We start from the raw sequence: 114,261 nt of genomic DNA, 5'->3' as shown, positions 1-114,261 counted from the left end.
CTGAGCAGCTTGCGCATGAGTCGCCTGGCTGCGTGCCTGTCGCGGCGGCTTTGCACCAGCACGTCGGGCACCCCGCCATGCTGGTCCACCGCGCGCCACGCCCCGAATGAAGTCCTCTTGGGGGAAAGCCAGTGCTTCTCTCCGTTGATCGTGGCCACCACTTCGTCGAGGTGCCACCTGTCGCCTGGGGCCAAGGGGGTGGGCCGGATGCGGGAAACTGTAATATCACCACACCGCGTAGCTGATCACGTCAAGCGGAAATCGATAGCCAACATAGGGGCGCGGGTTGTCGACGGCAGTGGCGTTCTGTTGGGCGGCTGCTTTCATGAACGACATTGTCGCCGCCCCCCTTAACCCTGCTAACAACGTCACAATGCCCTCCCGGTAAATGACGCGGTCTGCGATGATCGCCGAATGAACGCCAGTGGCGTGCCGCGATCGTGGCGCGGCTGACAGAATGGCACCGGTCATTTCGTACAGCAGGAGATTGTCTGAGTGACCCATCTCCTCCCGATAAAGTAGGCGTCTAGCATGAGTGAATACTTCACACCTCTGTCATGCATTTGCGCGCCCAAAACGACGTTCGCGCGCCCGATATGATGCGAGTGCGGCATCAAGCGCGGCTTCGTCAAAATCTGGCCAGAAGATGTCGGTGAAGTAGAGTTCAGTGTACGCGAGCTGCCATAGCAGGAAGTTGCTGATGCGCTGCTCACCTCCGGTCCGGATCGGCAGATCGGGTTCCGGCGCGTACGCCATCGCCAGATATTGCGCGAAGCTGGCTTCGTCGACCGGCACGGCGTGACCATCGACGGCGCTCCGTGCGGGTAGCTCGCTTATAGCGTGAAGGATATCCCAGCGACCGCCGTAATTCGCCGCAATGGTCAGCGTCATACGTGTATTGTGGGCGGTTCTGATTTCCCCTCGCTTCACGAGCGCCCGAAGGTGCGCATCGAACGCCGACAGATCACCAACGACGCGCAAGCGGATGCCATTCTTGTGCAACCGTGCCGTTTCACGCTGTAGCGTCGCCCCGAACAGACGCATCAGGAACGACACTTCGTCCTCCGGCCGGCGCCAGTTCTCCGAACTGAATGCAAACAGCGTCAGGAATTCGACGCCGCGCCGCGCGCAGCCCTCGACGATTGCGCGGACCGCTTCCACACCCTTCACGTGACCGGCCACTCGGGGCAGCCTGCGCTGCGCCGCCCAGCGGCCATTGCCGTCCATAATGATTGCAATGTGCCGCGGCACATCGGTCACGACCGGTACGCTAACGGTCGAGCTTTTATGGATCATGGGAACCGCCGCGAGTCAGGCGGAACACGAAAGTCCCCGAAGGTCATGAAGGTGCCCCTGGACTCTTTTCCTGGTGATCAACTCGACCGCCACCAAATGACGTGGACATCGGCTGCGCCACCGGACGAAATGGATAATCTTATGGTATGCAGACGAAACTGAAAGGATGCTTAAGACGGGGATACGACTCGAGGAAATCGAAAGCCTGGGCGCGTGTGACGGCTGTGACGCGCATATCCCCTATAGGCCCCAGCATCGCCTTGAATATACGTGCGACCTCGACCGCTCACTTTGTCTTCCGATTTACTTCTACATACCCTTCCAGATAGTCGCGGCACAGCTGTCTGACGGTGTAATCGCCTGGGTGCGCAGCCGCTGATTCCCGTTCTCCGCAGTGTCGAAGGTTCGGCACCGGAATCGCGTTCGACGCGCTTCGTTTGCCACGCAGCGATCGCTGCGGCAAATGAGGTCGACGGCCACTCACGAGCTTCACCTGTCGCATGCGACCGTCGATCGGCGACTTATAGCGATACGTCCATGACTTGCGGCTCGTTGAAGCCTGGTAGGCGTAGGCCTGGAAATCCCTCAAACGTCATGTGCTCGCCGCTCGGCAGCTTGGGCACGGCACGTGCGTCAAAGCGCATTCTTCCCTCGGCGCAGGTTTTTCCGAGACAAGCATACCCGGCGCAGGTTTTCTGCATAACGGCACAAAAACCTACGCCAGCATCACAAGTTTGAGTAAGCGGAGACACGCGTCGACACCCCAACCGATGGGCCTGAAGCGTTAATATTTTTCTTAAAATTCAGATACTTGCGGTATATCCTGGGAAGGCTTTGGGCTTACCGAGACAAGCCTGAAAACATGGCTATTCGTTCTCGTCGAAGTAATGCCCGAACTTCAGCTGCTTCGTGCGGATATACCGCTCGTTTTCCTCGCGCATCGGAATCGCGAGCGCGACACGCTCGCACACCGGAATGCCGTGCTTCGACAGCGTGTCGAACTTTTCGGGATTGTTACTCATCAGGCGCACCGACGTGACCTTCAGCGTGCGCAGGATGCCCGCGGCCGAATCGTATTCGCGTGAATCGTCGGGCAGGCCGAGATCGAGGTTGGCTTCGACGGTATCGCGCCCCTGCTCCTGCAGCGCATACGCGCGGATCTTGTTCGACAGACCGATGCCGCGTCCTTCGTGGCCGCGCAGATACAGCAGTACGCCGCAACCCTCTGCCGCGATATAGCGCAGCGCGAGATCGAGCTGCTCGCCGCAGTCGCAGCGATAGGAGCCGAGCACGTCGCCCGTCAGACATTCCGAATGCAGGCGCGTCAGCACCGACGACTGGTTGGCGACATCGCCCATCACGAGCGCGAGATGTTCGGCGCCGCTGTCGACCACGCGAAACACATAGGAAGTGAACGTGCCGTAGCGCGTGGGCAGCGTGGCGGTGGCGTCGAGCACGACGCATTCGCCGGTGACGGCGCCGTCCGCTGCGGGCGATGGATCCTGAGACGTGAGCATGGCGTTGAACAATGGTGCTGGCATGAACCCGGTCGAGCCGGGGATAAGGTATGGACTGCGAGTTTACCGCTAATCCGCATGCAGCACGTGGATGCCCCTTCGCTTGCACGGGACGCTGCCCCGCGACAAGCCGCACCCGGCACACGCGCATCACGCGAAACACGACCCCGAGACCCGAAACAAGCCCGCGCGGACCGCGTCAATCCAGCGAGCATCGTCCGGCGCGCCCGAGGTATTCCCGGTGTACCGCGGGCGCACGTCGCGCCTATACTGGTATCGCCTGTCCCTCACGACAGTGCGCCACTTCGGCGTGCTGCATTGCGAAACGGAGCCGCTCCATGACAAGCGTTGCACAGCTTCTTAAAACGAAACCGAACCCCTCCGAGGTCTACACGATCGGCGCCGACGATTCCGTCTACGAGGCGATCCGGTTGATGGCCGAGAAAAGCATCGGCGCGCTGGTGGTGACGGACGGCGACAGCATCGCCGGCATCATCACGGAGCGCGACTACGCGCGCAAGATCGTGCTGATGGACCGGTCGTCGAAGGCGACGCCGGTGCGCGACATCATGAGCAAGGCGGTGCGCTTCGTTCGTCCGGACCAGACGACCGAAGAGTGCATGGCGCTGATGACCGAGCGGCGCATGCGTCACCTGCCTGTCATCGACAACGAGAGGCTGGTCGGCATGGTGTCGATTGGCGACCTCGTGAAGGACATCATCGCGGAGCAGCAGTTCACGATTCAGCAACTCGAGTTCTATATTCACGGCGAACGGCTCTGACAGGCAGCACGGTTTTCGCTGAGCGACACCGCATCGATCATCCGCGCGGGACCAGACGCAAAAAAAGCCCAAACCTCCAAGAGCTTGGGCCAAGCTACCTTGCGGCAGCGGAGGTTCCTTCGGAAAGAGGAACGCAACGCGCGCGGATGACACGCTCTCGGGCGCATGAGTGCGGCGCGCTCGTTTGAAACAGTACCGGGTATGAAACGCTGTGTGCGCCGTCAAACGACGCGCACACAGATTCTGCTGCTTGCTTAGTTACCGAAATTAGTTACCGAAATAGACGCTCTTCGGGCCGCTCATCGGCTGCATCACGCCGCCCGCCTGGGTCGATCCGCTCATCGGCGCGCCGTAACCGCTGGTTTCAGCGCTCGGCTGGGTTTGCGCGACGGCCGGATTTTGCGCTTGCACACGCTGCTCGGCGGCCTGGATGTCGGCCGGATACTTCGGGTCGCTCGAGGTCGACGGGTTGTACCCCGCGTGCTCCAGCTGGATCAGTTCGCTGCGGACTTCCGCGCGGGTGACCGGCTGCTGGCTCGACTGCGCGAACGATACGACCGGCGCGGCGACAAGGGCCGCAATGGCAACTGCCTTGATCAGCGACTTCATGGTGACTTCCCTCCAATGTGGTTTTATCGGCATCGCCGACACCTCGGTGTCCAGCGAATGACTTGAAGTCTAGTCACCGCACTGTCAAGGGAAAACCCTTAATTGCGAGATAGAAAATTGCTCAGTTCGCAACGATCTTGGAAAATATCGTGGAACCACCTCCGTTAGCATGATCTTCGGGGTAACAATTGCCCGGATCGTCACCTTTGCGTCTGATGTTTCCGAAATACGTCTGATCGAAGAAAAAATTCGCCCGCCCGCACGCCGAAACGTCTGAATCGATGTACGCGCGTAGCTGCGACGTCATGCGCCCGAATGCGGAATCGTCAGTAGCTTGCGCGGGCCGCTGACGAACGCGCTGCCCGGCTCGAAAAATCGCAACGGACGGTGCATCTCGCGCGACAGGCCGATGCGCGTCGTCACGCCGATCGGCGCGTCGCCAGTCTCGATCACGCCGATCCATAGCCCCCGCCCCGTACACAAATCGCAGCCGTCGAACGCCTGGCCGATGCCGAACGCCACCGTCAGCCGGCCGGGTCCGCGCGCGAGATCGCGCAGCGGCACGCCGGGACGGCGCGCTTCCATCAGCGCGAGTCCTTCGAGCGGTTCGATCGCGCGCAGCAGGATGCCGGCGCCGACCTCCTCCGCTTCGGACGACATGTTGAGCATGTAAGACACGCCGTAGGTCAGCCGCACATAAGCATGACCGCGCGCGAGGAACATCGACCCGTTGTACGGACGACGTCCGATGAACGCATGGCTCGTCGAGTCGCCGAGCGGATACGCCTCGGTCTCGACGATGCGTCCGCTCAGGCGTCCTTCGGGCAGATCGTGCACGAGATATTTGCCGACCATGAAGCGCGCGAGTTCCACGGTATCGATCGGCAGATCCTCGCGGCGCAACGGTCGGATCGGAAGAGCTTCGTTTCGCATGCGCTGGGTGTCCTTGAGTCGGTGCTGAAATCGGTGCTGAAACCTACGGCCTCGCGGCAAGCGCGCAGTCGCCCCACTCCCACGTCATCGACCGGTTGCGCTCGACAAATTCGTTGTACCGAAGCCTCATTTTCTGCGCCATGGAAGTCAACATGGCACCAATTGTTGTATTGTGTCCATCCGGCCGGTCACACGGCCGTTTGCATGTTTCGGCGCGCGCTTCGCGGCTCGCTGAAACCGCGTGTCGGCTGAAAGCGTTCGCAGACTGCTGTACCTGTTCCATTGGCATGGAATCCCGCCGTACCCGCTGGTGTAAAAAAATCGATCCCATCCGGGGATCGACGTTCTACGACAACAGGAGATGGTTGAATGAAAGCATTCTCGGCAATCAAGATGATCGGCGGCGCACTGGTCGTTCTCGCTTCCCTCAACGCGTACGCGCAAAGCAGCGATGCGGCCGCGAGCGCAGCGCCGGCGGCAATGGCACCGACCGCCAAGCAGACTCGCGCGGCTAATCGCGCGCTGCAGAAGAAGGTCCGCGCGACGCTCGCACGTACGAAGGGCCTGACCGTCGGGAACATCACCGTGCGCGCACGCGAAGGCGCCGTCACGCTGGAAGGCTCGGTGCCGGAACAGGCTCAGATCGAACTCGCGACGAACGCCGCTCAAGGCGTGGCAGGCGTGACGTCGGTGAAGAGCGCGCTGTCGATCCGCGCGATGGGCCAGTAATCCAGTCGAACGGCCGAAGAAGTTGCGGTAACAGCAGCAAGCTGGCGTCGACGGCGGAAAGCTCCGCCGCGACGCCAATTCCCCCTCCGATGCAGCGCTCGACACCATTGCCTCACGGTGCGGCCATCGCACCATCCGACGCGGCGATTCCCCGCGCCCCCGAAACCGCGATATTTTTAATGCGCTACGCGCGTCGCGATGACGACCCGACCGCGTGGCGACGGCTTCTCGCAACGAGTTATCCCCGATAATTTAATAGCTTAACGTCACTTGTTAAGATATTACTTCAAGTTCATACACGCACCGAAAGGAAGGCCGCATGACTTCGTCCGCGACCGTCTTGCCTCGTTGGACTCTCGTCGCGCCGATCGTTAGCTGGATCGTGCTCGGCGCCGCCTACGCGATGCCGGGCAACACGCTGCTGCTCGCACTGGCCGGCATGTCGCTATGCGCGGCCGTGTTTGCCGCCGTGCATCATGCCGAAGTGGTCGCGCATCGCGTCGGCGAGCCCGTTTGGCACGCTGGTACTCGCGGTCGCCGTCACGGTGATCGAGGTGGCGCTGATCGTCTCGGTGATGCTGACGTCCGGTCCCGAGAAAGCCGGCCTCGCGCGCGATACGGTATTCGCGGCCGTGATGATCGTCTGCAACGGGCTCGTCGGGCTGTGTCTGCTGGTGGGCGGCATCCGCCATCTGGAACAGGACTTCCAGAGCCGCGGCGCGGCGGCCGCGCTGGCGGTGCTCGCGTCGCTGTCGGTACTGACGCTCGTGATGCCGAATTTCACGACCACCAGCCCCGGGCCTGTCCTGTCGCCGTCGCAGCTCGCGTTTGCCGGCGTGTCGTCGCTGGTGCTGTACTGCGTGTTCGTGTTCGTGCAGACGGTGCGCCATCGCGACTACTTCCTCGCCGGCGTGCCCGACGAAGACGTCCATGCCGAGCCGCCCGGCGCGCGCCTCGCCGCCGTCAGCGGCGTGCTGCTGCTCGTGAGCCTCGTCGCGGTCGTGCTGCTCGCGAAAGTGCTGTCGCCGGTGGTCGAGTCCGCGGTGCTGAGCGCGGGCGCGCCGCCGGCGGTGGTCGGTATCGTGATTGCGTCGCTGGTGCTGTTGCCGGAAGGACTCGCGGCGCTGCGCGCGGCGCGCGCCGACCGTCTGCAGACCAGCCTGAACCTCGCGCTCGGCTCGTCACTGGCGAGTATCGGCCTGACCATTCCCACCGTCGCCGGCGTGTTCCTGTACATCGGTCAGCCTATCGTGCTCGGCATCGATGGCAAGGACATGGTGCTGCTGGCGCTCACGCTGGTAGTCGCGACGCTGACGCTCAGCACCGGGCGCACGACGATTCTGCAAGGCGCCGTGCATCTGTCGCTGTTCGCGGCTTATCTGTTTCTGTCGTTCGCGCCGTGACGCAATGCCTTATCCGGCACGGGCGGACGGCAACCTCACTCTTCCCAATGCTCGGCGATCCAGTCGCGGAACAGATTCAGCTTCTGCTGTTGCGCGACTGAATCCGGATACACGAAGTAATAGCGCCAGCCGGTCTTCAGCACGGTATCGAACGGCCGCACGAGGCGCCGGGCGGCGACGTCCTCGTCGATTAGCGCGAGGTCGCTGATCGCGACACCGAAGCCCTGCGCGGCGGCGTTGGTCGCCATGTCGAGCGTATCGAAGCTCGGGCCGAGCTCCGCGTCGATCGTCGCGGCACCCGCCGAATCGGCTTCCGCGACTTTCGCGAGCCACATTTTCCAGTCGCGGTGATCGCGCGTCGGATGCAGCAGCGTGTGGCGCCCGAGATCGGCCACCTGCGCGAGCGGCTTGTCCTTCAGCAGCTCGGGCGTGCAGACCGGCGTCAGACGCTCCTCGAACAGCGACACCGCCTGCACGTCCGCACCGGGCGACGAACCGTAGATGATCGCCGCGTCGAACGGCTCGCTCTGGAAATCGACGTCGTGCTGCCAGGTGGTCGTGATCTGCACGTGCAGATCGGGATAGTCGGACTGGAAGCGCATGATCTTCGGCAGCATCCAGCGCATCACGCAGGTCGGCACCTTGAGCGCGAGATCGGTGCGCTGCCTCGTCAAGCGCAGCGACATTTCCTCGATCCGCGCGAAGCTCTCCTTGACCGCCGGCAGCAGCATTTCGCCCTCGGCGGTCAGCGTCAGCCCCTTCGCGTGACGCTTGAACAGCGGAAACTTGTAGTACTCCTCGAGCGCGATGATCTGCCGGCTGACCGCGCCTTGCGTCAGGCACAGATGGTCGGCGGCACGCGTGAAGCTGCGATGGCGCGCGACGGTTTCGAAAATCTGCAGCGCGTTGAGCGGCGGTAGGCGTCGCATCGGATGTCCAGGATCAGAAAAAATCATTGCGTGGCTGCGGCAGCGCCCCTCGCCGCCCTGCCCGTCAAGCCCACAGCATACGCGATCGGCTATGCGCGCACGAGTGGGCGCGCAGGCAAACCCGCATGCGTTCGACTCATGGCATGCGTGAAAAACGCCCGTACCGAGGAATGTCGCACCGGCGCGGTGCAAAAAAGCCTTCAGCAATCGCACCAGAACCGAGCTTTCCTCATACCTCGACGCACGCTGGGATTCCTCAGCCAGATCTGGACGTTAACCCGCATAAGCCATCGCCCGTAGCTTCCCGGCGTGTCGCCAAACCGCTCGCCACCGCGTTCGCCGGCGGCGAGCCATGAGCGTACGTCATGCCATCCATGCGCATATTTCGATTGTTGCGTGATTTTGGCAAACCTACAGTGCATCCACGCACGGTAGATCGGCAGCGGTCACGGCGAATCATGGGCAACGGGCGTTCAACACAGGAGACCGCCATGCAGCAGATCAAACGGGGTAGAAGGCAGGCCATCAAGACGATCGGTACGGCGCTCGCGGCATCCGCGCTGCCGATGCCGTTCCTCAACCTGCGCGCGCAGGAGCACAACTTCAGCGGCAAGACGCTGCGCATCCTGACGTGGTCGGACGATACCGGCACGGCCGCGCTGCGCAACATCGCCGCGACCTTCACGGCGAAGACCGGCGCGAAGGTCATCGCCGATCGCGCCGACGGCACCTCCGGCATGGTCGCCAAAGTCAAGGCAGCGGGCGAGCGCCCCACCTATGACGTGATCACGCTCGCCGGCGTCGGCGCCTCCGGCCTCGCCGACGCGGGCCTGCTGATGAAGCCCGACCTCGACCGCCTGCCGAACCTGAAAGAAGTCGCGCCGCCATACCGCACCGGCGCGAACGGTTTCGGCGTCGGCTATCTGCTGTGGTCCGACGGCCTCATCTACAACACCGCGACGGTCAAGACGCCGCCTTCGTCGTACGAGGCGCTGTGGGACCCGAAGTACGCCGGCCGCATATTCCTGCCGCCGCCCGAGTGGGCCGAAGCGGTCGATCTCGCGATCATCGCCGCGAAGATGAACGGCGGCTCGCAGCAGAACATCGAGCCCGGCTTCAAGAAGCTCGCGCAGCTCAAAGACCACGTGATGACGCTCGGCGAGAACCCGAACCAGGTGGGGCCGACCTGTTCCGCACGGGCTCGCTCGATATCGGCGGCATCTACTCGCCCGCGTTTTTCCCGGATCAGATCCGCAAGCCCGAATACAAGATGGGCGTGACCTACGGCATGAAGGAAGGCTTCGCGACGCAACTGATGTTCACGGTGATTCCGAAAGCGCATCCGGGCGACACCGACCTGATCCACGCGTTCATCAATCACTCGCTCGACGCCGGTGTGCAAGGCCGCATGGCCGCCGATGTGCTGAACGGCCCAGTCAATTCGAAAGCGATGATTCCGGCCGAGAGCCGCGCGTTCGTGCCGAGCCCGCAGCAGATCGCCGAGAAAGCCGTGCTGCATGACGACAAGGCGCTCGCCGCCGTGCAGCCGGCATGGATCAAGCGCTACACCGAAATCTTCTCGGCGTAACCACGATGCTCGCGCGCTTCCCGCGGCGTGCCGCGATGATGCCGGACGAAGCCGCGCCGGGCCCAGCGCCCGGCGGCGGCGCCTCCGCTTCCGCAGTTGTTGCGACGGCCGTGACCGACCCCGCTGCCGGCGCAACGACGCTCGCGAAAGCGCGCCCGTGGCTGCTACTTGCGCCGATCCTGCTGTTTCTGGCGATACTCGGCGCGGCCGCGCTGGTCGTGCTGCGCATGAGCTTCGGCACGTCCGGCAACGAATGGCGCAGCTTCACGCTGCAGAACTACGCGGACCTGCTCGACGGCTACTTCCTGAAATCGTTGTGGCTAACGCTGCGGCTCGCGTTCCAGAGCATGCTGTGCGCGGTCGTGCTCGCGATTCCGGTCGCGCTCGCGATGGCGCGCACGACATCGCGGCTCGCGCGCCGGCTGCTGCTCGCGGGTGTGCTGCTGCCGCTGCTCGTCAATCTGCTGCTGCAAGGCTATGGCTGGCTCGTGATCCTCGGCCCGGCGGGTCTGCTCAATCACGCGCTGCTCGCGAGCGGACTCGTCGAGCGTCCGGTGATGTTGCTGTATCGCGAGCACGGCGTGCTGCTGGGGCTGATCCAGACCGCGTTTCCGCTCGCCGTGCTGCCGCTGTCCAGCGCGATGCGCGCGGTGTCGATCTCGTACGAGGAAGCCGCCGCGACGCTCGGCGCGACGCGCTGGCAAACGCTGCGTCACGTGCTGCTGCCGCTCGCGATGCCGGGCCTCGTGTCGGGCGCGCTGCTGGTGTTCGCGTACAACGCGAGCGCGTTCGCGGTGCCGCTGCTGCTCGGCGGCCGGCGTGTGCCGATGCTCGCGGTGCTGGTGCACGATCAGGTCGCGCCGCTCTTGAACTGGCCGGCCGCCTCCGCTTCCGGCGTGGTGCTGATGATCGCGACGCTCGCTGTGATGGCGCTGTCGCAGCGGCTCGTGCGCCGCACCCAACGCCTGACCGGGGGGCCTCACGCATGAGCACGCCGCTGCCGACCCCGCGCCTGCCGCGCACCGAACCTCATTGGCCACGCTTCCCGCGCCTGCCTCAGACGATGCCCGGCCAGCTCGGCCGCGCGACCGCGCTCGTCGCCGGCGTGGTGCTGTTTCTCGCTGCGCTGCCGATCCTGACGATGATCGCGATGTCGTTCAGCGCGGCCGACACGCTCGAATTCCCGCCGCACGCGTACAGCCTGCACTGGTACCGCGCGGCGTGGCACAGCTTCGTGTCACCGGACGCGACCGATACGCTGTCGATGGGCGCCGCGCTGAGCACGAGTCTCGTCGTCGCGCTAGCGACGATGCTGATCGCGACGCTGGTCTCCGTGCCCGCCGCGTACGCGCTGTCGCGCTACCGTTTTCACGGCAAGCCGGTGGTCGAGCAACTGGTCGCGCTGCCGCTCGTCTATCCGCTCGTGATGCTCGGCCTGTCGCTGCTGCTGGTGTTCAACGTGCTGCCGGTCGAGCTGGGCGTCGGCCGTCTGATCATCGCGCATGTGATCCTGGCGCTGCCGTTCACGGTGAAGAACTGCGCGGCGTCGGTCGCGTCGATCGGCCCCGAGTTCGAGGAAGCCGCGCTCGTGATGGGCGCGAGCCCCGGCCGCGCGCTCATCGACGTGGTGCTGCCGCTGATGCGCCCCGGCATTCTCGCCGGCATGCTGTTCGCCTTCATCGTGTCGTTCAACGAGTTCACGGTGACGTTCTTCCTGTACAGCATCGACACGATGACGCTGCCGGTATGGCTCTATAGCCGCACGGTGTCGTCGCTCGATCCGACCGTGTTCTGTTTCGCGGTGGTCATCGTCGCGATCGACTTCGCGCTGATCTGGCTGCTCGAAAAGCTGATCGGCGACGAAGGCGTCGCGCTGTGAACCCGTCACCTTGCTGGAGCTTCCGTTGCAGGCCGTCACGCGGCGCTTCGGCGCCGTGCATGCCGTCGACGACGTCGACCTGAGCGTGCCCGACGGCAAGCTCGTGTGCTTTCTCGGCCCGTCCGGCTGCGGCAAGACCACGCTGCTGCGGATGATCGCAGGCCTCGAAACGCCGACCGAGGGCAGCATCCATTTCGCCGGCCGCGACATCACGCGACTGCCGGCCAACCGGCGCGACTTTGGGATGGTGTTCCAGTCGCTCGCGCTGTTTCCGCATATGACGGTCGCGCAGAACGTCGCGTATCCGCTGAAACTGCGCAAGGTCGCGAAAGAGAAGCAAACGCGCCGCGTCGCCGAGCTGCTCGAGCTGATCCAGCTGCCGCACATGGCGAACCGGCCGGTCACGCAACTGTCGGGCGGGCAGCGCCAACGCGTCGCGATCGCGCGCGCGATTGCCTCGGAGCCGCAACTGCTGCTGCTCGACGAACCGCTGTCCGCGCTCGACGCGAAGCTGCGCGAAGCGATGCAGGTCGAAATCCGCCTGCTGCAGCAACGCCTCGGCATCACGACGATCATGGTCACGCACGACCAGCGCGAAGCGATGACGATGGCCGACGAGATCGTCGTGATGGAGAAAGGCCGCATCGCGCAGGTCGGCAGGCCGCTCGACATCTACCGCGATCCGGTCAGCGAGTTCGTCGCCGACTTCATCGGGCTCGGCAACATTCTGCCGGTGCGGTACGACGGCGCGGGCGTCGTGAGCCTGCCGGGCGGACGGCGCATCGCGGTGACGCCGCACCCGAGCGCGCCGCTCGCCGATGCGCGGCAGCCGGGTGCGGCCGGCGACGCGATCCGCCTGCTGATTCGCCCCGAGGACATCTGCGTGAAGGCGGCCACGGAAGCACCGAACCCGAACCGGCTGCCCGGTACCGTCACGTTCATTCGCGACGTCGGCGCCTCGCTCGAAGCGACGATCGATTGCGTGGGCTTCACGCTGACCGCCGCGACCACGCCGCGCGAAACGCCCGGGCTCGCGCTCGGCATGCCGGTGCTCGCCGAGCTGCCGCCGCACGCGTGCAAGCTGATCGCCGCGCGCGCCGCCTGATACCCGAACCCATCACACGGCTTTGCTTGAATAACTACCGTATTACGACAGAGGAACACATCATGAACCAGCGCCCCGCTCTCCAATCGACCCGCCGCGTGTTCGCGACGCTCACCGCGACGCTCGCGATGACCGCGCTCGGCGCGCTGTGCGCACTGCCGTCGGCCGCGCATGCCGACGCGCTCGACGACATCGCGAAGTCGGGCACCGTGCGAATCGGCGTATTCGAGGACTATCCGCCGTTCGGCTCGATCGGTCCGGACATGAAACCGGTCGGCTACGACATCGACGTCGCCAATCTGATCGGCAAGGCGCTCAACGCGAAGGTCGAACTGGTGCCGGTCACCGGCGACAACCGCATGGCCTTTCTCGCCGACCACAAGGCCGACATGTTGCTGTCGGTCGGCCAGACGCCCGAGCGCGAAAAAGTGATCGACTTCTCGCAACCCTACGCGCCGTACTACCTCGCGGTGTTCGGCCCGAAGTCGCTGCCGGTGAAGACCGCCGCCGACCTCGGCGGCAAGTCGATCTCGGTCGCGCGCGGCACGCTCGAAGACCTGAGCGTGACGAAGATCGCCCCGCCGTCGGCGAACATCAAACGTTTCGACGATCCGAACGGCGCTATTTCGGCGTTTCTTTCTGGTCAGGTACAGTTGATGGTGGTCGGCAACGACGTCGGCGCGACGATTCTCGCCCGGCATCCGGCGAACGATCCGGAGCAGAAGTTCGCGCTGTTCAGCTCGCCCGATCACGTCGGTCTGAACAAGAACGAGCCGCGCCTGAAGGCGAAGGTCGACGAAACGATTGCCAAGGCCCGCAAGGACGGCACGATGAACGCGATTTCGCAGAAGTGGCTGCGCGCGCCGCTGCCGGCCGATCTTTGAAACCCGTGGCGTGGCGCCGTGAAGGCCGCGCCGCGATCTGATCCTACGATGGGCACGAGGCCATGACTTACGCGTTCGATTTCAGCGGCTTCGGCCTGTATGCGGGGATGCTCGCGCGCGGCGCCGCCGTGACGCTCGGCCTCACGGCCGTGTCGACCCTGGCGGGCGGGCTGGTGGGGATCGCCGGCGCGAGCATCGCGGCGGCCGGGCCGAAGTGGGCGCGCTGGCTGGTCGCGAGCTACGTCGAGCTGATCCGCAACACGCCGTTTCTGGTGCAGTTGTTCTTCGTGTTTTTCGGCCTGCCGAGCCTCGGCATTCATATCGACGAGATAGAGGCCGCGATTCTCGCGATGACCGTCAATCTCGGCGCGTACGCGATCGAGATCGTGCGCGCCGGCATCGATTCGATTTCGCGCGGTCAGGTGCAGGCCGCGCAGGCGCTCGGCCTGCATGGACGCCAGGTGTTCCGCTACGTCGTGCTGCCGCAGGCGCTCGCCAACGTGTTTCCCGCGCTGCTCGGCCAGGTGCTGATCGTGATGCTCGGCTCGGCCGTCGTGTCGCAGATCTCGGTGCCCGACCTGACCTATGCGGCGAACTTCATCCAGTCGCGCAACTTCCGCTCGTTCGAGAGCTACGTGATCATCACGGCTGCCTATCTGCTGATGTCGATCGTGTTGCGGCAGCTGTTGAACCGCTTCGGCCGCGGGCTGTTCGCGGGCCGTGCGGCACGAGGTAACAACAGCAGTAGGAGCGGCAACGACGGCTTGCCGCGCAACTGGCGCAGCCGCCTGATGTGGCGCGGCGCGCGCACCCTGCCGACGGAGCGCTGATCATGGTCGAATTCACGCTGTGGGACATCGCCCGCAACCTGCTGCTCGCCGCGCGTTGGACCGTGCTGCTGTCGCTGATCGCGTTCGTCGGCGGCGGGATCGTCGGGCTCGTGCTGCTCGCGATGCGCGTGTCGCCGATCGCGTGGCTGCGCCGCATCGTCGTGCTGTACGTCGAGGTGTTTCAGGGCACGCCGCTTTTGATGCAGCTTTTTCTCGCCTTCTTCGGCTTGCCGCTCATCGGCATCGACGTGTCGCCGTGGGCCGCCGCGACCGTCACGCTGACGCTCTATACGAGCGCGTATCTGGTCGACATCTGGCGCGGCTGCGTCGAAGCGGTGCCGCGCGGTCAGTGGGCCGCGGGTGCGAGCCTCGGCATGACGTTCGGCCAGCAGTTGCGTTACATCGTGTGGCCGCAGGCGCTGAAGATCGCGGTCGCGCCGAGCGTCGGTTTTCTCGTGCAGGTGGTCAAGAGCACCGCGCTCGCGTCGATCATCGGCTTCGCCGAACTGACGAAGACCGGCACGATGATCACGAATGCCGCGTTCCGGCCGTTTCCGATCTACGGCATGGTCGCGATGATCTACTTCGCGATGTGTTTTCCGCTGACCTGGTATGCTCGCGTGCTCGAAAAGCGGCAGAAGGTGGGACAGCATCGGTGACCCTATCAACAAACGTGTTTGTTGTTGTCACTCCGGTCGATTTTTGGGGACCGGAATTGGCACAACACTGGAATGCGGAAGATGATCCGAATAGGCTTGCTTCACTAGTCCGGCACCAGCGTCGTATCGGTAAATAATGTATCGCTCGGGAGACTCGTTCCGCCCGCTATTGGGTATCAGTACGACTAACCCTTTCGGATCGAGATAAATAGCGGCTGGGCGTTCGCGCTCGGCGAAATCGACGCGCTCCCATCGCCCCGCCTTCGTGTTGTAGCGGATCGCAACGCCTTGGAGATAGTTCGATGTGAATTCGCCGGATATCACGAATACGCGCTCCTTTGAACCGATACATGCCACCTGTATTTCATCGCCCCGCGATTGATCCTCGTCCCCGCATAAAGTCGTACCGGCGCGGTGCTGTTCTTGCTGAGATAGAAAACCGACGTGCTATCTATGGGATGATCGCGCAGCAATGCGAGCGTATGACTCTGATCGCTTCCGAGTCCGCAACGCGTGACCACTTCCATACCGATAGCGGATTGCGAATCGGCGACGTAGCCAATACACAGGATCGCGATAAAGGCGGCTATTCTCATTTCGCCATATCCGGAAGGGGTTGCATTGAATCGGGATCGGCGCTCAGACCGTCCGCGCACCCCGTGATTTTCTTATAGTAGACGCCGTTGGACAGGCCGCGATAGCGTTTATACGCTGCATTTCTCCATTGGATTTCCTCGTCAATTTTCTGGCAATGCCCCACAATCTGTCTCCTTGTGCCAAATTCCTCCCCCGCAACCAACCGAAATCATTGAAGGGTTACAACGCATCGGCGTGTAACCCTTTTTTTGTTTTTGCGACTTTCTACTAATTGTCAAGACCTGACCCGACTCACGTGTGATGCAATGGCATCGTTGCGTGCCCGGTATGCCGGGCCGCCGATGGATGCGCTTACGGTGGTGGTGAACCGGTGCTGTGATGGCGTCAAGCCGACGCCTGATGAATACCGGGCCGCTATGGAACAGGCGGATGAAGCCGGCAGGCGCGAACAGCTGTTGCAACTGCTGGAGAAGATCGCAGCGGAACAGCGCAAGTGGCATCGTGGCGGATCGCCCCTGAGGCCCACTCTCTGGAATCACGCGTAACCGCGAAAGGCCCGCTCGCCGGGCCTTTTCGCAGGCAAAGCCCCGCCGAAGCGGTGGTAGCGAGCCGAACTCAGAGATCAACGAAACGCGGCAACAGGTCTTGGTCGGCGAGGCGAATTTCGATATCATTAGCCGAATTGACGTGCTCCCGGTTGTTCACGTCAAAGACTTCATCCGTCACGCTGACGATGATCGTGCCTTGCTGCTTGCCATCGCACATGACAGGGATAAGGGCGCGCGCTTCGGGCACTTGGGCGGCTGTGAGAGCGTGCGGTAGGTAGAGCATCCAGCTTACGCCGGGACGATTATCGAAAACCGAGTTGGCAAAGTACTTGCGTGGACCGAAGATGGCATAGGACGGCGCATACACTTCTACGACTTTCGTGACAATCTGCGCGACGGCTTGATACCCCCCAAGTCGAGATGATTCATTTGATCTTTCTTTGACATTAAAGTCGAATTGTTGGGAGAAACCATCTCCACCATCGATAGATATCGAGAATGAAGCACCATCTTTCTGTGCCGCCCCATTCCAAATCCCAATTGATTTTGGATCATCCCTCGATTTTCCCTTGTATTCTTTTGTCATCTCATCAATGGCCGTAGGCAAAGGTTGACGATTCTCTCCGTAAACGCGATACCGAAGCGCTTCCTCGGCGCTGCCCCCCTGGATATACCACTCCTTAAGCATTGCATCTTGACTTGCAAGTGCATCAACTACAGGCCTTAAGCGACGCAGATGAAATTCGAAGTCGGCATTGGGTAAATTGGGCGTATCCCTATACTGAGCAAATAGATTCATTGCGATCTCAAGGTTGGTAGACAGAAGGGACGCCGTTTTTCAGCAGCGTTGGCATTATGTATTCCCTTGCTTTAGGTGTCCCAAAATACCACATCAATCTCGATGGAGGGTTGGCATTCACTTTCTTCGCCTGCTCTGCGATGGTATCGGCCATACTTTTGAATCCCGCAAACCAAAAGACCGGTTCATCGTCTTCATCTAGGAACTGATCGTAGTCATCCTTTGCCTCTTGCAATAGGCACTGTGCCGTCACGAAGCCATCGAAATCAGTTCCAAGCCACGCCCACTCCTGATTCCAACCACCGCGAGTCTCGCGGCCTTTGGCGTCAGTGTCGATCCCATATGCTTTTCCGGTGATACGGGCTTGATAACGCCGGGACTTCGGACTCATACCGTACCTGCGCGTGACTTTATCGCCCTTCTCTGGTGGGCACTTGCATGGCCTTTCGCGCTCGCGGCTCCGGTCACGCGGTAGTTCGCCCCATCCGCCGTCTGCACCCGCGCCAGTGCCGCTGCTGCCCGCAGGACCAGCAGACGGTGCAGTGGTGGGGACCGGAACAGGTATTGGCATTGCCTGCGCCATTGCGTTTGCTGCGCGTGCGAGCGTCGCCGGGAATGGGATACCCATCAGCGTTTCTCCTTCATTTCCTGTTGTCTTTTACCCGTCGCCTGTAGCAGCATTTCGAATCGCTGTTCAGCCGGAACGCCTGATTTGTGCAGCCATGCTATGACCGCCGGAATCCAGTAAAACCCCGGCGTGGTTGCTTCCGCATACAGGAAATCGACTATCGGCACGTCACGCGTAAAGCGGAGTACCTTTGTTTGCGCGAAGGCCGCATTAAGCCGGTCCCGCAAGGTCTGATCATTGGCCAGCGCGGGATAGTCGCGCACGATATGACCACGGATAAAGTCCACATAGTTACGGTCTTCGTAGTCTTTCAGAAGCGCCCATTGTCCTTCAGTAAATTCCATTGTCGTTGATGGTGAACCGTCGTCCTTCGTTGAGGGAGTGCCAAGCTTCGGCAGCCCTGAAAAGATCGCGCTCGCTCTTGCCGTGGCATACCGCATTGAGCGCATGCAACGCCCTGGGGTCCCAGAAGCGCAGCAGAGCGGATCGTCCGTCCGGTATTCGGGTATTCAGGTGCGGGCGCAGCTTTGCGGCCTGCCTCTCCAGGCTCTCTGAGGTGATCAGCCAGATCACGCCAGGGCGGGCCTGTTCGAGTTCGCGCAGGTTCGCAAGATGGTCGGGTGTCGTCTTCGGATCAAACAGCCACGGCCCCGCGTGTGCAAGTGCCATGTCGTTCGTGCCCGCGAACAGCGAAACCGTCCTATCGTTTTCGGGCGTGAGTTGCTGGCCGGTATGCTGCTGGTACTGGATGCCATCCACTAGCGCCAGCACGCGGCCACTGAAGTGCCGTTCCCCGTACTGGCGAAGCTGTTCATTGACAGAGGTGGGAATCATCAGCGTTCCAGGGTCATCGCGCCTTGCCCGGCAGCGTGGATCATGCATTCGAGACAGATAGACGACTGCGGAAGCGCCGACCGGGGCGTTGCGCGGTGGATCGATAACGGGCTTTTTTCTGCGCGGAATCAGGGGAGCGTCCGCGACAATCGCATGCCCACGCGTAACCGAGGGCCTCGGCCATGTCGTAGCCGTTTGAATACGACCGAAGCCTATCGAACGGAAACCATTCGCCGGTTTCGGCGTTCAGCGCAATTGCGGACGGCATTGGCGGGAAGTTTGAGTAGATTGAATAGGTGATACGGCAAAGCTGGCACTCTTCCTTACCCCCGGTTTCATCCTGTTTCTGCTGCTCCATCTGACCTCTGCTGTTTTCCAGAAAACACCCGACGAATTAACCATCTAAAAAGCGACACGGTCAACGACTTTAAATTGAGATAACGCAGTTTTGATAGACTTTCACAATTCTGAAGGTTTCAGGCACATTCTTGCTGGCGCAGGACTAAAATGATTGCATCCAGCCGCCTGTGCTGTTATTGATTGACGCCGATTAGTACTTTGTCCATGATGCGTCCATATCCGCCAGTTCACTTTTCAATATTTCTTTCACTCAATATGGATACCGCAATCCTTTCGTCAATCGTTGCTGGTTCGGCCGCCTTGCTCGGCGGCGCTCTCACCGCCGTTATCCAGATGCAGACGCAGCGGAGCAATCATCGCTTTCAGATCGAGCAGGAGACATTGAAACGGAATGGCGAGTTGCGCGAGAAAGAGAAAGCTCTTGCCCTTGAGCGACTGGCTACAGTGCATCGGCAGTTGACCGCCATAGGTCGAGAGTTCTCACAAGACAGCATAGATATCAACTGGCGCGCTGAAATGGGCGAATATGAATATGATCAGCGCTACCTGTCTATCCGCAAGGAAACCGATGAACTGCGAATGATCTGTGGGCTTTACGAGCCGTCTCTGTACGACGACGTTGAAATGCTCCACGGCGAAATGAACTTGTTCTGGGGAAACTTCAAGAATGTCCTGTACCTAACGGCTCATGAAAAAAGAGTCGATCACACGACGCCGTGCCTCGACCGCGCACACTCGGCCGCAATGGAAATTTCCCGACAAACGTCGGCATTGAAGGCGCGCCTAGCCGAACGAGCGCGCCATTACCGATCGGCCGGCTGATTCGGCATCGGCCCGCGTCGCACGGAGCGCCGACCGCAGCACCAGAAAGCTGACGACCCGATGCCCCGGCCGCCCCAGCATCTTGCGGCCCGGCCGGCGCCTGCCAAGGCGAGACGTGAATGGTTCGCGTCGAATAATCGGTACCGTTCAAGCCGAAAAGCAGGCCCAATGCCAGCAATGCGGTGACCTCCGCGATGCGCAGCATCGGCGAGGCACGGCGCAAATCCATGAAGTAGATCGCCACCAGCAACCCCTTTGCCACTGCGATAAACAGGTTGATCGCGCTATTCCACGCGCCCAGACGCAATGCATGCAACGGCTCGACGCGAAACTGCCGATTCGCTGCCGACATTTGGTTTTCTGGAGTTCAAGTCGGAGCATCTCCGGGATCAGACCGCCATGCGCGAGCGAGCGCCATCTCATGATCGCCCGCTGACCCCGGTGGATACGTCCTGCCGGGAAGCGATCCTGATGCGGGAGACGAACCACGCCGCGAGCACGAACCACCCCGCTGCGACGACGAACGCGACGACATAGGCGGGTCCGGCACCGGCAAACGCCTTGACCCATGACAGCATCCACCCGGTGGCGGCAGGGCCGAGGATCTGCGGTAGCACCATCGACACTTGCCAGATGCCCATGTCCTTGCCGCTGGACGCATCGTCTGGCAACACTTGCAGCGCGAGTGCCCAGTCGACGGCTTGATAGGTTCCGTAAGCGGCGCAGAAAACCAGCCCGACTGTGATCACCAGCAACAGGTTTGGATGCAACGCCAGCAGGACAAAGCCAATCGCGGCTCCGGCCATGATCCAGCTGGTCAGGCGGACGACGGGAACGACGCCGTGCCGGTCGGCGAGCCATGCGCCCAGCAGGCTGGCCGGGATCGCTAGCACCACGCCGACGCCAAGCAGCCCATTCAGGAGACTGGTCGGATGACGAATGCCGATCACGTCCTGCAGGTAGTACAACATGAAGGTGAAGATCGACCAGATTCCCATGTTACCGAACAGACGGGTTACCAGTACCCAGTAAAAGTTTCGGTGCAGACGTGGATCGAGATAGAACGAGCGCATGAACGTGACGAGCTCGAACCGTTGTCGGGATCTGACAGGTGTCGGCTCGCGAGAGCCGCGAATCGTCAGCCAAAGGCAGAGCAACATGATCGCAATGAACGCGGCAACCGTAGGATACAGGTGGCCCGGCGAATAGAGGACAACGAGCACCACGTTGCCGGTGATCGTGCCGAGCACGGTCATCACGTTGAGCCACGCGCTCGCGCGGTTGGTTTCCTGTTTTGGCACGACATCGGGCACCAGCCCGGCGTACGGCCCCGCCGCCCAGTTCCACCAGAACTGGAGATGCAGGAACGCGAGTGTATACATCCATAGACTCCCCCCGCCGTTGAATGAACCAAGCCATACCAGTGCAACCGCAATGCCGAACACGCCGGTGATGAGAAACGGTCGCCGGCGTCCATGTTTTGCAGAGCAGCGATCTGAAAGCGCGCCGGCCAGTGGCGCCACGATCATCGCGATGAATGCGCCGGACGCAATGACGGAGCCGGCCACGCCTTCCTTCAACGCGGCATCGCGTCCGAGCATATCGGCGACCTGTGCCGGCACGAGCACCGGAACGACCGTCATCCATTGGGTAAAGAGCGCAAACCACAGCGACGCGATCTGTATGTGACTGAGCGTCGACAGGCGAGAAGCCGACGGTGTGACCGACACGTTTCGGGCTTGACTGGATAGGGTCATGTCGGAAGTCCATGAGCTTCGCGCAGAGACTTCGACGCCGCACGGCGGACGAAGGTCGTGGCCAATTCTGGGAGCCGTTCGAACACGACGGGGACTCCCATCGGACCAATGCGCCTGTATCGGTCGTGGTGCAAATGTCGGCATTGGCCGACGGCGAGTCCATCGACGAAGGCGCGGTGTGCCGTCCCACTATGATAGCTGCCGTCGGTTGGCCCACAACCTGAAACGGCGCGAGGTCGGCAAGCGCGCTTCTCCGCCGCACTCAGCGGGCGATCAACGCCCCGCCTGCGTCGACTGCCGCAACTTCGCCACCTCCGCCGCACCGACCGCCGGCGCGCCGTTGTTCCAGCCAGCCCGCACGAAGCTCAGCACGTCGGCGATCTGCTGATCGTCGAGCACCGCGGCGAAGCCGGGCATCGGAAACGGCGACGGCACGCCGTCGATCACGAGATCGCCGGTGCCGTTCAGCGTGACGTTGATCAGCGACGACGCGTCCTTCGCGAGCACGTTCGGATTGCCGGCGAGCGGTGCGAGCATCGGCGCGAAGCCGTGCCCGTCGACGCCGTGGCAATGCATGCAATACGCCGTATAGACGCGTGCGCCGGCATCGTTCGCGGGGCGATCGAGCGACACCTTCGTCGCCTGCGGATCGTACGTATACGCCGCCGCGCCGGTGCCGCCGACCGGCGGCAGCGACTTCAGATACGTCGAGACTGCCGCGACGTCCTGATCGCTCATCGCTTGCGTGCTGTTGTTGATCACGCTCGTCATCGCGCCGAACGCCGATGCGTGGCGATTCGCGCCGGTCTTCAGGAACGTGCGCAGATCCTCGTCGCTCCAGCGGCCGAGCCCGGTGTTGTGCTCGCCCGTGAGGTTCGACGCGAACCAGCCGTCGAGCAGCGCGCCGCTCAGGAATGCGCTGCCGCTTTCGTCGAGCGCACTTTCCTGGAACGCAACACCGCGCGGCGTGTGACACGACCCGCAATGTCCGAGCCCTTGCACCAGATACGCGCCGCGATTCCACGCGACGTCCTTGCCCGGCTTGTCGCGATACGCACCCTTCTCGAGAAACGCCATGTTCCAGAACATCAGCGGCCAGCGCATGTTCAACGGCCACTTGATGTCGGACTCGCGATTCGCCTGCTGCACTGGCGCGACGCCGTGCATGAAGAACGCGTACAGCGCCTTCACGTCGTCGTCGTTGACCTTCGCGTAGGACGGATACGGCATCGCCGGATACAGGTTGTGGCCGTCTTTCGCGACGCCCTCACGCAGCGCCCGCGCGAAATCGGCTTCGGTGTAGCCGCCGATGCCGGTCCGTGCGTCGGGCGTGATATTGGTCACGTAGATGCGGCCCATCGGCGTGTTCATCGGCAGGCCGCCCGCGAACGGCTTGCCTTTCGGCGCGGTGTGGCAGGCGGCGCAATCGCCGAGTTGAGCGAGGTAAGCGCCGCGTTGCACGAGCGTTTGATCGGCTGCACCGGTGGCTGCCGGCGTTGCGGCATCAGCAGGCACCTGGGCGATAAACGGCAATGCGACGCATAGCGCTGCGCCAAGACCCTTCAGCATTTTTTTCATGTCGGGCTCCTTTCGCGTCAGGCGCTGTGCAGTTGGCGGCCAACCGGCAATTGCCGCAGCCGCGTGCCGGTGGCCGCATAGATCGCGTTGGTCAGCGCGGGCGCGAGCGCCGCGGTGCCGGGTTCGCCGATGCCGCCGGGCGCCTCGCCGCTCTTCACGATATGCACGTCGATCGGCGGCGTCTCGTTGATGCGCAGCATCCGGTAGTCGGTGAAGTTGTTCTGCTCGACGCGACCGTCCTTGATCGTGATCTCGCTATAAAGCGCCGCCGTGATGCCGAAGATGATGCCGCCCTGCACCTGCGCTTCGATCGTGTTCGGGTTGACGAACATCCCGCAATCGACCGCGCAGTTGACGCGCTTGACCGTCACTTCGCCCTGCTCGAGCGCGACCTCGACGACGATCGCGAAGAAGCTGCCGAACGCGTGCATCACCGAGATGCCGCGCCCTTGCCCCTTGGGCAGCACGCTGCCCCAGTCGCCCGCTTGCGCGGCCAGGTTGAGTACGTTCAACGCGCGCGGCGATTTGCCGAGCAGATCGCGCCGGTACTGCACCGGATCGATCTTCGCGTGCGCGGCGAGTTCGTCGATGAAACTCTCGACGACGAACGTGCCGCGCGTCGGCCCGACGCCGCGCCAGAACGCAGTGGGCACCGCGTGCGGTTCCACGCGCACGTAGTCGACCAGCTGGTTCGGCAGGTCGTACGGCAGATCGGCGGCGACCTCCACCGCGTCGGGGTCGAGCCCGTTCTTGAACGCGGGCGGCGCGAAGCGCGCCATGATCGACGACCCGGCGATGCGATGCTGCCACGCGATCGGTTTGCCGTTCGCGTCGAGCCCGGCCGAGATCGTGTCGTAGTAGTACGGCCGGTACATGTCGTGCTGGATGTCCTCCTCGCGCGTCCACAGCACCTTGACCGGCGTCGACACCTGTTTGCCGACCTTCACGGCCTGCGTGACCATGTCGGTTTCGAGCCGCCGTCCGAAGCCGCCGCCGATCAGATGGTTGTGCACGATGATCTTGTCGGCGGGCAAGCCCGTGACCGCGACCGCCGCATCGACGACACGCGTCGGCACCTGCGAGCCGAGCCAGATTTCGCAGGCGTCGCCGCGCACGTGGACCGTGGCGTTGACCGGCTCCATCGTCGCGTGCGCGAGGAACGGCTGCTGGTAGACCGCGTCGACGCGCGACTTCGCATCGCCGAACGCGCGGCCGACGTCGCCGGCCTTGCGCGCCACCGCGCCGCCATGTTGCGAGGCCGCCGCCAGATCGTCGACGATGCGCTTCATCGATACCTGCGCGCCCGCGCCTTCGTTCCACCTGATGTCGAGCGCCTGCAGGCCGCGCTTCGCGGCCCACGTGTGAGCGCCGATCACCGCGACCGCGTTGTCGAGCTTGATGACCTCGCGCACGCCGGGGATCGTCTTCGCATGCGTATCGTCGACGCTCGCGAGCGTGCCGCCGAACACCGGACAGTTCGCGATCGCCGCGTAAACCATCTCGGGCAAGCGCACGTCGAGGCCGAACTGCGCGGTACCGTCGACTTTCTCCGGCGAATCGAGACGCTTCGCCGGCGTGCCGATCAGCTTGAAGTCCTTCGGGTCTTTCAACGCCACGTTCTGCGGCGCGGGCAGCGCGGAGGCGGCCTGCGCGAGCTGACCATAGCTCGCGCTGCGATTACTGGCCGGGTGGATCACCTGAGCGGCCTGTGCATGACAACTCGCCGGATCGACCTGCCACTGCTGCGCGGCCGCGTTGATCAGCATCACGCGCGCAGTCGCGCCCGCGCGGCGCATCGGCTCCCACGCGAAGCGGATCGACGTCGATCCGCCGGTCAACTGGCCGCCGAGCAGCGGGTCCATGAAGAGCTTTTCGTTGGGCGGCGCGTGATCGAGCGTGACCGTGCCGAGCGGCACTTCGAGTTCCTCGGCGATCAGCATCGGAATCGACGTATAGACGCCCTGACCCATCTCGACCTTCGGTATCACGAGCGTGACCTTGCCGGCGTTGTCGATCTGGATGAACGCGTTCGGCGCGAACACGCCGCTTTGCGGCGCCTCGTTCGCATCGCCGCCGATCACGCTCTTGCCCGCCTTCTGATCCTGGCTCGCGGCCGGCATGCTGAAGCCGAGCAGCAGACCGCCGCCGGCCGCGGCGCCGACCGTCACGCCAAATTTGAGGAAGCCGCGCCGCGAGATGACGCGCGCATGCCGCGTGTCGGTGTCAGCCGGCTGCGCGCCGTTCTGTGCATCGAGCAATCCCTGGGACATGTCAGGCCCCCTTCGCGGCGTGCTTGATCGCCGCGCGCACGCGGTGATAGGTTCCGCAGCGGCAGATGTTGCCCGTCATCGCGGCGTCGATGTCGGCGTCGCTCGGATTGGGATTGCGCGCGAGCAGCGACGCCGCCGACATCACCTGCCCCGACTGACAGTAGCCGCATTGCACGACGTCGAGCTCACGCCAGGCCTGCTGCACTTTCTGGCCCGTCGGCGTGGCGCCGAGCGCTTCGATCGTGACGATCTTGCGGTCGCCGACCGCCGCCGCGGGGAACACGCACGAGCGCACCGCGACGCCATCGAGATGCACGGTGCATGCGCCGCATTGCGCGATGCCGCAGCCGAACTTGGTGCCGGTCAGCCCGACGAGATCACGCAGCACCCACAGCAGGGGCATGTCGGGCGGGGCATCGACGGTATGGGTTTCGCCGTTGATATTGAGCGTTGTCATGAGCGGCTCCGGGTGGGGATGTTGTTGTGGTCACGCGGTTTAGATCGCGACACCGCACCAGACCGCCGACATGCACCGGTTTTGTTCGGCACGTCGCGCTAATAAGCCATGAAATGCGGCCTGTGAGCGAGCGGGTGTCGCAAGAAAACCGGCCGATTGTAGCGGTGTCGAAAGAAGTTCGCTTTGACGGTGCCAGGCGGCACATCGCATGCTGTGCGCGGTGGATCGCATGTGTCGGCTGGAGCGATGCGTTACCATCGACGGATCGATCCGTTAGCGTGATCGCGCGACCCGCTGCATCGCACTGCGTGGTGTTGCGACGCACGATTCCGTCGAATCACCTCAGCCGCTGGAGCCGCCGATGAACGACCCGCAATGCACTCAATTCCTCACGGACATTCGCCGACCATTGCTTGCGCTGCACAAGGCGATTCTCGATCACGAACGCGCCGCGTACGAAAAGGAGTTCGGCCCGGTAACGCCGGCGGCATTCCTGCAGGTGCTGATCAACGGCTCGGGGTTTCGTTGGCTGACGCCGCTGTCGACGGTGATCGCGAGCGTCGACGAAGTTCTCGACGACGCGGAAGCCGAGGCCGGCGACCGTCTCGCGACCGCCGAGGCCGTGGTCGGCCTGTTCTCGCCCGACCAACCGCACAATCACTTCCTGCCGCGTTATCTGCCGCTCTTGCAGGCCGATCCCGCGATCCTGCATTACCACGGTGAGGTATCGCGGCTGCTGCGCGGAGGGCAAACGACGTAACGGCGATTCGCACCAGGCACGGCGGCGGCGCGTGCGCTGCCTGCCGGCTCCTGCATTGCCTCACCGTTCATAAACGGCTGCGGGTCGAGGCCGCATGGTTGATCGTCGGTATTCTTGCGCAGATCGAGCGGAATGCTCTGACGTGAAGGTACTTTTGCAACGATTCGTCGACCGCCGGAATGCGCGGTCGATCAAATTACCTGGTTTAGCTGAATAAATTCAAGGTGAGCTTTTGCGGGAACGTGGAAGCTCAGCCGCGCCCCTGCGGCAGATATGACAGCGGATCGACCGGCTTGCCGTCGCGCCGCACTTCGAACCCCACCGACACACGCGAGTTGTTCTCGTCGCCCATCTCCGCGATCTGCTGTCCCTTGCGGACGATGTCGCCCATCTTGACCATCAGCTTGCGGTTGTGCGAATACGCGGTCAGAAAATCCTTGTTGTGCTGGACGATGATCAGACTGCCATAGCTGTTCAGTCCGGTGCCCGCGTACATCACCTTGCCGTCGGCGGCGGCTCGCACCGGATCGCCCGCGTTGCCGCCGATCTCGATGCCGCGTGTTTCGCCGGGCTGGTACGCTTCGACGACGCTGCCCGCGGCAGGCCACGCGAGCGTCACGCTGCTCGCGTGCCGGCGGGTTTCCTGCGTGACTTCGCGGACTGCGGTGGCATCCGGAGCCGGCGCGGCGGACTGTGTCGAAGCTTGCGCCGACGTTTGCGCTGTCGCTTGTGACGCACGCTGCGCCGCGGATTGCGCCGCCGCCTTCGCGGCGGCCGCCGCATTGGCCGCCTTCACCGCGCGCACCGTTTCCGGCGACGCAACGTGCAGCACCTGCCCCGGCTTCAGCCGCGCCGACGCCTTCAATCCGTTCCATGCCTGCAACTGCTTGACGCTGATGTGATGATGCTGCGCAACCCGCGCGAGCGTGTCGCCGCGCCTGACCCGATACACGAGCGGCGGCGACTTTTTCAGCGGCGCGTTATCGCTGGCGTCGATCGACAGCGGCGCGGCTGCCGCCGGGTCGCCAGACGCCGCTCCCGTCGCATTCGCCGCCGGCACGCCGGACGCCGCGTTGGCGCTGGTTGCCGCACCGTTCTGCGCATTGGGCTGCCCGACGTTCGCACAACCGCTGACGGCCAGCGCGACCCACGCGCCAGCGAGACTGGCCAATAACGTTCTGTCGAAACGCTTTCTCATCCTGTTCGACTCCTGCTGTATGAATGCGCAAGCCGGATAGCCCGATGCCGCGGACGAGGTGCGCGATCTTCGGCCGCGCGGCCTTCCCGACGGCACGGCGAAGCCGCCTCGTATGGCGCTCATTTCCTGCCTGCTTGCCGATCAAATTTCTCGCGGAATTCTAAAGTGTCGTTCAATAAAAACGCCTGCCCCACACACTCTGATACAGACGTTACGAGCCGTATTTCCGCGTTACGACCGCACGTGTATTGGGACGCCAACGACGCACACATCACCGCTTCGCCGCGGCGCGTTCAGACTTGTCGACATTCGACTTATCGGCAGGCGGGAGGGGAACTTGAATAGCCATGCGTCGCGTCGGAGGGCGCAAAAAAGGCCAGCCTTCGAAGTCCGAAGGCTGGCCGATCTGCGTTTGAAGGGCAGCGAACTAGAACTTATGCCGGATCGCCGCGCGTACGACGACCTGCTTCGACGTCGACGACGGCGACTGCGTGCCGGGGATGAATGCGAAATCGAGGATCGATAGCGTGGAATCGCCGGTGACCTGTTGATAGGCGCCCTGCAGATAGAGGTCGGTGCGCTTGGACAGGTTGTAGTCGGCCATCAGGCCGAACGTATGGATGCGCGGCTTCACGCCGCCGTTCGATGCGTCGTAGGTTTCCATCGTGTACACGTACTGCGCGCCGACGAACAGCACCGGCGAAATCTGATATTTGCCGTTGATCTCGAAGTTCTGATACTTGAGCGAATTCAGCAGCACGCCCGGCGGTGTGACGGGCACGAGCGGCACCAGCGGCTCGATGCCGAGATAGCCGTTTGCGGTCGGCTCCAGGTAGTTCGAATTGCTATAGACGAAGCCCGCCGTCGCCGGTCCGAACGTATAGGTGATGCCGCCGCCGAACACGCGCAGGCGCGTCGCGACGAAGCCGGCGTCGTTCGCGGTGATCGCCCCGTTCGAGCCGTTGCCCGGATTGTCGGCCTGCAGATAGGCGGCCGCGACCAGCAGCCCGCCGTACGTGTACTGGCCGCCGAAGCTGTAGGCGCGATTGTTGGCGAAGTTCGTGTCGTTGCTGAAGCTGTAGGTGCCGCCGAACTGGAAGCCCGAGGTCGACGGGCTCGTGTACTTGACGGTGTTGTCGAGGCGGAACGTGTTGTCGGTGTTGTCGTTGTCGTACGGATGCGAGAACAGCTCGCCGCCCCAATTGCCGTTGGCCGTGGTCTGCGCGAGATAATCGACGACCGAGTCGTATTGCCGGCCGAACGTCAGCGTGCCGTACGCCTCTGAACTGAGTCCGACGAAAGCCTGCCGGCCGAACAGGCGGCCGCCCTGCCCGAGCCGCCCGGAATTCAGATCGAAACCATTCTCGAGCTGGAAGATCGCCTTCAGGCCGCCGCCGAGATCTTCGGAACCCTTCAGGCCCCAGCGGCTTCCCTGCGCAAGACCGCTGGCGAGTTCATAAACATGGCCGTGGCCGACATTGTTCGTGTAGTTGATGCCTTCGTCGATCACGCCGTACAGCGTGACGCTAGTCTGCGCGGCGGCAGGCGCGGCAAGAACGGCAGACGCAGCAATGGAGACAGCCAGCGCGAGCACTTGCTTGTTCATGATGATCTCCCTGCACCGCGAGTGATAGGACAACTCGATCCGGCCGCTTTGTTCTCTTTGCTCTTTGTTCTCGTCACTTTTCCAGCAGTTCTGAAGACTGCTCCAATAGCTGCGCTTTTCCGGAAATCCTCACACGACATAGTCTGGCCGTCCATGCGTGGATGCGCCAAGCATCGAGAATGTTGCTAATTCTCCACTGCGCGTTGCTGCCTCTTTTTTCGTAACGTCGCTTCAGGTAAACAGCAGCCGCTGCTGCGGTCTCGCTGCGTCATCGTCATGAAAAGAAATATAATCTGCGCCTTTGCTGCGATGCAACGGAACTCGGCGTCACCGCGAAGGTCAACTTCACAGCCCGCTGACACGGCCGCCGTGCGATACCGGTCGAGCGTGGCGAGATGGGCCACTGGCGACGCCAGCACGGATCACCTCACCGCCGCAGCACCCAATCCCATATTAAAAAGCCTCGTGAGACGCCCGCCGCGCTGGATCAGCGCGCCGTCGCACGGGGCTGCTTTTGACGCAAACAATGGCCAAGTCATCTTCCCGCCTGATCGAGCTCGACTTTTTCCGCGGACTGGTTCTGCTGATCATCGTCGTCGATCACATCGGCGGCAGCATTCTGTCGCGCGTGACGCTGCATGCGTACGCGCTGTGCGATGCCGCCGAAGCATTCGTGTTCCTCGGCGGCTTCGCGACCGCCACCGCCTATGCGACGCTCGCCGAGCGGCGCAATGAGACGATCGCGCGCGGCCGCTTCCTGCGCCGCTCGTTCGAGATCTATCGCGCGTTTCTCGTCACCGCCGGGCTGATGCTGCTGGTGAGCGCGGTGCTGACCGCATTCAGCATCGACGGGCCGAATCTCGCCACGACCGATCTCGACGACCTGATCGACACGCCGCTTGCCGCGCTGCGCGACATCGTGCTGCTACGCCGCCAGCCGTACCTCGCGTCCGTGCTGCCGATGTACGCGTTCTTCGCGCTGCTGGTGCCCGCGATCCTGCCGCTCGCGCGCAGCAGGCCTTGGCTGCTGGTCGCCGGCAGCGTCGCGCTGTGGGCCGGCGCACCGGCGATCAGCCAGTACCTTCCCGCCGCGCCCGACATGCACTGGAACTTCAACCCGTTCGCGTGGCAACTGATGTTCGTGCTCGGCGTGCTCGCGCGCTGCCAGCCGGTGTATCAGCGCACCAGCGCGCATCGATCCGGATGGCTCGTCAGTGTGCTGGCGTTCGTGGTGGTCGTGGGCGCCGCGTACTACAAGCTCGTTGTGCTGGATGCGCCACTTGCCGGGAGCCTCAAGCAGAACCTGTCCTACCTGCGCGCTGGGAACTTCCTCGCGATCGCGTGGCTCGTCGCCAATCTGGTCGAGCTCGGCTGGGCGAAGAAGGTCGCGCGGCGGCTGCCGTGGGTCGGCGTGATCGGGCGTCAGGGTTTGCTGTGCTTCATTGCCGGCGCGGTGATTTCGCTGGTGATCGACTCGGTGCTCTACGCGGCGACCGATGGTTACCTGAACTATCCGCTCGGACTGCTCGCCGATGCGGCCGCGGTCGGCGCGCTGTTTGCCGTCGCGTTGGCCGTGGAACCGCTGAAGCGGGTCGTCGGGCGGCTCGTGGACGGGCGGCTGTGGACGTCGGGCTGAAGAACTTTTCGGCAACGTTTCGAGCGCCCTTCGAGCGGGTCCCTGACGCGTCGCGATTTTCGGGGCACTTGACCTACCCTTGGCGCCCGAAGAACTTTGCGCGCATAAAGCGCCGTCCTTCTCTGCGCCACTTTCCATCTCAAATCTGGCGCCAATGCTGATAGCATGACGGCCGCGCGCGAGTTCCGCGCCCGCCGTCCTTCCCTACTGACATGCGTCGATTCCTCAGTTTCGCCCTCGCACTGCTTGCCTGCGCCGTCGGCGCGCCCGCGTTCGCGAGCACGGTCGCGAGCCGCAGCTTCCATTCCGATGCGCTCGGCCGCGACTGGAACTACACGATCTACCTGCCGGGCGGGTATCGCGCGGACGGTCCGCGCCTGCCGGTGCTCTACCTGCTGCACGGCAATAACGGCGACGCCAACGACTGGCTCACGCGAGGTCATTTGCAGAACGCCGCGGACACGCTGATCGAGCGCAAGGAGATTGCCCCGGTCGTCATCGTGATGCCGCAAGGCGGCACGGACTGGTACGTCGACCGCAAGGAAAAGATGGAGAGCGCGTTCTTCGACGATCTGCTGCCCGAGATCGAAACGCACTACGCCGTCGCGACGCAGCGCGGAGGCCGGATGATCGGCGGCGTGTCGATGGGCGGCTTCGGCGCGCTGCGCTACGCGCTGACGCGGCCCGAGATGTTTTGCGGCGCGCTGCTGCTCAGTCCGGCGATCTACACGAACGAGCCGCCGCGCGCGTCGGCGGCGCGGCGGGTCGGCGTGTTCGGCGAGCGCCAGTTCGATCCGCGCGTGTGGCACGAGCTCAACTATCCGGCGCAGTGGGACCGCTACATGAGCCAGGCGTATCGCCTGCCGATGTTCATCGCATCCGGCGACGACGACCTCGACATCCAGGCCGACGCGTCGCTGCTATACACGCATCTGCGGCTCGCGGGCAATCCGGCGGCGCTGCGCATCATCGACGGCGGCCACACGTGGGACGTGTGGAGCGCGCTGTTGCCCGCCGCGCTCAAATACACGCTCGGCTGCGTGAAGCCGCCGGCGCAGGAGCATCCGTCGAATCAGCGCCCTTGAGCCGGCGCGGCACGCGAGGCGCACGGCCGCCCAGCCCCGCGTCCCTCGACGCCCGCGCTACTCCACGAGATCGGTCCACAGCACCATCAGCACCGTCATCAACGCGGGGCCGATGAAAATCCCCAGCAGCCCGAACGTCTCCGCGCCGCCGAGAATGCCGAACAGCACGAGCAGAAACGGCAGGCGCGTCGAGTTGCCGATCAGCACCGGCCGCACGAAGTGCTCGGCGACGAACACGACGACCGCGCCGAACACCAGCAGCCCGGCCGCCGCGACCATCGAGCCCTGCACGAGCAGCCACAGTGCCGCAAGACCGAACACGATCGGCGCGCAGAACGGCAGCATCGCGGCGATCGCCGTGACGAAGCCGAGCAGCGCCGCATGCGGCACTCCGGTCACGAAGTAGGCGACGCCAAGCAACAGGCCTTCGCCGACACCGACCACGATCAACCCCGACACGGTGCCGCGCACCGCGGTACCCATATGCGCGACGAGGTCCGCGCCGCTATCGCCGAAACCGCGTCGCGCGGCCTTCAGCAGCGAGCCGGACAGCCGCGGCCCCGCCTGAAAAATCACGAACAGCGTGACCAGCATGAACGCGAACACCATTGCCGCATGCGCGGCGCGCGCGCCGAAATGCCGGCCGAGCGTCATCACCGTATTGCTGTGCAAGCCTTTCATCGCGGCCGAGTCGCGCAGCGGCTGAGCAAGATTGGCCTGCCACCAGGAAGTGATCTGCTGCACGCCGAACGGCAGACGGTTGATGAAGTCCGGCAGCGCGATGCCGTTCTCCTGCACGCTGCGGAACCAGTCGTTCAACTCGTGCGCCTCGCGCAGCGCCTGGGCGATGCCGAGCCCGACCGGCAGCAGCACGAGCACGGCGATCACCAGCGTGAAGACCGTCGCGAGCAAGGTCGCGCGCCCCTTGAACCAGTGGCTGCCCGCCACCTTGTGCAGCAGCGGCCACAGCGCGATCGCGACGACCCCGGCCCACGCCACCACTACGATGAAATCGCGCACCACCCACAATGCGAGCAGCGCGAGACCGATATAGAGCGCGAGCGATGCCGCCTTCTGCTTTTTCAGGCGCTCGGCGGCGACGGACGACGCTTCGGGAGAGTTGGGGGGGACTGCGGGAGGGCGTGGAATCATGTGAACTCTTGTGTTTTTGAACGGTGTGCGCGCGAGCCGACCTGAAAAATTCAAACCCGCTACACTGACGGCTCAGTTCGCCGCCCGACATTCGACATCTTAAAGGAAGCGTTGCCGCCTCTTTCCCGGCCGCCCTCCTCGTCGCGCCACAGGCAACACAGCGTTGCAAAAATATGCATTATTAAAAAATCACATAAAAAATGCTTGCAACGCCTGTCATTTCGGCGAATCGCTAATGTCAAGTCTGATTATTGCTAATTCCGGAACGGTGTTTCAACGGTGACACAATAGCTATCCGGCGCGCGTGGGACTAAATTCGGCACTCCACAATACGGAGCCGATGATGACCCTGGAGTCCATCCCCCTCGACGGTAGCAATGGCGTACGCATCGAAATTCTCGAGAGCTCCGACACGACGCTGGTGATCCGCTGGGTCGAGCCGGGCCGCTGCCACTACGGTGAGCAGCGCTGGCGCCGTCGCTCGGCGCATTCTTCCGGCACCTGCGCGGTGTCGCGCCGCAAGATCCGTCGCGGTGACCCTGTGTTCAAGCCGGCCGAGCGCCCGGCGCCGTCGAATGCGTCCGCGATGATCTGCGCGGAAATCCTCGAACCACTGCTTGAAGCGGCCTGACGCACGGAACGTTCCCGAGTCCCGCGAACTAAGCGCGGGTTTCAATTCGTTGTTCCGGGGGCGATCTCCCTACTGCCCACGTGCCCTTAGCGAGCGCGTGCCCGGCGGCCGCGGCATCGCAAGATGCGGCGCCGCGCCGGCCCCGCTGCCGGTTGCCGCCCCGCGCCTCGTGCGTTAAGGTGGACTCGTTGCGCCCGCCCGACCGCCGGCTCGCTATCCGGTGCCGGCCGCGCGCCTTCCACCACCGCGCCGCGCCCGCCGCGACGCCGTTTGAGGGCCGATCATGGCAGAAGACACGCCGCAAACCCGCGCGGCCAACGCCGCTTCCACGCCTCCCGCCTCCTCCGCTCCTCCCGCTTTGCTGATCCCGCCGCAGCAGTTCTCTCTCGACGTGCTGCTCGAAAAGTATGCGAAAGGCGACGAGCAATCGGCCGACGATGTATATCGCCGCGTCGCGCGCGGCGTCGCCGAGGCCGAGCCGCCCGAGTTGCGCGCGTCGGTCGAGGAACAGTTCGTCGACAACATGCGCCACGGCGCGCTCGGCGCGGGCCGCATCATGAGCGCGGCGGGCAGCGGCATCGCCGCGACGCTGATCAACTGTTTCGTGCAGCCGGTTGGCGATTCGATCCAGGGCGTCGATGAACAGGGCTTGCCCGGCATCTACGTGGCCCTGCTGCAGGCGGCCGAAACGATGCGGCGCGGCGGCGGCGTCGGCTATAACTTCTCCGCGATCCGGCCGAAGGGCGCGCGCGTTCACACCACGAGTTCGGCCGCCTCGGGTCCGTGCAGCTACATGGACGTGTTCGACGCGTCGTGCCGTACCGTCGAAAGCGCGGGCTCGCGGCGCGGCGCGCAGATGGCGGTGCTCGACTGCAACCACCCTGACCTGCTCGAATTCATCGAGGCCAAGCATTCGAAGGGACGCTGGAACAACTTCAACGTGTCGGTCAGCGTCACCGACGAGTTCATGCGCGCGGTCGAAAACGACGAGGCGTGGCAACTGGTCCATCGCGCCGAGCCGTCGCCGGCGCTGCGCGCGGCCGGCGACGTGCGGCAGCGCGAAGACGGCCTGTGGGTCTACAGCGAACACCCGGCGCGCGCGATCTGGGACCGCATCATGCGCTCGACGTACGACGTCGCCGAGCCCGGCATCGTGTTCATCTCGCGGATGAACGAGGACAACAATCTGCGCGCCGTCGAAACGATCCGCGCGACCAATCCGTGCGGCGAGCAGCCGCTGCCCGCCTACGGCTGCTGCAACCTGGGGCCGCTCAATCTGACGCGCTTCGTCGTCGATCCGTTTGCGCAGTTGCAAGGCCGCCAGCCGTCGTTCGACTGGGACGGCCTCGCGCGGCGCACCCGCACGCAGGTGCGTTTTCTCGACGACGTGCTCGACGTCACGCTGTGGCCGCTGCCGCAGCAATACGACGAATCGCGCGCGAAGCGGCGCATCGGCGTCGGCTTCACCGGCCTCGGCGATACGCTCGTGATGATGGGCCTGCGCTACAACTCGCAGGAAGGCCGCGATTTCGCGGTGCGCATCGCGCGGCTGATGCGTGACGAGGCGTATCGCGCATCGGTCGAACTCGCTAAGGAGCGCGGCGCGTTCGAGCTGTTCGACGCCGCGCGCTATCTGGAAGCCGGCACGTTCGCGTCGCGCCTGCCCGATGACATTCAGCAGGCGATCCGCCGCGACGGCATTCGCAACAGCCACCTGCTGTCGATCGCGCCGACCGGCACCGTGAGCCTCGCGTTCGCCGACAACGCGTCGAATGGCATCGAGCCGGCGTTCTCGTGGACTTATACGCGCGTGAAAGTGATGGCCGACGGCGGCCGCGAATCGTTCGACGTCGAGGACTACGCGTACCGGCTCTATCGCGAGCTCGGCGGCGACGTGAGCCGGCTACCCGACTATTTCGTCAGCGCGCTGCAGATGTCGGCGCGCGACCATCTCGACATGATGGCGGCCGTCCAGCCATACGTCGACACGTCGATCTCGAAGACCGTCAACGTGCCAGCCGACTATCCGTTCGACGCGTTCGAAAGCCTCTACTTCGATGCATGGAAAAGCGGGCTGAAGGGCCTTGCCACCTATCGCCCCAACGACACGCTCGGCGCGGTGCTGAGCGTGACGCCCGCGCAGGCCGACGACACGCTCGCCGAGATGGACCAGGACCCGCTGCGTATCGCGATCGATCATCGGCCCAGAGGCGAGTTGCCGGCGATCATCGAGAAGGTCGAGTATCTGACCCAGGCGGGCAAGAAGTCGCTGTATGTCGCGGCGTCCTTCATCGAGGTGACGGGGCGGCTCGGCGGCGAGGACGTGACGATCGAGCGGCCGATCGAGTTCTTCATTCCGACCGGTCAGCGCGACGAGTCGCAGCAGTGGATCACCGCGACGATGCGTTCACTGTCGCTGGCCGCGCGCGGCGGCTTCGTTGCGCGCAATCTGCAGGATATGCGCAAGGTGTCATGGGATCGCGGACAGGTGCGGCTCGGCGACGTGCAGCGTCTCGACGGTCATCGCGCGCCGCGCTGGCACGATTCCGAAGTGGCGGCGCTCGCGTTCGCGATCCAGCAAATCCTGTATCGACGCGGCTTTCTCGACGCCGAGGGCAATCAGGTCGCGTCGCGGATGCTCGCGCGTTTGCCGCGCGGGCACATGAAAACCGACATGGCGCTGTCCGCCGATTTCGGCATCCGTCCGAATCCAGCGGATAGCGCCGACACCTTGCTGCAGCCGAACGGCACGCAAGGACTGCACACGATGCTCGGACGCAAATGCGCTTCGTGCGGCGCGAATGCGGTGATTCGCAAGGACGGCTGCGATTTTTGTACCGCGTGTGGGGAGGTGGGGGCGTGCGGGTAGTGTGAGGCGAGGAGCGCGCTGGCACGGAGGCCGAACGCGCTCATTGAAGGCTATGCCTCACCCCACCCTCGCGTAGTAAAGATTCTGCGGATGCTTCGCCTCCGCGAAGAAAAACCAGCGCTCCGCCACGAGCCCCGCATACTGCACGAGACAAGCCGCGGCCAGCAAGCCGAACGACCCGCCAGGTGAACGCAGCCCCGCGCCCAGCACGATCAACACGACCGGCACGACGAACGCACCCACGAGAAAGCCCCATTTGACGCCACGCAACGTCCGCGCCGATTTGCCGTGAAAGAACTCGCGCAAATTGAACGCACCGGCGGTGAAGCCTCGTGACACCTGCACGAGCTTCGGATTGCGGATGCCCGTGGCGCTCTGCACCGTCGATTTCGGCCGCAAGCGCGCATTGCGCATGAGCGACGCGTAGCGGCTCGCGCAACCGGCGAGCGTCAGCAGGCACGCGCAGACCGCCAGTCCCGCCGTCAGCGCGGGCGCGAACCATGCGCTCAGTGCGGTCGCGAGCGTCAAGCCCGATGCGCAGCCGAGCAGCACGAAGTTCACCAGCGTCAGCGGCGTCGCCCACTCCTGCAGAAAGCGCAGGCACGCATAGATCATCGCGGTGCAGACGAACAGCGCGGCGCTGGCGAGCACACCGAGCCAGCCGAGCGCGAGCGACCACGGCGAGCCGAGCCAGTGCGCGACGCCATACAGGCACGCGCACGCCAGAAACGCCGGCAGGCACAGGCATTCGCGCGACAGCCACGAGGTGCGCCACATCGCGATCGCGCGCCACGCGCGTTCCGGATGGCCCAGATGGAAGAACGACGCGATCAGACCAAGACCGCCCAGCAGCACCGCGAACGCCGCGCCGCTCACGTAGAACGCGGTGGCGGCGGGTTGCGCAACGACGCCCAGGCACGCCGCACTCTCGACACCGACGAGCGCGATCAACAGCCCCTGCGCCGCGCCGCTCAGCGTGGTCAGGAAGACTACGGAAAAAGCCGGATTCATCGTATGGCCTCGTTGTCGTTCAAATGCGCTTCGCGATCGACGCGAGATGCACTTCGCCATGCGCGAGCTGCCCCTCGAGCTGCGAGTCGGGCGAGCCCGACGTGTGCATGGCATCGCCGGTGGTCGTTCCTGACGATTTGCACGAGCACCCGTCGCCGCCGCAACTCGCGGACGCGATCGGCACGCGCGGCAAATAGTGATTCGCGGGACGCGTGCCCCACTCCGGCATCAACTGATAGCCGCCGCGCTCGCGGATCGCTTGCGACACTACCGACTTCGGATCGTGGATATCGCCGAACAGCCGCGCGGATGTCGGACATGCGAGCACGCAGGCCGGCTTGCGATCGCGCTCGGACAGATGCTCGTCATGAATGCGATCGACGCACAGCGTGCACTTGGTCATCTCCTTGCGCGCTTCGTCGAGTTCGCGCGCGCCGTACGGGCACGCCCACGCGCAATACTTGCAGCCGATGCAGCGATCGAAATCGACCAGCACGAGACCGTCTTCCTTGCGCTTGTAGCTCGCGCCCGTGGGACACACCGGCACACACGGCGGGTCCTCGCAATGCAGGCACGACTTCGGGAAATGGATCATCTCCGTGTCGGGGAAGCTGCCCGCTTCGAAACTCTGCACGCGGTTGAAGAACGTGCCGGACGGGTCCGCGTCGTAAGGATTGAAATCGGCGAGGCTGCCCGATTCGCCTGACGTGTTCCACTCCTTGCAGCTCGTCACGCACGCCTGGCATCCCACGCATACGTTCAGATCGATCACCAGCGCCATCTGGGTCATTGCAAGCTCCTTGCCGTGGCTTTAGCGGTCGTCGCCGTTAGTTTCGGCGCGGCGCAACGTCCCGCGCAGGCGAGCCGCGAATTCTCCGCGTCCCGCAAAATAGGTCTGGACGATGCGCGACACCACACTCTTCTGTGCAACCGCGCCGGGTAATTCGGGCATCGCCTCGAACTGCGGCAGCGTGTGCCGCGCGTCGGCTTCGGCCGGATAGATGCGCACGCGCACGTCGTACCAGGCGGCCTGGCCCGTCACCGGATCGGAGTTCGACATGCGCGCGGGTGCCTCGTCGCAGCCCGGCAGCTCGTCGGTGATCAGGTGATTGAGCAGGAAGCCGCGCTGCGATTCGTTCGCGTCCGGACCGAGATTCCATGCGCCCGCCGCTTTGCCGATCGCGTTCCACGTCCATACGGTGCCCGGTTCGACGGTCTCGCTGTAGCGCGCCATACAGCGCACGCGGCCCCATTGCGATTCGACGTAGATCCAGCTGCCGTCGGCGATGCCGTTCGCGCTCGCCGTTTTCGGATTCACATAAAGGTAATTTTCCCCATGAATCTGCCGCAGCCACGCGTTCTGCGAATCCCACGAGTGATACATCGCCATCGGCCGCTGGGTGACCGCGGCGAGCGGGAATCGCGCGAGATCCGTCGCCGCGCTTTCGAGCGGCGCGTACCAGAACGGCAGCGGATCGAAGTACCTGTCGACGCGCGCGCGCAGATGGTCGGGCGGCTGCCGGCCGCTCGTGCGTCCTTGCGCGGCGAGCCTGAACTTCTGCATCACGTCCGAGTAAAGCTGGATCAGAATCGGTTCGCTGAATTTGCGGAAACCGTTTTTGACCGCCCAGTCGAGATACGGTCCGTTGCAGTTGCGCATGTACTGCAAGGTCTCGGGCAAGCGGTAATGGAATACGCAGTTGTTCTTCGCGTACTGCTCCCATTGATTCGGATTCGGCTCGCCGACGAGCGCCTTGTCGCCATCCTTGCCGCGCCAGCCGATCAGAAAGCCGACCCCGGAACCGGGCGACGTGGTGTGATTGACGATGAAGTCCGGATAGTCGCGAAAGCGCCGCCCGCCATCCGCATTGGTGAACGCCGGAAACCTCAGGCGCGACGCCAGTTCGATCAGCACTTCCTGGAACGGCTTGCCTTCGCCGGTCGGCGGCACGACCGGTACACGCACCGAATCGACGGGGCCGTCGAACTCGGAGATCGGCCGGTCGAGCATCGACATCGCGTCGTAACGTTCGAGGTAAGTCGTGTCCGGCAGGATCAGATCGGCGAACGCGGTCATCTCCGACTGGAACGCGTCGCACACGACGAGAAACGGAATCTTGTAGTCGCCGTTGGCGTGTTTGTCGACGAGCATCTCGCGCACCTTCATCGTGTTCATCGACGAATTCCACGCCATGTTGGCCATGAAAATCATCAGCGTGTCGATGGGATACGGATCGCCGCGCCACGCGTTGGTGATCACGCTGTGCATGACGCCGTGCACCGCGAGCGGATATTCCCACGAGAATGCCCGGTCGATGCGCACCGGGCCGCCGTGTTCGTCGATGAACAGATCCTCGGGTGCGGCGGGCCAGCCTAGCGGACCCGTCGCAAGCGGTGTATTGGGCTTCACCGCGGCGGGGTCGTTCGGTGGTTTCGCCGATGGCGGCACCGCGCGCGGGAACGGCGACTTGTGACGAAAGCCGCCGGGCCGGTCGATCGTGCCCAGCAGCGACATCAGCACGGCAAGCGCGCGGATCGACTGAAAGCCGTTCGAATGCGCGGCGAGCCCGCGCATCGCATGAAAAGCGACCGGGTTGCCCGTGACCGTCTCGTGCGTTTCGCCCCACGCGTCGGTCCAGCGGATCGGCAGCGTGATGCGGTGCCGGCGGCCCGTCTCGATCATCTCGCCGGCGAGCCGCCGGATCGTCTCGGCCGCGATGCCGGTGATCGCCGCCGCCCATTCGGGCGTGCACTCGGCGACGCGCTCGCGCAGCAATGCAAACGACGGCGTTACCGGCTTGCCGTTGTCGAGCGTGTAACGGCCGTCGAGCGCGGGCCTCACGCCGCTCGCATGATGCGGCACCGCGCGCTGGGTGGCCGGGTCCCACCACAGATGATTCTGCGGAAACAGCGGATTGCCTTCGGCCCGTTCGGGATCGCGCACGAACAAACCGAAGTTTTCGCTCGCTTCGTCGAGATCGATCAGCTCCGCCGCGTTCGTATAGCGCTGCACGAACTCGTGATCCCACGCGTCGGCGGCGATCAGTTCGTGCAGGAACGCCATGAACAGCGCGCCGTCGGTGCCGGGCTTGATCGGCACCCATTCGTCCGCGATCGCCGCATAGCCGGTGCGGATCGGATTGATCGCGATGAAGCGGCCACCCGCGCGCTTGAACTTCGCAATCGCGATCTTCAGCGGATTCGAATGATGATCTTCCGCGGTGCCGATCATGAAGAACAGCTTCGCGCTGTCGAGATCCGGTCCGCCGAATTCCCAGAACGAACCGCCGATCGTATAGATCATGCCGGCCGCCATGTTCGACGAGCAAAAGCCGCCGTGCGCCGCATAGTTCGGCGTACCGAACTGTTTGGCGAACAGGCCGGTCAGCGCCTGCATCTGGTCGCGGCCCGTGAACAGCGCGAACTTCTTCGGATCGCTCGAGCGAATCGCGGCGAGACGCTTTTCGAGCACGTCGAACGCGGTGTCCCACGAGACCGGCTCGAACTGCGCGCTGCCGCGCTGCGCGCCGGCCTTGCGCATCAAAGGCTGCGTAAGGCGCGCGGGCGAGTACTGCTTCATGATGCCGGAGGCACCCTTCGCGCAGATGACGCCCTGATTGAGCGGATGCTCCGGATTGCCGTCGATATAGCGCACCTCGCCGTCGCGCAGATGCACGCGGATGCCGCAGCGGCACGCGCACATGTAGCAGGTGGTGGTCTTGACATCGAGCCGTTCGTTCTGCGTGCGGGCGTGGTGCTCCATGGCCATCTCCGTCGTTGCTTCTGGTGGGCCGAAGCGCGCGTCATACGCGCTGCTCATACGATATCGACCATCGTATTCGCGCTTGCCTCACAAGGGAAATCGCGATTTGCGAGCAAAACTATCTGACGCACCGATAGTTTCGGTTTCGCTTTCAGCTATGCGCTTTTTTCGACGGCGTGTCCAGTCGGGTGAGATCGGTCGGGTGCGCTGGGACGCTCGTTTAAGCGCGGCCCTCCAGTTGCGCGATCAGCGCATCCGGAATTTCGACGCCCTCCTCGTATGCCGCCTGCGCAAGCTGCTCCCGGCGATAACCGGGCAGGCGCACGTCGTCATCCATCAGCATCATCTCAGAACAGGTGGCCGATGCGCGAGCGCTCGCCCTCCTCGGTCAGGAACGAGCCCGCTTCGCAGCCGAAGTTCGCGCCGCTCAGCGCGGCGGCCAGCAGCTCGACCCGAGCGCCAGCATCGCGCCTTTCGCGCCGCCGAACGGCGGCATCATGCCGTCGAGCGCGGCGCTGCTCTGCCTACCAGCGCTTCGTCTTGATGTTGTGCACGTGGGCGTGCTCGCCGGCCTTGATCGGCGCGACCACCTTGCCGATGTCGACGCCGTACTTGAACACCGTGTCGCCAACGGCCATGTCCTTCAGCGCGATCTTGTGACCGATCGGAATGTCCTGCTTCGCCGGCACGGTGACGATTTCGTCGTCGTCCATGATCCATGCGTTGAGCAGCGTGCCCGCCTTGATGCCCTCGACCACCGCCACGCCGACCGTGTCTTTCGCCTCGTGCAGCACGATGTGGATCGTTCTGCGCGGCGCCGACGCGCCCGCTGCGGTGTCGTTGATGTCTGCCGTGGGATTGCTCACGAGCGTCTCCATTCGTAGTTTGAATGCGATGAGGGTGCCGTTGGGGCAGCGCAGCCAGGTGCGCCGCGGTGAATCGATATTAGGCGGCGGCTTACCCAATGTCAACTAGGTCATCTATATGTGTAAGACGACTGAGCGAGAACCGGGCCGTTGTCGCGATTCACCGACAACATACGATTCATCCAGGTGGATTAGATGATCTGGTCGTTTAGAATCAGGGCAGGTTCAACCCCGGCGAGCGGCACGACTCGCGTATCCCAGAGGTTTTCATGAGCACGCTCGCGATCAATGCGCCCGCAGTGGGAGGCACACGGTACAAGGAGGTCAAGAGCGCGATTCTCGCGGCGCTCGCGGCCGGCGAATGGAAAGGCGGCGAATGCATTCCTTCGGAAAAGCGCCTCGCCGAACGCTTCGGCGTGTCGATCGGCACGCTGCGCAAAGCCATCGACGAACTGTGCGCCGAGAACATTCTGATCCGTCATCAGGGGCTCGGCACGTTCGTGGCGATGCATCAGCGCGACCGGCACTTCTTCCGCTTCTTTCGCATCGTGCGGCGCGACGGCGACAAGGCCTACCCGGTCGTCACGCTGATCGGGTTCAGGAAGGCGCGTGCCTCGCGCGAGGCGGCCGCCGCGCTCGGCATCGACACCGGCGCGCGCGTTCTGCAGTTCGTCAACGGGCTCGCGCTGCACGGCAAGACCGTGCTGATCGAACATATCACCGTGCCCGAAGCGCTGTTTCCCGGCTTGACGGAAAGCAAGCTGCGCAACCGGCCGAACACGCTGTACAACTTCTATCAGGACGGCTTCGGCATCAACGTGGTCGAGACCGATGAGCATGTGAGCGTTGCGCTCGCCAATGAGCTCGAAAGCACACAACTAGGCGTCGAAGTCGGCGCGCCGCTGCTCGAGATCCGGCGCATCGCGTACTCGTATCACCGCAGGGCGGTCGAACTGCGCATTTCGCGGCTCAATACCGAGGAGTACGAGTACATCGGCACGCGCGCGGCGCGCGACGATCAGAAATAGCGGACCTCGGTCGCCGCCTGCGCTTCACATCACATCTGCGCAAAAACGACAGGCCAATCGTCTTTCATTTTCGGCCGGCGCCAAGCTGTCTAAAATAGCCGCACTTCCGCCCCCGAGAACCTCATGCTGGATACCCTCACGAGCGGCTCCGCGCCCATCAGCGACGACTCCGGGATGTTCGAACTCGCGCCCGTGTCGCTGTGGCTCGAAGATTTCAGCGGCGTGCGCGCATTGTTCGACGCGTGGCGAGCCGCCGGCGTGACCGATCTGCGCGCCCATTTCGCCGAAGACCCGCGCCGCGTCGTCGAATGCGCTCATCGCATCCGCGTGATCAAGGTCAATCGCCAGACGCTCACGCAATTCGAGGCCGCCGATTTCGACACGCTGACGAGCAATCTCGCTTCGGTGTTCCGCGACGACATGCTGAAAACGCACCTCGAAGAGCTGTGTCAGCTGTGGGCCGGACAGTCGAACTTCACGAGCCACACGGTCAACTACACGCTCGGTGGACGGCGCCTCGACGTACTGCTGAAAGGCGCGGTGCTGCCCGGTCACGAGGAACGCTGGGACCGCGTGCTGGTGTCGACCGAAGACATCACCGAGCTCGAAGGCGCGCGGCGCCGCGTCGCGCAAGCGGAAGAATACGCGCGCGGGCTCTTCGAGCATTCGCCGGTATCGCTGTGGGTCGAGGATTTCAGCGCCGTCAAATGCCTGCTCGACGGCGCGCGCGCGGCCGGCATCAACGATTTCCGCGTGTTTACCGACGTCCATCCTGAGTTCGTCGAACGCTGCATGGCTGAAATCCACGTGCTCGACGTCAACCATCACACGCTCGGGATGTTCGGCGCGAAGGACAAGAAAACGCTGCTCGCGCGCCTCGCCGACGTGTTCCGCGACGACATGCGTCCGCATTTCCGCGAGCAGTTGATCGAGCTATGGGACAACAAGCTGTTCCAGCAGCGCGAGGTGCTCAACTATTCACTCGACGGCAACGAGGTGCACGTACACCTGCAATTCTCGGTGCTGCCAGGCCACGAACAGGACTGGGACCTCGTACTCGTCGCGCTGACCGACATCACCGCGCGCAAGAAGGCCGAGGCCTACCTCGAATTCCTCGGCAAGCACGACGTGCTGACCAAGCTGCGCAACCGCTCGTTCTACGTCGACGAGCTGAACCGGCTCGAACGCAAGGGACCGTGGCCCGTGACGATCATCATGGCCGACCTGAACGGCCTGAAGCGCGTGAACGATCAGCTCGGTCACGCGGCCGGCGACGCGCTGCTGCGGCGTGCCGGCGAAGTGCTCGCGAAGGCGATGGAGTCGCCGTTCCACGCGGCCCGCATCGGCGGCGACGAGTTCGCGATCCTGATGCCCGATACCGACGAGCGCGGCGGCGCGGCGATGATCGACGCGATCCGCCAGCTCGTCGAGATGAACAACCAGTTCTATCCGGGCTCGCCGCTGAGCTTCTCGATGGGCGCGGCGACCTGCCAGCGCGGCGATCGGCTGGAAGCGGGCGTGCAGCGCGCCGACCTGCTGATGTACGAGGAAAAGCGCGCGCACTACGAGGCGCAGCCGGGGGCGGACGCGGCGGCGAAGTAACGCTCGCCGGCGTCAGGCGTCAGGCGTTCACCACGCCAACGCAACGCTCAACCTCAGCCCGGCAGCTTGGCCGCGAGCACATCCAGCTTGACGATGTTCGGTGGCGACGCGAACAACTCGCCCGCCTTCTCCATCAACGCGGCCGCGACCTTGCCGTTCAGATGCGCGTCGCGGCCGGCTTCGTCGTCGAACGCGTCGAAAATGGCGTACGTCGACGGACCGAGCTTCAGACCGAACCATGCGGCGGTGGCCGGTTCCTGCTCGACGAGCGGCAGGCCGCCGAGCAGAAACGCCTCGACCTCCTTCTCCTTGCCGGGCTTGGCTTCCAGACGGACATACAAAGCGAGCTTGACCATGATGCGACTCCTGGTGAGTTCGGCAGCGAACGGTCCTTTCAAAGCGCTTTGAAAAGTATAGGCGGCAGCTGAAGCGGCGTCGGACTTAACTCGCGGGCCATGTCACGCACCCGGAAAGCGCAGCTCGAAACGCACGACGCCCGGTCGCGGACACACCACACGCGCGCCGCCGCCATGCAGATGCATGATCGCCTTCACGATCGCGAGCCCGAGTCCGTTCGATTCGGTGAACGCGCTGCGCGCCGCGTCGCCGCGATAGAAGCGGTCGAACAGCCGGTCGAGTTGCACGGCGGGAATCGGCTCGCCCTCGTTTTCGACCGTCACCAGCGCGCCTGCTTCGTCCTGCGCGCCGCGCAGGCGCACGATCGTGTCGCCCGCGCCGTAACGCACCGCGTTGACGACCAGATTGTTGATGGCCCGGCGGCACAGCATCGGATTGGCAGACGCGACGCCCGCCGCGTCGACTTCGAAACGCATCCCGCGTTCGTCGGCGAGGCCTTCGAAATAGTCGGCGATCCTGATGAGCTCGCCATGCAGATCGACCGGCTGCCGCTCGATCGACAAGGCTGCATGATCCGCATGCGCGAGAAACAGGATGTTCTCCGCGATATGGCTCAGGCGATTCAACTCCTCGAGATTCGATTCGAGCAGTTGCTGATATTCGTCGGCTTCGCGCGGCTGGGCGAGCGCCACCTGGGTTTGCCCGACCAGCGCGCCGACCGGCGTGCGAATCTCGTGCGCGAGATCGGCGGAAAATTGCTGCAGGCGTTGATAGCCGTCGGCGAGACGATCGAGCATCGCGTTGAACGCGTGTGTGAGTTGACGCAGTTCCACCGGCGCCGCTTCGTCGTCGAGCCGGACCGCCAGGTTCGTCGGACTGATTTGCGCGGCCCGCGTGGCGATCTCGCGAACCGGTCGCAGCGCGCGGCGCAGCACGCCGTAAGCGAGCAGCGTCGCGGCCAGCATGCCGCTCAGCGTCGCCAGCACGATGCGGTTGCGGTATTCGGCCAGCATGCGCATTTCGTTCGTCATCGGATGGCCTGCGATCACCTCGACTTCGGCGCCATCCTCGCGCGCTGTCGCGGTCGCAATCGCCCAATGCACCGGCACGCCGTCGGGCAGGCGCGTCTGACGCATGTCGGCGGCACGCGGCGGATTGCCCGCCGGGCCGACCGGTAGATCAGGCACCGCGAGCCTGCCCGGATTCACGTCGACGAACGGCGCTTCGCCCGGCCGCCGGAAGATCAGCACGTCCTCTTCCGCGCCGAGCATCGTCTCGAACAGCAGCGGGCGCTTTTTTAATTCGCTGACCGAATAAAGGTCGTGCACGATGCGGCTGAAATGCTCGACACGGCCGCTCAGCACGACGTCGGCGCGGCGTTGCAGCGAGACTTCGGCGGAATGATAGAAATACGCGCCGAGCGAGCCGATCACCGCGCAGGCGATCAACGCGAACAGCAACGTGGTGCGCGCGATCAGCGAGCGTTCGGTCCAGAGTTTCATGCGCCGTCGCCGAACGTGTAGCCGATGCTGCGCACCGTGTGAATCAGCTTCCGCTCGAACGGGTGATCGACCTTTGCGCGCAAGCGCTTGATCGCCACGTCGACCACGTTGGTGTCGCTATCGAAGTTCATGTCCCACACTTCCGATGCGATCTGCGAGCGTGACAGCGCTTCGCCCTCGCGGCGCACCAGCAGATGCAGCAGCATGAACTCCTTGTTGGTCAGCGCAATGTCGACGCCCTCGCGCGTGACCCGGCGGCGCAATACGTCGAGCTTGAGGTCGGCGACTTCGAACACGTCGCTCTCGCGGATTACGCCACGGCGCAACAGCGTGCGAACGCGCAGCACCAGCTCGCTAAACGAAAACGGTTTGATGAGATAGTCGTCGGCGCCGAGTTCGAGACCGCGAATGCGGTCGCTGACCTGATCGCGCGCGGTCAGGAAAATCACCCGCAGATCGCGCCGCGCACGCAACGCCCGCATGATTTCCCAACCGTCGATGCCGGGCAGCATCACGTCGAGAACGACCAGTTCGTATTCATGCTCGAGCGCCCGATGCAGGCCGTCCGTGCCGGTGCGCGCGAGGTCGACCGCGTAGCCATTCTCGCGCAGGCCCTTCTTCAGATAGTCGCCGGTTTTCGGATCGTCTTCGATGACCAGAATGCTCATGATGCTCGCTGCTCCTCTCGCGCGATGCGACCGTAAAGGCCGCGCTCGCACGCGCAAAAAAGCCTGATGACAGCGCTCGAGAACAACGGCAGCGCTCCCGGCGGCCATTCTACGTGGCCGCCATCGCCCCTTGATGACGTTTTTGTCATCCTTCCGTCACTCTGATGAGCCGATGCGACGGCTAGTCTGAACGCACCGTCCACCACGCTGCATCCCTTCCTGGAGTTGCCTCATGAAGACCCGCATGAAGATCGCCCGCGCACGAACGCTGCGCGCCCTCGCCGTCCCCGCACTCGCCGCCGTGCTGCTCGCGACGACGTTCGCGGCTTCGGCCCAGACCGCCCCGCCGACCGGCGTGCGCGGCACGGTGACGTCGCTGTCGGGCGATCTGCTCAAAGTCCACACGCGCGATGGTCAGGACGTCGACGTGAAGCTCGCCGCCGACACGCCGATTCGCGGCGTCACGCTCGCCAACGTCAGCGACATCAAGCCGGACAGCTACGTCGGCACCGCCGCGATTCCGCAGCCCGACGGCACGTTGAAGGCGCTCGAAGTGCATGTATTCCCGCCGAGCATGCGCGGTTCGGGCGAAGGTCATCGGCCGTGGGATCTCGGCGCGAACAGCACGATGACGAACGGCACGGTCGGCTCGCTCGTGGTCAGCAACGGCCGCACGATTACCATCAAGTACAAGGATGGCGAGAAGAAGATCGTGATTCCGCAGGACGTGCCCATCGTCAGTCTGGAGCCGGGCAACCGCGCGTTGCTCACGCCCGGCACGAAGGTCGTGCTGTTCGCGCACAAGGAAGCGGACGGCGCGATGGCGGCGAATTTCATTTCGGCCGGCGAGCATGGCGTGACGCCGCCGATGTAAAGCGGCGCGTCATTCGTCTTCATCCCTCTCGTCTTTGAAGCCAATGCCCGACTCGCAAGCGTTTCTGGTCGTTCATCCCCTCGTCGTTCGCGTGACGCACTGGATCAACGCGTTCGCGATGGTCTGCATGGTGATGAGCGGCTGGGCGATTTATAACGCGTCGCCGATCTTTCCGTTCCGGTTCCCCGTGTGGGCGACGGTCGGCGGATGGCTCGGCGGCTCGATCGCATGGCACTTCGCGGCGATGTGGCTGCTGTGCGCGAACGGCCTGCTGTATCTCGCGCATGGCGTCGCGAGCGGCGATTTGCGTCGCAAGCTGCTGCCGGTGCGTGCCCGCGAGCTGGCGCGCGATGCGGCGCTGGCGTTGCGCCTAAGACTGCCGCACGAAACCGGCAAGTACAACGCCGTGCAGCGCGCGTTGTATCTGCTGGTACTGCTGCTCGGCGTGCTGCTGGTCGCATCGGGACTGTCGATCTGGAAGCCGGTGCAATTGTCGTGGCTAACCGCGCTGTTCGGCGGCTTCGATTTTGCGCGCCGCGTGCATTTCGTCGCGATGGCCGGCGTGGTCGGCTTTGTCGTCGTGCATCTGCTGCTGGTGCTGCTGGTGCCGCGCACGTTGCCGCCGATGGTCACCGGACGCGCCCGGCGCAGCGCGCAGCGCATCGATCAAGCCTCCCAGAGGACTCGCGCATGAGCGCCCCGCAACGAACCGACATGGCGAACGATACGCACGCCAATATAGAAGACGCGCGCCGCTCACGCTTCGTGCTTGCCGAGCACCGGCCGCGGATCGAGCAGTTGCAACGGCGCTTGTTTCTGCGCTCCTCGCTATCGATCGGCGCGCTCGCGATGCTGTCTGGCTGCAACCTGCAGGACAACGATTCCGTCGACAAGGTGCTATGGGCGATGTCGCGCTGGAACGACCGCGTGCAGGCGTGGCTGTTCAATCGCAACAAACTCGCGCCGACCTATTCGGCGCGCGATATCACCGATCCGTTTCCGTTCAACGCGTTCTATCCCGAGTTCGACGCGCCCGATATCGACGGCTCGACCTATCGGCTCGAAGTATCGGGGCTCGTCGCGGATAAACGCGGCTGGAGTCTCGAGCAGCTGCGCAGGTTGCCGCAGGTCTCGCAGATCACGCGTCACGTGTGCATCGAAGGATGGAGCGCGATCGGACAATGGAGCGGCGTGCCGTTTCGCACGTTTCTCGAACTGATCGGTGCCGATCTGAGCGCGCGCTACGTCGGTTTCAAATGCGCGGACCGCTATTACTCGAGCCTCGACATGGCGAGCGCGCTGCATCCGCAAACGCAATTGACGCTCGATTTCCGCAACGCGCCGCTGCCGGCCAGATACGGCTATCCGCTGAAGCTGCGCGTGCCGACCAAGCTCGGCTTCAAGAACCCGAAGCACATCGCCGCGATCTTCGTGACCAACACGAACCCGGGCGGCTACTGGGAAGATCAGGGCTATAACTGGTTCAGCGGGCTTTAGACCGCGGTCACATAACGCGGCACCGGCTTCTGCGCGCGCGGCGGCGGCGCATCGTGAGCGACGCGCATGCGCTTGACCTCGTCGACGGGACTCAGGCCGAACAGCCGCTTGAACTCGCGGCTGAACTGCGACGCGCTTTCGTAACCGACCCGCACGGCGGCCGCGCCCGCATTCAAGCCATCCTGCACCATCAACAGCCGCGCGTGATGCAGACGCGTGGTCTTCACGTACTGCATCGGCGAGGTCGCGGTGACCGCCTTGAATTGCGCATGAAACACCGCGAGGCTCATGCCGGCCTCGGCCGCGAGCGTATCGACATCGAGCGACGCGTGGTAGTCCGCATGAATGCGCCGCAGCGCCTTCGCGATGCGGCCAAAGTGATTCTGATGCGTGAGCGCCGCGCGAATCGCGCCGCCCTGCTCGCCGGTCAACACGCGATAACAGATTTCCCGGACGATGCCAGGCGCCAGGATTTGCGCGTCGAGCGGCGACGCGAGCGCCTCCAGCAGACGCTGCACCGCGCTGCTCAGTGCGGCATCGAGCGGCGTCGAATACATGCCGGCCGCTTCGTATTGCGCGAGGCCCTGGGTTTCGTTGAGCGCCATCAGCAGTTCGGCGACCATCGTCAGATCGACGCGCACCGACATGCCGAGAAACGGCTCCTGTTCGCTTGCCTCGGTCTCGCATTCGAACGGCAACGGCACCGACAGCACCAGGTACTGCTGTGCGTCGTACTGGAACACCTGATCGCCGAGATAGCCGCGCTTGCGCCCCTGACAGACGATCACGATGCTCGGCTCGTACATGACCGGCATGCGCGGCATCGGACGATTCGCGCGCAGCAGGCTGACGCCTTCGAGGCTCGAACGCGTCATGCCGGCATTCGGCGCGAGCAGGTTGAACAGTTCGAGCAAGCGGCGTTGCGCGGGGTCTTCCGGAATGGAACCGACAGCTTGAGTGGACATGACGATATGGCGACGGCCAGGAGAATAATGCTTGAAATTTAGCATCAAACAGCCTGTCGCGCTGCCCCTCCAGAGTTTTAGGCAAACCTTCAAGACGATCAGGTATTCCCCGGGCAGCGACCGGTCCCTAAGATGGGAACCCTGCCGGATCGCCTTTTTCGACGCGCGCAGCGTGCGCGGTCATCGACCGCCATGCGCCGACAGCTTGCCAACGGCGGCCCCCAACGCTCGCGCCCCGATCCCGGTTCATGCTGCGGCCCGCCGCATCCGCAACCGAGTGTTGCGCATCGCCGGCGCGTCGCATGTTGCGCCATCACCCTCTTTGCTGGAGCCATCCATGAGCACGACGTATGCCTATGCAGCGACCGACGCCACCGCGCCGCTCGCCCCATTTGAAATCCAGCGCCGCGCACCCCGCGCCCATGACGTGCAGATGGAAGTGCTGTACTGCGGCGTGTGCCATTCCGACCTGCATCAGGCGCGCAACGAATGGAAGAACACGATCTACCCGGTCGTGCCCGGCCACGAGATCGTAGGCCGTGTGACCGCGGTTGGTCCGAAGGTGACGAAGTACAAGGTCGGTGAACTCGTCGCGGTCGGCTGTCTGGTCGATTCGTGCCGCACCTGTTCGAGCTGCGCGGAAGGTCTCGAGCAGTATTGCGAGAACGGTTGGGTGGGCACGTATAACGGTGTCGATCGCGTCGACGGACAGGTCACTTACGGTGGCTATTCGACGCAACTGGTCGTCGATGAGGCTTTCACGCTGCGCGTGCCGCAGAATCTCGACCCCGCGGGTGTCGCGCCGCTGCTGTGCGCGGGCATCACCACGTATTCGCCGCTACGCACGTGGGGCGTGGGCCCGGGCAAGAAAGTCGGGATTGTCGGCCTCGGTGGACTCGGCCATATGGGTGTGAAGCTGGCTCGGGCGATGGGCGCGCATGTCGTGCTGTTTACGACCTCGCCGTCGAAGATCGAGGATGCGAAGCGGCTTGGCGCGCATGAAGTCGTGGTTTCGAAGAATTCGCAGGAGATGGAAGCGCATGTGAATAGCTTCGATTTCATTCTCAATACGGTGGCTGCGCAGCATGATCTGAATCCGTTTTTGAATCTGCTCAAGCGTGACGCGACGATGACGTTGGTGGGCGCTCCCGAGCACGATCATCCGTCGCCGCAGGTGTTCAATCTGATCTTCAAGCGGCGGCGCCTTGCTGGTTCGCTGATTGGCGGTATTGCCGAGACGCAGGAGATGCTCGATTTCTGTGGCGAGCATGGCATTACTTCTGATATTGAAATGATTCCGATGCAGAAGATCAATGAAGCGTATGAGCGCATGCTCAAGAGCGATGTGAAGTATCGGTTTGTGGTTGATATGGATTCGATGCGGAAGTAATAGCAACTTTTTGGCCGCGCAGCGGGTGGTTTTTTTGCGCCTGCGGCGCGGGGTTCTGTTTTGTTGTTGTGTTTTTTTGCCTTCGCCCTTTTTCTGTGTTTTTAGGGCGTTGGCCTTTCCTTGATTTCTTGTCGGTCTATTGGCGTTGCCCCTGTGCGGGGCGGCACCTACTTTCTTTGCTGCTGCAAAGAAAGTAGGCAAAGAAGACAGCTTTAAACCGCTAACTCTTAAGCGGGTCCCTTTGTCCACCGCGGGTAGTGGTGCATCTGGAATCTGTGTTCCCGCACACTCCGCGTTAGTGACAAGGCCGTCATTCTTCCGGCGGCGCTGCGCGCGCCGAAGCGCTGGTCTCAAACCATTGGTTGTTTCGGCGCGTCGCCGAGGCGCGGCCGATGGCCTCACCAACCTAAAAAAGCACTCTGGTTTTCCTTGCATACCCGTCCGCGACGCACGTAGTGCGGAGTGGGATGGATGACGGCTTTGTCACTGCCGTGGAATGTGCGGGGGCACGGATTCCAGATGCACCACTGCCATTCGTGGAGCACGGTGCCCGCTTAAGAATTAGCGGTTTGAGCTGTCTTCTTTGCCTACTTTCTTTGCAGCAGCAAAGAAAGTAGGTGCCGCCCCGCACAGGGGCAACGCCAATAGACCGACAAGAAATCAAGGAAAGGCCAACGCCCTAAGAACAAAGACAAATCCGCCGCAGGCAAAAAAACAGAAAACCATTTGGAGCATCCCAGTGATCGACAGAATAACTGCAATGCGCACATTCATCCGAATCGTGGACACCAACAGCTTCACCCGCGCAGCGGAGTCATTAAACATTCCGCGTGCAACGGCGACGACGATCGTCCAGAACCTGGAAGCCCTGCTGGGCACAGCGCTGTTAGTCCGTACGACGCGCCGCCTGAGCATCACGCCGGAGGGCGCCGCCTACTACGAACGCTGCGCGCAAATCCTGGCCGACATCGACGAAATGGAAGCCAGCCTCCGTAATTCGACCGACAACCTCACCGGCCGCCTCCGCATCGAAATGCCCAGCGCGGTAGCGAGTGCAATCGTGCTGCCGTCGCTAGACGACTTCCACACCCGTTACCCGAACCTCGACCTCGCGATCGGCGTCAGCAACCGCACCGTCGATCTGGTCTCCGAAGCAATCGACTGCAGCATCCAGCTCGGTGAATTGCCCGATTCCAATCTCGTCGCGCGGCAACTCGGCACGCTCGATCAGGTCACCTGCGCGAGTCCGGCCTACCTGGCCCGCCACGGCACGCCCGCCGATCTCGATGAGCTGCGCGCGCACGTCGCGGTCAACTGCGTGTCGCCGCATAGCGGCCGCGAATGCGACTTCGATTTCGAAGTGAGCGGTGAAGCGCGCAAGGTCAAGCTCAACGGCTTCGTACAAGTCAGCGACGAACAGGCGTACCTGACCTGCGGACTGCAAGGCCTCGGCATGATCCAGCCCGCGCGCATCGCCGCGCAGCCTTACCTCGATTCGGGCTTGCTGCATGAAGTGCTGCCGCAATGGAAACCCGTGCCCATGCCGGTCTCGGTCGCGTATGTGAAGAACCGCCGCGTGTCGCCGCGCGTGCGCGCGTTCGTCGATTGGCTCGCGGAGCTGTTCGAGAAAGCCGGACACGTCGAGCAGGATCTGTCGCGCGTGCGTCAGTTGCTGCGCGGCCTGCATCCCGCGTGAAGCGGGTGCGGGCGCGCGGCGCTCGCGCGTTGACTAGTCCAACGGCCGCACCGGCACCGGCCGCGTCAGCAGATCGACATAGAAATTAAAAAAAGGCCGGATTATCAAATCGTTTGACGACCGTCATCTTCTGCAAACCCGGCGGCGGCGAACTCGTGTAGCCCCTTGCCTTGCCATCGTTGGCGCCGAAGCCCGTATCCACATCCACCCACTCCTCGACGGTCTGCGTCGCGAACGACGGATGCATCAGATAGGCGAGCGTCAGGGTGTCCCAGATGTTCGTCGTGTAGTTCGGATTGGTCTCGAAGCCGTTCTTGCCGTCGTATCCGTAGCCGTTCAGCGTCCTGAACAGTTGCGTGATGATGGTCTGCTTCGCCGGATCGTGCGCGACGCGATCGTACAGTGCCTTATCCATTTTCACGGTATTCCGTCACGTCGAGCGGAATCACCGTCTGTTTGATCGGCAGACGCAGCACCGCTTTCGCCGCTGCGGGATCGAACCACCAGTTGAATTCGGCGGTGGGCGTGGTATTGCCGCGCACGTCGATCGCGCCGCCCATGTAAATGATCTGCTTGATCAGCGGCACGATCTCGGGATGCTCGCGCGTGGCCAACGCGATGTTGGTCAGCGGGCCGATCGCGAGGATCGTCACCTCGCCCGGGTACCGCTTGACCGATTCGGCGATGAAGTCGATCGCGCTCTGGCTCTGCACCTTCGTGTGCGTCGCGAAGCCGTCCGGCGGCGCGACGAGGTCGCTAGCCGATTTCGGCTCGGGCTTGCTCCATGCGCCAACATAGCCATCGCCGCCGGGGAATTCCTTCAGTTCGCGCTGGATCGTTTTGAAGTCGTGCGTCAGTGCGTAGTTGGCGCCCGCATAGACGCCGATCTGTTGTTCGACGCCGAGTCGTTCGACCGATTTCAGCGCATCGGCAACACCTTGCTTCAGCCACTGATTGCCCGACACCACGGTAATGCCGAGCACTTTCAGCGAGCGCTGCGCCTGCAATTGCGCGGCCATCACCCCGAGCTGGCCGTCGTCGCCGAGCGTGTTGTAGTCGCTGTCGATGATCACCTTCGGCGGATCGCTCCGGGCATCGAGACTGCTGCTGGCGCAAGCCGTGAGATCGAGTGTGATTGCCACGCTTGCCGCCCGGATCAATGCCACGAGAATTCGCCCCATCGATGCCCCGTTTGGAATGCCGCTGAGTGACGCGGACAAGGAAACCAACATAGGCGCAAGCCGTATGAATGACGAATGATCAGCGCGGCAACGACAGCACACGCAAAAGCGGCTCGCGACGCCACTGCAACGTCGCGAGCCGCTTCGAATAGCGCGCTGTAAAAGCCCGTTACTGCGATTCCTCCGCCCACACGGCGTTCTCCCGCGTCATCAACGCGGTCGATGCCGCCGGTCCGAACGTGCCCGCCGAATATGAGCGCGGCCGCTCGCCCGACTTCGCCCAGCCTTCGAGAATCGGCTCGGCCCACGCCCATGCCGCTTCGAGTTCGTCGCGGCGCATGAAGTGCGTCAGACGTCCGCGGATCACGTCGATCAGAAGCCGCTCATAGGCTTCCGCGCGACGCTCGGTGAACGCCTGCTGCAGGTCGAGGTTCAGGCTCACCGGCAGCATGTGCATGCCGCTGCCCGGCTCTTTCGCGAGCACCTGCAACTGGATCGACTCTTCGGGTTGCAACTGGATCACCAGACGATTGCCGTAGGTTCGTCCACCGCTCGGGATGATCGAGAACGGCAGATCGGAGAATTCGATGACGATCTCCGACAGCTTCTTCTGCATCCGCTTGCCGGTGCGCAGGAAGAACGGCACGTTGGCCCAGCGCCAGTTGTTGATCCGCGCGCGCAACGCGACAAAGGTTTCGGCGCGGCTGCCCGCCGGCACGTTGTCTTCCTCGAGGTAGCCCTTGACCGCCTCGCCATCCACCGCGCCCGCCGTGTACTGGCCGCGCACCGTGTCGCGCGCGATGTCCTCGGGCGTCATCGGCCGCAGCGAGCGCAGCACCTTCAGCTTTTCGTCGCGCACCGCGTCGGGATCGAGCGACACCGGCGGCTCCATCGCGACGATGCACAGCAGTTGCAGCAGGTGGTTCTGCACCATGTCGCGCAGCGCGCCGGTCTTGTCGTAGAACCCCGCGCGGCTGCCCACGCCGACCGTTTCGGCCACTGTGATCTGCACGCTCTTGATGTACGGCGCCTGCCACAGCGGCCCGAAAATCGGATTGCCGAAGCGCAGCACCATCAGGTTCTGCACGGTTTCCTTGCCGAGGTAGTGGTCGATCCGGTAGATCTGCGCTTCTTCGAAATGCTTGCCGACCGCGTTGTTGATCTCCTGAGCGGACGCGAGATCGTGGCCGAGCGGCTTTTCGAGCACCACCCGCGAATTGCCGTCGACGAGCCCGGCCGACGACAGGTTGTCGCAGATATGGGTGAACAGATCCGGCGACGTCGCCAGATAGAACACGCGGTTCACGCCGTCGCGCGACGCTTCCTTCAGGCGCAGGTAGTCCTCGGCCGCATCGACGTCCATCCTCACGTATTCGAAAATCGCGAGGAATTTGTCCCACGCCGACGCGTCGAACGCTTTTTCGTCGATGAAGGGCTTGGCCTTCTGCTCCATGAATTCGCTGATGTATTCCTCGCGCGACCAGGGCTTGCGCCCGATCGTCAGAATGCGGGTATCGGGCGGCAGGTTGCAGTGCAGATGCGCCATGTACAGCGCGGGCAGCAGCTTGCGGAACGACAGGTCGCCGGTGCCGCCGAAGATGATCATGTCGAGCGGGAGGTCGGGTGTGGCAGGAGCTTGTTGGGTCGTCATGGCACGGTCGCAGCGTCTAGGGGGAAGGCGTCGATCAGGAATCGGCGGCGGGCGGACGGGCTACGGCTCACGTCCGCTATGGCGCTTTTTCCGGCAAACATCTATGGTGCAACGTTTTTAGATAGTTTGCACGGCAGCATCTGCCGCAGGTTAGCGCAAGTTGCCAACCTTGCGCGCCAGACAGTCGTTTTTTCGGGATATTTTGCGCGATTATTTGCCGGTTGGGCCGCTGACGGTCAGCCGCGCGCCAGCGCGTCACGCGCGACCCGGCACGCGGCCAGATCCCACGCCGCGCAGCCTACGCTCTTGAACACCACCGGCCCCGCCGGCAAGGGCTGCGTCTGCTCGAGCACCGCGGCGATCCCGCCCACCCGCGCCCAATCGACACCGGCCTGGATGAAATCGCCGGCCTCGTGCATTGCGCCAGCCTGATCGTCGACGAACAGCGCGCTGCCCGCGATCGTAGTCGCGCCGATCTCGACCATCTGCGGCGTGAAAGCGCCGACGCCGATCACGAGCCGCTCGGCGCGCGCCGTCTCGTCGTAGACCGGCTGTTTGCTCGTGGTCAACGCGATCACGACGTCGACCGAAGCGGGAATCGTCGCGCCCGCATCCGCGAGCGGCCGCAGCTCACGCACCTTGCCGCGCTGCGCCGCGCAGAACGCTTCGGCGCGCGCGGGCGCGCTGCCCTTGACCCACACGCGCGCGTCGGCAAACAGTTCGCCGATCGCCTCCAGATGATTGAGCGCCTGCGTGCCGGTGCCGATCAGCAGGAATTCACGCGGCGCGCCCGCAGCGAACGTCGCGATGCCGAGCATCGACATCGCCGCGGTCCGGCGCCCCGTCACTGTCGGACCATCGAGGATGAACAGCGTCTCGCCGGTATCGGCATCGAAGGCCATGACCTGACCGTGGATCGTCGGCAGATGGCGCGCACCGTTGCTCGCGCACACATTGACGAGCTTGTGGATCGCGAGATCGGGCGCGGTGGCGGGCATCGACAGCATGACGCCGCCGGCGTTCAGCGGCACGACGAGCCGCTCGGGGCTCACGATGCGTCGTTGCGCGTAGTCGATGCTAGCGCGCCTCAACGCGTCGACAAGCGCTGCGTAAGGCATCAGCCGCGCGGTGGCGGCGGCGTCGAAGATCTGCGAGGTTGGGCGGGTCATGGGCGGAACGATCCAATGAGGGATGGAGTGGGCATGACGTCACCGTAACCGAGCGCGAAAAAATTGACCAGTCGTGTGGACGTCTACCGCCCGCCGAATCGCGAACTCCGCTTCATGCCCAGCGCGCCGGCTAGCTCGTGCCGCGGCTGAGCGTCATTCCCCGCCCTGCATGGAAACGCGACATCGTCGCGAACGGCAGGTACACGTCGGACTGATGCGGCGCGACGCCCGACGGGTTGTGAAACCACACGCCGTCGCGATCCCGCCCGTGCAGCAGGATCAGATGACCGCCCCGCCGCTGGTTCGTCCGCTCCGGATAGCGGATCTCCGGACTCACCGACACGATCGCGAGCGTATCGTCGTCGAGCCGCGCCGCGATCTCCTCGAGTGACGTCGGCACCGCGGCCGGTCGCAGCCGGCGCCTGCCGGAATACCCGATTATCCGTCACACGAATATTCGTCGATTATGCGTCACGCAAATATTTGACAAATATTCGTCTCACGCATAAATTGCATTTATTCGTCTCGCAGATAATCCGCCATGCTCCATCTGATCGCCACGTCGGACCAGCTCGCGCAGTTGCTGGCGGCCAGCCGCCGCCAGGCCGGCCTCACGCAGACCGAGGCCGCCGCGCGCGTCGGCGTGAGCCAAAGCCGCATTTCCGCGCTCGAAACCGATGCGAGCGGGCTCACGCTCACCCAGCTGCTCGCGCTGTGCGGCGCCTACGGCCTGCAACTGCAGTTGCGCGACAAAAATCAGCCGAGCTCCGAGCCGGCAGCGAACGTCGAGTGGTGAGATGGTCCGGCAAACCGCTTCGAAGGCATTGTCGGTGTGGGCCAACGGCGAGCGCGTCGGACTCTGGCGGCTGCCCGCGCGCGGCCCGATGGAGTTCGCCTACGAGGCCGCCTGGATCGCGTCGCCCGCGGGTCGTCCGCTGTCGCTGTCGCTGCCGTTCACGCCCGGCAACATGACGCACAAAGGGCCGCGGGTGCTCAACTACTTCGACAACCTGCTGCCCGACAGCGACGTGATCCGCAAACGCATCGCGCAGCGCTACCGGACCGAAACGCTCGACGCGTTCGACCTGCTGCAGGCCATCGGCCGCGACTGCGTCGGCGCGGTCCAGCTGCTCGCCGAAGACGACGCGCCGGCCGGGGTCCAGCGCATCGAAGGCACGCCGCTTTCCGACGACGACATCGAGGCGCTGCTCGCGCAGACGGTCGGCAAACCGACGCTCGGCGCGCCCGACGAATCCGACGACTTCCGCATCTCGCTCGCCGGCGCGCAGGAGAAAACCGCGCTGCTGTGGCACGACGGCCAATGGCAACGGCCGCACGGCGCGACGCCGACCACGCATATCTTCAAGCTGCCGCTCGGGCTGGTCGGCAACCGGCTCGCCGATCTCAGCACGTCGGTCGAAAACGAGTGGCTGTGTCTGCGGATTCTGCGCGCGTTCGGCCTGCCGGTCGCGAACACCGAGGTGCTCAGGTTCGGCAAGCAGCGCGTGCTCGCCGTCGAACGCTTCGACCGGCAGATGCATTCGAGCGGCAGCTGGCTGCTGCGTCTGCCGCAGGAAGATTTCTGCCAGGTGTACGGCGTGCCATCGCATCGCAAGTACGAAAACGAGGGCGGCCCCGGCGTGCTCGACCTCGCGCGGATTCTGCAGCAATCGGTCGAGGCGCGGCAGGACATCGAGACCCTGCTCGCGAGCCAGATCCTGTTCTGGATGCTGGCCGCGCCGGACGGCCACGCGAAGAACTTCAGCATCCGCCTGCTCGCCGGTGGCCAGTACCGTCTGACGCCGCTTTACGACGTGATGTCGATCTGGCCGGTCGAGGGCAACGGCCCGAACCAGTGGTCGTGGTACAAGGCGCGGCTTGCGATGGGTCTATGGTCGCGCAGCAAGCACGATGCGTTTCGCGACGTGCAGCGGCGGCACTTCAACGCGATGGCGTTGAAATGCTCGTACGGCGCCGACGCCGAGCCGCTGCTCCAGCGTCTGATCGAGCAGACACCTGGCGTGATCGAGGGGGTGTCGGCGGAGTTGCCCGAGCGCTTTCCGGGCAAGGTCGCCGAGCGGATTTTCAAAGGACTTCAAAATTCGGCGGCCCGGCTCGACACGATGCCGGCAAGCTGAACGCGGAGCGCGCGTGCCGGCGCAAACCCGATACCTCCGGACACACTTTTCATTGCGCCTCTCGCCTGGCTTCTCCGCAAGGGCGGACCTGCCGGGCTTTGCGGCAAGCAGCCGGATCCGTCGCCTTGCGCACTACTCATTCGTGGATTCCCTACGGTTTCGTCATCGTTTCACCGGTAGAATGCCTTTTGATGCTCAATGCATCAAAAGTCACCGGCACGGCCATGGCGTCGCTTGCATCAGCGGACTCGGCGGCCGGTCTGACAAAATCATAAATGGTGAATATTTTTACGGTACATTTGCTGTCCCTGGTGGCCGATTCATGCGCATAGCATGCGCAGGGTCGGTTTGCGCCTGCCGACCGCGCTCCAGATGTACCTTTTAACCCGGCGGATTTTCACGCAGCATGGCCAACGAAACACACTCACCCGACTCCATCGCGGTTGCCGAGCGCGTGCGCGAGTTGATGAGCAGGCATGGAATCGGCAAGCGACAGCAAACCACGGAGCTATGCCGCATCCTCGATCTGAGTTTTTCTCAGGGGCACCGCAAACTGCGCGGCAATAGTCCGTGGACGCTGTCGCAGATCAAGAAAGTCGCCGAGGTATTCGACGAACCCGCGGCGCAGCTGTTCGGCGCGCAGTCGCTCGATCCGGGCGTCGTCGGCGCGATCGCCCAGGAGGCGGTGTTCTGCATCGGCGCGACCGAAATCGCCTGCACCGCGTGGGTCGGCGCGGCGCTCGAACCGGGTAGCCGCCCGGAATTCGTCGCCTATTCGCGGCTCGGTCAATGGCGCGTCTCGCGTCATGATGGCGCGCTGTATCAGAGCGCGTACGAAGTCCACAAGATCGAGATCTATCCGCGCCGCGCCGAGACCGACAAGCCGGCCATCGCGGTGGTCGACGACGATCGTGCAAGCGCCGATAACCTGCGCGATTATCTGGAGCGCAGCGGCTTCACGGCGGTCGCGATCTATGGGCTCGCGGCCTTCAGCGAGCAGTTGCAGACGCAGGTGTTCGACGGCGTGATCATCGACTGGCTGTTCGGCTCGCAGACCTCGGCGGCCGCGATTCGCGCGGTGCGCGCGTCGGAGAACCCGGACGCGCCGATCTTCGTGCTCACCGGCGAACTGCTGACCGGCAAGGCCAGCGAATCGGAGATCAGCGAGGTGATCCGCGATTACGACGTCGCGTGCTACGAGAAGCCCGCGCGCATGGCGATCCTCGTGGCCGATCTGTCGAAGCGGCTGAACCGACCCTGAAGCGCGGGCGCCGATGCGCGCCCCGTTCGCGGCAGCGCCGCCTTCACGCGCTCACACCTGATGCCGCGCCGCCAGCGCCCGCTGCAGGGCGTGCTTCAGATCCTCGTAATGGACTGGCTTTAACAGCGCCTCGAACACCGACGGCACACCAGTCGCGCCACTTTCGCCATCCCGCACGACCTCCGGCGCGTACGCGCTGACCACGATCACCGGCACGCCCGCCGACGGTCCGTCGCGCGTCGCGAAGTCTTCGAGAAACGTGTAGCCATCGCGCTCCGGCATGTGCAGATCGAGCAGCACCACTTCGCAGCGGTGGGTGTCGAGCCACGCGAGCGCGTCGTTGGCATTGCCGAGTGCGAGCGAGTCGTAGCCCATGTGCGCGACCATTTCGCAGAGCGACTCGCGGATCAGCCGGTTATCGTCGATGATCAGCACGCACGGCTGCGCGCCGTCCGGCTCGGCTTGCTCCGCGACCTCGGCCGGCTCGACGGTTGCGACCGGCACGACCGGGATCGTCACCGTGAAGCTGGTGCCCTCGCCGACCGTGCTCGCGACATCCACCGTGCCGCCGAACAGCTTCACGAGCCCTTGCACGATCGTGAGCCCCATCCCCGCGCCTTCGAAGCGGCGCGTGCGCGACGCGTCGAGCTGCGTGAACTCCTCGAAGATCAGCGGGATCTGTTCGGACGGCACGCCCGGCCCCGTATCGCTGACGACGAAAACCAGCAGCGCCGGCTCTTGCCGCAGTTCGACGCGCACCGTGCCGGTCTCGGTGTAGCGGATCGCGTTGGTGACGAGGTTGTTGACGATCTGCCGGATGCGGTGCGGGTCCGACTCGACGAGCCCGCTCGCGCCGCTCGCCTCGCTTTCGAGCTCGAGCCCGCGCGTCCTGGCGGAGATCGTGTGTTCATCGACGATCGACGCCAGCAGCTCGCGCGGCTCGAAATGCTGGTGCCGCAGTTCGAGCTTGCCGGCGCCAAGGCGCGCGTAGTCGGTCAGGTCCTTCATCTGCGCCTCGAGATGGCGCGCCGCGGTTTCGAGCCGCTGGATCACCTTGCGGTCGGCCTCCGAGTGATAGTTGAAGCCGAGCAGTTCCACCGACGAGACGATCGCATGCAACGGCGTGCGCAGCTCATGGCCGATCATGCCGAGAAACGCATCCTTCGCGAGGCTCGCCTCGCGCGCCGCGCGGCTCGCCTGATGCTCGGCTTCCAGTGCCGCGCGCTGCTGGCGCATCAGCCGCGTGCGGCGCCGGCCGTTGAGCACGAGCAGCAGCGTCGCCGCCGCCGACAGCAATAGCAGCACCAGACCGCCCGCGAACAGAATGCGGCGCTTGTCGATGAAATCGCGGTTCATCGCCTCGCGGTCGGCCACATCGGCGAAACGGCGCGACAGCGCGAGATCGTTGACCTCGCTCCAGTGCTGGCGCAGCTGCGCGTCGATCCGCGCGGCACGCGCACGGTCGCGCTGCAGTAGCTCGATCTCGGGCTGGATGTCGTCGAGCACAGTCTCGAGCGTCTTGATTTCGTCGAGCTGCCGTTGCAACAGAGCGAGCTGCGCGGAGAGCCGATGCGTCGAGCCGGCCATCACGCGCAGCTTCGATTGCAGCAGTTGGAAGCGCAGCTGCAACTGCTGATAGTCGTCGTCGGCACCGGACTGATACAGCAGCAGCTGGTTCTCGAAGCGCGCGTACGCGATCTGCAGTTGCGCGGCGTCCCAGTAGAAACCGTCGTAGGTACCGGTCAGCTGCTCGGTCGCGCGCGGGTTCAACAGGTTCGCATAGAGCAGATAGCCGATCGCGCCGGCGGGCGCCGCGAGCGCCATCAGCCAGATCAGCACGTTCAACACGCGCCGCCACGGACGGCGCGCTATTTGACGATGAGGGCCTTGATCTGCCATACGAATTTCGAGTCGCCGACCGCGCCAGTCAGTTCATCTGGAAAAGCGTCGCGCGGATAGATCAGAAACAGCGGCCCGAAGTCGCTGAGTTTCAGGCGCTGGCCGTTCATGCTGTACGCGACGATCACGCCGTAGCGTTCGCAGTCCGACACCGGCACGGTGTAGGTGTAGTCGTCGAACGTGTGGAGTTCGATCTGGGTGCCGTGCGCGCCGACGGCCTTCAGGATGTCGGCGAGCCTGGGCCCGGTGAACGTCGAGCGCGGCGTCCAGGTGGTCGAGGTCGTGATCGTATGCACGGGCAGCGCGAGCAGTTGAGCCTCGTTGAAGTGATAGGTGCGATGCGCGGCGTCGTTGGTATTGGCGATCTTGCCCTGCACGTCGAGCGCCAGCGCCGGCGACTGCCGCGCGCCCGGCTGCGCATGCGCGCAACAGACGGAAAGCCCGACGATCAGTCCCGCCAGCCCCGTCAGCCAGCGCATCCGCCAGGGCACACCGGTTCCGCTGGCTGCGTTGCACAGCGTTGCAATCAGATTGGCCATTTGCTTTTTTTATCCGATTTCGTTGATTCGCCGGACCGCGGGCCGCGCCACGGTCAGCCGATCTCATGCCGCGCGAAGTGTTGCGCCGTACCGTGCCGTCAAACGCGTGCCACCCCGACACGCGACCTTTGACCCGCATGCATAATATCGCCAAAATGCGCTGACTCAAAAACGGGGACCCGCGATGTCGCGCCAGTGCGTCAGCGCGCGCCGCGCGCGCATCCCCGCGGACCATTGCCTTCCATCGCGCCACGCGGCGCCTCGATAGTCATGAACAAGCCGGTCCTGCCTCTGACGTACGAACAGCTCGATCACTGGATCGAATCGCTGCAACCCGTGTTGCTCGCCGAGCATTTCTCGATGGCGCTCGGGATTCTGCGCGGCGGCGCGCCGCTCGCGCTGATGGTGTCGCACGCGGTCGGCGCGCCGGTCGGGTTCCTGCGCTACGACCGCCAGACGCGCGCGGTCGCATGGGATTCGACGCTGCCGATCCCGCCCGCCGGATCGAAAGTGCTGTTGTGCGAGGACATCGCGGGACGCGGTTTTACGCTCGTCGATTGCATCGCGTTTCTGCAGGCGCACGGGCTCGAAGTCAAAACCCTGACCGCTGCGGTCGATGATCTGAGCCGCGCACAGCCCGACTACGCGATCGATGCGCGCGGCTACTTCGCCCTCTTTCCATGGGAGCGCCAGGCATACACCGAGCGCTACCGCGACGACTGGGCGCGCGTCGAAGCCGGCGCCGCGCCCGCGATGGCCAACGACCACGAGTACGCGGCCTACGCGATCGACCTCGACGGCATCCTGCTGCCCGACGTACCGCTCGCGCGCTACGACGAGGACCTCGCCGCCGCGCTCGCCGAGCGCGACGCGCTGCTGCCGTTCGAGGTGCTGCCCGGCATCGACCTGCAGCAGGTGCGCACGATCATCACGGGCCGCCCGGAGATGGATCGCGCGCGCACCGAAGCGTGGCTCGCGCGACACGGCTTCGCTCACATGCAGTTGGCGATGCGCACGCCCGGCCTGCACGACGACAGCCCCGCCGGCGCGGCCGCGCACAAGGCGAGCGCGGCGCTGCGCGCGGGTGTCACGCACTTCGTCGAAAGCGATCCGGTGCAGGCGCTGCTGATCGCGCAGCAAGCGCCACTGCTGCGCGTGATCTGGTGGGATGCGCTGACGCGCACGGGGATGCTGGTGAGCGCAAGGGCGTGGAGTTGAACGCAACGTTCCGAGTGGGCGCAGCGCCCGAACGCCGCCGCTACCTGTCCTTCGCCTCGCGCAACTGCAAATGCCGCGCGGCCCGCTGCGACGCGACGACGATCAGCTTCATCGTCGCGCGCGTCGCGCCGACGAACAGCTTGCGCGCGCTGCGTTCGTCGAACGCGTCGAAGTCGATCTCGGTGAAGATCACGCACGGCGCCGCCTGCCCCTTGAAGCGGTAGATCGACTCGAACAGCACGTCGCCTTCACGATACTCCGGGTTGCCGAACAGATCGTATTTGCCGGTGAAACTGCGCAGCCGATGCGGTCCGAGATGATCGAGCGCGCTCATCGCCGAGCCCTCGCGGCCGCGGAACGACAGCACCGCGATGTCCTGCTTGCGAAAACCGAGCGATAGCGCCTGCGTGATGGCGCGCTTGGTTGCGTCGATACTGCTTTCGGTGCCCTGCGCTTCGTCGTAGACCGACACCGAAACCTCGGAGCCGTCGAACGGACTGCCCGACGTAAGTGCCGCGGCCAGCGGCACCGACGCGCCCAGCACGTCGCGCAGATAATCGAGGATGTCGCGAGGACTGCGGTAATTGTTGGTTTCTCTCAGCGTGGTCCAGCCGGGCAACGAGACCGGCTCACGCATGTACAGATTCTGCAGTGGGTCTTCGAGCCACCACCACGCGGCGCCCGGCCGCAGCAGCCGCTCGAGCGCGGCAACCCATGACTGCTGGAAATCCTGCCCTTCGTCGACGATCAGTACGTCGAATTGCCAGCGCGGTTCGATCGGCGTGTCGGCGAATACGGCCTCCAGTTGATCGAACACCTGCGCCGACCGGAAATCGGGCGCGCGGCCCGCGTCGCGCGCGATCCAGTCGCAAAGCTGGTGATAGTTCGCGACTTTCGCCTCCGGCGGCGCGACCCGCGCGATGTGATCGGCGAGCGGTCGGTTGAAGCACACGTACAACGGCCGCTCGCCGCGCGCGACCGCGTCCTTCATCACCTGGACCGCGAGTTGCGTCTTGCCGGAGCCCGCCGTGCCAATCACGCGCAAACGGAACGGCGCGAATTCGAGCCGCCGGGCCCATGTCGCAAGTCCGCCCGAAAGGCGCGTGACGAGCATGCCCGCCTGCCCGACGAGCGCGCTCGTGTCGGGCGTCAACGCGAGTTCGTCGGCGAGAAAGTGGTGGATTTTCGCCGCGCAGGGAAGCCGCCGTTCATCGGCCGGCAGCGCTTCGCGGACGATCGCCGCGAGACGCTCGCGCCGCGTAGCGTCGACGATGCGCGCGGGATTCACGCCGGCGATCGCCGCATCCTTGACGATGTGATCGGGACAGTACAGCAGTTCCTCGATGAAATAGGCGCCCGCGCCGAACGCCGCGGTAAAACGCCGGTGCAGACTCTCGATCGTATGCGCGAGCGCGATCGCGACGTTTCGCTCGGTTTGCAGATACACCTTGACGAGCCCCTTCGGCGTTTCGCGCAGAAAGCCGGTCTTCTGCTCGATGATCAGCAGGCGCCCGGCGGGACTCACGATCACGAAATCGGCCTCGCCGAACACGGAGAAGTTCTGGTTCAGGCGCGTCCAATGCACGCCGTGGTAGACGGTATAGTCGGCGGGCAGTGCCTTTTCGAGCAGCGCGAGCGTTTCACGTTCGCGCGCCGCCGCGCCGGTCGCTTCGAGGCTCTTCCAGTCGTCGGGAACAATGCGGGCCATGCGATGCCTCAATGAGTTGGGATGCGTGTTTTCAGCGGGCAATCCGGAGTGCGGTCATTGTACGCAACGCAATGTCGGCCGGGCGGCCCGTCGCGCAAAGGCGCGCGCATCGTGTATCGTTAGTGGCTGAACGCCGCGCGGCTTGCCAACCGTAAAAGAAAAGGATTTACCGGATGATTACGATCTGGGGACGCGCCAATTCGGTCAACGTCCAGAAGGTCTTGTGGTGCTGCGACGAACTCGTTCTGCCGTTCGACCGCATCGACGCGGGCCTGCAATTCGGCCGCAACAACGAACCCGACTATCTCGCGATGAACCCGACCGGCAAGATTCCGACGCTGGTCGACGACGACTTCGTGCTGTGGGAATCCAACTCGATCCTGCGCTATCTGGCGATGCAATACGGCGAATCGAGCCTGCTGTATCCGGGCGAGCCGAAACTGCGCGCGAGCATCGACCGCTGGCTGGACTGGTCGCTGTCGACGCTGCAGCCAGTGGAACGTCCCGTGTTCTGGACCCTCGTGCGCACGCCCGAGGCCGAGCGCGACGCCGCCAAACTCGCCGCCGACGCGAAGGCGGTCACCGTCCTGTGGCGCCTGCTCGACACGCATCTGCAGGGCCGCTTCTTTCTCGAAGGCGACAAGTTCACGCTCGCCGATATCGTGATCGGCGCGTACGCGAAGCGCTGGTTCGGCCTCGACGGTTTGCAGCGGCCGTCGCTGCCGAGTCTGGAGCGCTGGTATTCGCGTCTCACGACGCGTTCCGGGTTCAAGAAGTATGTGGATTTCCCGTTGACCTGAGCATGGCGCGGGTCGGCGGAAACGGTTCAGGTATTCGCGCGACCCGCAAACTCTTCAACCCTGCTCGCGGGGCCCGACACGATCAGCAAATCCCCCGGCACAACAACCGTGTCAGGCCCCGCGTGCTGGAACTCTTCGCCAGCGCGCCTGACGGCCATGACCATGACACCGAACGCCTCCAGAACGCCGCAATCTGCGAGCGGACGGTTGTGTGTCGGCGCCGGGGCCTGAATCGTGGCGACGGCAAATCCTTCGCCGAATTCAACGTAGTCCACGATTCGGCCTGTGATCAGGTGAGCGATCCGTTCACCCATTTCCGCTTCCGGATAAACCACGTGATGCGCGCCGATGCGCTGGGCAATCTGGCCGTGTTCCGTGGTCACCGCCTTCAGCCAGATGTCCTTGATCTGAAGTTCCGTTAGGGCCATCAGGGTCATCAGGCTCGCCGACAGGTCGCTTCCAATGCCCACGATCGCATGAGGGAAGTCGGCAACGCCCAATTGGCGCAGGGTATTCACGTTGGTCGAATCGGCCTGGACGGCATGCGTCAACCGGTCCGCCCATAACTGCACCTGCTGCTCGTCCCGGTCGATTCCCATCACGTCATGGCCAAGCCGAAGCAGCGACTGGGCCACGGCACAGCCGAACCGCCCCAAACCGATGACGACCACACTGTCGCCTTTCGAAAAAGAGAGCGAAATCTTGAACAGGTCAGCCAACAATTGGATGCTCCTCGGGGTAGCTATATTGCGCACGCCGCTCAACCAGTATTAACGACGTTGCAAAGGTAATGGTTCCAACCCGGCCGACATACATCAGCGCGATGATCACGAACTGTGCCGGCGCAGGCAGATCACCCGTGATACCCGTGGACAGACCGACCGTACTGAACGCCGAAACAACTTCGAAGATGACCTGATCGGTAGGAAAATCGGTGATGTGCAAAATGATCAGTGTGCCGACCGTGATCATCACGGCACCCAGCGCCACCACGGTAATCGCTTGCCGCTGCGCCGACACGCTGACACGGCGCCCAAACGCTTCGATATCGCCACGCCCGCGGATCTCTGCGATCACCAGCAAGGCCAGAATGGCGATGGTGCCGATCTTGACACCCCCTGCCGTCCCCGCGCTGCCCCCGCCAACGAACATCAGGAAGAAATGCAGGGCCCAGCTTTCATGACGCATTGCGCCGACGTCGAGCGAGTTGAAACCCGCCGTGCGCGCGGATACCGAGGCGAAAGCTGCCGAAAGGAGCTTCTCACCGAACGGCATCGGACCCAGGGTTTTTGGATTGGTCCATTCGAACAGCAGCAACGCAAGAAATCCGCCGAGCAGCAGCACCCCCGTGACCACTAAAGTGAGCCTGGTGTGCAATGAAAGCCGACGGGCACCCCGAAGTTTCTCCCGCAGATCGTACAGAACCGGAAACCCGATTCCGCCGACGACAATCGCGACCATCACCGGTACCAGCATCGACGCGTCGGCGGCATAGCGCATCAGACTGTCCGGGTGAATTGAAAAGCCCGCGTTGTTGAACGCGGAGACCGCATGGAACCATCCACTCCATGCGGCCTCGCCCCATTGGAAGTGGTACCCGAGATGAAGCCTGACCGTCAGCCAGAGTGCCGTGGTCAGTTCAGTGACGAGCGTCACGACGAGCACCAGGCGCGCCACGCTGCCGATGTCCCCGAGACGGAGCGTGTGCGTCTCGACCTGGGTGATCAGCTTCGCTCGCAGCGGCAAGGACCGGTTGACCATGAGTCCCAGCATGGTGGCTGCGGTCATCATGCCGAAACCGCCAATCTGAAACAGGCCGAGGATGACCCACTGTCCAAAGCTTGACCAGTAGGTGCCCGTATCGACAACGACGAGTCCAGTCACGCAGACCGCGGAGGTAGCGGTAAAAAAAGCGCTCAGCCACGGCGCTGCCTCACCTTTGGCCTGCGACAAGGGCAACCTCAAAAGGAGCGTCCCTGCGGCAATCGCAAAGAGAAAGGCTAAGGCTACTGCCCGCGATGGGTGAAGCAGTTGTCTCATCGAGATCCCATCAAACACATTCAGAGACTGACTGACAAAGAATAGGCATTTTTTGCCAGTAAAGACCCTATTTTTCGTTTGTTGTCAGTTGTAAGCCAAATCTGGGCAATGCCGATTCTCTCGACACTTCGACCGGCGCGGCACTTGCATCCCCCTGCCTCTATAATCGACGCATGAAAACCGCCAAGCCCGCCGCGACCGGCCGTCCGGTCGCTCCCACACCTGCCGCCCCCGCCGCCGATGCACACGATCATCGAGCGCATCACGACGTGCACGAGCCGTGGCACGCACATGGCCCGTCGCAGGAAGCGGCTCTCGCACTCGCCGAGGAATATTGCCGAGAACGCGGCGAAAAACTCACGCCGATCCGGCGCAAGGTGCTCGAACTGCTGCTGAACTCGGGACGCGCGACCAAGGCCTATTCGCTGCTCGACGAAATGCGCCAGATCCACGCCGGCTCGGCGCCGCCGACCGTCTATCGCGCGTTGGATTTTTTACTGTCGGTGGGGCTCGTGCATCGGATCGAATCGATCAATGCGTTCACTGTCTGCCATGATCTGACGCAATGCCAGCACGGCATTCTCGTCGTATGCCAGCAATGTGGCAGCGTCACCGAATTGGATCAACCGAAGCTGCGTCAGGCCCTCGTCGCGCAGATCGAGGACGCGGGCTATCGGCTCGCGAGCGACGAAATCGAATTGAAGGGATTGTGTGCGGCCTGTCAGGCGGCCAAAGCGGCCAGCGCGGCCGCGCCGGTGGCCGCGGCGAAATAGCGGCGCGCCACATTGGGTGCGCAACGCTGTGTGACGCGCTGCAAAGCGTCGATGGCCGTGCTCTGCTTCGAGAAACGACATCTCCCCGCCGCGCGCCGGCCTGCTCTGTCTAAAACCCGCTCCCACGAGAGCCGCTGCGAAGCGTCGATCAACCCGCCGCGCGGGCGTCGATCGCGTCGTGCAGCAGCGTCACGAGCGCTTCGGGTAACGCGGGCTTGGTCATGAAATGCTGGAAGCCTTCGCCGATGCTGCGCAGGCGGTATGCGTCGTCGGTATGGCCGGTGAGCGCCACTGCCACCGAGGGTGAATGACCGCCGCAAATCTCGTGGTCGCGCAGCCGCTGGATCAGATAGAAGCCATCCATGGCCGGCAAGTCGAGGTCGCAGACGACCGCGTCGGGCAGCAACCGCATCGCCGCCACGACGCCCTCTTCCGCATCGGCGACCGCGCAAACCTTCGCGCCTTCCGCCTCGAGTAACAAGGTCAACGATTCCCGGCTGTCCGGGTCGTCCTCCACCAGCACGATCGTGGCCTGATCGAGCCTCATTGCTGCGTTCATCGTATGTTGTTGCTCTGAAAAACCGGTTAGGCCGTCCGAGGGGGCGGGGGTTTCACCTTGTATTTCACTTTGCTGATTGCCGTTGATTCGCGCGGCCAAGGTGTTGCTGTCCATGATTCCGACTCGATTTCGCACGCCGAGTTGCAGACAGGTCCGCGCTTGTAAAACATTGCGCAACATCTTCCCGAGTACAACGCATACGCACGGTAACGCGCCCAAATTGCACGTCGATGAAAAAACGGCGCTCGACGCACACCGCGATTTAGCCGCTCAGTGTCCGCAGTTTTTCCGCGGCTCGCCGATCGCCGGCACCCGATGTTCCGGCGCAGTTCGTACGAACCCCGTTCGTACGGCCTTCCCCGCCCGGTATCGATTCTGTCGTTCGTATTGTTTGCACAACGCGGCGCTGCCGGTCGTTTTGCGCCGCTCGCATCCGACGACACTGCAAGCACGTCGCGTGCCTCGTTGCAGCGGTTCGCGTCTCGTAAAGAAGGGCTCGGTCGCGGTTGCCGATATCGCGGCGATGAACGGCGCTGGTCTGCTAACCGGTGGTGTCGCGGCGCTATCATCGTGGGCGCGCACGCGCGCCTACCGATGCCCGCTCATCTCAACCCGAGGTCAACCGACACCATGTCCGCCACATCGCCCGCGCTTTCCGCCGCGACGCTCGACATCCTTCGTCATGTCAGCACCGCCACGCTGACCACGCAGCTATTCAAGCGCGGTCTGCGCAACACCTTCATGCAGGGCGTCGCGCCGCTCGGTTCGCGGCGCGGCGCGAATCTGGTCGGGCCGGCGTTCACGCTGCGCAACATCCCATCGCGCGAAGACATCGACGTACTGGAGCTATTCGCGGACCCTCTCTCAAGAAACAAAAGCTATTCGGCGGTAGCTTTTACGTTGTCACCGGAACTGATTCAAGGCGGAACCCAAGCTTGGCGGCGCGACGTTTGAGGGCAGCGATACTTCGTTGGTGTTGCTGCTCTTCGTAGCGCTGCTGCCCTTGATCGACGAAGGCCTCGCCGCGAGTAAGCATGAAGTACACCATGCGCGCGAGCTTGTGTGCGACTGCGGTGTTGGCGCGCGGCTTGTCCATGCGGGCGCACAGGCGGCGGTAAAACGCGCCCAGCGCCGAGTCGCTATGGGAAAGGGTCATGGCCGCCATCTTGAGCGCCTGCCGCGCCCGGTTGGCCGAGCGCTTCGTGGCCGAGGACAATACCTTGCCGCCGCTGATCTTTGTGCCGGGTGTCAGCCCCAGCCACGAACAGAATTGCTTGACGCTGGCAAAGCGGCTCAGGTCCGGGCCGATCTCGGACAGCAGTGTCAGGACGGTGGACACACCCAAGCCGTTGATGCGTGTGAGATCGACGCCCGCCCAGTTGGCGAGTCTCTGCCGCTCGTTAAAGTTGATTCGCAGCCTGGTGCCGGCCTTCGGCGCCTTGCCCAGGTCGACGTGGTGCCCGCCACGCTCGTCCACCAGCGTCTGCAGGCGGGTATCGCATTCGCCAAGATGACGGGCAAGGTCGTCGTACATCGCCAGCGCCTGCTTGAGCACAAACAGGTGCTCCTCGCGCCAGTTGCCTGTTAATGCACGCGCGATATCGTCGGCGCTGCGCCTGATCCGGCCGTGACGAAAGCGGGCCAGCACCTTCGGATCGCGTTCGCCCGCGACGATGGCGCGGATGATCGCCTGTCCCGTCGTCCCCATGATGTCGCTCAGCACCTCGGTAAGCTGGATATTCATCTGCACCAGCGCTTTCTGCATGCGCTGCACCCAGCTGCCCTGTTCAGTGAGCAGCACCTCGCGCTGGCGTGCCACCGCGCGCACCACGCAGACCTCGTCGCCGGGGCGCCAGGCCGCCCGCAGCAGCCCCAGGCTCATCAGCTTCTGCAGCCACTGGCAGTCCTGCACGTCGCTCTTGCGGCCCGGTACGTACTTCATCTGCCGCGCGTCAACCAGCCACACCGCCAGCCCGCGCCGCTCCAGCACCTCGTACACCGGTATCCAGTAGGTTCCGGTCGATTCGAGTGCCACCGTATCGACACCGCACGCCAGCAACCAGTCGGCCATCGCGTTCAGATCGTCGGTCATCGTGCCGAATTCTCGCACCGGCCCATCGTCCGCGGTCCTGGGTACCGCTACCCAGTGGCTCGAACTACCTATATCGATTCCCGCTGCGTTCGGAAACACTTCGGGACCGTCTTCCCGCTTGCGCATTGCCATCGTTTGTCTCGCGATCGTTGATGAATGGCAGCGCCATGGGAAGCGTCGTATAGGACTCGATCTCTCAAACGGGATGCGGCTCGCGCCGCTCGCCACTGTCACCGACGATTCCCGGACCATGCTGAGTGCCGGGCTCGCTTCACGACGCTTGCCAACGTCGTAAGCTCGCACCAATGGGTTTTCGGTCATCGCGGCGCTGCTGACCACGTTATAGCCCATCGCCATCGCAACATCGTTTCTTCAGGAACACCGTACCCGGCACGGGTTTGGGACGCTGAGTACGCGCAACGCAAATGCGTCGAGACCATTGCGCCGGGCCACGTGCTCGTGCAGGATTGCCGCGGCGAGCGCGGCAGCGCGTCGTTCGGTTCGATTCTGTCGCTTCGTTTGCAGGTGCGCGGTGTTGCCGGCATGGTGTCAGACGGCCCGGTGCGCGACAGCGCGACGATCGCCGCGCTCGACATGCCGGTGTTTTGCGCCGGCGCGAGCGCGCCGCCCAATCTGATCCGCCATCACGCGGTCGATATCAACGTGCCGATCGGCTGTGGTGGAGTCGCGGTGTTTCCGGATGACGTGATCGTCGGCGATGTGGATGGAGTCGTGGTAATTCCGCTGAAGATGGCCGACGCCGTCGCGCAAGCCGCCGCCGGACAGGAACAGCTCGAGGCGTTTCTCACCGAAAGGATTCGTGCCGGCGCCGCGCTGCCCGGCACCTATCCGCCGAACGACGAGACGAAGGCGGCGTTCGACGAATGGAAGAAAAATCGCAAAATCTAGGGCCCTTTCAAACGACGCGGCGACCGGTGCGCCACACCGGGCGCCAGTTCAATCGCCCTTGCCGGGCCCAATGCCCTGCAACAGCAACGCCACCGCGTGCCGCGCAATCTCCGCGCCGCCGATACTGCGGCGCAACGGATCGTTGCGCCACAGCTTCGAGGTGGCAAGCGGCAGAATCGTCATGCCGAGCAGCGTGACGAACACGAGCGCGGGTTCGAGCGATGCATTCAGGCGCCCCTCCTTCTGCCAGCGCGCGATCGCCAGCAGCGACGCCTTCTGATGCGCGAAACCAAAGCGCTCATGCATGCGCTGGCGCAGCAGCCCGCCGTCGCTGATCACTTCGCGCACCCACAGCGACGCGAACCACGGGTTGTCGCTCGCGATCTGCACGAGCCGCTCCGTGAGTTGCGTGATTGCCGCGACCGGATCGTCGGGATTCTCCTGAAATGGCAGTCCGAGGCTCGCGCGCAACGGTGCGAAACACTCGTCAATCAGCACGTCGAGCAGTTGATCGCGCGTCTTGAAGTAGTAGTGCACCATCGCGGGCGTGAAGCCGGCCTCGCGGGCGATCTCACCCAGCGATGTCTCGACGATGCCCTGCCTCGCGAACAGCGTCAGCGCGGCGTCGAGCAAGCGCGCACGCTGCGCGGGACCGCGCGCGGCGCCCGACGGCCGGCCGGGGCGGCGCGCGGCCGATCCAGCCGGTGCGCTGCTTCCGATATTCGCAGCATGAATATCCGTTGGCGCTGCCGTGAGTTTGGGCTTCGACGCGTCGCGCTCTTTCGCGGCAATTCGCGCGGGCGGCCCCGTATCGGCCACGGCATTGTGCGCCGCGGCGTCGTCAGGCGAGATCCTTGTCATTGCATTGAATTTGACGTGAGAGGCGATGTCACATATATTAATCTCTCAGTTAATTAATTTCAACGCATTGCCGCCATGGAACAACCCGCTACGACCCTGTCAGTCAACCCCGCGCCCGCGGCCGACCATCCGCCGATCCGGCTGCTGTTTCCGGCGCTGCTGCTGGTCATGCTGCTCGCTGCCCTGGACCAGACGATCGTCTCGACCGCGCTCCCGACCATCGTCGGCGAACTAGGCGGGCTCAATAACCTGTCGTGGGTCGTGACCGCCTACCTGCTCAGTTCGACCATCGTCGTGCCGTTGTACGGCAAGTTCGGCGACCTGTTCGGCCGCAAGATCGTGTTGCAGACGGCGATCGTCATCTTTCTCGTCGGCTCGGCGCTGTGTGGCATCGCGCAGAACATGAGTCAGCTGATCGTGCTGCGCGCGCTGCAAGGGCTCGGCGGCGGCGGCCTGCTCGTCGTGACGATGGCGGCGATCGCGGACGTGATTCCGCCCGCGGAGCGTGGCCGCTACCAGGGCGTGTTCGGCGGCATCTTCGGTCTTGCCACCGTCATCGGTCCGCTGCTCGGCGGCTTTCTGGTCGAGCATCTGACGTGGCGCTGGATCTTCTACATCAACCTGCCGCTCGGCATCCTGTCGCTCATCGTGATCGGCGCGGTGTTCAAGCCGCACGCGCGCCACGTGAAGCACACGATCGATTACATGGGTGCCGCGTTTCTCGCCGGCGCGCTGACCTGCATCATCCTGTTCACGAGTCAGGGCGGCACGATCCTGCCGTGGTCGTCGCCGCAATTGTGGTTCACGCTCGGCATGGGCCTCGCAGCGATCTGGGGATTCATTCACGAAGAACGCAGCGCGGTCGAACCGATCATGCCGCTCGGACTGTTCAAACAGCGCACGTTTCTGATCAGCAGCCTCGTGAGCTTCATCATCGGCGTATCGCTGTTCGGCTCCGTGACGTTCATTCCGCTCTATCTGCAGGTCGTGAAGGGCTCCACGCCGTCGCACGCCGGCATGCAGATGCTGCCGATGATGGGCGGCCTGTTCATCCTGTCGATGGTGACGGGCCGCGTGATCAGCAAGATCGGCAAGTACCGGCTGTTCCCGATCATGGGCACGTTCCTCGTCTCCGTGGCGATGCTGCTGCTCGCGCGCCTGCAGATCGATACGCCGATTCATGTGATGTATCTGTACATGGGTCTGCTCGGCTGCGGCCTCGGCATGGTGATGCAGGTGCTGGTCCTCGCGGTCCAGAACACCGTAGAGTTCAAGCATATGGGTGTGGCGACGTCGGGCGTCACGCTGTTTCGCTCGATCGGCGGCTCGATCGGCGTGGCCGGTTTCGGCGCGGTGTTCTCGAACGGCCTCGCCGGGCGCCTCGAAAAGCTGATCCCGCCCGACACCGAACTTCCGCAGGCATTGGGTCCCGCAGCGATTCATCAGCTGCCCGAAGCATTGCGCAACGACTATCTGGATGCGTTCGCGGGTGCGTTGCACACCGTGTATCTGTCGGCCGCATGCGTCGTGGTGCTCGCCTTCGTGCTCGCATGGCTGCTGAAGGATCATCCGTTGCGCAAGCACTGAGCGTACTTCGACGCCTGATCGGCAAGCTGATGCAAACGCGTACCGACAAGCGCCGGATAGCAGGTTGATCACGAGGCCGCACGCACGACGCGTCGGCCTCGTTGTTTTTTTGGCGCGCTCGCTTCATGCAGCGCGATGCTTCCGGTTACCTTCCATTTGTCGTGAAACAACAGACACATACACTCGTTTTCGAATGTATGGCCAGGGTTTCTTCATACCTCCCAATGAGCGGTAGCGCACACAATCCAGGGGCCAACCGCGTTGACGTCCCCCGTGAAACGCCACATATTGGAACCCGTGGAAACGCAGCCGCTGCCTCCGTCTCCACGACTTCCGGCGCATGTGGATCGTGATTCCGCGGACAAGGCTCCTGCCTCAACACGATCCGAAGCATGCCTTTACGGCATCGTTTTCCAAAGGTGGGTCCACGGCATGTCCACCCAGACAGCATCCGGCCAAAGTTTCCCCACGCCCTGCAAACGCTGCGGTGGCGCACTGTATCGACAAGTCGACGCCTGCCCCTACTGTGGCGCTGCGCATCCGTTCGACCAGGACGATCCGCACATCCGCACCGGTATTCCAGGCAGCCGTGCGAGCGCCACGCACAAGCCCCTGCCCCGTTTCGACGACGAGCCCGCCATCGCCGCTGCCGCGATGGCGTCCGAACCCCTGTTGCAGACCGAGCCGGTCATGCACACGGCGCTCGTGTCGACCGACACCACTATCCCACCTTACGAAGATCCGATGTATGCGCCGCCCAACACTGCGCAGACGATCTGGCGCGTGCTGTACGTGATCGGCGCGGTTGTCGCAATCGGCCTGGCGTATGTCGCTTACACGCTATTCAGCGACGGCGGCGAATCGGAAGATACAGGCGTGGAGCAGATTACGCCGGATGCCAGAACAACGACCGGCATGATCGCGCCGCTTGTGTCCGCCCCGGTGATTGCTCAACCACAGACCATGCACGCGCCGGCCGCGGCCAAGCCTGCGCCACCGCCCGTGACCGCACTGGCGGCGAAGCCCGCGCCCGTCGCGCCCGCGGCTCCTGTCATTCCAGCGACACCAGCCGCGCCGCCTGCCGCGCCGCCGATGGCCGCGACGCCCATGCGGCCCGCGCCGCAATTCCACGACGCCGGACAAGCATTGCAGGTCGCGAGGACAGCGTTCCGCGCGAACGATCTGTCCGCCGCGCAAGCCGCTCTCGCCGCTGCGCAAACGTTACAACCCGGAAACAGCGACGCGCAGGGTCTGGCCGATCAGATGCGGCCGCTCGTCCAGCGTCGCGATACTGCGCTACAGGCCGCGCAGGCCTGCGTCGCGCAGCAGTCGTGGCCGTGCGCGCGTCAGCACGCGAACGAGGCGCTCGCGATCGACAGCGGCAACGACGCGGCGAAAGTGATCCTCGAGCGCGTCATTCGCGAGACCGGCTGGGCGCCGCTGACTCCGCCGCATGCGGCGACGACGGATGCCGCGCCGGGCGCGCCGCTCGCGCAAGCGCAAGAGCAGGCACCGCTGCCCGTCGGCATGCAAGCGCACGGCGAACTGGTCGTGACTGCAACGAAAGTCGGCGTCGTGAGAACCGCGACGCCGCGGAGCAACTAGCGCTCACGCGCGACGCGACGGTCCGAACCGGGTCCCGGAGACGCAAACTGCTGCGCCGTCGCGCAAAAACATTGCTTCGCATACCAGATCAAATGGCCGCCGTCTGTGCCGATTCGCACATTATCGTGCGTCCTCTGAGCGGAAACAGACGGAGCGACCCTGGCAGCAGTTTGAACATGACAGGGCAACCGGATCACTGGTGCTTCCACGCGCCACGCGTGAAGCGGGATCAACCTGACCGATAGGTAGAAAGATCATGCTGAAGAGACTCCTCGCGGGCTGGCTGGGCCTGGTGGTACTGGTCGTATGTTCGCTGGCCGGCGCGGAACCGGCGCACTACAAGATCGTCACCGGGCCGGAGCGCGGCACATATATCCAGATCGGCAATGACCTGTCGAAATGGGTGGCCCAGCCGGTTGGCATCGACCTCGAAGTGGTGGCGTCGAAAGGCTCGGCCGAAAACGTGCAGCGCATGCGTTTCGAGCCCGGCGTGAAGCTCGCGCTCGTGCAGTCCGACGTGTACCAGGCGTTCATCGACATGGCCAACTCGGGCAACCCCGATGCGGGCACGACGATCCGGCCGCTGCGACTAATCATGCCGCTCTACGACGAGGAAATTAACGTCGTCGTACGGGCGGATTCGCCGCTGAAAACGCTCGCTGACATCAAGGACAAGACCATCAGCGTCGGCCTGCTAGGCAGCGGCACCGCGCAGTCGGCGACGACGCTCTACCGCCTGATGTTCGGCCAGCCGATTCCGGAGCAGAACGTCGTGCATCTGAGCAACGAGGACGCGCTCGCCGCGCTGATCGTGAAGAAGATCGACGTCGCGATCATCGTGGTCGGGCAGCCGGCAAAGCTGTTCAACGACATGAAACCCGACCTGCTGTCACAGTTGCGTCTGTTGCCCGTCGATCCCAACGCGCCGGAGACGAACCCGCGCGAAGCAGACCTACTTTCCGACTACGATCCACCAAAGCAGCTACCCAGGCTGGTTGAAGGAAGACGTGCCGGGTCTGACCGTCAAAGCGTTTCTGGTCACCTACGATTACGGCTTGCGCGACACAGTCAGCAATCTGAATCATTTCGCCGACTCGTTGTGCGCGAACTTCGACAATCTGCAGGAGCATGGCCATCCGAAATGGAAACAGGTGAAGCTCGAATTGCCGACGCTCGTTCGTGGGTGGAAGTACTACGGTCCGGTCGAGAAGCATCTGCGCGCGTGTCTCGCGAACCGCAGCGCGGCGATGAGCGCGGCGGCCGCGCAACCCGCGCCGAAACCGCACACGCCTTGCTCGGAAGAAGAACGGATGCTTCTGCTGTGCAAATAACGCTGTAGCGGGGGGCCGCGAACGCCTGCTTCGCCTGAGTTCGTCTCAGACCCGCTCGCGCCCCGCGCCGGCCGACTCCGTGCACGCTTCCATCGCCCGTTGCAATGCCTCGTACACCTTCGGGCGATTGCATTGCGACACGTTGAAACGCAGAAAGCCCGCCGCCGCTTGCGACGCGCTGAACACGTTGCCCGGCGCGAACACGACGCCCGCCGTCAGCGCATGACGGGCGATGTCGGCGGCATCGAGCGCCCCGGGCAAGCGCGCCCATACGAACAGGCCCGCGCGCGGCCGTGTCCAGATATCGAGGCCCGCATAGCCGAGACGCCTGATGGTCTCTCCCATCGCATCGGCCAGCTTCGCGCGCATCGCCTCCAGATGACGCCGATAGGTACCGTCGACGAGCATCCGATGCACGACGCTCGCCGCGAGCTGACCATTGCCGAACGATGTCGCGAGCTTCAGATCGATCAACGGCTCGACCCATTCGGCGCGTGCCGCAATATAGCCGCAGCGCACCGCCGCCGACAGCGTCTTCGAAAAGCTGCCGATCGACACGACGCGCGCGAGGCCGTCGAATGCGGCAAGGCGCGGCGCGGCTTCGTCTTCGAAGTCCGCGAAGATGTCGTCCTCGACGATCAGCAGATCGTGCTCGCCGGCGAGCTTCAGCAGCCGGTGCGCGACGGCCGGCGCGAGCGTCGCGCCGGTCGGATTGTGGATCGCCGAGTTCGTCACGTAGAGTCGCGGACGCTGCTCGACCAGAACGCGCTCGAACGCCGCGAGATCCGGTCCCTGCGGCGTGTAGGGCACGCTCGCGATCCGCACGCGATGCGCGCGCAACAACGCCTGAAAATTGAAATAGCAAGGATCGTCGATCAGCACCGTGTCGCCGGGTTCGAGCAGGAAGCGGCACACGAGATCGAGCGCATGGGTGCCGCCGTCGGTCAGCAGGATCTGCTCGGGCGGCGCGTCGACCCCGTGCGCGGAAAGCCGCCACGCAAGCTGCTGACGCAGCGCGGGCAAGCCCGCCGGGCTCGCGTAATCCGCGAGCAGCGATTGCGGATCACGGGCAACCGCGCGCAGCGCGCGCCGCACGCCATCTTCCGGCAACCACGAAGCCGGCATCCAGCCGCAGCCGGGCTTCAGCGCTTTCGAGCCGGTCTCCAGCGACTGCCGCGTGAGCCACAGCGGATCGACCTCGCGATCGAGCCGCGGCCCGAGATCGGCGAGCGCGAGCGGCGGCGCATGGCCCGACACGAAGAAGCCCGAGCCGCGCCGCGCGATGATCACCCCTTCCGCAACGAGACGGTCGTAGCCTTCCACCACGGTCGACTTGGACACGCCGAGCGTGTCGGTCATCGCGCGGATCGACGGCACGCGGGCGCCCGGCATCAGCGAGCGGCTCGCGATACGCTCCCGCAGATTGTTCATCACGAGGCCGACACGCGTGCCCGGCGCCGTCTCGTTGTTCTCGCTCTCCGCCATCTGTACTGCTCCCATGTTAGGTACAGTTTGTACGAACTGTACTGATCTGTAGCTTAACGTTGACGGCCGCGGCGCGCATCATGAGACTCTTTCAGCGCAGGGATGTTTGCCATGGACAAAACCACCAACGGCTGGCTCAGCGGTTTCGCGGGCGTGCTGATTTTCAGCGGCTCGCTGCCGGCCACGCGGCTTGCCGTGCAGGGCCTCGATCCGGTGTTTCTGACCGTGGCGCGCGCGACGATCGCGGGCATCCTTGGTCTGCTGCTGTTGCTGGTGTTCCGCGAGACCCGCCCGGAGCGGCGCGATCTGCTGCCGCTCGTCGTGGTCGCGCTCGGCGTCGTGGTCGGCTTTCCTTTGCTGACCGCGCTCGCGCTGCGTCATGTGAGCGCCGCGCATGCGGTCGTGTTCATCGGCCTGCTGCCGCTCGCCACCGCGATCTTCGGCGTGTTGCGCGGCGGCGAGCGGCCGCAGCCGGCGTTCTGGCTGTTCTCGGCGCTCGGCAGCGCGGCGGTGGCCGCGTTCGCGCTGCGTCACGGCATCGACGCCTCGCCGCTCGGCGACGCGCTGATGCTCGCGGCGATCGTCGTGTGCGGGCTGGGCTACGCGGAAGGCGCGCGGTTGTCGCGTCATCTCGGCGGCTGGCAGGTGATTTCGTGGGCGCTCGTGCTGTCGCTGCCGTTGATGCTGCCGCTCGCATGGTGGACGCGGCCCGTGTCGTTCGACGGTGTCGGCGCCGCCGCGCTGTGGGGACTCGCGTACGTGTCGCTGTTCAGCATGCTGATCGGCTTCGTGTTCTGGTATCGCGGGCTCGCGCTCGGCGGCATCGCGGCGGTCGGCCAACTGCAGTTGCTGCAGCCGTTTTTCGGGCTGCTGCTCGCCGGCGTGCTGCTGCACGAGCAGGTACCGCCATCGATGATCATCGTCACCGTGATCGTGGTCGCCTGCGTGGCTGGCGCACGGCATTTTTCGCGCGCCGCGCCGGTGCGGCGGCCGGTCTGACGCGGCTCGACCGTCGCACGGCGAACAGACTTTTTCAGGATCGAATTGCGCGAGCCGTGGATCGATCTGTCATCATTTCGCAGATTGGCACAACCAGCGCCCCGCGCCGCGACTGACGATGACGACCGCTTTTGCCCAAACCGTCGAAGCCCGTTTTGCCGAACTCACGCCGACGTCGAAACGCGTCGCCAGCTACATGCTCGCGAATCTCGACCGGCTCGGCCTCGAGACCGCCGATCAGATCGCGCAGCAAGCCGGCACCAGCGGTATTTCGGTCGGCCGCTTTCTGCGTAGCGTCGGCTATCGCAATCTCGACGATCTGAAACGCGAGCTGCGCGGCACGCAGCAGCGGCCCTGGCTGATCACGGACCGGCTCGACGCGTTCCGCCGTGGCCCGAGCGACTGCGCGCAAACCGGTGAGCTTCATGAACCGAGCGTCGCTGACGGCTCCTCGCCGCGCGACGCCGCGCTCGCCCAATCGCTCGAACTCGAGATCGGCGCGATCCGGCACGTGTATGAACTCGCGCGCTCGCCGGCCTTCGCGCGCGTCGCCGAGCGCATTGCGAACGCCGATGCGGTCTACATCCTCGGCATCCAATCGACGCGCGGCATCAGCAACGCGTTTCTACAGCTATCTCGAATACATCCGCCCGCGCGTGTTCTATTCGGACGGCATGTCGGGTTCCTACGTCGATTCGCTGAACTCGGAATTCAGCACGCCCTATCTGATCGTCACCGACACGCGCGCCTATTCGACGATCGCGCGACGCTATTGCCAGGCGGCCTCGCGCCGCGGCCTGCCGTTCGCGCTCGTCACCGATATCTACTGTCCGTGGGCGCGCGATTTCGACGGCGATCTGCTGCAGGTGACGACCGACGTCGGTCAGTTCTGGGATTCGCTCGCGCCGCTGACATGCCTGTTCAATCTGCTGATCTCGGCGGTCGTCGAACGGCGTGGACCGGCTATCGACGAACGCGTGGCGCGTAATCGCGAGCTGCAGAGCGAGTTCGATCAATTCGATCTTTGACCCGCTTCAAATCCGCCCCGGCGACAGGCATAGTGAAGACTTCCGCCAAACTGCGCCCGCCACGACAGGACCCCGCATGAGTTCACCCCGCCCTCCGCTCGACGCCCCGCTGATCCGCGACGCCAGCGAAGCCGACCTCCCCGCGATCCAGGCGATCTACGCGCATCACGTGCTGACCGGTGTCGCGTCGTTCGAAGAAACCCCGCCGTCTGTCGACGATCTGCGCGCGCGGCTCGCAAGCGTGCGCAGCCGCGGACTGCCATATATGGTCGCGGAGATCGACGGCGACGTGGCCGGCTATTGCTATGCGACGCCGTATCGCCCGCGCGCCGCCTATCGCAACACGATCGAAGACTCGATCTACGTCAACGACGCGTATCGCGGACGCGGCATCGGACGCGTGCTGCTGCAGGCGCTGATCGAACGTTGCGAGACCGGACCGTGGCGTCAGATGATCGCAGTGATCGCCGATGGCGGCAGCGGCGGCTCACTGTCGTTGCACGCGCAACTCGGCTTCGAGCTGACCGGCACGTTGAAGGCTGTCGGCTACAAGCACGGCCGCTGGCTCGACACGACGCTGATGCAACGCCCGCTCGGCCGCGGCGCATCGACTGGGCCCGACGACGACTCAAACGCAGCGGGCGACGCCGAACGCACAACCTAACGCGCGCGCGGCAAACGCGTGAACAAGGTCGGATAGTCGATCACGAGACCATCGCTATCCACGCGCAAATTGGCGGTGAATTCGCGAAAAATGCCTTCGTAGCGGTACTCGCCATTCAACTCGATGCACGTGTAGGCCTGCTCGGCGCGCGTGACCTGCAAGTCCGGCGTCGAGATATACGCGACTTCGATCGGCTGACGTTCGCCTTGCGCGAGTTGCAGCCGACGGATCGGCAGCGTATTGGTGTACGGCGTCGCCGCGATATCGATGTCGATACAGCCTTCGATCGCGCTGAGCGCGAGGCCGTGCCCGTCGTGCCAGTGGCCGTCGCCATCGCCATGCAGCTCCAGCTCGCCGCCGCCGACGATCTTCAGCCGCGCGTAGCGCGTGCGCCAGCGCGCGTCGCAGCGCACCGCGTAATGCAGCCCATACGCCTTGCCATAGCGCTGCCCGACCACGACGCTTTCAACGGCGAAGCCATCGTCGCGCGCATCGAATACCAGATGTTCGATGCCATCGCCCTCTTCCGAAGCCCATCGTAATTCACGCATCGGCGTCTCCTCGCGAAACGGCGCAGGGAAGCGCGCCGGGCTCTCATCGTAACGCGAAAGCCCGCGCGCGAGGCAATCCCAACCCAGATCTGGCACAGCTGGGGAGACCCGCGCCTGCGATGCATCAAAACGAAGCATTCGAAAAAAAAGCTGCGCACGTAATGTGCGCAGCTTTGCGAGACTGACGACGCGAAAAAAACGCGTCGATGTGGCGGCAAAACAACGCGCCGCCACGTATTCAGTAACTGTTTAGAACTTGTGGATGATACCCACGCCAACTGCGGTCTGGCTGCGCGACGAGGACGGCGAACCGTTCTGGCCGTCACCGATGCTTGCCACTGCGTTGATGATGGACTTGCCGTTGCCCGACAGCGTCTGGCCGCTAGCGCGCTGATACGCTTCGAGTGCGTACAGACCGGTGCGCTTGGACAGCGAGTAGTACTGCGACAGGTTGAACTGGTTGTAGGTAGCCGTGCTCTGAATGCCGTTCGACGACGTTGCACGGGTGTAGCTATAGCCAGCGGCCACGTCCAGAACCGAGATCGGCTTCCAGTGCAGCACTGCGCCACCGGTATTCCAGATCTGCGTGTCGTGGAACAGCGAAGCCTCGCCCGCAGTGTATTTAACGTTCGAGTATGCGAACGAAACGTCCCACTGCGAGTTGAACGCGTAACCACCCGTCACCGCAATGCGCTGCTGCTTCGCTGCGGTCTGGAAGCCGTTGTTGATTGCCGAGACGGACGGCTGAGCGCCGTTGTTCGTCGCCGTGGAATTCCACGCGGGGGTGCCAACGGTTGCCGCGTTGTCGATGCGCTGGATACCTGCTGCGATACCGATCGGGCCGTTCAGGTACTGTGCCGCCACGCTCCAGGTTTGGCCGGCTGCGAAGCTGCCCGCATTGCCGCCCAGTGCGTACGAACCGCTAACCGTCAGACCGGCAAAGCTCGGCGACGTATAAACCAGTTGGTTGTTCACCCGGAACGTCGTATCCAGCGAGTCGATATCGCCCGGATGCGCACCGTATGCACCGGTCAGCCACGTGGTCGGGCTATACGGCGAGAGCAGCGTGTAGTACGAGGTGTACCCGCGGCCTGCCGTCAGCGTACCGAACTGCGCGTTCGTCAGACCGACCCATGCCTGGCGGTTGAATGCCAGACCCGACACACTTTGCGCGCCAGTTGCGCTGTTAAAGCCTTCTTCCAACGTGAAAATCGTCTTCGTGCCGCCACCCAGATCTTCCGAGCCCTTCAAACCGAAACGGCTGCCTGCCCAGATGCCGTTGATCATCTTGACCTGCGAGTTGCCAGGGACGGTCTGCGGTTTCGCCGCCGTGGTCAGCGACGCCGAGCTGTTCTGCCAACCCAGGCCCGTATCGACGATACCGTAAAGCGTCACGCTGCTTTGCGCATGTGCGCCCAGGGCGACCAACCCCAAGGCCGAAGCTAAGAGAGTCTTTTTCATTTTTACTCCTCTGTTAAAAACTTTCTAATGCGGCCTATGCGAGCGCCGCTGAGTGTGGGTAAGACGTTTTATTTGGATCAGAACACCGGGTGACCGTTGATGATGCTCGGCAACCAGGTCGAGAACCACGGGACATAGGTGACAATATTGATGGCCGAGAAGATAGCGAGGTAATACGGCCAAGCCACCTTAGTAGTTTCCCCTATCGACACATTGCCAATTGCGCAACCAATGAACTGCACCGAGCCAATCGGCGGATGCACGAGACCCAACGCGCAGTTCAGCAGAATCATGATGCCGAACTGAACCGGGCCCACCCCGTTGTGCATGGCCATCGGCAGGAACAGCGGGGTCGTGATCAGGATGTGCGCCGCCATGTCGACGAACGTACCGAGGAACACCTGAATCACGTTGATGTACAACAACATCAGCCACGGCAGCGAGGTCGCGCCGTCGAGCATGCGTTCGATCGCCTCCGGGATCTCCAGATAGGCCATCTGGAAGCGCAGCATGTTCGACACACCGATCAGCAGCAGCACCACGCCGGTCGTTTTCGCGGCCTTGCCGAGCGCATGGCCGAGCTTCTTCATCGACAGCGAGCGATACACGACGATGGTCAATATCAGCGAATAACCCACGGCGATCGCGGCCGCCTCCGTCGCGGTGGCGATACCGCGCGCCACGCAGAACAGAATGATCGCGATGACCATCAGACCCGGCACCGCGCCGATGAACGTGCGCAGCACCGCCATCCAGCCCGGGAAACGCTGCAGTTCGGTCGAACCGTCGGGACGGCGCGGATAGCCGAACTTGACGGCCTGCCAGTAAGCGGCGATCAGCACGAGACCCATCACCCACAGCACCGGCAACAGACCCGAGAACAGCAGATCGCCGATCGACACGCCGCTCATCTGCTTGCCGTTCAGCACGCCGCTCACGCCTTGCGCGGCGAACGCGTAGATGATCATGTTGGTCGACGTCGGCATCAGCGCGCCGGCGAGCGACGAGTGCGTGGTCACGTTGACCGCGTATGCGGCGCTATAACCTTCGCGCTTCATCAGCGGGATCACGACACCGCCCATGGCCGACGTATCCGCGGTCGGCGAACCCGACACGCCGCCGAACAGCGTACAGGCGACCACGTTGGCCATGCCGAGGCCACCACGGAAATGGCCGACCGTGGCCTGCGCGAAACGCAGGATGCGGTCAGCGATGCCGCCGTGGAGCATCAACTCGCCGGAGAAGATGAAGAACGGGACCGCGAGGAACGAGAAACCGTTCATGCCCGAGATCATCGACTGCATCGCGGTCGCGGTCGGCAAGCCTTCGAACAGGTACGTCAGAACGCAGGACAGGCCCAACGCGAATGAAACCGGAACCCCGAGGAAGAGGAAGATTAGAAAACTGGCGGCAAGAAGGGCAAGTTCCATGATGGTTCTACTTTTATTCCGTGGCGGAGAGTTCGAGCGCCGGCTCTTCCCGTTTCCCCGCGAAGAGCTCGAGCAGATGCTCGATCGAGAACAACGCGATGCACACACTCGCGAAGATCGGGATGCAGTAGCGCACGCCTTCCGGCACGCCGATGATCGGAATGCGGTCGCCCATCGTGGTTTCCGCCATCTCGAGGCAACCGACGAAGACCGCCACCGCGAAAGCGACCAGACACAGGTGCTGAATCCCTTTCGCGATCACCTGGCCTTTCTCGGGCAATTTCTTGACGAGCGAGTCGAGTCCGATGTGACCGCCCTCGCGAACCTTCAGCGCGGCGCCGAACATCGCGATCAGGATCACCAGCAGCAATGCGATGGGCTCAACGAAATCGGGCGCGTCGCTAAACACGTAGCGCATCACCACGCTATAAATCACGAGCAGGCAAAGCACGGCGAGGCTAAGCGACGCCACGACCAGCAGCACGCGAAAAAGAAAATCATTTGGGCGTTTCAGGAAACTCATGACCCTGTCCTTGCTTACGACCGACCTGTGCTTGAGATTCAGCCGTCCCGATGCGACACGATCCGCACGCGCGCGCGAAATCACGCGGCGGAAGGTCTCGCGAGTTTCCTCGCGGGACCATTCACGCCGCTGTTGCGACAAGCGTTGCTATTGCTGATTGCGTCCGGGACGCGTGACTTACTTGATTGCTTCGATCTCGTCGACGATCTGCTTCATTTGCGGGGTCTTTTCGTACTTCGCCCACACAGGCTGCATCACTTTCACGAAAGCCGCGCGGTCGATCTGCGAAGCCGCGATGACCGTTGCGCCACCCTTCGTGACGGCCTTCTGTGCGTCGGCTTCGCGCGCGGTCCACAGCTTCTGGTAGTACGGCACCGAGTCAGCCGCGGCCTTCTTGATGATCTGCTGCTCTTGCGGCGACAGCGTGTCCCACACCTTCTTCGAGAACACCAGCACTTCCGGCGTCATCGAATGCTCGGTTTCCGAGTAGACCTGAGCGACTTCGAAGTGCTTGGTTTCTTCGTACGACGGCAGGTTGTTTTCGGCGCCGTCGACGAGGCCGGTCTTCAGGCCCGTATAGACTTCCGAGAACGGCATCGGGGTCGGCGTGCCGCCCATTGCCTTGATTTCGTCGACCATCAGGTCGGACGGCTGCACGCGGACCTTCAGCCCCTTCATGTCAGCCGGCGATTTGATCGCCTTCTTCGCGTACATCGAGCGTGCGCCGCTCTCGTAGAACGTCAGTGCGATCATGCCCTTCGCGGTGAAGGCGTCGAGGATCTTCTGGCCTTCCGGACCGTACATGACCTTGCGGAAATGGTCGACGTCGCGGAACAGGAACGGCAGCGACGGGATCATCGATTCCGGCACGATTTCGTTGAACGCAGCACCGTTGGCACGGGCCATGTCGAGCGCGCCGATACGGACCTGGTCGATCGTGTCGTTTTCCGAACCGAGCGCGCTGTTGCCGAACACCTTCACGGAGTCCTTGCCGCCGGTCGCCTTGCTGATCTCCTCGCCCATGTACTTCACGGCCATGTTGGTCGGGAAGGTGTCGCCGTGCACATCGGCGACGCGGAACACGCGCGCTTCAGCCGACATCGTGCTGAACGCCAACGCCGCGGCCGCGACGATCATCGAAACATGGGAAGAGGCAAACTTCTTGTTCATCGTGACATTCCTTGAAAAATAGGCCATCCCGGCAACAGCGGATGTGACATGGTTTTGACGCGTCTCCGGCTTCACGCTCACTGCCTTCGCAGGTGCGGGCGTTGGCCGTACTGGCTGTGCGACTTCCCCGGCACAGTTGACCCAGCACTCCAGTCGACAACTCGACTACTTACTTCAATCACGCCGGCCGGCTTCGGACATGCATGCCGCATCGACCGCGGCGGCACGAATGCCTTGCAAACCCACCGAATTGCACTGTCACACCAACACAGAAAGCCATTTGTTTGGGCTTATATGTTGTACGACAACATACGAAGTCTATAAAAGGGGTTTTATCTTGTACAGACGGTATTTACCCGCATCAAGAAAAGCGCCGGTACGAATGACCTTGTGGCATGCCACAAGGTCCCGCACCGTCTGGCATTGGATGGGGACGGAATCGGTACAGTCTGCGAGCTGTGGTATTTTTGCTGAAGAAATACGTGGCGGCGTGGTCTTCACACAACACGTTGTACGACGAGTGACAAATAAAGGGCCACACGAATGGTCCTGAAAAATCAAAACGCCGGGAGAAAAACTTCGTCCCGGCGCATGCTTCATGCAAGCAACGTTACAGTTGCCCTGCGAATTCGGGCTCAGGCAGCCCGCTCACGCCAGGCCGCAGCGCGAACACGTGGCCGTCGTGCTCGCTCGCGCCGTTGGCGGGACGAATCGAGGTGACGAACAGCGTATCGAGATCGCGGCCGCCGAACGCGCACATGGCAGGCTTGATGGCCGGCACCGGAACCTGCCGGTCAAGCTTGCCCTGCGGCGTAAAACGCAGCAGCAGACCGGCGTCGTTCGCGCAGATCCAGTAGCAGCCGTCGGCATCGACCGCCGCGCCGTCCGGACGGCCCGAATAGTGATGCAGGTCGGCGAACACGCGGCGGTTGCGCGGCTCACCGGTGTCGACGTCGTAGTCGAACGCCCAGATCAGCCGGCGCAGCGGATGCGAGTCGGACAGATACATCGTCGTGCCGTCCGGCGACCAGCCCAGGCCGTTCTGCGTGATCAGCGAATCGACGACCGGCGCTGACAGCACGCCCTTCTCGTCGAAGCGGTACAGCGCGCCGCCCGGGATCGCCGCGGCCATGTCCATCACCATCGTGCCGGCCCAGAAACGCCCTTGCCGGTCGCAGCGGCCGTCGTTGAAACGCATTCCGCCGTGCGGGAATTCAGGCGCCGCGAGCTTGCGCAGCGACGCTGTCAGCGGCTCGCCGCTCGCCGCTTTCGACGCGTCCGCGAGCGAGACCGCGAACAACCCGGTCTCGCAGCCGGCGAGCACGGTGCCGGCGTGATCGAACGCGATACAGGCGACCTGCTCCGGCAGCAGCCATTCGGTGCGCTTGCCTGTCTCGAGCGAGCCGCGCACGATCTTTTTCGCCGGAATGTCGACCCAGTACAGCGCCTGCTCGGCCGCGCGCCAGACCGGGCTTTCACCGGTGGCCGCGGGCAACGGACCGGCCGCTTCGAAGCGCTCCACTTGCGGATTCGCGCTCATTGTTCAGGCTCCCGCTTCGGCTCCATCGGACCGGCTAGCACGAACGGGCCGCCCTGGTACAGCTGGGTCGGGTCGTCGAAGCGCGTGTCGGGAGCGCTCGGTGGGAACAGGTGGTCGAACTGCGCCGAGCTGTCTTGCGGACGGTAGCCGAGAAACGCGGCGTTCGTGTTGTCGACCCACGAGATGCGGTTGTTCGACACGCCGTAGACGATCGCGTGACCGACGCGGTTCGTGAACAGCGAGCAGCGCACGAGCTCGATGAAATCGCGGTAGCTCAGATACGTGACGAGCATGCGTGCGGTCTTCGGCTGCTCGAACGACGAGCCGATCCGCAAACACACGGTCTCGAGACCGAAGCGGTCGAAGTAGTAGCGCGACAGCGATTCGCCGAAACACTTCGTCACGCCGTACATGCCGTCCGGACGCAGCGGCACTTCGGTATCGAGAACCGACGTCACCGGATGGAAACCCACCGCGTGATTCGAGCTCGCGTAGATGATGCGCTTCACGCCATGCTTTTGCGCCGACGAGTACACGTTGTAGAGGCCGCGGATGTTCGCTTCGAGCAGGTCTTCGAACGGCGCTTCGACGGAGATGCCGCCGAGATGCACCACCGCGTCCACGCCTTCGAGCAGCGCGTGCGCGGCTGCTTCATCGGCGAGATTGACGACGGCCGCTTCCTCGTGCGCGGCGACTTCGCCGAGCGCAGCGATATCGGACACGCGCACGATGTCGGCCCATTGCGCGAGCGCGGGACGCAGTTGCTTGCCGAGGTTGCCCGCGGCGCCGGTGAGCAGCAGACGGCGGAAGGGTTTCTTTGCCGCGGAGCGGTCAACGTTCAAATCGGTCATGTCTCTTTGCTGTTGTGATTGCGATCGGGTCTTCTGAACGGAAAAGCGAGCGCCGGCTGGACCAGCGCTCGCCTGAGTATTGACGGGGCACGGTGCCTGCTCAGGTCACCGGCGCCGGGTTGAACAGTGTCAACGCATTGTGCAGTCCGAGCTTCTCCGCGCAGGTTTCCTTGCGGCCGCTCGCGACTTCGAGCATCAGGCGGAACAGTTCCCAGCCCACCTCCTCGATGCTGGACTGGCCGGTCGCGATCGTGCCGGCGTTGATGTCCATCAGATCGTGCCAGCGACGCGCGAGGTCCGAACGCGTCGCGACCTTGATGACCGGTACTTCGGCGAGGCTGTACGGCGTGCCGCGGCCGGTCGTGAACACGTGCAGCGTGATGCCCGAGGCGACCTGCAGCGTGCCGCAGATGAAGTCGCTGGCCGGCGTCGCCGCGTAGATCAGGCCCTTCTGATTGACCTTCTCACCCGGCGACAGCACGCCGGAGATCGCCGAGTTGCCCGACTTGATGATCGAGCCCATCGCCTTTTCGACGATGTTCGACAGGCCGCCCTTTTTGTTGCCGGGCGTCGTGTTCGCGCTGCGGTCCGCGCCGCCGCGCTTCAGGTAATCGTCGTACCACTGCATCTCGCGGATGATCGCCTGTGCGACGTCCGCATTGGCCGCGCGCGCGGTCAGCTGATCGACGCCGTCGCGCACTTCGGTGACTTCCGAGAACATCACGGTCGCGCCGGCGCGCACCAGCAGGTCCGTTGCGAATCCGACGGCCGGGTTCGCGGTCAGGCCCGAGAACGCGTCGCTACCGCCGCACTGCACACCGATCACCAGATCCGACGCCGGACAGGTTTCGCGACGACGGTTGTTCAGACGCTTCAGATGCCCTTCGGCCATCCTCATGATCGACGTGATCATCGACTGGAAGCCGACGTGCGATTCGTCCTGCAGCACCACGACGTCGCCGTTCTGGTCTAGCGCGACATTACCGATGTCCGCGACGTCGTCGACGACCGCCGCCGCCGCGATCGGAATCGTTCCCGGCGGCATCAGACGCTCGGGCTGCAGCTTCTCGCAGCCGAGGCTCACCATCATCACTTCGCCGCCGAAGTTCGGGTTCAGCGCGATGTTGCGCACGGTGCGGATCGGCACCATCGCGTCGGGCGCGTCGATCGCGACGCCGCAGCCGTAGGTGTGACCGAGGCTGACGACATCGTCGACATTCGGATATTTCGGCAGCAGCTCGGCCTTGATGCGCGTGACCGCGTGTTGCACGACGTCGGCGACGCACTGCACGGTGGTCGTGATCGCGAGGATGTTGCGCGTGCCCACCGAGCCGTCCGAGTTACGGTAGCCCTCGAACGTATAGCCTTCGAGCGGCGGCATGTCCGGCGCTTTGATGGTGGCGATCGGCAGGTCTTCGAGTCCCGGCGGCCTCGGCATGCGGATCAAGTGTTCGTTGATCCAGCTGCCCTTCGGCAGCGGCTTCAGCGCATAACCGATCACGACGTTATAGCGGATGACCTCGTCGCCCTCGGCGAGATCGGCCACCGCGACCTTGTGGCCCTGCGGCACACGCTCGCGCAGCCTGAGGCCATCGGCGAATACCGCGCCCTCGCCCAGACCGCCGTCGTTGACGACGATCGCGACATTGTCATTGGGATGAACGCGGATGTAGAGCGGAGTTTGTTCCATTGATCGATCCTTGAGGCGTGATAGACCTGCTTCGCCAGAAATCATACGTCATCCTACAACGTGAAGTTTCGCCTGGATGTTCCGTATTTACCCTATAGCGTGAATTATGCCGTGAAAACCCCGTTGAGTTACCGGATTTGTTGTTGTACGATGACGTATAAGAAATCTGATTTCCAAAGATTTTCTACTAGTACGACGTCCGTTGTACTGGTTGGAACCAACAACGACCCAATCCGACGCCTGGATATTTTGATCATGACGACACCGCAGGAACTCAAGCAGATCGTTTCGGAAGGCCTCCTGTCCTTCCCCGTCACCGACTTCGACGCTAAAGGCGACTTCCGCGCCGACACCTACGCAGAGCGTCTCGAATGGCTCGCGCCGTACGGCGCATCGGCGCTGTTCGTCGCCGGCGGCACGGGCGAATTCTTCTCGCTGACGCAAGACGACTACACGCAAGTAGTCAAGACCGCGGTCGAGGTCTGCAAGGGCAAGGTACCGATCCTCGCCGGCGCCGGCGGCCCGACCCGCGTGGCGATCGCCTACGCGAAGGAAGCTCAGCGCCTCGGCGCGCACGGCATCCTGCTGATGCCGCACTACCTGACCGAAGCAAGCCAGGACGGTATCGCCGCGCACGCCGAAGAGGTCTGCAAGGCTGTTCCGGGCATGGGCGTGATCATCTACAACCGCGCGAACTCGAAGCTCAACGCCGACATGCTCGAACGTCTGGCAGACCGTTGCCCGAACCTGATCGGCTTCAAGGACGGCGTGGGCGAGATCGAAAACATGGTGACGATCCGCCGCCGCCTCGGCGAGCGCTTCTCGTACCTCGGCGGCCTGCCGACCGCGGAAGTCTACGCTGCAGCCTACAAGGCGCTGGGCGTGCCGGTGTACTCGTCGGCGGTGTTCAACTTCATCCCGAAGACCGCGATGGACTTCTACCGCGCGATCGCCGCTGACGACCACGCGACCGTCGGCAAGCTGATCGACGAATTCTTCCTGCCGTACCTGAAGATCCGCAACCGCCGCGCCGGCTACGCGGTCAGCATCGTCAAGGCTGGCGCGAAGCTGGTCGGCCACGACGCAGGTCCGGTGCGCGCACCGCTGACCGATCTGACGCCGGAAGAAATGGAGCAGCTCGACGCGCTGATCAAGAAGCTCGGACCGCAGTAAGGCACCGGCGTTAGGGCTTCTAGCGAAGTAGCTCGCGAGCCTCATCGATGAGGGCCGCCTGGACGGCCGCGTGGCGAACGCCCGGCACAGCAACGTCGCCGGGCGTTCGTGTGTTTGCCCGACAGGCAGGTGGTCTGCGGGCCACCCGGTGTGCAGACTACACCTCGCCGACAATACAGGAGATGACCCATGGACTTGAGCCGCTCGGCCAGTTCCACCGACGCCGCTTCTAGCGCGGCACGCACCAAGGTCCGCTACGGGATCCTGCTGCTGATCTTTGTGATCACCACCCTCAACTACGCCGACCGCGCGACACTGTCCGTCACCGGTTCCGCAATGCGCACCGCGTTCAGCCTCGACGCGATCCGCATGGGCTATATCTTTTCCGCATTCAGCTGGGCTTACGTGCTGTCGCAACTGCCGGCCGGCTGGCTGCTCGACCGTTTCGGCGCACGCCGCGTGTACGCGGCGAGCATCTTCTCGTGGTCGCTATTCACGCTGCTGCAGAGCTCGGTCGGCCTGCTCGGCAGCGCCGGTGCGGCGATTACCGGCCTGTTCGCGCTGCGCTTCGTGATGGGCGCGGCCGAGTCGCCGGCGTTCCCGGCGAACGCGAAGGTCGTCGCGAGCTGGTTCCCGACCAACGAGCGCGGCACCGCGTCGGCGATCTTCAACGCCGCGCAATACTTCGCCGCGGTCGTGTTCACGCCGCTGATGGCGTGGCTCACGCACGCGTTCGGGTGGGAAATGGTCTACGTCGTAATGGGCGTGGCCGGGCTGCTGCTCGCGCTGACGTGGCTGAAGGTCATGAAGAATCCCGCCGACCATCCGCGCGTGTCGCGCGCCGAGCTCGAGTACATCGAGCAAGGTGGCGGGCTCGTCAGCGGTGCGCGCAAGACGCGCCCGGACGATGTTTCGAAGGCCGGCGGCTGGACGCTCGTGCGTCAGTTGCTCAGCAACCGCATGCTGCTCGGCGTCTATCTCGCGCAGTACTGCATCAACGTGCTGACCTACTTCTTCCTCACGTGGTTTCCGATCTACCTCGTGCAGGCGCGCGGCATGACGATCCTGCACGCGGGCCTCGTGGCCTCGCTGCCGGCGATCTGCGGCTTTCTCGGTGGGGTGCTCGGCGGCGTGCTGTCGGACGCAATGATCCGCCGCGGCTGTTCGCTGACCGTCGCGCGCAAGGTGCCGATCGTCGGCGGCATGCTGCTGTCGACCTGCATCATCGGCTGCAACTACGTGTCGACCGACTGGGTCGTCGTCGCGCTGATGTCGCTCGCGTTCTTCGGCAAGGGCATCGGCGCGCTCGGCTGGGCCGTGGTCGCCGATACCTCGCCGAAGGAAGCGCTCGGCTTGTCCGGCGCGATCTTCAACATGTTCGGCAACATCGCCGGCATCGTGACGCCGATCGTGATCGGTTATCTCGTCGCCCGCACGGGCTCGTTCAATGGCGCGCTGGTGTTCGTCGGCGCGAACGCGCTGCTGACCGTGATCAGCTATCTGGTGATCGTCAAGGATATCCGGCGGGTCGAGTTGCGCCCGGCGTGAGCCCGTTATAGGCTTGGTTATCGTCGCGGTTATCGTACTTCCGGCCGACCGGCCCGGCGCCTCGCGCGATTTATCCGCGCCGAGGCGCCAAACTTCGGGCCTGCGCCGATATACGTGACATTTGCGCCGGAAACGATCCGGCCTTATATAATCAGTCGTCAGACGACGATATAATAAAAATGCACGATTCCCAGCGATCTTTCAAACAAGGAGCGTTTTCGATGGCTACACCACTAGCATCCGCGGCACCGCCACGACGCGCTCGCAATCTTGCCGAGTTCGTCGTCAACTACGTCACCGAGCAGATCACGGCCAACTTGCTGAAGCCGGGCGACAAACTCCCCACCGAATCGCAGCTGATGAGCACACTCAGCGTGAGCCGCACGGTGATTCGCGAGGCGATCTCGCGCCTGCAGGCAGGCAAGGTCATCGAGACGCGGCACGGCATCGGCAGCTTCGTGCTCGAGCCGCAACGCGAAAAGCTCGGCATCGACATGGTGCCCGCCACCACGCTGCGCGACGTGCTGTGCATTCTGGAGCTGCGCATCAGCCTCGAAACCGAATGTGCCGGTCTCGCCGCGCAACGCGCGAAGCCGGACGACCTCGCGCGCATGCGCACCGCGCTCGACGCGATCGAGGCCACGCGCCACAACGGGCTCGACAGCGTGCAGGCCGACCTGCAGTTCCACATCTCGGTCGCACGCGCAACCGGCAACCGCTATTTCGTCGACATCCTGTCGCAAATGGGCAGCGCGCTGATTCCGCGCAACCGGCTCGACTCGGCCGGCATCGCGCGCGCCGATCCTGATGCGTATCTGTCGCTCGTGAACCTCGAGCATGAAAGCATCCTCGAGGCGATCAGCCGGCACGACGCCGAAGGCGCACGCGCCGCGATGCGCATGCATCTGTCGAATAGCCGCGAGCGGCTGCGTCGCGCGAATGAAGTGAGCGAAGCGAACAGCTGATTCTCACCAAGCTCGCGGGAGAAAAAAATGGCCGGGATCTCCCGGCCATTTTTTTATCTTGCGATTGCGTCCGCCCTTCCCTTCGATCCGCGCCCGGCCGACCGGCCCGGGCGCGCATCCGTTCAGGACGGCGTCACGCGATTAACCGCGCGTGAGTTCGCCATCGCGACGACGCCACAGTTCCAGCGGATTGCCGTCGGCCAGCGTTTCCGGCAGCAGCTCGGCCGGGAAGTCCTGGTAGCAGACCGGGCGCAGGAAGCGGTCGATCGACGTGGTGCCGACCGAGGTCGCCCGGCTATCCGACGTTGCCGGGAACGGGCCGCCGTGGACCATCGCGTGGCACACTTCGACGCCGGTCGGAAAGCCGTTGACCAGAATCCGGCCGGCCTTGCGCTCGAGAATCGGCACCAGCTTCTTCGCAGCGGCCACGTCGGCGCTGTCCATCTGCAGCGTCGCGGTCAGCTGGCCCGCGAAGTGTTCGGCGACCTTCAGCATTTCCTGCTCGTCCTTGCAGCGGATGATCGTCGACACCGGGCCGAACACTTCGTCTTCGAGTGCCGGGTTCGCGAGGAACGTCTGCGCGTCGGTCACGAACAGCGCCGCGCAAGCCTGGGTCGGGCCGGTCGCGGCGACGCCGCGTGCCACGACTTCGACGCCCTTCGTTGCGGCCAGCTTGCCTTCGCCGTCCTCATACGCGGCGTGAATGCCCGAGGTCAGCATGGTCTGCGCCGGCTTCGCCGCGAGCGCTTCCGATGCCGTCGCGACGAAGCCCTTCAGCGCGTCGCTGTCGATCGCGATGGCGAGGCCCGGGTTGGTGCAGAACTGGCCCGCGCCGAGCACGAGCGAGTCGACGAAACCGCGCGCGATGCTGTCGCCGCGTGCCGCAAGAGCGTTGGGCAGCAGGAACAGCGGGTTGATGCTGCTCATTTCAGCGTATACCGGGATCGGCTCCGGACGCGCCGCCGCGACGCGCATCAGCGACGTGCCGCCCGCGCGCGAACCGGTGAAGCCGACCGCCTTGATGGCCGGGTGCGCAACCAGTGCCTCGCCGACCGAGTTACCCGCGCCGACGATCATCGAGAACACGCCTTCGGGCAGATCCATTTCCTGCGCGACGCGCTGGATCACGCGACCGACCAGCTCCGACGTGCCGAGGTGAGCGCGATGCGCCTTCACGACGACCGGGCAGCCAGCAGCCAGCGCCGCGGCGGTGTCGCCACCCGCCACCGAGAACGCGAGCGGGAAGTTGCTCGCGCCGAACACCGCGACCGGACCGAGCGCGATCTTCTGCATGCGCAGATCCGAGCGCGGCAGCGGCTTGCGCTCCGGCAGCGGCGAATCGAGCGTAGCGTTGAGCCACTGGCCCGCGCGCACGGTCTGCGCGAACAGCTTCAACTGGCCGGTGGTGCGGCCGCGCTCGCCTTCCAGACGCGCCTTCGGCAGTCCCGATTCAGCCTGCGCGCGCTCGATCAGCTCGTCGCCGAGCGCGGTGATGCCGTCAGCGATACGGTCCAGGAACTCGGCGCGCACTGCGAGCGGCAGTTGACGGTAGGCGTCGAACGCCTGTTGCGCGAGCGCGCAGGCCTGCTCGACGTTCTCGACGGTGCCGCTGCCGAACACCGGCTCGGCAATCTCGGAACCCGTGGCAGGATTGAACGCGCGCAGCGGTTTTTCTTCGCCGCGCACGGCTTTGCGACCGATCAGCATTTCGCCGGTAATAGGCATTTTTGACTTTCCTTTAATGAAGGCTAAAGATATGGGTCATCCTACAACATCGCGGGGGCCCTATGCAACCCGAAACGCTTGTCTGACAGGGGCATACGGGTATACTCGCCCATTACAACCGGGCCGTGCGGTGCTAGTCTGCAGCTTGTCATACGACGACTTATAACTCGCATTTCGCGGTTTAGCATTGTCGCAGCCTTTCCCGATCCATCGCAGTTCGAGGAGACACCGCATGCCCGCCGTCACGCCTTACGAGTCCTTGCCCAACCGCTTCCGGCGCGCGGTGCGCGAGGGAAAAACCCAGATCGGCTGCTGGGCGTCGCTCGCCAGCCCGATCGCCACTGAACTGCTGGGCACGGTCGGCTTCGACTGGATGCTGCTGGACGCCGAACACGCGCCCAACGACGTGCTCACGCTGATCCCGCAGTTGATGGCGCTCAAGGACAGCGGCAGCGCACCGGTCGTCCGACCACCGGCCAACGACAGCGTCGTGATCAAACGTTTTCTCGACAGCGGCTTCTCGAACTTCCTCGTGCCCTTCGTCGACAGCGCCGACGACGCCGCCCGCGCGGTCGCGTCGACACGCTATCCGCCGCAGGGCATTCGCGGCGTGTCGGTCGGCCATCGCGGCAATCGCTACGGCACCGTGTCCGACTACTTCGCGATCGCCAACGACAACGTCTGCGTAATCCCGCAGATCGAAAGCCGCAAGGCGGTCGAGAATATCGACAGCATCCTCGCGGTGGACGGCATCGACGCGGTCTTCATCGGTCCGTCCGACCTCGCGGCGTCGTATGGCCACCTCGGCAATGCGAGCCATCCGGACGTGCAGCAGGCGATCGCGCATGTGTTCGCGCGCGCGCAGGCGGCCGGCAAGTCGAGCGGCATTCTCGCGCCGCTGCAGGCCGACGCGGAACGATATCTGTCGATGGGCGCGCGCGTCGTCGCGGTCTGCGCGGATCTCGGGTTGCTCAAGGGCGCCGCGCAGGCGGCACAGAAACACTTCATGCAGAAACCGGCGGGCGAGGCTTGAACGCGGCCGCCACGACATCTTCGGAGCATTCCATGCAAAAAGCAGGCTTTATCGGACTCGGCATCATGGGCAAGCCCATGGCCGCCAACCTTCTGAAAAACGGCGTGTCGCTCGCCGCCTTTACGCGTAGCGGCGTGCCCGCCGAGCTCACGCAGGCCGGCGCCCTCGCATGCGACAACCCCGCCGCGGTCGCCGCCAACGCGGACGTGATCTTCATCATGGTGCCTGACACGCCGGACGTCGAACGCGTGCTGTTCGGCGAGAACGGCCTCGCGAGCGCGCTGCGCGCCGGCCAGACCGTCGTCGACATGAGCTCGATCTCGCCGATGGCGACCCGCGATTTCGCGGCGCGCGTGCGCGAATCCGGTGCCGATTATCTCGACGCGCCGGTGTCCGGTGGCGAAGTCGGCGCGAAGGCCGGCTCGCTGACCATCATGGTCGGGGGCGAACAGGCCACGTTCGACAGCGTGAAGCCCCTGTTCGACATGATGGGCAAGAACGTCACGCTGATCGGCGCGGTCGGCGCGGGCCAGGTGTGCAAGGTCGCCAACCAGGTGATCGTCGCGGCGACCATCGAGGCGGTCGGCGAAGCGCTGCTGCTCGCGTCGAAGGCGGGTGTCGATGCGGCGCGCGTGCGTGAGGCGCTGATGGGCGGCTTCGCATCGTCGCGCATTCTCGAAGTGCACGGCGAGCGCATGACCAGGCGCACGTTCGATCCGGGCTTCCGCATCGAACTGCACCAGAAGGACCTGAACCTCGCGCTGTCGACCGCGCAGGCGCTCGGCGTGTCGCTGCCGAACACCGCCACCTGCCAGGCGTTGTTCAACGCGTGCGTCGCGCACGGCGGCAAGGCGTGGGACCACTCGGCGATGGTGCGCGCGCTCGAAGTGCTCGCGAATCACGAGATCGGTCAGAAGAGCGCATAAGCGCGCTGTTGCGCGGCGCCACTTCACAGTTGCGATCGGGTTTTCCGTCTGTCCGCATGTGACCGATGGCCGGCTCGATCGCAATTCGTCGTCTGATCGGGAGCGATGCTCTTCTCGCGGTCGACCATTACGGCTTCCGCCGCGGCATCGCTCTGAATTGCCGCCTGATCCAGCGCTTCTAACCAGCGTATGACCATCAACGCGTGAGCATAGCTCGCGACCTTTCGTCTCCTCATTAACGGCCGATGCTTTCGCAATTTTATTGCGAGCTACGCGCCCCTCTTGCGGCTGTCAAAGCGTACGGCGTGGGTAGTGGCCGGGCTGCCATGGCATTCGCCCCATGCCCTTGCGCCATCCAATCCAACTAACGTCCGATCGAGCGAACCATCGGGACGCACGGGCTGGCACAAGAATCATCCTTCGCCCATTCCCTCGCTCTGCACCCGGCTGTTAGCTTGATAGCCCCAACAACGACAGAGGAGTCCGGAGTGTCATATAACCAGGATTCGGATGGCGTGCGCGTCGTACTCAGTGCGCCACAACTGGCGGCGGTGCTAACGCGCCAATCGATCAGCCAGAGCGAATTGCTTTCCAACCGGCTATGGGGCGGATTGCAACTTGTCGGCGGTCTGCTGGAAATGGTCGGGGCCGGCGCGCTGTGTGTGATGCCGGAGCCGACCATGGCAAGCAAGGCCGGATGCGTTGTGTTCGGCGTACACGGCTCGGACACAGCGGCCGCTGGCTTGCGTCAGATCTGGACGGCGCGAGATACGGCGACGCTGACCCAGCAGGGCACGACGAAACTTGCCGAGGCGATGAAGGCCAGTCCCGATATGGCGAACAATATCGGTCTGTGGCTCGATATGGTCGTGCCGTTTGGCTTCGCTAGTTCGGTCAAGGCTATACGGACTTCGCGGATCGTGATGGGCCGGATCAGACTGATGGAGCACGAAGCAAAGGACGGTAGCCGGATCGGCGGGCATACAATCGAAAAGCATGTCGGGCGGACTGAGGCGCAATTGCGCGAGCGGCTGCGCCTGGAACCAAAAAGAGAAGTAGTATCGTCGTTTCGGGATTTACCGACGGCGGAATGGGCGATCTCCAATGCCATGGAATCCAACACACTGAAAATCAGGAATTGGGCTCAATCAAATCCGAGACATGTTTTAACCCTATTCCATAACGTTGGAAAAACTGTAGGTTATGGAATTATCCGAGAAACCGGGCAAGTAAAGGGTATGAGTACGGTTCAGGTTGTCTTGAAATATGAGAAATACAATGGAATGCCATATTACATTTTGACGTCTTATCTACTGAAATGATGAACGAAGAATCATACCCCCAGTTCTATGTCCTGTTCGGGGGATATCTCAACCAAGATAGCGATCTCTGGGGTGATACTCTGGAGCAGGTTGTATCATGCTTCAAGGGAGACAGTTCTACAGAAGAAATTGCAGAGACGCTACGCGAAATAGATAAATATAAAAAAGAAGCAGGCGAAAATCTTGACCAAAAGTTTTACGAAGATTATGGATTTAATTTCCATCCGAAATTGTGGGGATACACTACCGCATCCTTCTTTGACGAATTAAAACGTCTGCTGGGCGACTAATCTGCTTGCCGGCTGCAACGCTCACGGCGCAACAGCGCCATCCTGCAAACGGCCGCAAAACCGACAAAAAAACGGCGCCCACTCATGGGCGCCGCTTCTTTCACAACATCGGCCCACTAAAGCCGACCGCACTTCGCCTTACTTCGCCGTCACCGCACCGGCCGACGCCCACTTCGGCTCCGGCATCTTGTCCGAACTCCTGGCCATCAGGCAGACCACGACCGCGGCGATCAGATCGAACACCGCCAGCACGACGAACAGCGGGCTATAGCCGATCTGCGTGACGAGCACACCGAACAGCGCGGTGAACGCCGCGGCGCCCAGATATCCAGCCATGCCGCCCATGCCCGTCGCGGTCGCGACCTCGTGCTTGCCGAACATGTCCGAGGTGATCGCGTACAGTGCGCCCGACAACGTCTGGTGCGCGAAGCCGCCGACGCACAGCAGCGCCACCGCCATGTACGGGCTCTCGACGAGACCGACGCACGCCGGCCCGATCATGAACAGCGCACCGACCACGAACACCATCTTGCGCGACGTGAACAGCGACACCTTCGCGTACTTGTGGAACAGCGGGCTCAGATAACCGCCGAGCACGCAGCCGATGTCGGCGGCGAGGAACGGCATCCACGCGAACATCGCGACTTCCTTCAGGTTCATGTGACGCTCGGTCATCATGTACAACGGAATCCACGCGTTGAACGTTTGCCAGGCCGGCTCGGACAGAATTCGCGGAATACCGATCGCCCAGAAATCGCGGCTCGCCAGCATCGCGCGCCAGTTGCGCTTCGGCGTGTTGATGTCATCGTGATGCTTCGCTTCCTGGCCGCTCAGAATGTAGTCGCGCTCCGCGTTGCCCAGCAGCTTCTGGTTGCGCGGATGCTTGTAGATGATCATCCACAGCACGCTCCATACGATACCCGCCGCGCCGACGATCACGAACGCGAGTTGCCAGCGGCCGTGAAACAGTGCCCACACGACGAGCGGCGGCGCAAGCAGCGCGCCAATCGACGAGCCAATGTTGAACCAGCCGATCGCAACCGACCGCTCTTTCGCCGGGAACCACTCGCTGGTCGCCTTCACGCCAGCCGGAATCCCGGCCGATTCGGCGAGACCCAGGATACCGCGGAACACGGCGAGGCTACGCCAGCCCGTCGCCCATGCCGCCGCCGCGCACGCCACCGACCACGCCAGCGCGAACACCGCGAAGCCGACCTTGGTGCCGATCGTGTCGAGCACGAAACCGGCGACCGGCTGCATGAACGCATAGCAGAGCTGCCACGCCACGACCACGTGCGAATACTGCTCGGTCGTGATGTTCAGCTCCTTCATCATCGTCGGAGCCGCAACCGACAACGTGTTACGCGCCAGGTAATTGATGATCAGGCCGGCCGCGACCAGCGCGACCATCCCCCAGCGAATACCCTTGATCTTCATTGCTGCCACTCCTCGTGATGCAATGCCCGTCAAACCGAACGGGACTTAAGCCTTGCGCGAATAGTCGATGCCGACGAAGCTACCGCCCTGGTAGCGCTGGCACAGCTCATCGAGCGGATTCGGGCGCGACAGGATGTCTTGCGCGTAGTCCTCGGCGTTCTGCTTCGGCTCGTAGCCAAGGCGCGCGGCGCCGCTGTTGTCCCACCAGCTGCGCGTATTGGCCGACACGCCCCAGATGGTCAGGAAGCCGACGTCTTCCGCTTCGATGCAGCGCTCGAGGAAATGCATCAGGTCCTTGTGGCCGAACCAGGTGCTCAGATGGCGCTGCTCGGTCGGACGCTCGAGGCAGCTGCCGATCCGCACGCACACGCTTTCGATGCCGTGCTTGTCCCAGTACATGCGCGCGAGCGCTTCGCCCCACACCTTCGACAGGCCGTAGAAGCCGTCCGGGCGCAGTTCGCAGTCGAGGCTCAGATGCTCGGTGACCGGGTACATGCCGATCGCGTGGTTCGAGCTCGCGAACACGATGCGCTTCACGCCATTGCGGCGCGCGCCTTCGTAGACTTCGACGAGGCCGCGCAGGTTGTTCTCGATGATCTCGGGCAGCGGACGCTCGACGCTCGTGCCGGCGAAATGGATCAGCACGTCCACGCCGTTCAGCAGACGGTCGACCACCGCCGGATCGCGCAGGTCGCCGTTCATCACGTCTTCGCCGTCGACGAGCGGCGTCAGTACTTTGGAGCCCGCGGCCGAGCGCAACGGCACGCCACGCGCGACGAATTCAGCACGTACCACGGAGCCGAGCTGGCCGCCGGCGCCACTCAGGGCAATCTTCTTCATAGGGGTTCCTTTTACTGCGCCGCGCGCAAGGTCTTCAGAGAACAGACAGAGGATCTGAGCGGCCGGCGAATCGCGCTGCGCGCGTCGCATAACACACTCAAGTTGTACGATAACGTACTATCGACGATGGACAAGCGGATTTCAACTCCGCATTTACCCTTAAATTACTGCGCGGCGGTTTCGTACCTCTTTAAAATGCAAAGGCATAGGAACGTCGCGTTCGTGCGACATCGTATAACTCGAAGTGGATTTTTGTTCCAGGAGTGGATTTACCCGACGCCAGCGGGCGCGTGGCGTCCGACGCGAGCGGCGTCCGTATGCCGCCCGCGCCCTCAACAGATCACATCGTTACGTTCGCTCAGGCGCCGATGAATTCGAGCAGATCGACATTGACCTTGTCGGCCTCCACCGTGCACATGCCGTGCTGGCCGCCCGGATAAACCTTCAGCGTTGCGTTCTTGACGATCTCCGCGGTGCGTCGGCCGGCTGCGTCGATCGGCACGATCTGGTCGTCGTCGCCGTGCAGCACCAGGGTCGGCACGTCGATCTTCTTCAGATCTTCGGTGTAGTCGACTTCGGAGAACTGCTCGATGCAGTCATAGAGCCCCTTGATCGAACCGGCCATGCCCTGGCGCCAGAATGAATCGATCACGCCCTGCGACACCTTCGCGCCCTCCCGGTTGTAGCCGTAGAACGGCACGGCCAGATCCTTGAAGAACTGCGAGCGATCGTCCGCGACGCCCTTGCGGATGCCGTCGAACACGTCGATCGGCAGGCCGAGCGGATTATCGGCGGTCTTCAGCATCAGCGGCGGCACCGCGCCGATCAGCACAGCCTTCGCGACGCGCCCCGTGCCATGCCGGCCGATGTAATGCGCAACTTCGCCACCGCCTGTCGAATGGCCGACCAGCGTCGCGTCCTGCAGATCGAGATGTTCGATCAGCGCGGCGAGATCGTCGGCGTAGGTGTCCATCTCGTTGCCGTCCCACGGCTGCTCCGAGCGGCCGTGACCGCGCCGGTCGTGCGCGATCACGCGAAAGCCCTTGCTGCCGAGAAACAGCATCTGCGCATCCCACGCATCGGCGGTCAGCGGCCAGCCGTGCGAAAACACGACCGGGCGGCCATGGCCCCAGTCCTTGTAGAAAATCGAGGTACCGTCTTTCGTTCTGATCGTGCTCATCTGCTGACTCCTTGTCGATGAAGTCTGCCGTCGCCGGCAGGTGGATGAAGCGGACGCTGCTCACGAAGTATGCGCGCGACGCATGACAGAACGCCGTGCGAATGCGGCAATGAGTCATGACCTATTGAGAAATTCCGCCGCGAAATAACATCAACACCAAACGAATGGCGAACGGATAATGCGCAACGAATACTGAAGAGAAATCGCTGAAACGGCCAGGCGGCAGCGTGCATCGTAGAAGTAAAAAAATCGCCTGACCAGCACGCCCACCGACGAAGTCGGTTTGGATGGATCGATTGTCGGCTGGCGACAGACACCGCCCGCGACCTTGCCGCGCAAGGCTGCGCGAAACGCATTGCTGCAGCGCGGTCGATTGACGCAGCTCACGCGACGAGGCACACACGGCCACGTATCGGCCGCCAAAAGAAACTTGATATTCAACAACGGCTTGCCTCATCGATAAGCGTATTTCGCATAAAACAAGGCGGTTTTTTGACGCACATCGCATCGCAACACCTTTTGTTTCGATCCCCTACTCTTGCGCCATCTGCCCAGCGCAGAGCGCACCGACATCGGTCGACGCGCGTAAGTCCGCTCACGCGGCCATCACGCACAACAGGATCATGAACTCCGCACTATCGGCATTCGATCTCGCGCGCATTCAATTCGCGTTCACCGTTTCTTTTCACATCGTTTTCCCCGCGCTCAGCATCGGTCTCGCCAGTTTCATCGCCGTTCTCGAATGGCGTTGGCTGAAAACCGGCAAGGCCTACTACAAAGATCTTTGTCTGTTCTGGTCGAAGATCTTTGCGGTGGCCTTCGGCATGGGCGTCGTCTCCGGCGTCGTGATGAGCTATCAGTTCGGCACCAACTGGTCGGGCTTCTCGAGTTTCGCCGGGCCGATCACCGGTCCGCTGCTGATGTACGAGGTGATGACCGCATTCTTTCTCGAAGCGGGCTTCCTCGGCATCATGCTGTTCGGCTGGCAGCGCGTGAGTCCGCGGGCGCACTTCGGCGCAACGCTGATGGTCGCGATCGGCACGCTGATCTCGACCTTCTGGATTCTCGCGTCCAATAGCTGGATGCAGACCCCGCAGGGCTTCGAGGTCGTCGACGGTCATGTCGTGCCGCTCGACTGGTTCAAGATCATCTTCAATCCGTCGTTCCCGTACCGGCTCGCGCATATGGCGCTCGCGGCGTTCATCGTCGCGGGGCTGGTGGTCGCGGCGGTCGGCGCGTGGCATCTGCTGCGCGGCCGGCGCGATCCCGCCGTCAAGAAGATGTTCTCGATGGCGCTGTGGCTGCTGTTGATCCTCACGCCGATCCAGGCATTCGTCGGCGATCAGCACGGCCTCAATACGCGCAAGTATCAGCCGGCGAAGATCGCGGCGATCGAAGGCTTGTGGGATACCGAAAAAGGCGGCACCGCGCTGAACCTGTTCGGCATCCCCGACATGAAGGCGGAGACCACGCGCTACGCGGTATCGGTGCCGCACCTCGGCAGCCTGATCCTCACACATAGCTGGGACGGCGAAATCCGCGGTCTGAAGGAATTTCCGCCTCAGGACCGGCCGGATTCGACCGTCGTGTTCTGGAGCTTCCGCATCATGGCCGGCCTCGGCGTGCTGATGATCGCGATGTCGATCGCGGCCTGGGTGCTGCGCCGGCGCGGGCGCCTGTTCGAAGCGAAGTGGTTCCAGCGGCTGTGCGTCGCGATGGGGCCGAGCGGCTTCATCACGCTGCTGGCCGGCTGGGTCACCACCGAAGCGGGCCGTCAACCGTGGGTCGTGTACGGCGTGATGCGCACGTCGCAGGCGGTGTCGCCGCTGACCACGCAGCAGGTCGGTCTGTCGCTGATGACGTTCGTGGCCGTCTACTTCCTCGTGTTCGGCACCGGCATCTACTACATGCTGAAGCTGATGCGCTCCGGTCCTGCGCTGCCTGGCGCCAAGTCGCACGACGTGCCTCACGGCCTGCCGCAGCCGACGCCCGCGCAGACCGCGCGCCGCCCGCTGTCCGCCGCCGATCAGATGATCGACGCCGTCTAACCTACGCTTCGAGAGAAAGAAAAAATGGACGTAACCGTCGTATGGGCCGCGATCATCGCGGTGGGCCTTTTCATGTACGTGGTGCTGGACGGCTTCGACCTCGGCATCGGCATCGTCTTTCCGTTCTTCCCCGACGAAAAGGAACGCGACCTGATGATGAACACGGTCGCGCCAGTGTGGGACGGCAACGAAACCTGGCTCGTGCTCGGCGGCGCCGCGCTGTTCGCGGTGTTTCCGGTCGTCTACTCGACCGTGCTGTCGGCGCTCTATCTGCCGCTCGTGTTCATGCTCGTGTGCCTGATCTTTCGCGGCGTGTCGTTCGAGATCCGCGCGAAGTCGCGGCGCACGAAGCATCTGTGGGACCTCGCATTCATCGGCGGCTCGGCGGGCGCAGCGTTCTTCCAGGGCATCGTGCTCGGCGCGTTCCTGCAAGGCATTCCGGTCGCCGATGGCGCCTATGCCGGCAACGCGTTCGGCTGGCTCACGCCGTTCAGCCTGCTGACGGGCCTCGGACTCGTCGCGACCTACGCGCTGCTCGGCTGCTGCTGGCTCATCGCGAAGACCGAGGGCGATCTGCAGCGACGGCTGCATCGCGTGGTCTGGCCGCTGACGCTGGTGCTGCTCGGCTTCATCGCGCTTGTGAGCCTGTGGACACCGCTGATGGATGCGGGCATCGCGCAACGCTGGTTCCATGACGGGATCTTCTACCGTCTGCTGCCGGTGCCGTTCCTCGTCGCGATCTGCGCGTTTTTCATGCATCGCGCGGTGCGCGCGCGCCATCACAACACGCCGTTCGCGCTCGCGCTGGCGCTCGTGCTGCTCGGCTATCTCGGGCTGCTCGTGAGTCTGTGGCCGTATGCGATTCCGTCGAGCATCACGCTATGGGAAGCCGCCGCGCCACGCTCGAGCCAGACGTTCACGCTGGCCGGCGCGGCGGTGATCCTGCCGATCATCGTCGCCTATACGACGATGGGTTACTGGGTCTTTCGAGGCAAGGTGCGTCATGGCGACCAACATCACTATCACTGAAACGCGGGGTGCCAGTGCGTCGGCTCCCACCGCCACTGCCGCAACGCCCAGCCGCAAACTGCCGGGCTGGCTCTGGTTCATCGCGCTATGGTGCTTCGGCGTGACCGCGGCGATGTCGCTCGGCTTCGCCTTCAGGCTTCTGATGAATGCGACGCTGTTCGCGGTCAGATAGCGGCGCGCGAACCCGTGTCGATCCGGCGGGCATAACCTTCCGGATCGTGGCGCGTCAGCGCTTCAAAAACGGGGCGCGCGGCTCGTCTACGTAGCAAGCCGGAACCTATGCGCGGGAGACCTGCCTTAACATCACGAAGCGCATCGAACGATTCCGGCAGCCGGCCACGCGCGTCGCAGCGCAACTGCGCAGCCTGCAACTGCGGCATGCGCAACGGCGGCAGCCCTCAACGGACAGGCTCGACTCGCGGAGACATCATGAAGTTTCTTGTAGCCGACGACCATGAACTGATCCGGCAAGGCGTCAAAGGCATGCTGCGCGGCTTCGATCCCGACGCCCAGTTCGACGAAGCCGACAGTTGGGAAACCCTTGCGACCGCCGCGCGCCCCGACGCGAATCACGATCTGGCGATCGTCGATCTGCATATGCCGGGCATGAGCGGCGCGACGTCGCTCGAAACGCTGCTGAAGGCGAATCCGGCGCTGCCGGTGGTGGTGCTGTCCGCCGAGGAATCGCCCGACGAGATGCGCGCGGTGCTCGCGGCCGGCGCGCTCGGCTTCGTCCCCAAGCGCCAGCCCGCCAGCGTGATGCTGAAGGCGATCGAACTGGTGCTGTCCGGCGGTGCCTATGTGCCGATGGAGGCGCTGAGTCTGCTCGGCTCGCGCGAGACGCGGGCGGCCGGCTGCGCGGGCACCGATGCGGATGGATCGGCACGTGTGCCGGCCCCGGGCGCCGCCGCGCAAGCCGTCCGCGGGCCGGGCCCCGGCACCGTCCCGCAGCTCGAACCGGTCACGCAGGTACCGTCGCTGCAGCCGCATCAGCAGCATCTGCTGGAGAACCTGTCACCACGTCAGCAGGACATCATGCGGCTCGTGCATCGCGGCTGGACCAACAAGATGATCGCGCGCGATCTCGGCGTCGCCGAAGGCACGGTGAAGGTGCATCTGTCGGTGATCTTTCGGGCGCTTGGTGTGCATAACCGGTCGACGGCGATCGCCGTAATCAATGGATGGCTGGAGGCCGGGAAGACGTTGTAGCGCTTTGTGCTGCGCCGCAAGCCCAACCCGTCTTGGTTTCCAGCCTCTAAGGCTGCGTTTCGCTTTGCGCCCCCGAGCCCGCTTCGGCTTGCGGCGAGCCGGCCGCGGCGGGCGACGGCGGTGGGTCGTCCGGCGCTCCGCCCCCCAACACCACTGCACCCGCCGGCCGCCCCTGATCGAGCTCCGCCTGCTGCCACAGCATTTCCAGCGTGCGCCGCAACCGCGCGGGCGTCACCGGCTTGTGCAGCACCGGAATCCCCTGCAACGCGAGCGCCGTCAGCTCCGCCGACGCCATATCGCCGGTGATCAGCAGCGTCACCACATTGCCGTGCCCCTCCCGCGCAAGCACGCCCCGTATCGCGCTCAACGCCTGCGCGCCGGTGCGGTGATTGGCGAGCTGGTAGTCGCACAGCACCGCGTCGGGCACGAAGCCGTCCGCGAGCGCGGCGAGCGCGCCGGCTTCGTCGCGCGCGCCGCGCACGTCGCAGCCGCCAGCGCTCGAGCAGACTCGCGAGGCCTTCGAGTATCGACGGCTCGTCGTCGATGCACAGCACGCGCCGCCCCTGCGCGGCCGGGCCGCCCGCGACCGAATCGTTCAGACTCGCGACGATGCCGCTCGCGTCACCCGCCTGCACCGCAAAGCGGAACACCGAGCCGCGCCCCGGCGCCGAGCGCAGCTGCAACTCGCCGCCGAGCAGGCCGACGAGCCGCCTGACGGTCGGCAGCCCGAGCCCATGCCCCTGACGCGCGTCGCGCTGCGGATTCTCGACCTGGTAAAACTCCTCGAAAATCCGCTCGTGCTCTTGCGGCGCCATGCCGACGCCCGAATCGCGCACCTCGATATAGCCGCCCTTCTGTCGCCCCGCGCGCCGCAAGCCGAGCCAGATCGCGCCTTGCTCCGTATAACGCACCGCGTTCGACAGCAGATTGCTCAACACGCGTTCGAGCAGCACCGGATCGTCGTAGACGACCATCGTCGTAGGCGCGATGCGCAGCGCGAGCCCCTTCGCCGCGGCCTGCGGACGATACTGGCTACCGACCCGTTCGAACAGCTCGGAGAGCCGGAAGTGCAACCGGATCACCTGGGTCACGCCGCTTTCGAGCCGCGCGAGATCGAGCACCTGGTTGAACAGCTGATTGAGCGCCTCGACGTTATAGACGATGTGCCCGGCCGTCTTCGCGTGCTGCGCGGACGTCGCCGCCGGATCGTTCAGAGATGCCGCAAGCAGGCCGATCGCATGCAGCGGCTGACGCAGATCGTGGCTTGCCGCCGCGAAAAAGCGCGTCTTCGCGAGGCTCGCTTCTTCGGCGACGCGCTTTTGCGCGGCCAGCGATTCCGCGAGGTATTGCTGATCGACACGCGCCTGCACGACCTGGCGAAACAGCTTGCGATAGCTCATCGCGTAGACGTTGATCGCGCAGAAGAAGAACGCGAGCACGATCGCGAGAATCGTGCGATCGAACGTATGCGAGCCGAAATGCAGCACGATCGACGGCAGCAGCAGAAATGGAATCGAGGTCGAAAAATTGAGGAGATCGAATCCATTCGACATGAACACGCCGGCCGCGAGCGTCACCAGCATCACGGTATGCAATAACGGCAGATCGGTTTGCGGACTCTGGAACGCGAACCACACCGCGAAGCCCGGCCCGCTATAGAGGAGCACACCGCGCAGCGCGTGCAGATAGATCCAGTCGCGCGGCGAGACGAGTTGCGGATAGCGGCGATTGCAAATCCACAGCGCCAGGCCCGCGCAATTGGCGAGCGCATAAAAAACGAAGCACGCGATAAACAGCGGCGGGGCCGGCACATGCGGCCAGTAGATCGCCACCAGCACCGCGATCGAAAACCAGTGCGAAAAGAACGCGATCGGATCCTGCGCGTAGAGCACGCGCACGAGGTCTTCGTCGATGGCACGCTGGATCGGGTCGGCCCGCATGGGGCGGTCTCCTCTGTCGATCGGCGTGAGCGCTTTAGCGCTTACGCCGATCCCACGCAGCTTTATCGCGCGGGCATGGCAACTTCGTTGAGACGAAATACTGACGAAGCGGCGGCGCTCCGGCGCTTCGTGGCAACCGCGGGTCGAATCGGGCGACCGAACGCGCCGCCCTCGCGGTCTATTCTACGGCGAATGCCCGCTCTTCAGACGAATCGTCAGGAATCCACCAGAAGGTTTACCCGGCAGTTTACCCATCGGCTAACACTTAATCCATATAGGCGAAGGCCTTGCCGCGAACCATACTGCATTCACGTTTCAGCGCGGCATTTCAGCCACCTTCCCTCGACTCGCGGCCCATGCGCCGCGGCTCGCCGCGCTCCCTGCCAACCGACGGAGGTTTTCCATGGGCGCAGTCCCGAGCTACGAGTTCGCCCGCCAACTCGACGACGCGATCCTCCCCGATCTGTGGCGCAGGCGCACCCGGCTCTCAGCGGACGAAATGGTGTCGATGGTCGAACTGGTCAAGCGCGCGTTGCGGACCTACCACCCGCTCGAATTGCAGGCGCTCGGCGAGGACAAGGAAGAACTGGTCGCTCAGTTCATCTACGCGAAGGTGTTGCGCCTTGCGCCCGGCCACACCGAAACGAACGCGCGCGCCGACAGCGCACCGTCCAACAGCTACGCGGTATGCGCGTATTTCCGCCGCTATCTGATCGACTGCCTGCGCAGCGCGTGCCATCAGCGCAATCTGTCGATGGAGACCGAGGGCGTCGCGCAGGAAATCGATCTGCACGCGCACGCGCTCGAAGACCCGGTGGAAAGCGTGCTGCTGCAATACGGCCTCGACGAACAGCGCGTGCGGCGCGCGGCGCGCGAGTTCATCGAAGGGCTCGACGAACCCGAGCGGATCGTGCTGGCCGGCAGCCTCGGCTGGTGCTCCGAAGGCAAAGGCGGGCTTTCGGCGGTCGCGGCTCGGCATCGGGTGCCCTCTTATCACTATCGCGCCGTCAAACTCGGCGTCACCATGAAAAAGACGGCCGGCGCCGAGGAATTTTCCAACACCGAGCTCGGCCGCTGGCTCACCGACGCGCTCGGCATCGAGATCGACGTCGACAATCGCGCGGCGATTCTGGTTGCGCTGAATCTGCTCGCGGCGGAATCGAGCGATAGCGAATTCAATGAAGTGGCCGCGTAATAGTTCGGATAACCAACAGGCCACATAAGAAGCGCGATAAGTGCGCATGCCCGTACGGCCGGGTACACCCGGCAACGGCCGGCCGGGCGTGCCGCACTGAACGTCGCACGCTACGACTTCGGCGCGCCCTCCACGGCGCGCTTTTTTTGCGCCGATATTCCGCCTACGATAAAAAAGCTCCCGCAGCACGCCGTCTTTGTTCCGAAGTCGAGCTTCCGTTCCCCGCATCCGATTCCAGACGAGGTGGTCCTGATGAACCGCTTATCGAGCGCGCCGACGGCGCTGCAACGGCATTACGAGGTGGTCGTGATCGGCTCGGGCTACGGCGGCGCGATCGCCGCGAGCCGTATGGCGCGCGCGGGCCGTCGCGTGTGCGTGCTCGAGCGCGGCCGCGAATTCATGGCCGGCGAGTATCCGCGCACGCCCGTGCAGGGCGCCGAGCAGATCCAGTACAACACGGCCGAGGCGCAGATCGGTTCGCCGCTCGCGCTGCTCGAAGTGCACGTAAATGAAGACGTCAACGCGGTGGTGGGCTGTGGGCTCGGCGGGACGTCTCTGATCAATGCGAACGTCGCGCTCGAGGCCGATCCGCGCCTGTGGGACGACCCGCGCTGGCCGGCCGCGCTGCGCGCCGACCAGGCCGGACGCGACGACGGCTATGCGCTCGCCTGGAAAATGCTGTCACCGTCGCCGGTGCCCGACGACTTCCCGCCGCTGCCGAAGCTGCAGGCGCTCGAAAAATCGGCGCAGGCGCTCGGCATGGCCGACCGCTTCAGTCGTCCGCCGATCACGGTCACGTTCAAGGACGGTCCGAACGCGGCGGGCGTCGAGCAGCAGCGCTGCGTCGGTTGCGGCGATTGCAACTCCGGTTGCAACTACGACGCGAAGAATTCGACCCACATGAACTATCTGCCCGACGCGGTCGCCCACGGCGCGCAGATTTTCACCGGCACGGCCGTGCATTCGGTACTGCGCGATCCCGACACGCAGCAATGGAAGGTCAACTTCCAGCTCGTGAAGCTCGGCCGCGAAAGCTACGACGCCCCCGATCTGTTCGTGCTGGCCGATGTCGTCATCGTCGCGGCGGGCACGATCGGCTCGACCGCGCTGCTGCTGCGCTCGCGCGACGCGGGCTTGAGCACGTCGGAGATGCTCGGCCAGCATTTCACCGGCAACGGCGACGTGCTCGCCTTCGCATACAACACCAGGGACACGATCAACGGCGTCGGCTGGGGCGAGCACAAGCCGGGGCAGATTCCGCCGGTCGGGCCGACCATCACCGGCCTGATCGACAATCGCGCCGACGGGAAAAACGTCAGGGATGGCTATGTGATCGAGGAAGGCTCGCTGGCCGGTGCGGTCGGCGAGGCGCTCGTCGGCATGCTCGGCGCGGTCGCGCCGCTCGAAGGCGTGGATGCGGCTGGAGCCCCGTCGCTGCTCGAGCGCATGAGTTATGACGCGCGTGCGCTCGAAAGCCTGATCCGCGGCCCGTACCACGGTGCGATGAATCACACGCAAAGCTACCTCGTGATGGCGCACGACGACGAAAGCGGCCGCATCACGGTCGGCGACAAAGGCCGTGCGCGCATCGAATGGAAAAACGCGGGACGCCAGCCGATCTTCCAGAGCATCGAGAACGTGCTGATCGAGGCGACCAAACCGCTCGGCGGCAAATATCTGCGCAACCCGATTTCGACGAAGATCGCCGGCCGGCACACCGTCACCGTGCATCCGCTCGG

At 63.9% G+C, this 114,261-nt stretch carries 96 protein-coding genes and 11 pseudogenes (2 of these 107 cut by a window edge); 51 read left to right on the top strand and 56 right to left on the bottom strand.

Annotated features, from left to right (window positions below):
• From OKW30_RS31070 to ribA, 4 genes are all read right to left on the bottom strand, one after another.
• On the bottom strand, positions 1 to 194 hold the 5' portion of the coding sequence (locus OKW30_RS31070; RefSeq protein WP_429348495.1) for a DDE-type integrase/transposase/recombinase. Its footprint begins 73 nt before the window's first position; 194 of the gene's 267 nt are visible here — the first part of the coding sequence; the start codon lies at positions 192 to 194; the stop codon falls past the left edge of the window.
• A 31-nt stretch (positions 195 to 225) separates the two neighbouring features.
• Complete coding sequence (locus tag OKW30_RS31065) at positions 226 to 504, bottom strand: hypothetical protein (RefSeq protein ID WP_429348494.1); 279 nt, start codon at positions 502 to 504, stop codon at positions 226 to 228.
• Positions 505 to 555: 51 nt separating this feature from the next.
• Positions 556 to 1,296, bottom strand: coding sequence for a polyprenyl diphosphate synthase (gene uppS / locus OKW30_RS31060; RefSeq protein WP_429348493.1), 741 nt, complete (start codon positions 1,294 to 1,296; stop codon positions 556 to 558).
• Between the two features lie 866 nt (positions 1,297 to 2,162).
• Positions 2,163 to 2,813, bottom strand: coding sequence for a GTP cyclohydrolase II (gene ribA / locus OKW30_RS31055; RefSeq protein ID WP_090805969.1), 651 nt, complete (start codon positions 2,811 to 2,813; stop codon positions 2,163 to 2,165).
• Positions 2,814 to 3,151: 338 nt separating this feature from the next.
• On the opposite strand from ribA, the gene OKW30_RS31050 reads away from it, so the two are divergent.
• Positions 3,152 to 3,595 (top strand): CBS domain-containing protein, encoded by a 444-nt coding sequence (locus OKW30_RS31050; RefSeq protein WP_184069350.1) that lies wholly within the window; start codon positions 3,152 to 3,154, stop codon positions 3,593 to 3,595.
• Between the two features lie 267 nt (positions 3,596 to 3,862).
• Here OKW30_RS31050 and OKW30_RS31045 read toward each other — a convergent pair whose 3' ends face one another.
• Both OKW30_RS31045 and OKW30_RS31040 read right to left on the bottom strand, forming a co-directional pair.
• A complete protein-coding gene (locus OKW30_RS31045; RefSeq protein WP_429348492.1) occupies positions 3,863 to 4,204 on the bottom strand; it encodes a DUF4148 domain-containing protein in 342 nt (113 codons plus the stop codon).
• A gap of 303 nt (positions 4,205 to 4,507) precedes the next feature.
• Positions 4,508 to 5,137: a DNA-3-methyladenine glycosylase gene (locus OKW30_RS31040; protein WP_184033983.1), complete on the bottom strand. Its 630-nt coding sequence runs from the start codon at positions 5,135 to 5,137 to the stop codon at positions 4,508 to 4,510.
• Positions 5,138 to 5,506: 369 nt separating this feature from the next.
• Here OKW30_RS31040 and OKW30_RS31035 point away from each other — a divergent pair, with 369 nt between their 5' ends.
• Both OKW30_RS31035 and OKW30_RS31030 read left to right on the top strand, forming a co-directional pair.
• Positions 5,507 to 5,866, top strand: a complete 360-nt coding sequence (locus OKW30_RS31035) for a BON domain-containing protein (protein ID WP_184069346.1) — start codon at positions 5,507 to 5,509, stop codon at positions 5,864 to 5,866.
• 319 nt (positions 5,867 to 6,185) lie between these two features.
• Positions 6,186 to 7,269, top strand: a pseudogene (locus tag OKW30_RS31030) (calcium:proton antiporter).
• 35 nt (positions 7,270 to 7,304) lie between these two features.
• On the opposite strand, the gene OKW30_RS31025 reads toward OKW30_RS31030, so the two are convergent.
• The gene (locus OKW30_RS31025; RefSeq protein ID WP_090805978.1) at positions 7,305 to 8,198 is read right to left on the bottom strand and encodes a LysR substrate-binding domain-containing protein; all 894 of its coding nucleotides are present in this window, start codon (positions 8,196 to 8,198) and stop codon (positions 7,305 to 7,307) included.
• Positions 8,199 to 8,689: 491 nt separating this feature from the next.
• Between OKW30_RS31025 and OKW30_RS31020 the strand changes: the two are divergent.
• The 8 genes and pseudogenes from OKW30_RS31020 (at position 8,690) to OKW30_RS30985 (ending at position 16,285) form a co-directional block, all read left to right on the top strand.
• Positions 8,690 to 9,786: pseudogene (locus OKW30_RS31020) on the top strand (ABC transporter substrate-binding protein).
• A 5-nt stretch (positions 9,787 to 9,791) separates the two neighbouring features.
• Entirely contained in the window at positions 9,792 to 10,775 is a 984-nt protein-coding gene (locus OKW30_RS31015; RefSeq protein ID WP_184069436.1) for an ABC transporter permease, read from the top strand.
• Positions 10,772 to 11,665 carry an ABC transporter permease gene (locus OKW30_RS31010; protein ID WP_429348491.1) on the top strand — a complete coding sequence of 298 codons (894 nt, stop codon included), beginning with the start codon at positions 10,772 to 10,774 and terminating at the stop codon, positions 11,663 to 11,665. The genes OKW30_RS31015 and OKW30_RS31010 overlap by 4 nt, the downstream gene beginning before the upstream one ends.
• A 10-nt stretch (positions 11,666 to 11,675) precedes the next feature.
• Positions 11,676 to 12,770 carry an ABC transporter ATP-binding protein gene (locus OKW30_RS31005; protein WP_429348490.1) on the top strand — a complete coding sequence of 365 codons (1,095 nt, stop codon included), beginning with the start codon at positions 11,676 to 11,678 and terminating at the stop codon, positions 12,768 to 12,770.
• Between the two features lie 62 nt (positions 12,771 to 12,832).
• The gene (locus OKW30_RS31000) at positions 12,833 to 13,654 is read left to right on the top strand and encodes a transporter substrate-binding domain-containing protein (RefSeq protein WP_429348489.1); all 822 of its coding nucleotides are present in this window, start codon (positions 12,833 to 12,835) and stop codon (positions 13,652 to 13,654) included.
• 62 nt (positions 13,655 to 13,716) lie between these two features.
• Positions 13,717 to 14,484 carry an amino acid ABC transporter permease gene (locus OKW30_RS30995; protein ID WP_184034003.1) on the top strand — a complete coding sequence of 256 codons (768 nt, stop codon included), beginning with the start codon at positions 13,717 to 13,719 and terminating at the stop codon, positions 14,482 to 14,484.
• 2 nt (positions 14,485 to 14,486) lie between these two features.
• Positions 14,487 to 15,143 (top strand): amino acid ABC transporter permease, encoded by a 657-nt coding sequence (locus OKW30_RS30990; RefSeq protein ID WP_184034006.1) that lies wholly within the window; start codon positions 14,487 to 14,489, stop codon positions 15,141 to 15,143.
• A 902-nt stretch (positions 15,144 to 16,045) separates the two neighbouring features.
• Positions 16,046 to 16,285, top strand: a complete 240-nt coding sequence (locus OKW30_RS30985) for a hypothetical protein (RefSeq protein ID WP_184069335.1) — start codon at positions 16,046 to 16,048, stop codon at positions 16,283 to 16,285.
• Between the two features lie 70 nt (positions 16,286 to 16,355).
• Here the strand turns inward: OKW30_RS30985 and OKW30_RS30980 are convergent, their stop codons facing one another.
• From OKW30_RS30980 to OKW30_RS30960, 5 genes and pseudogenes are all read right to left on the bottom strand, one after another.
• Complete coding sequence (locus OKW30_RS30980) at positions 16,356 to 17,087, bottom strand: immunity 52 family protein (protein WP_429348488.1); 732 nt, start codon at positions 17,085 to 17,087, stop codon at positions 16,356 to 16,358.
• 7 nt (positions 17,088 to 17,094) lie between these two features.
• Positions 17,095 to 17,478 (bottom strand): restriction endonuclease fold toxin 5 domain-containing protein, encoded by a 384-nt coding sequence (locus OKW30_RS30975; RefSeq protein ID WP_260336502.1) that lies wholly within the window; start codon positions 17,476 to 17,478, stop codon positions 17,095 to 17,097.
• A 236-nt stretch (positions 17,479 to 17,714) separates the two neighbouring features.
• Entirely contained in the window at positions 17,715 to 18,059 is a 345-nt protein-coding gene (locus tag OKW30_RS30970) for a hypothetical protein (protein ID WP_187629224.1), read from the bottom strand.
• On the bottom strand, positions 18,046 to 18,549 hold the full coding sequence (locus tag OKW30_RS30965) for a DUF4123 domain-containing protein (protein WP_429348487.1): 504 nt from the start codon (positions 18,547 to 18,549) through the stop codon (positions 18,046 to 18,048). Before OKW30_RS30965 ends, OKW30_RS30970 begins: the two co-directional genes overlap by 14 nt.
• Before the next feature lie 133 nt (positions 18,550 to 18,682).
• Positions 18,683 to 18,907, bottom strand: a pseudogene (locus OKW30_RS30960) (hypothetical protein); the annotation flags it as partial.
• 257 nt (positions 18,908 to 19,164) lie between these two features.
• Here OKW30_RS30960 and OKW30_RS30955 point away from each other — a divergent pair.
• Complete coding sequence (locus tag OKW30_RS30955) at positions 19,165 to 19,731, top strand: hypothetical protein (RefSeq protein WP_184069325.1); 567 nt, start codon at positions 19,165 to 19,167, stop codon at positions 19,729 to 19,731.
• A 136-nt stretch (positions 19,732 to 19,867) separates the two neighbouring features.
• On the opposite strand, the pseudogene OKW30_RS30950 reads toward OKW30_RS30955, so the two are convergent.
• The 5 genes and pseudogenes from OKW30_RS30950 to OKW30_RS30930 form a co-directional block, all read right to left on the bottom strand.
• Positions 19,868 to 20,083, bottom strand: a pseudogene (locus tag OKW30_RS30950) (cytochrome C oxidase subunit IV family protein); the annotation flags it as partial.
• 67 nt (positions 20,084 to 20,150) lie between these two features.
• The gene (locus OKW30_RS30945; RefSeq protein ID WP_429348486.1) at positions 20,151 to 21,461 is read right to left on the bottom strand and encodes an MFS transporter; all 1,311 of its coding nucleotides are present in this window, start codon (positions 21,459 to 21,461) and stop codon (positions 20,151 to 20,153) included.
• Positions 21,462 to 21,761: 300 nt separating this feature from the next.
• A complete protein-coding gene (locus OKW30_RS30940; protein ID WP_429348485.1) occupies positions 21,762 to 23,066 on the bottom strand; it encodes a c-type cytochrome in 1,305 nt (434 codons plus the stop codon).
• A 17-nt stretch (positions 23,067 to 23,083) separates the two neighbouring features.
• A complete protein-coding gene (locus OKW30_RS30935; RefSeq protein WP_429348484.1) occupies positions 23,084 to 25,336 on the bottom strand; it encodes a molybdopterin cofactor-binding domain-containing protein in 2,253 nt (750 codons plus the stop codon).
• A gap of 1 nt (position 25,337) precedes the next feature.
• A complete protein-coding gene (locus OKW30_RS30930; RefSeq protein ID WP_184034015.1) occupies positions 25,338 to 25,793 on the bottom strand; it encodes a (2Fe-2S)-binding protein in 456 nt (151 codons plus the stop codon).
• A 361-nt stretch (positions 25,794 to 26,154) separates the two neighbouring features.
• Between OKW30_RS30930 and OKW30_RS30925 the strand changes: the two genes are divergently transcribed.
• Complete coding sequence (locus OKW30_RS30925) at positions 26,155 to 26,553, top strand: hypothetical protein (protein ID WP_184034018.1); 399 nt, start codon at positions 26,155 to 26,157, stop codon at positions 26,551 to 26,553.
• Positions 26,554 to 26,803: 250 nt separating this feature from the next.
• Here OKW30_RS30925 and OKW30_RS30920 read toward each other — a convergent pair whose 3' ends face one another.
• Both OKW30_RS30920 and OKW30_RS30915 read right to left on the bottom strand, forming a co-directional pair.
• The gene (locus tag OKW30_RS30920) at positions 26,804 to 27,751 is read right to left on the bottom strand and encodes a peptidoglycan DD-metalloendopeptidase family protein (RefSeq protein ID WP_429348483.1); all 948 of its coding nucleotides are present in this window, start codon (positions 27,749 to 27,751) and stop codon (positions 26,804 to 26,806) included.
• Between the two features lie 427 nt (positions 27,752 to 28,178).
• Positions 28,179 to 29,357: a porin gene (locus OKW30_RS30915; RefSeq protein WP_184069311.1), complete on the bottom strand. Its 1,179-nt coding sequence runs from the start codon at positions 29,355 to 29,357 to the stop codon at positions 28,179 to 28,181.
• Between the two features lie 526 nt (positions 29,358 to 29,883).
• Between OKW30_RS30915 and OKW30_RS30910 the strand changes: the two genes are divergently transcribed.
• Positions 29,884 to 30,993, top strand: coding sequence for an OpgC domain-containing protein (locus tag OKW30_RS30910; protein WP_429348482.1), 1,110 nt, complete (start codon positions 29,884 to 29,886; stop codon positions 30,991 to 30,993).
• 212 nt (positions 30,994 to 31,205) lie between these two features.
• A complete protein-coding gene (locus tag OKW30_RS30905) occupies positions 31,206 to 32,078 on the top strand; it encodes an alpha/beta hydrolase (RefSeq protein ID WP_429348481.1) in 873 nt (290 codons plus the stop codon).
• Positions 32,079 to 32,135: 57 nt separating this feature from the next.
• On the opposite strand, the gene OKW30_RS30900 is transcribed toward OKW30_RS30905, so the two are convergent.
• Complete coding sequence (locus OKW30_RS30900; RefSeq protein WP_184069305.1) at positions 32,136 to 33,230, bottom strand: AI-2E family transporter; 1,095 nt, start codon at positions 33,228 to 33,230, stop codon at positions 32,136 to 32,138.
• Between the two features lie 343 nt (positions 33,231 to 33,573).
• Here OKW30_RS30900 and OKW30_RS30895 point away from each other — a divergent pair, with 343 nt between their 5' ends.
• Together OKW30_RS30895 and OKW30_RS30890 are read left to right on the top strand one after the other, a co-directional pair.
• Entirely contained in the window at positions 33,574 to 33,861 is a 288-nt protein-coding gene (locus tag OKW30_RS30895) for a DUF3331 domain-containing protein (protein WP_013091570.1), read from the top strand.
• A gap of 283 nt (positions 33,862 to 34,144) precedes the next feature.
• On the top strand, positions 34,145 to 36,730 hold the full coding sequence (locus OKW30_RS30890; RefSeq protein WP_429348480.1) for an adenosylcobalamin-dependent ribonucleoside-diphosphate reductase: 2,586 nt from the start codon (positions 34,145 to 34,147) through the stop codon (positions 36,728 to 36,730).
• Between the two features lie 57 nt (positions 36,731 to 36,787).
• Here OKW30_RS30890 and OKW30_RS30885 read toward each other — a convergent pair whose 3' ends face one another.
• The 4 genes from OKW30_RS30885 to OKW30_RS30870 all read right to left on the bottom strand — a co-directional run bounded on the left by OKW30_RS30885 (position 36,788) and on the right by OKW30_RS30870 (position 42,370).
• The gene (locus OKW30_RS30885) at positions 36,788 to 37,741 is read right to left on the bottom strand and encodes a dimethyl sulfoxide reductase anchor subunit family protein (RefSeq protein ID WP_429348479.1); all 954 of its coding nucleotides are present in this window, start codon (positions 37,739 to 37,741) and stop codon (positions 36,788 to 36,790) included.
• Between the two features lie 19 nt (positions 37,742 to 37,760).
• The gene (locus OKW30_RS30880; protein WP_429348478.1) at positions 37,761 to 38,531 is read right to left on the bottom strand and encodes a 4Fe-4S dicluster domain-containing protein; all 771 of its coding nucleotides are present in this window, start codon (positions 38,529 to 38,531) and stop codon (positions 37,761 to 37,763) included.
• A 21-nt stretch (positions 38,532 to 38,552) separates the two neighbouring features.
• Positions 38,553 to 41,504, bottom strand: a complete 2,952-nt coding sequence (locus OKW30_RS30875) for a molybdopterin-dependent oxidoreductase (RefSeq protein WP_429348477.1) — start codon at positions 41,502 to 41,504, stop codon at positions 38,553 to 38,555.
• A 524-nt stretch (positions 41,505 to 42,028) separates the two neighbouring features.
• Complete coding sequence (locus OKW30_RS30870; RefSeq protein WP_187610244.1) at positions 42,029 to 42,370, bottom strand: UxaA family hydrolase; 342 nt, start codon at positions 42,368 to 42,370, stop codon at positions 42,029 to 42,031.
• Between the two features lie 269 nt (positions 42,371 to 42,639).
• Between OKW30_RS30870 and OKW30_RS30865 the strand changes: the two genes are divergently transcribed.
• The gene (locus OKW30_RS30865; RefSeq protein WP_018420864.1) at positions 42,640 to 43,398 is read left to right on the top strand and encodes a GntR family transcriptional regulator; all 759 of its coding nucleotides are present in this window, start codon (positions 42,640 to 42,642) and stop codon (positions 43,396 to 43,398) included.
• A gap of 123 nt (positions 43,399 to 43,521) precedes the next feature.
• Positions 43,522 to 45,000 (top strand): diguanylate cyclase domain-containing protein, encoded by a 1,479-nt coding sequence (locus tag OKW30_RS30860; protein WP_429348476.1) that lies wholly within the window; start codon positions 43,522 to 43,524, stop codon positions 44,998 to 45,000.
• A gap of 53 nt (positions 45,001 to 45,053) precedes the next feature.
• Here the strand turns inward: OKW30_RS30860 and OKW30_RS30855 are convergent, their stop codons facing one another.
• The 3 genes from OKW30_RS30855 to OKW30_RS30845 all read right to left on the bottom strand — a co-directional run bounded on the left by OKW30_RS30855 (position 45,054) and on the right by OKW30_RS30845 (position 47,527).
• Positions 45,054 to 45,356 (bottom strand): putative quinol monooxygenase, encoded by a 303-nt coding sequence (locus tag OKW30_RS30855; protein ID WP_429348475.1) that lies wholly within the window; start codon positions 45,354 to 45,356, stop codon positions 45,054 to 45,056.
• A gap of 102 nt (positions 45,357 to 45,458) precedes the next feature.
• Positions 45,459 to 46,859 carry a heavy metal sensor histidine kinase gene (locus OKW30_RS30850; RefSeq protein WP_429348474.1) on the bottom strand — a complete coding sequence of 467 codons (1,401 nt, stop codon included), beginning with the start codon at positions 46,857 to 46,859 and terminating at the stop codon, positions 45,459 to 45,461.
• Positions 46,856 to 47,527 carry a heavy metal response regulator transcription factor gene (locus OKW30_RS30845; RefSeq protein ID WP_429348473.1) on the bottom strand — a complete coding sequence of 224 codons (672 nt, stop codon included), beginning with the start codon at positions 47,525 to 47,527 and terminating at the stop codon, positions 46,856 to 46,858. Before OKW30_RS30845 ends, OKW30_RS30850 begins: the two co-directional genes overlap by 4 nt.
• Positions 47,528 to 47,759: 232 nt before the next feature.
• On the opposite strand from OKW30_RS30845, the gene OKW30_RS30840 reads away from it, so the two are divergent.
• From OKW30_RS30840 to OKW30_RS30830, 3 genes are read left to right on the top strand one after another with little or no spacing between them, the layout of a single operon-like run.
• Positions 47,760 to 48,401 (top strand): hypothetical protein, encoded by a 642-nt coding sequence (locus OKW30_RS30840; protein WP_429348472.1) that lies wholly within the window; start codon positions 47,760 to 47,762, stop codon positions 48,399 to 48,401.
• Between the two features lie 43 nt (positions 48,402 to 48,444).
• Positions 48,445 to 49,095 (top strand): cytochrome b/b6 domain-containing protein, encoded by a 651-nt coding sequence (locus OKW30_RS30835; protein ID WP_429348471.1) that lies wholly within the window; start codon positions 48,445 to 48,447, stop codon positions 49,093 to 49,095.
• Positions 49,092 to 49,898 carry a molybdopterin-dependent oxidoreductase gene (locus OKW30_RS30830; RefSeq protein ID WP_429348470.1) on the top strand — a complete coding sequence of 269 codons (807 nt, stop codon included), beginning with the start codon at positions 49,092 to 49,094 and terminating at the stop codon, positions 49,896 to 49,898. The genes OKW30_RS30835 and OKW30_RS30830 overlap by 4 nt, the downstream gene beginning before the upstream one ends.
• On the opposite strand, the gene OKW30_RS30825 is transcribed toward OKW30_RS30830, so the two are convergent.
• Complete coding sequence (locus tag OKW30_RS30825) at positions 49,895 to 50,863, bottom strand: AraC family transcriptional regulator (RefSeq protein ID WP_429348469.1); 969 nt, start codon at positions 50,861 to 50,863, stop codon at positions 49,895 to 49,897. The two genes, OKW30_RS30830 and OKW30_RS30825, sit on opposite strands and share 4 nt — an antisense overlap.
• Positions 50,864 to 51,200: 337 nt before the next feature.
• Here OKW30_RS30825 and OKW30_RS30820 point away from each other — a divergent pair, with 337 nt between their 5' ends.
• Complete coding sequence (locus OKW30_RS30820) at positions 51,201 to 52,253, top strand: NAD(P)-dependent alcohol dehydrogenase (protein WP_429349197.1); 1,053 nt, start codon at positions 51,201 to 51,203, stop codon at positions 52,251 to 52,253.
• 739 nt (positions 52,254 to 52,992) lie between these two features.
• Entirely contained in the window at positions 52,993 to 53,949 is a 957-nt protein-coding gene (locus tag OKW30_RS30815; protein ID WP_184069282.1) for a LysR family transcriptional regulator, read from the top strand.
• Between the two features lie 33 nt (positions 53,950 to 53,982).
• Here the strand turns inward: OKW30_RS30815 and OKW30_RS30810 are convergent.
• The 4 genes and pseudogenes from OKW30_RS30810 to OKW30_RS30795 all read right to left on the bottom strand — a co-directional run.
• Positions 53,983 to 55,130 (bottom strand): annotated as a pseudogene (locus OKW30_RS30810) (nucleoside hydrolase).
• Between the two features lie 169 nt (positions 55,131 to 55,299).
• Positions 55,300 to 56,781 (bottom strand): glucose-6-phosphate dehydrogenase, encoded by a 1,482-nt coding sequence (gene zwf, locus OKW30_RS30805; protein WP_090806032.1) that lies wholly within the window; start codon positions 56,779 to 56,781, stop codon positions 55,300 to 55,302.
• A 236-nt stretch (positions 56,782 to 57,017) separates the two neighbouring features.
• Positions 57,018 to 57,950 carry a bifunctional Delta(1)-pyrroline-2-carboxylate/Delta(1)-piperideine-2-carboxylate reductase gene (lhpI, locus tag OKW30_RS30800; protein WP_429348468.1) on the bottom strand — a complete coding sequence of 311 codons (933 nt, stop codon included), beginning with the start codon at positions 57,948 to 57,950 and terminating at the stop codon, positions 57,018 to 57,020.
• 130 nt (positions 57,951 to 58,080) lie between these two features.
• Positions 58,081 to 58,341, bottom strand: a pseudogene (locus tag OKW30_RS30795) (C39 family peptidase); the annotation flags it as partial.
• A 150-nt stretch (positions 58,342 to 58,491) separates the two neighbouring features.
• Here OKW30_RS30795 and OKW30_RS30790 point away from each other — a divergent pair.
• From OKW30_RS30790 to OKW30_RS30780, 3 genes are all read left to right on the top strand, one after another.
• Positions 58,492 to 58,746: a helix-turn-helix domain-containing protein gene (locus OKW30_RS30790; RefSeq protein WP_429348467.1), complete on the top strand. Its 255-nt coding sequence runs from the start codon at positions 58,492 to 58,494 to the stop codon at positions 58,744 to 58,746.
• 1 nt (position 58,747) lies between these two features.
• The gene (locus tag OKW30_RS30785) at positions 58,748 to 60,088 is read left to right on the top strand and encodes a type II toxin-antitoxin system HipA family toxin (RefSeq protein WP_429348466.1); all 1,341 of its coding nucleotides are present in this window, start codon (positions 58,748 to 58,750) and stop codon (positions 60,086 to 60,088) included.
• A 406-nt stretch (positions 60,089 to 60,494) separates the two neighbouring features.
• Complete coding sequence (locus OKW30_RS30780) at positions 60,495 to 61,349, top strand: helix-turn-helix domain-containing protein (RefSeq protein WP_090806040.1); 855 nt, start codon at positions 60,495 to 60,497, stop codon at positions 61,347 to 61,349.
• A gap of 51 nt (positions 61,350 to 61,400) precedes the next feature.
• Here OKW30_RS30780 and OKW30_RS30775 read toward each other — a convergent pair whose 3' ends face one another.
• Both OKW30_RS30775 and OKW30_RS30770 read right to left on the bottom strand, forming a co-directional pair.
• Entirely contained in the window at positions 61,401 to 63,248 is a 1,848-nt protein-coding gene (locus OKW30_RS30775; protein ID WP_429348465.1) for an ATP-binding response regulator, read from the bottom strand.
• A complete protein-coding gene (locus tag OKW30_RS30770; RefSeq protein WP_184069272.1) occupies positions 63,218 to 63,787 on the bottom strand; it encodes a molybdopterin-dependent oxidoreductase in 570 nt (189 codons plus the stop codon). The genes OKW30_RS30775 and OKW30_RS30770 overlap by 31 nt, the downstream gene beginning before the upstream one ends.
• 270 nt (positions 63,788 to 64,057) lie before the next feature.
• Between OKW30_RS30770 and OKW30_RS30765 the strand changes: the two genes are divergently transcribed.
• Positions 64,058 to 65,005, top strand: a complete 948-nt coding sequence (locus OKW30_RS30765; protein WP_429348464.1) for a phosphoribosyltransferase — start codon at positions 64,058 to 64,060, stop codon at positions 65,003 to 65,005.
• 40 nt (positions 65,006 to 65,045) lie between these two features.
• Here the strand turns inward: OKW30_RS30765 and OKW30_RS30760 are convergent, their stop codons facing one another.
• Positions 65,046 to 66,713, bottom strand: coding sequence for an ATP-binding domain-containing protein (locus OKW30_RS30760; RefSeq protein WP_429348463.1), 1,668 nt, complete (start codon positions 66,711 to 66,713; stop codon positions 65,046 to 65,048).
• 173 nt (positions 66,714 to 66,886) lie between these two features.
• Here OKW30_RS30760 and OKW30_RS30755 point away from each other — a divergent pair, with 173 nt between their 5' ends.
• A complete protein-coding gene (locus OKW30_RS30755) occupies positions 66,887 to 67,513 on the top strand; it encodes a glutathione S-transferase family protein (RefSeq protein ID WP_187629783.1) in 627 nt (208 codons plus the stop codon).
• A gap of 26 nt (positions 67,514 to 67,539) precedes the next feature.
• On the opposite strand, the gene OKW30_RS30750 is transcribed toward OKW30_RS30755, so the two are convergent.
• Both OKW30_RS30750 and OKW30_RS30745 read right to left on the bottom strand, forming a co-directional pair.
• Entirely contained in the window at positions 67,540 to 68,235 is a 696-nt protein-coding gene (locus OKW30_RS30750; RefSeq protein WP_429348462.1) for a potassium channel family protein, read from the bottom strand.
• On the bottom strand, positions 68,225 to 69,466 hold the full coding sequence (locus OKW30_RS30745) for a TrkH family potassium uptake protein (protein ID WP_429348461.1): 1,242 nt from the start codon (positions 69,464 to 69,466) through the stop codon (positions 68,225 to 68,227). Before OKW30_RS30745 ends, OKW30_RS30750 begins: the two co-directional genes overlap by 11 nt.
• A gap of 260 nt (positions 69,467 to 69,726) precedes the next feature.
• Here OKW30_RS30745 and OKW30_RS30740 point away from each other — a divergent pair, with 260 nt between their 5' ends.
• Positions 69,727 to 70,326: a Fur family transcriptional regulator gene (locus OKW30_RS30740; RefSeq protein ID WP_429348460.1), complete on the top strand. Its 600-nt coding sequence runs from the start codon at positions 69,727 to 69,729 to the stop codon at positions 70,324 to 70,326.
• A gap of 148 nt (positions 70,327 to 70,474) precedes the next feature.
• Here the strand turns inward: OKW30_RS30740 and OKW30_RS30735 are convergent, their stop codons facing one another.
• Positions 70,475 to 70,999 (bottom strand): response regulator, encoded by a 525-nt coding sequence (locus tag OKW30_RS30735; RefSeq protein ID WP_429349196.1) that lies wholly within the window; start codon positions 70,997 to 70,999, stop codon positions 70,475 to 70,477.
• 516 nt (positions 71,000 to 71,515) lie between these two features.
• Between OKW30_RS30735 and OKW30_RS30730 the strand changes: the two are divergent.
• Positions 71,516 to 71,746, top strand: a pseudogene (locus OKW30_RS30730) (ribonuclease activity regulator RraA); the annotation flags it as partial.
• A gap of 34 nt (positions 71,747 to 71,780) precedes the next feature.
• Here OKW30_RS30730 and OKW30_RS30725 read toward each other — a convergent pair.
• Positions 71,781 to 73,109 carry an IS110 family transposase gene (locus OKW30_RS30725; protein WP_184071579.1) on the bottom strand — a complete coding sequence of 443 codons (1,329 nt, stop codon included), beginning with the start codon at positions 73,107 to 73,109 and terminating at the stop codon, positions 71,781 to 71,783.
• A 24-nt stretch (positions 73,110 to 73,133) separates the two neighbouring features.
• On the opposite strand from OKW30_RS30725, the gene OKW30_RS30720 reads away from it, so the two are divergent.
• Entirely contained in the window at positions 73,134 to 73,886 is a 753-nt protein-coding gene (locus OKW30_RS30720; protein ID WP_429348459.1) for a hypothetical protein, read from the top strand.
• Between the two features lie 48 nt (positions 73,887 to 73,934).
• On the opposite strand, the gene OKW30_RS30715 is transcribed toward OKW30_RS30720, so the two are convergent.
• Positions 73,935 to 74,747, bottom strand: coding sequence for a TetR/AcrR family transcriptional regulator (locus OKW30_RS30715; RefSeq protein ID WP_184034162.1), 813 nt, complete (start codon positions 74,745 to 74,747; stop codon positions 73,935 to 73,937).
• 75 nt (positions 74,748 to 74,822) lie between these two features.
• Between OKW30_RS30715 and OKW30_RS30710 the strand changes: the two genes are divergently transcribed.
• The 3 genes and pseudogenes from OKW30_RS30710 to OKW30_RS30700 all read left to right on the top strand — a co-directional run bounded on the left by OKW30_RS30710 (position 74,823) and on the right by OKW30_RS30700 (position 79,270).
• Positions 74,823 to 76,334: an MDR family MFS transporter gene (locus OKW30_RS30710; RefSeq protein ID WP_184069253.1), complete on the top strand. Its 1,512-nt coding sequence runs from the start codon at positions 74,823 to 74,825 to the stop codon at positions 76,332 to 76,334.
• 432 nt (positions 76,335 to 76,766) lie between these two features.
• Positions 76,767 to 77,939, top strand: coding sequence for a hypothetical protein (locus OKW30_RS30705; RefSeq protein WP_429348458.1), 1,173 nt, complete (start codon positions 76,767 to 76,769; stop codon positions 77,937 to 77,939).
• A 256-nt stretch (positions 77,940 to 78,195) separates the two neighbouring features.
• A pseudogene (locus OKW30_RS30700) lies at positions 78,196 to 79,270 on the top strand (TAXI family TRAP transporter solute-binding subunit).
• 45 nt (positions 79,271 to 79,315) lie between these two features.
• Here OKW30_RS30700 and OKW30_RS30695 read toward each other — a convergent pair.
• Positions 79,316 to 80,755 (bottom strand): PLP-dependent aminotransferase family protein, encoded by a 1,440-nt coding sequence (locus OKW30_RS30695; protein WP_429348457.1) that lies wholly within the window; start codon positions 80,753 to 80,755, stop codon positions 79,316 to 79,318.
• 111 nt (positions 80,756 to 80,866) lie between these two features.
• Here OKW30_RS30695 and OKW30_RS30690 point away from each other — a divergent pair, with 111 nt between their 5' ends.
• The 3 genes and pseudogenes from OKW30_RS30690 to OKW30_RS30680 all read left to right on the top strand — a co-directional run bounded on the left by OKW30_RS30690 (position 80,867) and on the right by OKW30_RS30680 (position 83,446).
• A complete protein-coding gene (locus tag OKW30_RS30690; protein WP_184008450.1) occupies positions 80,867 to 81,754 on the top strand; it encodes a DMT family transporter in 888 nt (295 codons plus the stop codon).
• 118 nt (positions 81,755 to 81,872) lie between these two features.
• Positions 81,873 to 82,782, top strand: a pseudogene (gene sapR / locus OKW30_RS30685) (sap1 transcriptional regulator SapR).
• A gap of 76 nt (positions 82,783 to 82,858) precedes the next feature.
• Positions 82,859 to 83,446, top strand: coding sequence for an N-acetyltransferase family protein (locus tag OKW30_RS30680; protein ID WP_429348456.1), 588 nt, complete (start codon positions 82,859 to 82,861; stop codon positions 83,444 to 83,446).
• Here OKW30_RS30680 and OKW30_RS30675 read toward each other — a convergent pair.
• The 8 genes from OKW30_RS30675 to garD form a co-directional block, all read right to left on the bottom strand.
• On the bottom strand, positions 83,443 to 83,997 hold the full coding sequence (locus tag OKW30_RS30675) for a putative glycolipid-binding domain-containing protein (protein WP_026225863.1): 555 nt from the start codon (positions 83,995 to 83,997) through the stop codon (positions 83,443 to 83,445). The two genes, OKW30_RS30680 and OKW30_RS30675, sit on opposite strands and share 4 nt — an antisense overlap.
• A 249-nt stretch (positions 83,998 to 84,246) precedes the next feature.
• Complete coding sequence (locus OKW30_RS30670) at positions 84,247 to 85,458, bottom strand: porin (RefSeq protein ID WP_429348455.1); 1,212 nt, start codon at positions 85,456 to 85,458, stop codon at positions 84,247 to 84,249.
• A 77-nt stretch (positions 85,459 to 85,535) separates the two neighbouring features.
• Complete coding sequence (locus OKW30_RS30665) at positions 85,536 to 86,888, bottom strand: TRAP transporter large permease (RefSeq protein WP_184069228.1); 1,353 nt, start codon at positions 86,886 to 86,888, stop codon at positions 85,536 to 85,538.
• 13 nt (positions 86,889 to 86,901) lie between these two features.
• Positions 86,902 to 87,411: a TRAP transporter small permease gene (locus OKW30_RS30660; RefSeq protein ID WP_035470962.1), complete on the bottom strand. Its 510-nt coding sequence runs from the start codon at positions 87,409 to 87,411 to the stop codon at positions 86,902 to 86,904.
• Between the two features lie 177 nt (positions 87,412 to 87,588).
• Positions 87,589 to 88,581, bottom strand: coding sequence for a TRAP transporter substrate-binding protein (locus tag OKW30_RS30655; RefSeq protein WP_184069225.1), 993 nt, complete (start codon positions 88,579 to 88,581; stop codon positions 87,589 to 87,591).
• Positions 88,582 to 89,191: 610 nt separating this feature from the next.
• Positions 89,192 to 90,121: an SMP-30/gluconolactonase/LRE family protein gene (locus OKW30_RS30650; RefSeq protein ID WP_429348454.1), complete on the bottom strand. Its 930-nt coding sequence runs from the start codon at positions 90,119 to 90,121 to the stop codon at positions 89,192 to 89,194.
• On the bottom strand, positions 90,118 to 90,972 hold the full coding sequence (locus OKW30_RS30645; protein WP_429348453.1) for an NAD-dependent epimerase/dehydratase family protein: 855 nt from the start codon (positions 90,970 to 90,972) through the stop codon (positions 90,118 to 90,120). The genes OKW30_RS30650 and OKW30_RS30645 overlap by 4 nt, the downstream gene beginning before the upstream one ends.
• Positions 90,973 to 91,072: 100 nt before the next feature.
• On the bottom strand, positions 91,073 to 92,662 hold the full coding sequence (gene garD / locus OKW30_RS30640) for a galactarate dehydratase (protein ID WP_429348452.1): 1,590 nt from the start codon (positions 92,660 to 92,662) through the stop codon (positions 91,073 to 91,075).
• A gap of 255 nt (positions 92,663 to 92,917) precedes the next feature.
• Here garD and kdgD point away from each other — a divergent pair, with 255 nt between their 5' ends.
• The 3 genes from kdgD to OKW30_RS30625 all read left to right on the top strand — a co-directional run bounded on the left by kdgD (position 92,918) and on the right by OKW30_RS30625 (position 96,348).
• Positions 92,918 to 93,835, top strand: a complete 918-nt coding sequence (gene kdgD / locus OKW30_RS30635) for a 5-dehydro-4-deoxyglucarate dehydratase (protein WP_184069212.1) — start codon at positions 92,918 to 92,920, stop codon at positions 93,833 to 93,835.
• Between the two features lie 189 nt (positions 93,836 to 94,024).
• Complete coding sequence (locus tag OKW30_RS30630) at positions 94,025 to 95,383, top strand: MFS transporter (RefSeq protein ID WP_429348451.1); 1,359 nt, start codon at positions 94,025 to 94,027, stop codon at positions 95,381 to 95,383.
• Positions 95,384 to 95,604: 221 nt separating this feature from the next.
• A complete protein-coding gene (locus OKW30_RS30625) occupies positions 95,605 to 96,348 on the top strand; it encodes a FadR/GntR family transcriptional regulator (RefSeq protein WP_184069206.1) in 744 nt (247 codons plus the stop codon).
• Positions 96,349 to 96,489: 141 nt separating this feature from the next.
• Here OKW30_RS30625 and OKW30_RS30620 read toward each other — a convergent pair whose 3' ends face one another.
• Positions 96,490 to 98,073 (bottom strand): aldehyde dehydrogenase (NADP(+)), encoded by a 1,584-nt coding sequence (locus tag OKW30_RS30620; RefSeq protein WP_429291069.1) that lies wholly within the window; start codon positions 98,071 to 98,073, stop codon positions 96,490 to 96,492.
• A 232-nt stretch (positions 98,074 to 98,305) separates the two neighbouring features.
• Between OKW30_RS30620 and garL the strand changes: the two genes are divergently transcribed.
• Together garL and OKW30_RS30610 are read left to right on the top strand one after the other, a co-directional pair.
• Complete coding sequence (gene garL / locus OKW30_RS30615; protein ID WP_184034205.1) at positions 98,306 to 99,106, top strand: 2-dehydro-3-deoxyglucarate aldolase; 801 nt, start codon at positions 98,306 to 98,308, stop codon at positions 99,104 to 99,106.
• Positions 99,103 to 100,032: a 2-hydroxy-3-oxopropionate reductase gene (locus OKW30_RS30610; protein WP_260336498.1), complete on the top strand. Its 930-nt coding sequence runs from the start codon at positions 99,103 to 99,105 to the stop codon at positions 100,030 to 100,032. Before garL ends, OKW30_RS30610 begins: the two co-directional genes overlap by 4 nt.
• Positions 100,033 to 100,060: 28 nt before the next feature.
• Here OKW30_RS30610 and OKW30_RS30605 read toward each other — a convergent pair.
• Positions 100,061 to 100,230, bottom strand: a pseudogene (locus tag OKW30_RS30605) (IS5/IS1182 family transposase); the annotation flags it as partial.
• Between the two features lie 290 nt (positions 100,231 to 100,520).
• On the opposite strand from OKW30_RS30605, the gene OKW30_RS30600 reads away from it, so the two are divergent.
• Both OKW30_RS30600 and OKW30_RS30595 read left to right on the top strand, forming a co-directional pair.
• Positions 100,521 to 101,354: an RNase A-like domain-containing protein gene (locus tag OKW30_RS30600; RefSeq protein WP_429348450.1), complete on the top strand. Its 834-nt coding sequence runs from the start codon at positions 100,521 to 100,523 to the stop codon at positions 101,352 to 101,354.
• On the top strand, positions 101,354 to 101,644 hold the full coding sequence (locus OKW30_RS30595) for a contact-dependent growth inhibition system immunity protein (protein WP_260321424.1): 291 nt from the start codon (positions 101,354 to 101,356) through the stop codon (positions 101,642 to 101,644). The genes OKW30_RS30600 and OKW30_RS30595 overlap by 1 nt, the downstream gene beginning before the upstream one ends.
• A 138-nt stretch (positions 101,645 to 101,782) precedes the next feature.
• Here OKW30_RS30595 and OKW30_RS30590 read toward each other — a convergent pair whose 3' ends face one another.
• The 4 genes from OKW30_RS30590 to OKW30_RS30575 form a co-directional block, all read right to left on the bottom strand.
• Positions 101,783 to 103,081, bottom strand: coding sequence for an MFS transporter (locus OKW30_RS30590; protein WP_184069194.1), 1,299 nt, complete (start codon positions 103,079 to 103,081; stop codon positions 101,783 to 101,785).
• Positions 103,082 to 103,126: 45 nt separating this feature from the next.
• Positions 103,127 to 103,921, bottom strand: a complete 795-nt coding sequence (locus OKW30_RS30585) for an NAD-dependent epimerase/dehydratase family protein (RefSeq protein ID WP_184067005.1) — start codon at positions 103,919 to 103,921, stop codon at positions 103,127 to 103,129.
• 358 nt (positions 103,922 to 104,279) lie between these two features.
• The gene (locus tag OKW30_RS30580) at positions 104,280 to 105,101 is read right to left on the bottom strand and encodes an alpha/beta fold hydrolase (protein WP_429348449.1); all 822 of its coding nucleotides are present in this window, start codon (positions 105,099 to 105,101) and stop codon (positions 104,280 to 104,282) included.
• Positions 105,102 to 105,251: 150 nt separating this feature from the next.
• Complete coding sequence (locus tag OKW30_RS30575) at positions 105,252 to 105,545, bottom strand: hypothetical protein (RefSeq protein WP_429348448.1); 294 nt, start codon at positions 105,543 to 105,545, stop codon at positions 105,252 to 105,254.
• A 179-nt stretch (positions 105,546 to 105,724) separates the two neighbouring features.
• On the opposite strand from OKW30_RS30575, the gene OKW30_RS30570 reads away from it, so the two are divergent.
• The 4 genes from OKW30_RS30570 (at position 105,725) to OKW30_RS30555 (ending at position 109,387) form a co-directional block, all read left to right on the top strand.
• On the top strand, positions 105,725 to 107,149 hold the full coding sequence (locus OKW30_RS30570) for a cytochrome ubiquinol oxidase subunit I (RefSeq protein WP_429348447.1): 1,425 nt from the start codon (positions 105,725 to 105,727) through the stop codon (positions 107,147 to 107,149).
• A 24-nt stretch (positions 107,150 to 107,173) separates the two neighbouring features.
• Positions 107,174 to 108,178 (top strand): cytochrome d ubiquinol oxidase subunit II, encoded by a 1,005-nt coding sequence (gene cydB, locus OKW30_RS30565; protein WP_429348446.1) that lies wholly within the window; start codon positions 107,174 to 107,176, stop codon positions 108,176 to 108,178.
• Positions 108,153 to 108,350 (top strand): hypothetical protein, encoded by a 198-nt coding sequence (locus OKW30_RS30560; protein ID WP_090806107.1) that lies wholly within the window; start codon positions 108,153 to 108,155, stop codon positions 108,348 to 108,350. Before cydB ends, OKW30_RS30560 begins: the two co-directional genes overlap by 26 nt.
• A gap of 257 nt (positions 108,351 to 108,607) precedes the next feature.
• Positions 108,608 to 109,387 (top strand): response regulator transcription factor, encoded by a 780-nt coding sequence (locus OKW30_RS30555; RefSeq protein ID WP_184069179.1) that lies wholly within the window; start codon positions 108,608 to 108,610, stop codon positions 109,385 to 109,387.
• Between the two features lie 46 nt (positions 109,388 to 109,433).
• Here the strand turns inward: OKW30_RS30555 and OKW30_RS30550 are convergent.
• Positions 109,434 to 111,327: pseudogene (locus OKW30_RS30550) on the bottom strand (ATP-binding response regulator).
• Positions 111,328 to 111,730: 403 nt separating this feature from the next.
• Between OKW30_RS30550 and OKW30_RS30545 the strand changes: the two are divergent.
• Positions 111,731 to 112,522 (top strand): hypothetical protein, encoded by a 792-nt coding sequence (locus OKW30_RS30545; RefSeq protein WP_429348445.1) that lies wholly within the window; start codon positions 111,731 to 111,733, stop codon positions 112,520 to 112,522.
• A gap of 252 nt (positions 112,523 to 112,774) precedes the next feature.
• Positions 112,775 to 114,261, top strand: the 5' end (the start) of a protein-coding gene (locus OKW30_RS30540; protein WP_429348444.1) for an alpha/beta fold hydrolase. 1,930 nt of this gene lie beyond the right edge of the window; the window shows 1,487 of its 3,417 coding nt (coding positions 1-1,487); the start codon lies at positions 112,775 to 112,777; its stop codon lies beyond the right edge, outside the window.

The sequence above is a fragment of the Paraburkholderia sp. Clong3 genome (assembly GCF_050436485.1).
GTDB classification, from domain to species: domain Bacteria; phylum Pseudomonadota; class Gammaproteobacteria; order Burkholderiales; family Burkholderiaceae; genus Paraburkholderia; species Paraburkholderia tuberum.
The sequence above is the reverse complement of the archived record's forward strand: the minus strand, read 5'-3'. Positions and strand labels throughout refer to the sequence as shown.

Excerpts from the sequence above, each read along its gene's own strand:
- OKW30_RS31065 (WP_429348494.1), bottom strand. The coding sequence starts at position 504 with ATGGGTCACTCAGACAATCTCCTGCTGTACGAAATGACCGGTGCCATT.
- uppS (WP_429348493.1), bottom strand. The coding sequence starts at position 1,296 with ATGATCCATAAAAGCTCGACCGTTAGCGTACCGGTCGTGACCGATGTG.
- ribA (WP_090805969.1), bottom strand. The coding sequence starts at position 2,813 with ATGCTCACGTCTCAGGATCCATCGCCCGCAGCGGACGGCGCCGTCACC.
- OKW30_RS31050 (WP_184069350.1), top strand. The coding sequence starts at position 3,152 with ATGACAAGCGTTGCACAGCTTCTTAAAACGAAACCGAACCCCTCCGAG.
- OKW30_RS31045 (WP_429348492.1), bottom strand. The coding sequence starts at position 4,204 with ATGAAGTCGCTGATCAAGGCAGTTGCCATTGCGGCCCTTGTCGCCGCG.
- OKW30_RS31040 (WP_184033983.1), bottom strand. The coding sequence starts at position 5,137 with ATGCGAAACGAAGCTCTTCCGATCCGACCGTTGCGCCGCGAGGATCTG.
- OKW30_RS31035 (WP_184069346.1), top strand. The coding sequence starts at position 5,507 with ATGAAAGCATTCTCGGCAATCAAGATGATCGGCGGCGCACTGGTCGTT.
- OKW30_RS31025 (WP_090805978.1), bottom strand. The coding sequence starts at position 8,198 with ATGCGACGCCTACCGCCGCTCAACGCGCTGCAGATTTTCGAAACCGTC.
- OKW30_RS31015 (WP_184069436.1), top strand. The coding sequence starts at position 9,792 with ATGCTCGCGCGCTTCCCGCGGCGTGCCGCGATGATGCCGGACGAAGCC.
- OKW30_RS31010 (WP_429348491.1), top strand. The coding sequence starts at position 10,772 with ATGAGCACGCCGCTGCCGACCCCGCGCCTGCCGCGCACCGAACCTCAT.
- OKW30_RS31000 (WP_429348489.1), top strand. The coding sequence starts at position 12,833 with ATGAACCAGCGCCCCGCTCTCCAATCGACCCGCCGCGTGTTCGCGACG.
- OKW30_RS30995 (WP_184034003.1), top strand. The coding sequence starts at position 13,717 with ATGACTTACGCGTTCGATTTCAGCGGCTTCGGCCTGTATGCGGGGATG.
- OKW30_RS30990 (WP_184034006.1), top strand. The coding sequence starts at position 14,487 with ATGGTCGAATTCACGCTGTGGGACATCGCCCGCAACCTGCTGCTCGCC.
- OKW30_RS30985 (WP_184069335.1), top strand. The coding sequence starts at position 16,046 with ATGGCATCGTTGCGTGCCCGGTATGCCGGGCCGCCGATGGATGCGCTT.
- OKW30_RS30980 (WP_429348488.1), bottom strand. The coding sequence starts at position 17,087 with ATGAATCTATTTGCTCAGTATAGGGATACGCCCAATTTACCCAATGCC.
- OKW30_RS30975 (WP_260336502.1), bottom strand. The coding sequence starts at position 17,478 with ATGAGTCCGAAGTCCCGGCGTTATCAAGCCCGTATCACCGGAAAAGCA.
- OKW30_RS30970 (WP_187629224.1), bottom strand. The coding sequence starts at position 18,059 with ATGGAATTTACTGAAGGACAATGGGCGCTTCTGAAAGACTACGAAGAC.
- OKW30_RS30965 (WP_429348487.1), bottom strand. The coding sequence starts at position 18,549 with ATGATTCCCACCTCTGTCAATGAACAGCTTCGCCAGTACGGGGAACGG.
- OKW30_RS30955 (WP_184069325.1), top strand. The coding sequence starts at position 19,165 with ATGGATACCGCAATCCTTTCGTCAATCGTTGCTGGTTCGGCCGCCTTG.
- OKW30_RS30940 (WP_429348485.1), bottom strand. The coding sequence starts at position 23,066 with ATGAAAAAAATGCTGAAGGGTCTTGGCGCAGCGCTATGCGTCGCATTG.
- OKW30_RS30935 (WP_429348484.1), bottom strand. The coding sequence starts at position 25,336 with ATGTCCCAGGGATTGCTCGATGCACAGAACGGCGCGCAGCCGGCTGAC.
- OKW30_RS30930 (WP_184034015.1), bottom strand. The coding sequence starts at position 25,793 with ATGACAACGCTCAATATCAACGGCGAAACCCATACCGTCGATGCCCCG.
- OKW30_RS30925 (WP_184034018.1), top strand. The coding sequence starts at position 26,155 with ATGAACGACCCGCAATGCACTCAATTCCTCACGGACATTCGCCGACCA.
- OKW30_RS30920 (WP_429348483.1), bottom strand. The coding sequence starts at position 27,751 with ATGAGAAAGCGTTTCGACAGAACGTTATTGGCCAGTCTCGCTGGCGCG.
- OKW30_RS30915 (WP_184069311.1), bottom strand. The coding sequence starts at position 29,357 with ATGAACAAGCAAGTGCTCGCGCTGGCTGTCTCCATTGCTGCGTCTGCC.
- OKW30_RS30910 (WP_429348482.1), top strand. The coding sequence starts at position 29,884 with ATGGCCAAGTCATCTTCCCGCCTGATCGAGCTCGACTTTTTCCGCGGA.
- OKW30_RS30905 (WP_429348481.1), top strand. The coding sequence starts at position 31,206 with ATGCGTCGATTCCTCAGTTTCGCCCTCGCACTGCTTGCCTGCGCCGTC.
- OKW30_RS30900 (WP_184069305.1), bottom strand. The coding sequence starts at position 33,230 with ATGATTCCACGCCCTCCCGCAGTCCCCCCCAACTCTCCCGAAGCGTCG.
- OKW30_RS30895 (WP_013091570.1), top strand. The coding sequence starts at position 33,574 with ATGACCCTGGAGTCCATCCCCCTCGACGGTAGCAATGGCGTACGCATC.
- OKW30_RS30890 (WP_429348480.1), top strand. The coding sequence starts at position 34,145 with ATGGCAGAAGACACGCCGCAAACCCGCGCGGCCAACGCCGCTTCCACG.
- OKW30_RS30885 (WP_429348479.1), bottom strand. The coding sequence starts at position 37,741 with ATGAATCCGGCTTTTTCCGTAGTCTTCCTGACCACGCTGAGCGGCGCG.
- OKW30_RS30880 (WP_429348478.1), bottom strand. The coding sequence starts at position 38,531 with ATGACCCAGATGGCGCTGGTGATCGATCTGAACGTATGCGTGGGATGC.
- OKW30_RS30875 (WP_429348477.1), bottom strand. The coding sequence starts at position 41,504 with ATGGAGCACCACGCCCGCACGCAGAACGAACGGCTCGATGTCAAGACC.
- OKW30_RS30865 (WP_018420864.1), top strand. The coding sequence starts at position 42,640 with ATGAGCACGCTCGCGATCAATGCGCCCGCAGTGGGAGGCACACGGTAC.
- OKW30_RS30860 (WP_429348476.1), top strand. The coding sequence starts at position 43,522 with ATGCTGGATACCCTCACGAGCGGCTCCGCGCCCATCAGCGACGACTCC.
- OKW30_RS30855 (WP_429348475.1), bottom strand. The coding sequence starts at position 45,356 with ATGGTCAAGCTCGCTTTGTATGTCCGTCTGGAAGCCAAGCCCGGCAAG.
- OKW30_RS30850 (WP_429348474.1), bottom strand. The coding sequence starts at position 46,859 with ATGAAACTCTGGACCGAACGCTCGCTGATCGCGCGCACCACGTTGCTG.
- OKW30_RS30845 (WP_429348473.1), bottom strand. The coding sequence starts at position 47,527 with ATGAGCATTCTGGTCATCGAAGACGATCCGAAAACCGGCGACTATCTG.
- OKW30_RS30840 (WP_429348472.1), top strand. The coding sequence starts at position 47,760 with ATGAAGACCCGCATGAAGATCGCCCGCGCACGAACGCTGCGCGCCCTC.
- OKW30_RS30835 (WP_429348471.1), top strand. The coding sequence starts at position 48,445 with ATGCCCGACTCGCAAGCGTTTCTGGTCGTTCATCCCCTCGTCGTTCGC.
- OKW30_RS30830 (WP_429348470.1), top strand. The coding sequence starts at position 49,092 with ATGAGCGCCCCGCAACGAACCGACATGGCGAACGATACGCACGCCAAT.
- OKW30_RS30825 (WP_429348469.1), bottom strand. The coding sequence starts at position 50,863 with ATGTCCACTCAAGCTGTCGGTTCCATTCCGGAAGACCCCGCGCAACGC.
- OKW30_RS30820 (WP_429349197.1), top strand. The coding sequence starts at position 51,201 with ATGAGCACGACGTATGCCTATGCAGCGACCGACGCCACCGCGCCGCTC.
- zwf (WP_090806032.1), bottom strand. The coding sequence starts at position 56,781 with ATGACGACCCAACAAGCTCCTGCCACACCCGACCTCCCGCTCGACATG.
- lhpI (WP_429348468.1), bottom strand. The coding sequence starts at position 57,950 with ATGACCCGCCCAACCTCGCAGATCTTCGACGCCGCCGCCACCGCGCGG.
- OKW30_RS30790 (WP_429348467.1), top strand. The coding sequence starts at position 58,492 with ATGCTCCATCTGATCGCCACGTCGGACCAGCTCGCGCAGTTGCTGGCG.
- OKW30_RS30785 (WP_429348466.1), top strand. The coding sequence starts at position 58,748 with ATGGTCCGGCAAACCGCTTCGAAGGCATTGTCGGTGTGGGCCAACGGC.
- OKW30_RS30780 (WP_090806040.1), top strand. The coding sequence starts at position 60,495 with ATGGCCAACGAAACACACTCACCCGACTCCATCGCGGTTGCCGAGCGC.
- OKW30_RS30775 (WP_429348465.1), bottom strand. The coding sequence starts at position 63,248 with ATGGCAGATCAAGGCCCTCATCGTCAAATAGCGCGCCGTCCGTGGCGG.
- OKW30_RS30770 (WP_184069272.1), bottom strand. The coding sequence starts at position 63,787 with ATGGCCAATCTGATTGCAACGCTGTGCAACGCAGCCAGCGGAACCGGT.
- OKW30_RS30765 (WP_429348464.1), top strand. The coding sequence starts at position 64,058 with ATGAACAAGCCGGTCCTGCCTCTGACGTACGAACAGCTCGATCACTGG.
- OKW30_RS30760 (WP_429348463.1), bottom strand. The coding sequence starts at position 66,713 with ATGGCCCGCATTGTTCCCGACGACTGGAAGAGCCTCGAAGCGACCGGC.
- OKW30_RS30755 (WP_187629783.1), top strand. The coding sequence starts at position 66,887 with ATGATTACGATCTGGGGACGCGCCAATTCGGTCAACGTCCAGAAGGTC.
- OKW30_RS30740 (WP_429348460.1), top strand. The coding sequence starts at position 69,727 with ATGAAAACCGCCAAGCCCGCCGCGACCGGCCGTCCGGTCGCTCCCACA.
- OKW30_RS30735 (WP_429349196.1), bottom strand. The coding sequence starts at position 70,999 with ATGGACAGCAACACCTTGGCCGCGCGAATCAACGGCAATCAGCAAAGT.
- OKW30_RS30725 (WP_184071579.1), bottom strand. The coding sequence starts at position 73,109 with ATGGCAATGCGCAAGCGGGAAGACGGTCCCGAAGTGTTTCCGAACGCA.
- OKW30_RS30720 (WP_429348459.1), top strand. The coding sequence starts at position 73,134 with ATGGCAGCGCCATGGGAAGCGTCGTATAGGACTCGATCTCTCAAACGG.
- OKW30_RS30715 (WP_184034162.1), bottom strand. The coding sequence starts at position 74,747 with ATGACAAGGATCTCGCCTGACGACGCCGCGGCGCACAATGCCGTGGCC.
- OKW30_RS30710 (WP_184069253.1), top strand. The coding sequence starts at position 74,823 with ATGGAACAACCCGCTACGACCCTGTCAGTCAACCCCGCGCCCGCGGCC.
- OKW30_RS30705 (WP_429348458.1), top strand. The coding sequence starts at position 76,767 with ATGTCCACCCAGACAGCATCCGGCCAAAGTTTCCCCACGCCCTGCAAA.
- OKW30_RS30695 (WP_429348457.1), bottom strand. The coding sequence starts at position 80,755 with ATGGCGGAGAGCGAGAACAACGAGACGGCGCCGGGCACGCGTGTCGGC.
- OKW30_RS30690 (WP_184008450.1), top strand. The coding sequence starts at position 80,867 with ATGGACAAAACCACCAACGGCTGGCTCAGCGGTTTCGCGGGCGTGCTG.
- OKW30_RS30680 (WP_429348456.1), top strand. The coding sequence starts at position 82,859 with ATGAGTTCACCCCGCCCTCCGCTCGACGCCCCGCTGATCCGCGACGCC.
- OKW30_RS30675 (WP_026225863.1), bottom strand. The coding sequence starts at position 83,997 with ATGCGTGAATTACGATGGGCTTCGGAAGAGGGCGATGGCATCGAACAT.
- OKW30_RS30670 (WP_429348455.1), bottom strand. The coding sequence starts at position 85,458 with ATGAAAAAGACTCTCTTAGCTTCGGCCTTGGGGTTGGTCGCCCTGGGC.
- OKW30_RS30665 (WP_184069228.1), bottom strand. The coding sequence starts at position 86,888 with ATGGAACTTGCCCTTCTTGCCGCCAGTTTTCTAATCTTCCTCTTCCTC.
- OKW30_RS30660 (WP_035470962.1), bottom strand. The coding sequence starts at position 87,411 with ATGAGTTTCCTGAAACGCCCAAATGATTTTCTTTTTCGCGTGCTGCTG.
- OKW30_RS30655 (WP_184069225.1), bottom strand. The coding sequence starts at position 88,581 with ATGAACAAGAAGTTTGCCTCTTCCCATGTTTCGATGATCGTCGCGGCC.
- OKW30_RS30650 (WP_429348454.1), bottom strand. The coding sequence starts at position 90,121 with ATGAGCGCGAATCCGCAAGTGGAGCGCTTCGAAGCGGCCGGTCCGTTG.
- OKW30_RS30645 (WP_429348453.1), bottom strand. The coding sequence starts at position 90,972 with ATGACCGATTTGAACGTTGACCGCTCCGCGGCAAAGAAACCCTTCCGC.
- garD (WP_429348452.1), bottom strand. The coding sequence starts at position 92,662 with ATGGAACAAACTCCGCTCTACATCCGCGTTCATCCCAATGACAATGTC.
- kdgD (WP_184069212.1), top strand. The coding sequence starts at position 92,918 with ATGACGACACCGCAGGAACTCAAGCAGATCGTTTCGGAAGGCCTCCTG.
- OKW30_RS30630 (WP_429348451.1), top strand. The coding sequence starts at position 94,025 with ATGGACTTGAGCCGCTCGGCCAGTTCCACCGACGCCGCTTCTAGCGCG.
- OKW30_RS30625 (WP_184069206.1), top strand. The coding sequence starts at position 95,605 with ATGGCTACACCACTAGCATCCGCGGCACCGCCACGACGCGCTCGCAAT.
- OKW30_RS30620 (WP_429291069.1), bottom strand. The coding sequence starts at position 98,073 with ATGCCTATTACCGGCGAAATGCTGATCGGTCGCAAAGCCGTGCGCGGC.
- garL (WP_184034205.1), top strand. The coding sequence starts at position 98,306 with ATGCCCGCCGTCACGCCTTACGAGTCCTTGCCCAACCGCTTCCGGCGC.
- OKW30_RS30595 (WP_260321424.1), top strand. The coding sequence starts at position 101,354 with ATGAACGAAGAATCATACCCCCAGTTCTATGTCCTGTTCGGGGGATAT.
- OKW30_RS30590 (WP_184069194.1), bottom strand. The coding sequence starts at position 103,081 with ATGAAGATCAAGGGTATTCGCTGGGGGATGGTCGCGCTGGTCGCGGCC.
- OKW30_RS30585 (WP_184067005.1), bottom strand. The coding sequence starts at position 103,921 with ATGAAGAAGATTGCCCTGAGTGGCGCCGGCGGCCAGCTCGGCTCCGTG.
- OKW30_RS30580 (WP_429348449.1), bottom strand. The coding sequence starts at position 105,101 with ATGAGCACGATCAGAACGAAAGACGGTACCTCGATTTTCTACAAGGAC.
- OKW30_RS30570 (WP_429348447.1), top strand. The coding sequence starts at position 105,725 with ATGAACTCCGCACTATCGGCATTCGATCTCGCGCGCATTCAATTCGCG.
- cydB (WP_429348446.1), top strand. The coding sequence starts at position 107,174 with ATGGACGTAACCGTCGTATGGGCCGCGATCATCGCGGTGGGCCTTTTC.
- OKW30_RS30560 (WP_090806107.1), top strand. The coding sequence starts at position 108,153 with ATGGCGACCAACATCACTATCACTGAAACGCGGGGTGCCAGTGCGTCG.
- OKW30_RS30555 (WP_184069179.1), top strand. The coding sequence starts at position 108,608 with ATGAAGTTTCTTGTAGCCGACGACCATGAACTGATCCGGCAAGGCGTC.
- OKW30_RS30545 (WP_429348445.1), top strand. The coding sequence starts at position 111,731 with ATGGGCGCAGTCCCGAGCTACGAGTTCGCCCGCCAACTCGACGACGCG.